General features: G+C 71.0%; 91 protein-coding genes and 1 pseudogene (1 of these 92 running past the window's edge). 43 read left to right on the forward strand and 49 right to left on the reverse strand.

The window, feature by feature from the left end:
* The 5 genes from AB0L95_RS20795 to AB0L95_RS20815 all read right to left on the reverse strand — a co-directional run.
* On the reverse strand, positions 1–835 hold the 5' portion of the coding sequence (locus AB0L95_RS20795; protein WP_365163316.1) for a CpaF family protein. The gene continues 503 nt to the left of window position 1, outside the view; 835 of the gene's 1,338 nt are visible here — the first part of the coding sequence; its start codon is at positions 833–835; the stop codon falls past the left edge of the window.
* A gap of 8 nt (positions 836–843) precedes the next feature.
* A complete protein-coding gene (locus AB0L95_RS20800) occupies positions 844–1,179 on the reverse strand; it encodes a TadE/TadG family type IV pilus assembly protein (protein WP_365163317.1) in 336 nt (111 codons plus the stop codon).
* A gap of 218 nt (positions 1,180–1,397) precedes the next feature.
* Positions 1,398–3,011: an AAA family ATPase gene (locus AB0L95_RS20805; protein ID WP_365163318.1), complete on the reverse strand. Its 1,614-nt coding sequence runs from the start codon at positions 3,009–3,011 to the stop codon at positions 1,398–1,400.
* A gap of 135 nt (positions 3,012–3,146) precedes the next feature.
* A complete protein-coding gene (cpaB, locus tag AB0L95_RS20810) occupies positions 3,147–3,860 on the reverse strand; it encodes a Flp pilus assembly protein CpaB (RefSeq protein WP_365163319.1) in 714 nt (237 codons plus the stop codon).
* Between the two features lie 169 nt (positions 3,861–4,029).
* A complete protein-coding gene (locus AB0L95_RS20815; protein WP_365163320.1) occupies positions 4,030–4,890 on the reverse strand; it encodes a hypothetical protein in 861 nt (286 codons plus the stop codon).
* 368 nt (positions 4,891–5,258) lie between these two features.
* Here AB0L95_RS20815 and AB0L95_RS20820 point away from each other — a divergent pair, with 368 nt between their 5' ends.
* The 4 genes from AB0L95_RS20820 (at position 5,259) to AB0L95_RS20835 (ending at position 10,571) form a co-directional block, all read left to right on the forward strand.
* Positions 5,259–6,944, forward strand: coding sequence for a glycoside hydrolase family 18 protein (locus tag AB0L95_RS20820; RefSeq protein ID WP_365163449.1), 1,686 nt, complete (start codon positions 5,259–5,261; stop codon positions 6,942–6,944).
* A gap of 192 nt (positions 6,945–7,136) precedes the next feature.
* Positions 7,137–7,655 carry a SigE family RNA polymerase sigma factor gene (locus AB0L95_RS20825; protein ID WP_365163321.1) on the forward strand — a complete coding sequence of 173 codons (519 nt, stop codon included), beginning with the start codon at positions 7,137–7,139 and terminating at the stop codon, positions 7,653–7,655.
* A gap of 86 nt (positions 7,656–7,741) precedes the next feature.
* The gene (locus AB0L95_RS20830) at positions 7,742–8,989 is read left to right on the forward strand and encodes a hypothetical protein (protein ID WP_365163322.1); all 1,248 of its coding nucleotides are present in this window, start codon (positions 7,742–7,744) and stop codon (positions 8,987–8,989) included.
* A gap of 229 nt (positions 8,990–9,218) precedes the next feature.
* Positions 9,219–10,571: a M14 family metallopeptidase gene (locus AB0L95_RS20835; protein WP_365163323.1), complete on the forward strand. Its 1,353-nt coding sequence runs from the start codon at positions 9,219–9,221 to the stop codon at positions 10,569–10,571.
* Positions 10,572–10,580: 9 nt separating this feature from the next.
* Here AB0L95_RS20835 and AB0L95_RS20840 read toward each other — a convergent pair whose 3' ends face one another.
* The 5 genes from AB0L95_RS20840 to AB0L95_RS20860 form a co-directional block, all read right to left on the reverse strand.
* Positions 10,581–11,210, reverse strand: a complete 630-nt coding sequence (locus AB0L95_RS20840) for a hypothetical protein (protein WP_365163324.1) — start codon at positions 11,208–11,210, stop codon at positions 10,581–10,583.
* Positions 11,211–11,307: 97 nt separating this feature from the next.
* Positions 11,308–12,870 carry an SLC13 family permease gene (locus AB0L95_RS20845; protein ID WP_365163451.1) on the reverse strand — a complete coding sequence of 521 codons (1,563 nt, stop codon included), beginning with the start codon at positions 12,868–12,870 and terminating at the stop codon, positions 11,308–11,310.
* A 128-nt stretch (positions 12,871–12,998) separates the two neighbouring features.
* Positions 12,999–13,409: a RidA family protein gene (locus AB0L95_RS20850; RefSeq protein WP_365163325.1), complete on the reverse strand. Its 411-nt coding sequence runs from the start codon at positions 13,407–13,409 to the stop codon at positions 12,999–13,001.
* Entirely contained in the window at positions 13,406–14,167 is a 762-nt protein-coding gene (locus AB0L95_RS20855; protein WP_365163326.1) for an IclR family transcriptional regulator, read from the reverse strand. The genes AB0L95_RS20850 and AB0L95_RS20855 overlap by 4 nt, the downstream gene beginning before the upstream one ends.
* Entirely contained in the window at positions 14,164–15,246 is a 1,083-nt protein-coding gene (locus tag AB0L95_RS20860; RefSeq protein WP_365163327.1) for a sugar kinase, read from the reverse strand. Before AB0L95_RS20860 ends, AB0L95_RS20855 begins: the two co-directional genes overlap by 4 nt.
* A gap of 136 nt (positions 15,247–15,382) precedes the next feature.
* Here AB0L95_RS20860 and AB0L95_RS20865 point away from each other — a divergent pair, with 136 nt between their 5' ends.
* Positions 15,383–16,660: an amino acid deaminase gene (locus AB0L95_RS20865; protein WP_365163328.1), complete on the forward strand. Its 1,278-nt coding sequence runs from the start codon at positions 15,383–15,385 to the stop codon at positions 16,658–16,660.
* 11 nt (positions 16,661–16,671) lie between these two features.
* Entirely contained in the window at positions 16,672–18,282 is a 1,611-nt protein-coding gene (locus AB0L95_RS20870) for a D-aminoacylase (RefSeq protein ID WP_365163329.1), read from the forward strand.
* A 28-nt stretch (positions 18,283–18,310) separates the two neighbouring features.
* Here AB0L95_RS20870 and AB0L95_RS20875 read toward each other — a convergent pair whose 3' ends face one another.
* Both AB0L95_RS20875 and AB0L95_RS20880 read right to left on the reverse strand, forming a co-directional pair.
* Positions 18,311–19,186: a serine protease gene (locus AB0L95_RS20875; protein ID WP_365163330.1), complete on the reverse strand. Its 876-nt coding sequence runs from the start codon at positions 19,184–19,186 to the stop codon at positions 18,311–18,313.
* A gap of 154 nt (positions 19,187–19,340) precedes the next feature.
* Positions 19,341–20,147 (reverse strand): hypothetical protein, encoded by an 807-nt coding sequence (locus tag AB0L95_RS20880; RefSeq protein WP_365163331.1) that lies wholly within the window; start codon positions 20,145–20,147, stop codon positions 19,341–19,343.
* 127 nt (positions 20,148–20,274) lie between these two features.
* Here AB0L95_RS20880 and AB0L95_RS20885 point away from each other — a divergent pair, with 127 nt between their 5' ends.
* From AB0L95_RS20885 to AB0L95_RS20900, 4 genes are all read left to right on the forward strand, one after another.
* On the forward strand, positions 20,275–21,486 hold the full coding sequence (locus AB0L95_RS20885; protein ID WP_365163332.1) for a pyridoxal phosphate-dependent aminotransferase: 1,212 nt from the start codon (positions 20,275–20,277) through the stop codon (positions 21,484–21,486).
* A 120-nt stretch (positions 21,487–21,606) separates the two neighbouring features.
* Positions 21,607–22,023 (forward strand): hypothetical protein, encoded by a 417-nt coding sequence (locus AB0L95_RS20890; RefSeq protein ID WP_365163333.1) that lies wholly within the window; start codon positions 21,607–21,609, stop codon positions 22,021–22,023.
* 413 nt (positions 22,024–22,436) lie between these two features.
* Entirely contained in the window at positions 22,437–23,057 is a 621-nt protein-coding gene (locus AB0L95_RS20895) for a tetratricopeptide repeat protein (RefSeq protein WP_365163334.1), read from the forward strand.
* Positions 23,054–24,328 carry a glycosyltransferase gene (locus tag AB0L95_RS20900; RefSeq protein ID WP_365163335.1) on the forward strand — a complete coding sequence of 425 codons (1,275 nt, stop codon included), beginning with the start codon at positions 23,054–23,056 and terminating at the stop codon, positions 24,326–24,328. Before AB0L95_RS20895 ends, AB0L95_RS20900 begins: the two co-directional genes overlap by 4 nt.
* A 56-nt stretch (positions 24,329–24,384) precedes the next feature.
* Here AB0L95_RS20900 and rfbD read toward each other — a convergent pair whose 3' ends face one another.
* Positions 24,385–25,293 carry a dTDP-4-dehydrorhamnose reductase gene (gene rfbD / locus AB0L95_RS20905; RefSeq protein WP_365163336.1) on the reverse strand — a complete coding sequence of 303 codons (909 nt, stop codon included), beginning with the start codon at positions 25,291–25,293 and terminating at the stop codon, positions 24,385–24,387.
* A complete protein-coding gene (gene rfbB, locus AB0L95_RS20910) occupies positions 25,290–26,264 on the reverse strand; it encodes a dTDP-glucose 4,6-dehydratase (RefSeq protein WP_365163337.1) in 975 nt (324 codons plus the stop codon). The genes rfbD and rfbB overlap by 4 nt, the downstream gene beginning before the upstream one ends.
* A gap of 67 nt (positions 26,265–26,331) precedes the next feature.
* Between rfbB and AB0L95_RS20915 the strand changes: the two genes are divergently transcribed.
* On the forward strand, positions 26,332–27,333 hold the full coding sequence (locus AB0L95_RS20915; RefSeq protein WP_365163338.1) for a hypothetical protein: 1,002 nt from the start codon (positions 26,332–26,334) through the stop codon (positions 27,331–27,333).
* 923 nt (positions 27,334–28,256) lie between these two features.
* On the opposite strand, the gene rfbC is transcribed toward AB0L95_RS20915, so the two are convergent.
* The 3 genes from rfbC to AB0L95_RS20930 form a co-directional block, all read right to left on the reverse strand.
* Positions 28,257–28,856, reverse strand: a complete 600-nt coding sequence (rfbC, locus tag AB0L95_RS20920) for a dTDP-4-dehydrorhamnose 3,5-epimerase (RefSeq protein WP_365163339.1) — start codon at positions 28,854–28,856, stop codon at positions 28,257–28,259.
* 158 nt (positions 28,857–29,014) lie between these two features.
* Positions 29,015–29,953 (reverse strand): glucose-1-phosphate thymidylyltransferase RfbA, encoded by a 939-nt coding sequence (rfbA, locus tag AB0L95_RS20925; RefSeq protein WP_365163340.1) that lies wholly within the window; start codon positions 29,951–29,953, stop codon positions 29,015–29,017.
* A gap of 218 nt (positions 29,954–30,171) precedes the next feature.
* Positions 30,172–31,995: a phosphoenolpyruvate carboxykinase (GTP) gene (locus tag AB0L95_RS20930; RefSeq protein ID WP_365163341.1), complete on the reverse strand. Its 1,824-nt coding sequence runs from the start codon at positions 31,993–31,995 to the stop codon at positions 30,172–30,174.
* Between the two features lie 308 nt (positions 31,996–32,303).
* Here AB0L95_RS20930 and AB0L95_RS20935 point away from each other — a divergent pair, with 308 nt between their 5' ends.
* Positions 32,304–33,017 carry a hemolysin III family protein gene (locus AB0L95_RS20935; RefSeq protein WP_365163342.1) on the forward strand — a complete coding sequence of 238 codons (714 nt, stop codon included), beginning with the start codon at positions 32,304–32,306 and terminating at the stop codon, positions 33,015–33,017.
* A gap of 187 nt (positions 33,018–33,204) precedes the next feature.
* On the forward strand, positions 33,205–33,936 hold the full coding sequence (locus AB0L95_RS20940) for a Mut7-C RNAse domain-containing protein (protein WP_365163343.1): 732 nt from the start codon (positions 33,205–33,207) through the stop codon (positions 33,934–33,936).
* An 11-nt stretch (positions 33,937–33,947) separates the two neighbouring features.
* On the opposite strand, the gene AB0L95_RS20945 is transcribed toward AB0L95_RS20940, so the two are convergent.
* From AB0L95_RS20945 to AB0L95_RS20970, 6 genes are all read right to left on the reverse strand, one after another.
* A complete protein-coding gene (locus AB0L95_RS20945) occupies positions 33,948–34,076 on the reverse strand; it encodes a hypothetical protein (protein WP_365163344.1) in 129 nt (42 codons plus the stop codon).
* 92 nt (positions 34,077–34,168) lie between these two features.
* The gene (locus tag AB0L95_RS20950) at positions 34,169–36,523 is read right to left on the reverse strand and encodes a galactose oxidase-like domain-containing protein (protein WP_365163452.1); all 2,355 of its coding nucleotides are present in this window, start codon (positions 36,521–36,523) and stop codon (positions 34,169–34,171) included.
* Positions 36,524–36,600: 77 nt separating this feature from the next.
* Positions 36,601–37,845 (reverse strand): glycosyltransferase family 2 protein, encoded by a 1,245-nt coding sequence (locus AB0L95_RS20955; RefSeq protein WP_365163346.1) that lies wholly within the window; start codon positions 37,843–37,845, stop codon positions 36,601–36,603.
* Positions 37,842–39,485: a phospholipid carrier-dependent glycosyltransferase gene (locus AB0L95_RS20960; RefSeq protein ID WP_365163348.1), complete on the reverse strand. Its 1,644-nt coding sequence runs from the start codon at positions 39,483–39,485 to the stop codon at positions 37,842–37,844. Before AB0L95_RS20960 ends, AB0L95_RS20955 begins: the two co-directional genes overlap by 4 nt.
* Positions 39,482–40,759 carry a glycosyltransferase gene (locus tag AB0L95_RS20965; RefSeq protein WP_365163350.1) on the reverse strand — a complete coding sequence of 426 codons (1,278 nt, stop codon included), beginning with the start codon at positions 40,757–40,759 and terminating at the stop codon, positions 39,482–39,484. The genes AB0L95_RS20960 and AB0L95_RS20965 overlap by 4 nt, the downstream gene beginning before the upstream one ends.
* A 206-nt stretch (positions 40,760–40,965) precedes the next feature.
* Complete coding sequence (locus tag AB0L95_RS20970; protein ID WP_365163351.1) at positions 40,966–42,993, reverse strand: thioredoxin domain-containing protein; 2,028 nt, start codon at positions 42,991–42,993, stop codon at positions 40,966–40,968.
* Between the two features lie 427 nt (positions 42,994–43,420).
* Here AB0L95_RS20970 and AB0L95_RS20975 point away from each other — a divergent pair, with 427 nt between their 5' ends.
* On the forward strand, positions 43,421–44,029 hold the full coding sequence (locus AB0L95_RS20975) for an alpha/beta fold hydrolase (protein ID WP_365163454.1): 609 nt from the start codon (positions 43,421–43,423) through the stop codon (positions 44,027–44,029).
* Positions 44,030–44,135: 106 nt separating this feature from the next.
* Here the strand turns inward: AB0L95_RS20975 and AB0L95_RS20980 are convergent, their stop codons facing one another.
* Positions 44,136–44,723: a TetR/AcrR family transcriptional regulator gene (locus AB0L95_RS20980; RefSeq protein WP_365163353.1), complete on the reverse strand. Its 588-nt coding sequence runs from the start codon at positions 44,721–44,723 to the stop codon at positions 44,136–44,138.
* A 29-nt stretch (positions 44,724–44,752) separates the two neighbouring features.
* Positions 44,753–44,868: pseudogene (locus AB0L95_RS20985) on the reverse strand (IS701 family transposase); the annotation flags it as partial.
* 294 nt (positions 44,869–45,162) lie between these two features.
* Between AB0L95_RS20985 and AB0L95_RS20990 the strand changes: the two are divergent.
* Positions 45,163–45,648, forward strand: a complete 486-nt coding sequence (locus AB0L95_RS20990; RefSeq protein ID WP_365163355.1) for a peroxiredoxin — start codon at positions 45,163–45,165, stop codon at positions 45,646–45,648.
* A gap of 511 nt (positions 45,649–46,159) precedes the next feature.
* On the opposite strand, the gene AB0L95_RS20995 is transcribed toward AB0L95_RS20990, so the two are convergent.
* Positions 46,160–46,417: a hypothetical protein gene (locus AB0L95_RS20995; protein ID WP_365163357.1), complete on the reverse strand. Its 258-nt coding sequence runs from the start codon at positions 46,415–46,417 to the stop codon at positions 46,160–46,162.
* Between the two features lie 12 nt (positions 46,418–46,429).
* Positions 46,430–47,302: a mycothiol conjugate amidase Mca gene (gene mca / locus AB0L95_RS21000; RefSeq protein ID WP_365163359.1), complete on the reverse strand. Its 873-nt coding sequence runs from the start codon at positions 47,300–47,302 to the stop codon at positions 46,430–46,432.
* Positions 47,303–47,458: 156 nt separating this feature from the next.
* Here mca and AB0L95_RS21005 point away from each other — a divergent pair, with 156 nt between their 5' ends.
* On the forward strand, positions 47,459–47,857 hold the full coding sequence (locus AB0L95_RS21005) for a DUF4307 domain-containing protein (RefSeq protein ID WP_365163361.1): 399 nt from the start codon (positions 47,459–47,461) through the stop codon (positions 47,855–47,857).
* Positions 47,858–48,023: 166 nt separating this feature from the next.
* On the forward strand, positions 48,024–48,521 hold the full coding sequence (gene greA / locus AB0L95_RS21010) for a transcription elongation factor GreA (protein ID WP_365163363.1): 498 nt from the start codon (positions 48,024–48,026) through the stop codon (positions 48,519–48,521).
* A gap of 187 nt (positions 48,522–48,708) precedes the next feature.
* Here greA and ilvA read toward each other — a convergent pair whose 3' ends face one another.
* Complete coding sequence (gene ilvA / locus AB0L95_RS21015) at positions 48,709–49,938, reverse strand: threonine ammonia-lyase (RefSeq protein WP_365163364.1); 1,230 nt, start codon at positions 49,936–49,938, stop codon at positions 48,709–48,711.
* A gap of 200 nt (positions 49,939–50,138) precedes the next feature.
* Between ilvA and AB0L95_RS21020 the strand changes: the two genes are divergently transcribed.
* The 3 genes from AB0L95_RS21020 to AB0L95_RS21030 all read left to right on the forward strand — a co-directional run bounded on the left by AB0L95_RS21020 (position 50,139) and on the right by AB0L95_RS21030 (position 51,768).
* Positions 50,139–50,645: a MarR family transcriptional regulator gene (locus tag AB0L95_RS21020; RefSeq protein ID WP_365163366.1), complete on the forward strand. Its 507-nt coding sequence runs from the start codon at positions 50,139–50,141 to the stop codon at positions 50,643–50,645.
* Between the two features lie 216 nt (positions 50,646–50,861).
* Positions 50,862–51,365 carry a sigma factor-like helix-turn-helix DNA-binding protein gene (locus AB0L95_RS21025; protein WP_365163368.1) on the forward strand — a complete coding sequence of 168 codons (504 nt, stop codon included), beginning with the start codon at positions 50,862–50,864 and terminating at the stop codon, positions 51,363–51,365.
* 154 nt (positions 51,366–51,519) lie between these two features.
* A complete protein-coding gene (locus AB0L95_RS21030; RefSeq protein ID WP_365163370.1) occupies positions 51,520–51,768 on the forward strand; it encodes a hypothetical protein in 249 nt (82 codons plus the stop codon).
* A gap of 37 nt (positions 51,769–51,805) precedes the next feature.
* Here the strand turns inward: AB0L95_RS21030 and AB0L95_RS21035 are convergent, their stop codons facing one another.
* The gene (locus tag AB0L95_RS21035) at positions 51,806–52,960 is read right to left on the reverse strand and encodes a cystathionine gamma-synthase (protein WP_365163372.1); all 1,155 of its coding nucleotides are present in this window, start codon (positions 52,958–52,960) and stop codon (positions 51,806–51,808) included.
* A gap of 137 nt (positions 52,961–53,097) precedes the next feature.
* On the opposite strand from AB0L95_RS21035, the gene AB0L95_RS21040 reads away from it, so the two are divergent.
* Positions 53,098–54,216: a hypothetical protein gene (locus AB0L95_RS21040; RefSeq protein ID WP_365163374.1), complete on the forward strand. Its 1,119-nt coding sequence runs from the start codon at positions 53,098–53,100 to the stop codon at positions 54,214–54,216.
* 226 nt (positions 54,217–54,442) lie between these two features.
* Here AB0L95_RS21040 and AB0L95_RS21045 read toward each other — a convergent pair whose 3' ends face one another.
* Positions 54,443–54,892, reverse strand: a complete 450-nt coding sequence (locus AB0L95_RS21045; protein ID WP_365163376.1) for a MarR family winged helix-turn-helix transcriptional regulator — start codon at positions 54,890–54,892, stop codon at positions 54,443–54,445.
* Between the two features lie 115 nt (positions 54,893–55,007).
* Here AB0L95_RS21045 and AB0L95_RS21050 point away from each other — a divergent pair, with 115 nt between their 5' ends.
* From AB0L95_RS21050 to AB0L95_RS21075, 6 genes are all read left to right on the forward strand, one after another.
* The gene (locus tag AB0L95_RS21050; protein WP_365163377.1) at positions 55,008–55,607 is read left to right on the forward strand and encodes a non-oxidative hydroxyarylic acid decarboxylases subunit B; all 600 of its coding nucleotides are present in this window, start codon (positions 55,008–55,010) and stop codon (positions 55,605–55,607) included.
* Positions 55,607–57,103 carry a UbiD family decarboxylase gene (locus AB0L95_RS21055; protein WP_365163378.1) on the forward strand — a complete coding sequence of 499 codons (1,497 nt, stop codon included), beginning with the start codon at positions 55,607–55,609 and terminating at the stop codon, positions 57,101–57,103. The genes AB0L95_RS21050 and AB0L95_RS21055 overlap by 1 nt, the downstream gene beginning before the upstream one ends.
* Before the next feature lie 235 nt (positions 57,104–57,338).
* Positions 57,339–57,971 carry a UbiX family flavin prenyltransferase gene (locus AB0L95_RS21060; protein WP_365163380.1) on the forward strand — a complete coding sequence of 211 codons (633 nt, stop codon included), beginning with the start codon at positions 57,339–57,341 and terminating at the stop codon, positions 57,969–57,971.
* Between the two features lie 86 nt (positions 57,972–58,057).
* Complete coding sequence (locus AB0L95_RS21065) at positions 58,058–58,819, forward strand: SDR family oxidoreductase (RefSeq protein ID WP_365163382.1); 762 nt, start codon at positions 58,058–58,060, stop codon at positions 58,817–58,819.
* Between the two features lie 201 nt (positions 58,820–59,020).
* Positions 59,021–59,200 carry a hypothetical protein gene (locus tag AB0L95_RS21070; protein ID WP_365163384.1) on the forward strand — a complete coding sequence of 60 codons (180 nt, stop codon included), beginning with the start codon at positions 59,021–59,023 and terminating at the stop codon, positions 59,198–59,200.
* A gap of 25 nt (positions 59,201–59,225) precedes the next feature.
* Positions 59,226–59,948, forward strand: coding sequence for a DUF2637 domain-containing protein (locus AB0L95_RS21075; protein ID WP_365163386.1), 723 nt, complete (start codon positions 59,226–59,228; stop codon positions 59,946–59,948).
* A 69-nt stretch (positions 59,949–60,017) separates the two neighbouring features.
* On the opposite strand, the gene AB0L95_RS21080 is transcribed toward AB0L95_RS21075, so the two are convergent.
* From AB0L95_RS21080 to AB0L95_RS21095, 4 genes are all read right to left on the reverse strand, one after another.
* Positions 60,018–61,157, reverse strand: a complete 1,140-nt coding sequence (locus tag AB0L95_RS21080) for a PP2C family protein-serine/threonine phosphatase (RefSeq protein WP_365163388.1) — start codon at positions 61,155–61,157, stop codon at positions 60,018–60,020.
* 381 nt (positions 61,158–61,538) lie between these two features.
* Positions 61,539–63,275, reverse strand: a complete 1,737-nt coding sequence (locus AB0L95_RS21085; RefSeq protein ID WP_365163390.1) for a S8 family serine peptidase — start codon at positions 63,273–63,275, stop codon at positions 61,539–61,541.
* A gap of 130 nt (positions 63,276–63,405) precedes the next feature.
* Positions 63,406–63,888, reverse strand: a complete 483-nt coding sequence (locus AB0L95_RS21090; RefSeq protein WP_365163392.1) for a hypothetical protein — start codon at positions 63,886–63,888, stop codon at positions 63,406–63,408.
* 300 nt (positions 63,889–64,188) lie between these two features.
* The gene (locus AB0L95_RS21095) at positions 64,189–65,229 is read right to left on the reverse strand and encodes an NAD(P)-dependent alcohol dehydrogenase (protein WP_365163393.1); all 1,041 of its coding nucleotides are present in this window, start codon (positions 65,227–65,229) and stop codon (positions 64,189–64,191) included.
* A 166-nt stretch (positions 65,230–65,395) separates the two neighbouring features.
* Here AB0L95_RS21095 and AB0L95_RS21100 point away from each other — a divergent pair, with 166 nt between their 5' ends.
* Entirely contained in the window at positions 65,396–66,319 is a 924-nt protein-coding gene (locus AB0L95_RS21100; RefSeq protein WP_365163395.1) for a helix-turn-helix transcriptional regulator, read from the forward strand.
* A gap of 103 nt (positions 66,320–66,422) precedes the next feature.
* Here the strand turns inward: AB0L95_RS21100 and AB0L95_RS21105 are convergent, their stop codons facing one another.
* The 5 genes from AB0L95_RS21105 to AB0L95_RS21125 all read right to left on the reverse strand — a co-directional run bounded on the left by AB0L95_RS21105 (position 66,423) and on the right by AB0L95_RS21125 (position 74,259).
* Positions 66,423–69,728, reverse strand: coding sequence for a S8 family serine peptidase (locus AB0L95_RS21105; protein WP_365163397.1), 3,306 nt, complete (start codon positions 69,726–69,728; stop codon positions 66,423–66,425).
* 185 nt (positions 69,729–69,913) lie between these two features.
* Positions 69,914–70,597 (reverse strand): ABC transporter ATP-binding protein, encoded by a 684-nt coding sequence (locus AB0L95_RS21110; RefSeq protein WP_365163399.1) that lies wholly within the window; start codon positions 70,595–70,597, stop codon positions 69,914–69,916.
* A 132-nt stretch (positions 70,598–70,729) separates the two neighbouring features.
* A complete protein-coding gene (locus tag AB0L95_RS21115; RefSeq protein WP_365163401.1) occupies positions 70,730–72,202 on the reverse strand; it encodes an ABC transporter permease in 1,473 nt (490 codons plus the stop codon).
* A gap of 206 nt (positions 72,203–72,408) precedes the next feature.
* Positions 72,409–73,656 carry an Ig-like domain-containing protein gene (locus tag AB0L95_RS21120; RefSeq protein WP_365163403.1) on the reverse strand — a complete coding sequence of 416 codons (1,248 nt, stop codon included), beginning with the start codon at positions 73,654–73,656 and terminating at the stop codon, positions 72,409–72,411.
* A 270-nt stretch (positions 73,657–73,926) separates the two neighbouring features.
* Positions 73,927–74,259, reverse strand: a complete 333-nt coding sequence (locus tag AB0L95_RS21125) for a hypothetical protein (RefSeq protein ID WP_365163405.1) — start codon at positions 74,257–74,259, stop codon at positions 73,927–73,929.
* A 109-nt stretch (positions 74,260–74,368) separates the two neighbouring features.
* Here AB0L95_RS21125 and AB0L95_RS21130 point away from each other — a divergent pair, with 109 nt between their 5' ends.
* The gene (locus AB0L95_RS21130; RefSeq protein WP_365163407.1) at positions 74,369–74,749 is read left to right on the forward strand and encodes an LAETG motif-containing sortase-dependent surface protein; all 381 of its coding nucleotides are present in this window, start codon (positions 74,369–74,371) and stop codon (positions 74,747–74,749) included.
* A gap of 83 nt (positions 74,750–74,832) precedes the next feature.
* Here the strand turns inward: AB0L95_RS21130 and hutH are convergent, their stop codons facing one another.
* The 3 genes from hutH to AB0L95_RS21145 all read right to left on the reverse strand — a co-directional run bounded on the left by hutH (position 74,833) and on the right by AB0L95_RS21145 (position 78,593).
* Positions 74,833–76,371 carry a histidine ammonia-lyase gene (hutH, locus tag AB0L95_RS21135; RefSeq protein WP_365163455.1) on the reverse strand — a complete coding sequence of 513 codons (1,539 nt, stop codon included), beginning with the start codon at positions 76,369–76,371 and terminating at the stop codon, positions 74,833–74,835.
* A gap of 113 nt (positions 76,372–76,484) precedes the next feature.
* A complete protein-coding gene (locus tag AB0L95_RS21140; protein ID WP_365163409.1) occupies positions 76,485–77,624 on the reverse strand; it encodes a GGDEF domain-containing protein in 1,140 nt (379 codons plus the stop codon).
* Positions 77,625–77,786: 162 nt separating this feature from the next.
* A complete protein-coding gene (locus tag AB0L95_RS21145) occupies positions 77,787–78,593 on the reverse strand; it encodes an enoyl-CoA hydratase-related protein (RefSeq protein WP_365163411.1) in 807 nt (268 codons plus the stop codon).
* Positions 78,594–78,823: 230 nt separating this feature from the next.
* On the opposite strand from AB0L95_RS21145, the gene AB0L95_RS21150 reads away from it, so the two are divergent.
* A complete protein-coding gene (locus AB0L95_RS21150) occupies positions 78,824–79,426 on the forward strand; it encodes a hypothetical protein (protein ID WP_365163412.1) in 603 nt (200 codons plus the stop codon).
* A 26-nt stretch (positions 79,427–79,452) separates the two neighbouring features.
* Here the strand turns inward: AB0L95_RS21150 and AB0L95_RS21155 are convergent, their stop codons facing one another.
* On the reverse strand, positions 79,453–80,592 hold the full coding sequence (locus AB0L95_RS21155; protein ID WP_365163414.1) for an adenylate/guanylate cyclase domain-containing protein: 1,140 nt from the start codon (positions 80,590–80,592) through the stop codon (positions 79,453–79,455).
* Between the two features lie 113 nt (positions 80,593–80,705).
* Positions 80,706–81,599: a biotin--[acetyl-CoA-carboxylase] ligase gene (locus AB0L95_RS21160; RefSeq protein ID WP_365163416.1), complete on the reverse strand. Its 894-nt coding sequence runs from the start codon at positions 81,597–81,599 to the stop codon at positions 80,706–80,708.
* A gap of 147 nt (positions 81,600–81,746) precedes the next feature.
* Between AB0L95_RS21160 and AB0L95_RS21165 the strand changes: the two genes are divergently transcribed.
* The 4 genes from AB0L95_RS21165 to AB0L95_RS21180 all read left to right on the forward strand — a co-directional run bounded on the left by AB0L95_RS21165 (position 81,747) and on the right by AB0L95_RS21180 (position 84,471).
* Positions 81,747–83,330: an acyl-CoA carboxylase subunit beta gene (locus AB0L95_RS21165; protein WP_365163417.1), complete on the forward strand. Its 1,584-nt coding sequence runs from the start codon at positions 81,747–81,749 to the stop codon at positions 83,328–83,330.
* A 24-nt stretch (positions 83,331–83,354) separates the two neighbouring features.
* Positions 83,355–83,564, forward strand: coding sequence for an acyl-CoA carboxylase epsilon subunit (locus AB0L95_RS21170; RefSeq protein WP_365163419.1), 210 nt, complete (start codon positions 83,355–83,357; stop codon positions 83,562–83,564).
* A gap of 135 nt (positions 83,565–83,699) precedes the next feature.
* The gene (locus AB0L95_RS21175) at positions 83,700–83,828 is read left to right on the forward strand and encodes a hypothetical protein (RefSeq protein ID WP_267971020.1); all 129 of its coding nucleotides are present in this window, start codon (positions 83,700–83,702) and stop codon (positions 83,826–83,828) included.
* A 22-nt stretch (positions 83,829–83,850) separates the two neighbouring features.
* Complete coding sequence (locus tag AB0L95_RS21180) at positions 83,851–84,471, forward strand: nucleoside triphosphate pyrophosphatase (protein ID WP_365163421.1); 621 nt, start codon at positions 83,851–83,853, stop codon at positions 84,469–84,471.
* A gap of 82 nt (positions 84,472–84,553) precedes the next feature.
* Here the strand turns inward: AB0L95_RS21180 and AB0L95_RS21185 are convergent, their stop codons facing one another.
* The gene (locus AB0L95_RS21185; RefSeq protein ID WP_365163423.1) at positions 84,554–85,066 is read right to left on the reverse strand and encodes a hypothetical protein; all 513 of its coding nucleotides are present in this window, start codon (positions 85,064–85,066) and stop codon (positions 84,554–84,556) included.
* 362 nt (positions 85,067–85,428) lie between these two features.
* On the opposite strand from AB0L95_RS21185, the gene AB0L95_RS21190 reads away from it, so the two are divergent.
* Positions 85,429–87,201 (forward strand): biotin carboxylase N-terminal domain-containing protein, encoded by a 1,773-nt coding sequence (locus AB0L95_RS21190; protein WP_365163425.1) that lies wholly within the window; start codon positions 85,429–85,431, stop codon positions 87,199–87,201.
* Positions 87,202–87,364: 163 nt separating this feature from the next.
* Here the strand turns inward: AB0L95_RS21190 and AB0L95_RS21195 are convergent, their stop codons facing one another.
* The gene (locus AB0L95_RS21195) at positions 87,365–88,330 is read right to left on the reverse strand and encodes a DeoR/GlpR family DNA-binding transcription regulator (protein ID WP_365163427.1); all 966 of its coding nucleotides are present in this window, start codon (positions 88,328–88,330) and stop codon (positions 87,365–87,367) included.
* A gap of 180 nt (positions 88,331–88,510) precedes the next feature.
* Entirely contained in the window at positions 88,511–89,959 is a 1,449-nt protein-coding gene (locus tag AB0L95_RS21200; RefSeq protein ID WP_365163428.1) for an NAD(P)H-quinone dehydrogenase, read from the reverse strand.
* 95 nt (positions 89,960–90,054) lie between these two features.
* On the opposite strand from AB0L95_RS21200, the gene AB0L95_RS21205 reads away from it, so the two are divergent.
* The 4 genes from AB0L95_RS21205 (at position 90,055) to AB0L95_RS21220 (ending at position 93,655) form a co-directional block, all read left to right on the forward strand.
* The gene (locus AB0L95_RS21205; protein WP_365163430.1) at positions 90,055–90,492 is read left to right on the forward strand and encodes a gamma-glutamylcyclotransferase; all 438 of its coding nucleotides are present in this window, start codon (positions 90,055–90,057) and stop codon (positions 90,490–90,492) included.
* Between the two features lie 53 nt (positions 90,493–90,545).
* A complete protein-coding gene (locus AB0L95_RS21210) occupies positions 90,546–90,833 on the forward strand; it encodes a hypothetical protein (protein ID WP_311701182.1) in 288 nt (95 codons plus the stop codon).
* A 137-nt stretch (positions 90,834–90,970) separates the two neighbouring features.
* Entirely contained in the window at positions 90,971–91,795 is an 825-nt protein-coding gene (locus AB0L95_RS21215) for a purine-nucleoside phosphorylase (protein WP_365163432.1), read from the forward strand.
* Between the two features lie 228 nt (positions 91,796–92,023).
* Complete coding sequence (locus AB0L95_RS21220) at positions 92,024–93,655, forward strand: phospho-sugar mutase (RefSeq protein ID WP_365163434.1); 1,632 nt, start codon at positions 92,024–92,026, stop codon at positions 93,653–93,655.
* Between the two features lie 76 nt (positions 93,656–93,731).
* Here the strand turns inward: AB0L95_RS21220 and AB0L95_RS21225 are convergent, their stop codons facing one another.
* Positions 93,732–94,391, reverse strand: a complete 660-nt coding sequence (locus AB0L95_RS21225) for a PH domain-containing protein (RefSeq protein WP_365163436.1) — start codon at positions 94,389–94,391, stop codon at positions 93,732–93,734.
* 128 nt (positions 94,392–94,519) lie between these two features.
* On the opposite strand from AB0L95_RS21225, the gene deoC reads away from it, so the two are divergent.
* From deoC to AB0L95_RS21240, 3 genes are read left to right on the forward strand one after another with little or no spacing between them, the layout of a single operon-like run.
* Complete coding sequence (gene deoC / locus AB0L95_RS21230) at positions 94,520–95,476, forward strand: deoxyribose-phosphate aldolase (protein WP_365163456.1); 957 nt, start codon at positions 94,520–94,522, stop codon at positions 95,474–95,476.
* A 16-nt stretch (positions 95,477–95,492) separates the two neighbouring features.
* The gene (locus tag AB0L95_RS21235; RefSeq protein WP_365163438.1) at positions 95,493–96,929 is read left to right on the forward strand and encodes an aldehyde dehydrogenase family protein; all 1,437 of its coding nucleotides are present in this window, start codon (positions 95,493–95,495) and stop codon (positions 96,927–96,929) included.
* Positions 96,922–97,827 carry an aldehyde dehydrogenase family protein gene (locus AB0L95_RS21240; protein WP_365163440.1) on the forward strand — a complete coding sequence of 302 codons (906 nt, stop codon included), beginning with the start codon at positions 96,922–96,924 and terminating at the stop codon, positions 97,825–97,827. The genes AB0L95_RS21235 and AB0L95_RS21240 overlap by 8 nt, the downstream gene beginning before the upstream one ends.
* 102 nt (positions 97,828–97,929) lie before the next feature.
* On the opposite strand, the gene AB0L95_RS21245 is transcribed toward AB0L95_RS21240, so the two are convergent.
* Positions 97,930–98,328 (reverse strand): hypothetical protein, encoded by a 399-nt coding sequence (locus AB0L95_RS21245; protein ID WP_365163442.1) that lies wholly within the window; start codon positions 98,326–98,328, stop codon positions 97,930–97,932.
* 128 nt (positions 98,329–98,456) lie between these two features.
* On the opposite strand from AB0L95_RS21245, the gene AB0L95_RS21250 reads away from it, so the two are divergent.
* A complete protein-coding gene (locus tag AB0L95_RS21250) occupies positions 98,457–99,095 on the forward strand; it encodes a uridine kinase (RefSeq protein WP_365163444.1) in 639 nt (212 codons plus the stop codon).
* Positions 99,096–99,274: the final 179 nt, after the last annotated feature.

Consider the following 99,274-nt stretch of genomic DNA (forward strand, 5'->3'; position numbering starts at 1 on the left):
GGACCAGGTCGCGAATGGTGATCTGGCCCTTGCCCTCGACGTTCGGGGGCCGGGACTCCAGGCGGATGACGTGCTCCTGCTGGAGCTGGAGCTCGGCGGAGTCCTCGATGGTGATGATGCGCTCGTGCGCGGGGATCAGCCCTGACAGGGCGTTGAGCAGGGTCGTCTTCCCGGTGCCCGTACCGCCGCTGACGATCACGTTGAAGCGGGCGCGGACGAAGGCGGCGAGCAGCATCAGCATCTGCTCGTCGAGAGAGCCGAGACCGATGAGTTCGGGGAGGGTGTAGGCGCGCGGGAAGCGGCGGATCGTGAGGGTGGGGCCGGTCAGGGCGAGCGGCGGGATGATGACGTTGACGCGCTCGCCGGTGGGCAGCCGGGCGTCGACCATCGGATTGGACTCGTCGACGCGCCGGTTGACCGTCGAGACGATCCGTTCGATCGTCTGCATCAGCTGCTCGGTGGAGGCGAAGCGCAGCGGCAGCTGTTCGACGCGGCCCGCCCGCTCCACGAAGATCGAGTCCGGGCCGTTCACCATGATCTCCGTGATCGACGCGTCGGCGAGCAGCGGTTCGAGGACGCCGAGGCCGAGGGCCTCGTCGACGACCCGGCGGATCAGCTGGGAGCGTTCGGCCGAGGAGAGGACCGGGCCCTCCCGGCTGATGAGGTGGCCGAGGACGCGCTCCAGACGGACCCGGCGGTCGGCGGTCGCGAGGCCGGACATCTCCGCGAGGTCGATCTCTTCGAGGAGCTTGGCGCGGTAGACCGCGACGAGGTGTCCGTCCTCGCGGGCGGCCGCGCCGTCGTCGGGGGCGGTGATTCGGGAGCGGAGGCTCATGCCGGTCGTCAGCTCCTTCCCGGGGCGAGGGGGACGGGGTCGTTGGGCATGGTGGCGTGGCGGGTCACCGGCCAGTCGCCGAAGAGGGGGATGACGGAGGGGACGGTGACGGTGACGGTGGCGGTGGTGGTGTCGGCACCCCGGGGGGCGCTGACGCTCGGGTTGAGCCAGCCGCTGACGGCCGCCGCGCCCGCCGCGCCCCCGTCGCCGTTCTGCGAGGCGACACGGGCGGCGGCGCGGGCGGCGGTGCCGGCCTGGTTGATGCCGTAGCCGATGAGGCCCAGCTGGATGGTGGCCATGCCGATGACGAGGAGGATGGGCAGAAAGCCGGCGAATTCGAGCATGGAGACGCCGCGGTCGTCCCGGAGGCGCGAACGCCTGACCGCAGGGGCGTCTCCACGGCGGTGCGGCGGCCGTTGCGCCGGGACGTCTCCACTGCGGTGCGGCGGCCGCCCCGCCGGGTCGACTCCCCGAATGCGCGCCCGCCCACCCCACAGACCGGCCCCCAGGCGACGCTCCCGCGCACCCGCCGGATCGGCTCCCCGGCGGCGGAGCAGCGTCCTCATCGGCCGTCCCCCTCCAGGGCCGCCCCGGCGGACCCCTCCACGCGCCAGCCCGGGTTGACGCCCGGGAAGAACAGCGGGACCTGCGCCTGTACCGTCGCCTTCATCACCGGCCCTTCCTCCCCGCAGGTGATCGACGCGCCGCTCCAGGCGTCCGGCAGATGCGCCGCCCCCGCCGACCGGCACGCCCCCGCCACATCGCCGTGCACGGCATAGGCCGCGGTGGCCGCACGCGCCGCCTCGTCGGCCGCGTTGCCCGCCAGGGAGTACGTGTAGCCGTAGAGGACGCACTCCCACATCAGCGCCATCACGACCAGCAGCAGCGGGAACATCCCGGCGAACTCCAGGGTGACCGCGCCCCGGTCCCCGCCCTTGCGCCAGGGGGTCAGCGCCCCCCGGTCCGGGGACGCCCTGCGCCGGCGTCCGCCCCCGCCCTCCGGCACCGTCACCAGGCCCAGCTCGCCCGCCAGTGCCCACAGCGCCTGCTTCACCGTGGAACGGGCGTCGAGGTCCTGCAGGCGCCCGGCGTCCACGACCGACTGGAGTTCCTTGAAGGACGCCGGGACCGCGGCGTGGGCCACCCTGGTGCCGGTGATGCGTTCGACGAGGGACGGCTGGATCTCCGTACCGCGCGAGTGGCGGTTGACGACCGTGAGCGTCTCCTCGGCCTTGCGGATCTGCAGCCGGTCCCACATGCGCACCATCCGCTTGGCGGCACGGACCGCGACCACGTCCGGGGTGACGAGCAGCAGCGCCTGGTCGGCGATCTCGACGGCCACGGCGGTCGCGGAGTTCATCTGGGCGCCGCAGTCGACGATCACCACGTCGTGGCGGGAGCGCAGCGCGCCGATGACCTGGCGGGCCACCCGGTCGCTGACCTCCTCGCCGCGTTCGCCCTCGGCGGGGGCGAGCAGCAGTCCGACACCGCTGTCGTGGGTGTAGACGGCGTCCTGGAGGACGCGGGGGTTGATGTCGGTGATCGCGGCGAGGTCGGCAATCGAGCGCCGGAACTGCACGTCCAGGTAGGAGGCGACGTCCCCGGACTGCAGATCGAGGTCGACCAGGGCGACGGTACGGCCCGACGCCCGTGCCGCGAGGGCCAGTTGGACGGCCGTGACGGTCGCGCCGACACCGCCCTTCGCGCCGGTCACGGTGACCACGGTCCCGCCGGGGCCGGAGTACAGCTCGGCGGGTGCGCTGCCCAGATGGCGCCGCATCCCGGCGGACCAGGCGGCGGCGGCCTGGACGCGTTCGGCGAGGGCGTCGTAGCCGAGCGGGAGGGTGACGATGCCGCGGGCGCCGGAGTCCATCGCGGCGGTGAGCACACCCGTGCTCGTGTCGGCGGTGATGAGGACGACCCCGACGGCCGGGAAACGCATCGCCAGGTCGCGGATCAGGTCCAGCGCGGGGACCGGCCCGATCCGCTCGTGGACGAGGACGACCTCGGGCAGTTCGTCGAGGGACTCGCCGGCCAGCCGCGCCAGGGTGTCGAGCAGGGCGGTGGAGTCCTGGACCGGCTGGGCGGGCTCCGTGTCGGGGAGCTGGCCGAGCAGGCTGGACAGCGCGCGGACCGCGTCGATGTCACCGACGGCGGGGAGAACGCGGACGGTCATCGGCGCGGCCCCCCGAGGTCGGGACCGCCGAGGACAGGGCCGGTGGGGACAGGGCCGACAGGGAAGAAGCGGCTACGGACGGACCGGCTGCGAACGAACCCGCCGGGGACCGGGACGGACCTCATGCGTGGCCTCCTACTTGTCCTGGTCGAGGGTGTATGTGCGATCGCCGGGCGTGACCGAGGTCTGGGAGCCGCCCGCGACCAGGGCGAGCCGGACGTGTTCCGCGAACGACTCCGCGTACGCGACCCGTTGGGCGTCCGCCGTGTCGAGGGCGAAGGTGATGGGGACGGCCTCGGTGGCGGTGCGGCGGCGCTCGTCGCTGGACTGGTCCGGGTCGAGGGCCGTGAGCTTGCCGACGTCCAGGACGCGGGCGTTGGTCACGATGATCTTGGACTCGTCCTTGCCCTTGTCGTTCTGGGCCTTGAAGGTGGCGTAGATGTTGACCCGCGAGCCCGGGTCGATCTTCCCCGCGACACCGGTGGACGCGTCGATCATGATGGCGATCTCCTGCTGTCCCGACTGGAGCGCGGGCCGGTCGACGATCATGTCGGTCTGCAGCAGCGACCCCTTCTCCAGCCGGGTCACCGCGATCTTGCCGCGGATCTGCGAGAGGCTGGTGACCGCCGTCGCGGACAGCCAGCGCCGGGGCATGGCGACCTGCTGGAACTGGTCGGGCGTGAGTTCCTGGTACGGCGGGATGTCGCCCTTGAGCCGGTACGCCGTGACCTCCGGTCCGACCTTCGAGTTCACGTCGCGGATCACCGACAGGACGCCGGCGAAGGCGCCGACGGCGGCGAGGGCCGAGAGCACCAGCAGGATGACGCCGCGGCGCTGTCGTGCGTTCACTACATCTCACCTCGGGGGGACGTGCCGTGCGGTCGGGCGGGCCCGCCGTCCGGCCGGAGGGCGGTCGAGCGGTGGTGCGGTGGGGCCGGACGGTGGTGGGGCGGCCCGTGAACGGGTGCGGCGGGAACGGCGAGTTGTGCGTACGGCGATGGGGTGGTGCGTACGGTGCTCACGTGCCGCCTCGTGGCAGCGCGCGGGCGGTGGCGACCGGTTGCCCTTCGAGGGGCCCCGGCAGCGATGCGGCGCAGAAACCGCAGCGGTCGCCGATGAGTTCGAGGCCGCACCAGTGGCAGACCTCGCGGCGTACGGAGGTGACGAGCTGGTAGAGCACGGACACGTCATGCAGGCCCGCGGCGAACTCCACGAGTCGCTGGGTCCCCCACCAGCGGCCGGAGTCCTGCGGGAGGGGAACGGTCGCGACACCCTGGACGCGCCAGGCGGGCGCGAGGGTGGCGGTGACCCAGTCCGAGGGCGGCTGCCCGGCGGCGACGATCATCCGGGTGCCGAACTCGGGGCCCGGTAACTCCTCCTGACCGATGCGGACGAGCCGGGGCCGGGGGTGGGCGAGGACGGCGAACTGGGCGTTGGGCACCCAGGACTTGGCGTGGGAGGCGAGCGAGACGGGGATGCGGTCGAGCCTGGTGACCGAGCCGAGGAGGGCGCCGGCGTAGATGTAGTGGGCGAGCAGCCGCGCGGACGACGCCAGGACGCCCGGGCTGAAGTCGCAGACCGACAGCTGCCGTAACTGCTGGGCCAGCAGGGCCAGTCCGAGCGGGGGCAGATCGAGGCCGAGCAGCGCGATGCGGTCGCTCTCCAGGACGGAGCGCACGGTGCGCAGCCGCTGGACGGCCGGGTCGTCGACGGACGCGGAGTGCAGCGCGATGACGTACCCGTGCTGCTCGATGAGCGAGTGCATGCCGTTCAGAGACTGTTCGAGCGTGGGCTGCGGCTGGATCGCGGCGGGCGGGGTCTGCCGGTCGAGCGGCGGGAGCACCAGGTCGGGACTGGTGACGGCTATCGCGGTCGGCACGGCTGCACACCACCCCGTTCACTGCGGCGGGGTGGTCGACCACCGCCTCAGATGGCCCCTGTTGCGTCCTCTTGCATCGTCCTGCAACAGCACCATATCCACGGCATGCCCGGCTCAACACCGAATCCGGAAGATCATCTCACCGAAGGTGAGACCATGATCGACACAGAGTAGGGGCATATGCCACAACTCGACCCGCCGGTAAGGGCGTTGAGGGCGCCGCAGGTCTTGACAACCAGATTGGTCTGGACCAAATTCTTTCGTCAAGCGGTGGCCACCGTTCCGCAGGGCTCTCCCCTCGCCCTCCCCTCCTCCCTCTCCTTCCCCCACTCCCCACACCGGAGGCTCAAGTGGACCGCGTACCAGGCATGTTGCGCCGCAGACGGACCCTGGCCCAGGCCACCGTCGCCGCGCTCGCCCTCACCTTCCTGGCCGCCGGGCACGCGGCTGCCGCGGACGTGAACAACGCCAAGAACGCCGGCTTCGAGTCCGGCCTCACGGACTGGACCTGTTCGGCCGGCAGCGGTACGACGGTGTCGTCCCCGGTGCACGGCGGTGCCGCCGCGCTGAAGGGGACCCCGGCGGGTCAGGACAACGCGCAGTGCACCCAGACGGTGGCGGTCAAGCCCAACGCGACGTACACGCTGAGTGCCTGGGTGCAGGGCGGTTACACCTACCTGGGCGCGACGGGCACCGGCACGACGGATGTGTCGACCTGGACGCCGGACTCGTCGGGCTGGAAACAGCTGTCGACGACCTTCACCACAGGCGCCTCGACGACCTCGGTGACGGTGTACCTGCACGGCTGGTACGGCCAGGCGGCGTACTACGCCGACGACGTGTCGGTCTACGGCCCGGACGGGGGCGGCGGAGGCGACCCCTCCCCGACCGTGCCCGCGGCCCCCGCCGGCCTCGCGGTCTCCTCCACCACGTCCTCGTCGGCGTCCCTGACCTGGAACACGGTGTCGGGCGCGACGGGCTACAACGTCTACCAGGGCGGTACGAAGGTGTCCGCCGTGACCGGCACCTCGGCCACCGTGACGGGGCTGTCCCCGTCGACGTCGTACTCCTTCCAGGTGACGGCGGTGAACGCGGCGGGCGAGTCGCAGAAGTCGTCGGCGGTGACGGCCACGACGTCCTCCTCGTCCGGCGGCGGAGGCACCGGGGTGCTGCCGAGACACGCGGTGACGGGCTACTGGCAGAACTTCAACAACGGCGCGACGGTGCAGCGGCTCACGGACGTGCCGTCGCAGTACGACATCGTCGCGGTGGCGTTCGCGGACGCTACGAGCACGCCGGGCGGGGTCTCCTTCACCCTGGACTCCTCCGGACTCGGGGGCTACACGGTGGCGCAGTTCAAGGCGGACATCGCCGCCGAGCACGCGGCCGGCAAGAAGGTGGTCGTCTCGGTCGGTGGGCAGAACGGCACGGTGTCGGTGAGCGACACGACGTCGGCGACGAACTTCGCGAACTCGGTCTACTCGCTGATGCAGACCTATGGATTCGACGGCGTGGACATCGACCTGGAAAACGGCATCAACGCGACGTACATGACGCAGGCGCTGCGGCAGCTGTCGTCGAAGGCGGGCTCGTCGCTGATCATCACGATGGCTCCGCAGACGATCGACATGCAGTCGACGTCGAACGGCTACTTCCAGACCGCCCTGAACATCAAGGACATCCTGACGGTCGTCAACACCCAGTACTACAACAGCGGTTCGATGCTGGGCTGTGACGGCAAGGTCTACAGCCAGGGTTCGGTGGACTTCCTGACGGCCCTCGCCTGCATCCAGCTCCAGGGCGGACTGTCCCCGTCCCAGGTGGGCCTGGGCGTCCCCGCCTCGACGAGCGCGGCGGGCAGCGGGTACGTCTCCCCGACGGTGGTGAACAACGCCCTCGACTGTCTGGCGAAGGCCACGAACTGCGGCTCCTTCAAGCCGTCGAAGACGTACCCCGATCTGCGGGGTGCGATGACCTGGTCGACGAACTGGGACGCGGCGTCGGGCAACGCCTGGTCGAACACGGTGGGACCGCACGTCCACGCCCTGCCCTGACCCTCGCCACTCCCGTGCACCGTGCCCCTGATGCCCGGCCCCTCGCGGCCGGGCATCAGGGGTTTCGCGGTCTCGCGCACGGGGGCTCCGGTCCGGTGAAACATTTCCGTGGCCCCACCGCATCAATGAGGTGAGGGCCGTACAGGACGGCCCGGCCGCGCGACGGCACGGCACAGCACGACGGGGGAACGCATGAGACAGGGCCGCAGCGTCGGATACCCGGAGTTCGCGGCGGCGCGGGCCGGGCATCTGTACCGGTCCGCCTGTCTGCTCACCGGGGGCGACACCCATCTCGCCGAGGACCTCGTCCAGGAGACTCTCGGCCGGGTGTATCTGCGCTGGGGCCGGATCTCCCGGGCCGACAACCCCGCCGGATACGCCCAGACGGTCCTCACCCGCACCTTTCTCGCCCACCGGCGCCGCCACAGCAGCCGCAGGGAACGCGCCACCGACGTGCTCCCCGAGCTGCCCGACCCCGGCGCGGGGGACACATCGCTACGGCTCACCCTCCTGGAGGCGCTGGCACAGCTGTCCGCCAAGGACCGTGCCGTGGTCGTCCTGCGCTACTGGGAGGACCGCAGCATCGAGGAGACCGCGGCGGTCCTCAACACCAGTTCGGCCGCCGTCCGCACCCGTTGCGTCCGCGCCCTCGCCCGGCTGCGCGCCCTGCTCGGCGACGCGCTCGCCGAGTACGCGAGACCGAGACTCTGACTCGTCCCGGGAACCCTGACCCCCTGATCTCCCTCCGGCCGACCGGCCGCTACCACCACCTCGTCCGCAGAAACGGCGGTTTTGCCATGCCCGTTGAAGAACACGACCCCTTCGAGGACCACTTCGCCGCGGCCCTGCGTCACACCGGCGGCACCTTCGACAGCGACCGGCTCGACCTGGCCGACCGCGGCGAGACCCGCGGCCGGACGCTCCGCAGGCGCCGGGCCGCCGTCACGGGCGGCGTGACCGGGGTCGCGCTCGTCGGGCTCGGCGTGACGCTCGTGCTGCCCGGCCTCCAGGCGGACGGCCGGCAGCACTCCGTGGCCGGCAGCCCGACGGCCCCGGCCGCCTCGCCCGGCCGGTCCGCCGCCCTGTCAGGTGACGATCTCGTCCGCACCCTGAAGAAGCTGCTCCCCCCGGGGACGTACTCCCACGAGGAGGGGCGCGGCACCAGCGACTCGCGGAGGCCGTACGCACAGGTCGTGTACGACGACGGCAAGGGGAAGGCCGCCGTCGCCGTCGCGGTGGACCGCGTCCGTCCCGGCAGCAGCCAGGCCCTGGAGACCACCGCCTGCCCCGACAAGATGTTCGTCCCGTACGACGCCTGCACCACGAGCACGCTCGCCGACGGTTCGGCACTCATGATCCTCCAGGGCTACGAGTACCCGGACCGCCGTGTCGACACCAAGCTGTGGTCCGCCCAGCTCGTCACGCCGAAGGGGCAGTACATCAGCGTTCAGGAGTGGAACTCCGCCGCCGAGAAGGACGCGCCGACCAGCCGCAGCCGGCCTCCGCTGTCCCCGGACGGGCTGAAGGCGCTCGTCAGCGCGCAGGAGTGGCGTACCGCCGCCGATGCGATGCCCGTGGACCCGCGGGTGCCGACGACCGAGCCGAGCCGGCCGCAGGGTGTCCCCGGCGGCTCGGTGTCGTCGACGCTCGCCACCCTCCTGCCCAAGGGGGTCGGGGTCGTCTCGAAGAGCGTCGCGGACCCCGGGTTCGGGTATGTCGTCGTGGACGACGGCAGGGGCGCGAGTATGGTCCAGGTCAACGTCCAGGCGGACATGTCCAAGGAGGAGGGCCAGCTCTTCGGCCCCGACTCCCGGACCCTGCCCGACGGTACCAAGGTCGCCACGCATCAGGGGCCTGGCGAGAAGGGCGGCAGGGAAGTCGTCATGTGGACCGTCGACACCATGCGCCCCGACGGCCGCCGCGTGGTGATCAGCGCCTTCAACTCCGGTGCCCAGAACACCCCGGCGACCCGCACCGCCCCCGCGCTCACCCTGAAGCAGATGCAGGCCATCGCCACCAGCACGAAGTGGTGGGTGCGCGGCTGACACCGCGTTCGCCCGTTGGGGCCCCGGGGGCTGATCACGCCCCGGGGCCCGTGTCGTGTTCCGACCGGTCCCGGCCGCCGCCCCTTTGACCGCTCTTGACCTGACCATGCCATCCCTTCACCATGAGCCCGACACCCGCACGTACGTCGCAGCGAACGGACCACCCCCCGCTCCACTCCACCCCACATTCCGGAGGACCTCCGGAAACCTGGAGACCCAAGGAGACCTCATGCGACTTCGCATCCGCGGATCAGGCACCCTCGGCGGCAGCCGGACCGCCGCCCTGGCCACCCTGCTGGCGCTCGCCCTCGCGGCACCCGTCTCGGCCGGCACCAGCGCCACGGCCACCGGCGCCCGGCCGCACCGCCCCTCGTCCGGCGACGTCCGCCAGTACGAGATCCACCGGAGCACGACTCCGATGTCCCGTACGGCCCTTCAGCAGACCGGGGTCACGGTCGACGAGGCGGACGAGGAGACGGTCGTCGTCTCCGGCCGCGCGGACCAGATCAGCAGGGTACGGGCGCTCGGCTACGACGTCACCCCGGTCGCGGCGGTCCCGGACCGCACCGACGGCGCGGGCGGCGTACGGCCCTTCGACTTCCCCTCGGCGGACTCGAAGTACCACAACTACGCCGAGATGAACGCGGAGATCGACCAGCGGCTCGCGGCGTACCCGAACATCATGAGCAAGCAGGTGATCGGCAAGTCGTACCAGGGCCGGGACATCGTCGCCGTCAAGGTCAGCGACAACGTGGCGACCGACGAGAACGAGCCCGAGGTCCTCTTCACCTTCCACCAGCACGCGCGCGAGCACCTGACGGTGGAGATGGCGCTGTATCTGCTGCGCGAACTCGGCGCGGGCTACGGCGGCGACTCCCGGATCACGAACATCGTGAACAGCCGGGAGATCTGGATCGTGCCCGACCTCAACCCGGACGGCGGCGAGTACGACATCGCGACCGGTTCCTACCGCTCGTGGCGCAAGAACCGCCAGCCCAACTCAGGCTCCTCGTACGTCGGTACGGACCTGAACCGCAACTGGAACTACAAGTGGGGCTGCTGCGGCGGCTCCTCCGGGTCCGCGTCCTCGGAGACCTACCGCGGCGCGTCCGCCGAGTCGGCGCCCGAGGTGAAGGTGGTCGCCGACTTCGTGCGCAGCCGGGTCATCGGCGGGAAGCAGCAGATCAAGGCGGGCATCGACTTCCACACGTACAGCGAACTCGTGCTGTGGCCCTTCGGCTACACCTACTCCGACACGACGACGGGCATGACGGCGGACGACGCCGCCGCCTACCAGGCCGTGGGGCGCAAGATGGCCGCGAGCAACGGCTACACGCCCGAGCAGTCGAGCGACCTGTACATCACCGACGGGTCGATCGACGACTACCTGTGGGGCACCCAGAAGATCTTCGACTACACCTTCGAGATGTATCCCACGTCCAGTTCGTCGGGCGGCTTCTACCCGCCCGACGAGGTCATCGAGCGGGAGACGTCACGAAACCGGGACGCGGTGCTGCAACTGCTGGAGAACGCGGACTGCATGTACCGGTCCATCGGCAAGGAGGCCCGGTACTGCGGCTGACGCCGTGGTTCAGTCGCCGTCCTGCGCGGCGACGGGTTCCTTCTCCCCGTCCTCGAAGTAGGCGTCCAGAACCTCGTCCAGCAGGGTCTCCCACTCCGTGAAACGCGCCCTGGCCGTCGCCTCGATCTCGATCGGGTACCAGCGGCGGTCAGGCGTGTGCACCGTGACCGTGAACCGCTTGCCGAAGCGCGCGGTCTGGGTCTCGACGGCGCCGATCTCGTCCCAGCGGAACTCGCACTCCTGGTCGTCCAGGCGCAGCCGCACACCGCTGTGGTCCGCGACGATGCGCGCACGCCGGTCGGCGGCCTCGAAGACCGGCCCCTCGGGGGTCTCCTCCGCCGCCTCGGCGTCGTCGGCCGCTGTCCCCTCTTCGGAGGCCTCGCCGGCGGACTGCCCGCCCGCTGCGCGCTCCTCGCGCTCAGCCGGATCCGTCGGCTCCGCGGGATCCGCCGACTTCGCCGGGTCCGCGGGATCCGCCGGCTTCGCGACGGCGGCCTTCCCGCCGTCGGGTACCGCGTCCTCCGGTTCGTCGGCGTCCTCCCGTACGCCGGTCACGGGTGAGGTGAGCCCGGGGATGAAGGCCGGGTCGACCCCGGCGCCGTCCAGGGGCTGGCTGCTCGGACCTATGCGCTGCTCCACAGCGGGCAGTATGGTCGAAGATCCTGTGCGGGCACAGCCAGCCCCGGCATCGTTATACGAATTCTCGCTCTACGAAGCCCCTACGAAGCTCGCGAAGCTATACGAACGTACTCACCACGGCGGCCACCGCGAACCCGGCCACGGACAGCACCGACTCCAGCACGGTCCAGGTCCGCAGCGTGTCCCGTTCGGTGATGCCGAAGTACTTGGCCACCATCCAGAAGCCGCCGTCGTTGACATGCGAGGCGAAGATGGAGCCGGCCGAGATGGCCATGATGACCAAGGCCGCGAAGGCCCCCGAGTGATGACCCTCCGTCAGGAGCGGGGCGACGATGCCCGCCGTCGTGACGATCGCGACCGTCGCCGAGCCCTGCGCCACCCGCAGCACGAGCGAGATCAGATACGCGAGGACGATCACCGGCAGGCCGACGTCGTGGAAGGTGTCGGAGAGGGCCTGCGCGACCCCGCTGCCCTTGAGGACCGCGCCGAAGACACCGCCCGCGCCGACCACCAGCAGGATGTTGCCGATCGGCTTGAGAGAGGCGGTGGACACCGTCTCCAGGGACTTGCGGGACCAGCCGCGGCGGATGCCGAGCAGGTAGTACGCCAGCAGCAGTGCGATCGTCAGCGCCACGAAGGGGTGGCCGAAGAACTCGATCACCGAGCGGCCGGATGGGGGTCCCCCCTGCTCGGAGCTTGTCGGAGAGCTTGGGGGCGGGTCGAAGGCGATCGAGGAGAAGGTCGCCAGGAGGATCAGCACCAGCGGCGTACCGATGATCACGAACACCGTGGTCAGCGGCACCGGCTTCTCCGCGGGCGGCACGCCCTTCCCCGAGCTCCCGGCTTCGTTCGAGGGCGCAGCGCCCCCGCCCCGCTGCTCCCGCACGAGCGCCGCCTTCGCCTCCTCGGCCGCCTCCATCATGTCCTGCGGTACGGGTACGAAGATCCGCTTGCCGATCCACGCCGACCACGCCCATGCGGCCAGCACCGCCGGGACGCCGCAGACGATGCCCATCAGGATGACCATGCCGAGGTCGACCTTCAGCAGCCCGGCGGCGGCGACCGGACCCGGGTGCGGCGGCAGGAAGGCGTGGGTCATCGACAGGCCCGCGAGCAGCGGAAGGCAGTAGAGCAGGATCGACGTGCCGCCGCGCTTGGCGGCCGCGTAGACGATCGGCGCGAGCACGAAGATGCCGACGTCGAAGAAGACCGGGATGCCGAAGATCAGACCGGTGAGGCCCATGGCGAGCGGGGCGCGCCGCTCGCCGAAGAGGTTCAGGAGCCGGGAGGCCAGCACCTCGGCGCCCCCGCTGACTTCGAGGACCGCGCCGAGCATGGTGCCCAGGCCGATGATGATGGCGATATGGCCGAGGGTGCCGCCCATGCCGGACTCGATGAGGGAGACGGCGTCCGAGCGCTGGACCGTGCCGAAGAGTTCGGTGACCGACAGTCCGGCGCCGAGACCGACGGCTATGGAGACCGCGAGCAGCGCGACGAAGGGCTGCAGTCGCACCTTGATGATCAGGAAGAGCAGCAGCGCGATACCGAGCGCCGCGACGGTGAGCAGGCCGGCGGTGCCGTGGACGAGGGCGAGCAGACCGCCGGTGTGGGGTGGGGTGGCGGGCGCGGCGGGGGCCGCGAGATCGTGCATGATGATCATGCGCATGACAGGGGGACCTCTGGCTTCTCGTCAGTCCATCGGGCTTTCGGGCAGGGGGGATCGCGGCACGGCACCCCAGGAGTGGGGGCGCCGCACCGTGACGGCGTACGAAGTGGTGCAGCGGCGGGTCAGCCGAGTACGGCCAGCGCGTCGATCTCGACGAGGAGGCCGGCCGGGAGGCCCACGTAGACGGTGGTCCGGGCGGCGGGCGGCTGGGTGAGGGCCTGCTCGTCGAAGTAGGCGTTGTAGATCTCGTTCATCTCGGCGAAGTGGTCCACGTCGGTCAGATAGACACGGATCATCATCACGTCGTCCCAGCCGGCCCCGCCCTCCTCCAGGATCGCCTTGACATTGGCGAGGGTCTGCAGGGTCTGCTCGCGCAGGGTGGGGCCCGCGGGCGTGGGCGGCCTGCCCTCCTCGGCGGTCAGGAAGCCCACCTGCCCGGCGACCTGGAGGATGTTGCCCTTCCGCACGCCGTGGGAGAAGCGGGCGGGCGGGGTCGTGTGGGTCTTGGGGGTCAGGGCGGTCTTGTCCGTCATACGGAGTCCTTTGCTGGCGGGTTGCCGGAGTACTCCCGGGTGATGGCGTCCGCGGTACGGCGCACCAGCGGGAGCAGGCTGAGGAGTTCGTCGGAGGTGACGACGACATTGGGCGCGGAGACCGACATGGCCGCGACGACCCGTCCGTCGGTGCCCCGGACGGGGGCGGCGACGCAGTTGATGGACTCCTCGTGGCCGCCGAGGTCGGTGGCCCAGCCCTGCCCGCGCACGACCGCCAGCTCCTTGAGGAAGGCGGCGGCGTTCGGCGTCGAACGGGCCGTGTAGAGGGGGTAGTCGAGCTTCTCCGCGACGGCGCGGCGCTCGGGCTCGGGAAGGTCGGCGAGCAGGAGTTTGGCGACGGCCGCGACGGTGATGGCGACCGGCTTCCCGATGCGGGAGTACATCCGGACCGGGTAGCGGCTGTCGACCTTGTCGATGTAGAGGACCTCGTCCTCCTCGTACACCGCGAGATGGACGGTGTGTCCGCACTCCTCGTTGAGGCGGACGAGGTGGGGGTGGGCGATCTCCCGGATGTCGAGGTTCTCCACGGCCTGCTGGGCGAGGGCGAAGAGGCGGGCACCGAGGCGGTAGCGCTGGTCGGACTGGCGGTAGACCAGGCCGTGCTCGTGCAGCGTGCGCAGCAGCCGCAGGGCGGTGGACTTGTGCACGCCGAGCCGGTCGGCGACCTGTCCGAGATCGGCGGGCCCCTCGGCCAGCAGCGGCAGGATGCTCAGCGCCCGGTCGACGGTCTGGCTCATGGTGTACGTACCTCCTCCGCGGCCCGTGCGTCGGCTTCGGTCCAGCCGGGGCCGAGTCGCAGTGTCTCCCACGCGGCGTCGTCGAGGGCGGCGAGCCGGTCGGCGTGGTCGCGGGAGCACGGGGCGGCGAGGTCGCCGGGGACGGTCAGCGCCGCGGCGGCCGTGAGATGACCGTGCCGCAACCGGTCCCGTACGGGCAGCCCGCGCAGGGTGGCGGAGAGGAACCCGGCCGCGAAGGCGTCCCCGGCACCGACGGCGGCGACGACGTCGACGTTCAGAGCGGGTACGAAGGCGGCCGGGTCCGTGACGTCCTCGCGCGGTCCCCCGGATGCCCCGCCGAACGCGGTCGCCCCGCTCCCGCCCTGCTTGACGACCACGATCTCCGGCTCCGGCAGCGCCTCCCGGACGGCACGGGCGCCGCGCAGCCCCCACAGCTCGCGGGCCTCGTCGTCCCCCACGAACACGATGTCGGCTCCGCGCGCCAGTTCCAGCAGCACGCGGGGCCCGTCGGCGGTGCGCCACAGCCCGGGGCGGTGGTTGACGTCGAAGGAGACGAGCGGGCGCCCGGCCCGGGACGCGGTCAGCTCCCGCAGCAGCGCACGGCAGCCGTCCGACAGCGCGGCCGTGATCCCGGACAGGTGCAGCACACGCCCGGCCCGCACCGCGTCCAGGTCGATGTTCTCCACCGTCATCGCCGAGGCGGCCGATCCCGCCCGGTAGTACGCCACCTCGTGGTCGTCGCCCGCCCGGTCCCCGGCCGTGCGGAAGTAGATCCCGGTCGGGCGCGCCGGATCGCGCGGTACCGATGCGACATCGACGCCGTACGCCCCGATCGCCTCGACCAGATGCTCGCCGAAGCCGTCCGCGCCGACCCGGCTGACCCACCGCGCGGAGTGCCCGGCCGCCGCCAGCACGCACGCGACGTTCGACTCGGCGCCGCCGATCCCCCGCTGGAAGGACGGAACATCGGCCAGCCTGCCCGGGCCGGACGGCACGAACGTGACCATGGACTCGCCGAGCGCGACGACATCCACGATGTCCGGGGCACCCGGGGCGAGCGGCAGGCCGTTGGCGGTCACGATGGTGGTGGCTCCTGTTCGTCTCGCGGGTGCGGCGGCTGCGTTGACCCCGCGTTGGCCGGGATGTTAGACAGCAGCAAGCGATACACGCAACGGGCGTTGCACAGGACGCAACGCCTGGGATCAAGGAGGCCCCATGGACGCCGCCACCGCCGCAGAACGCCTCGCCGCCCTCACGGCGGACCGCGTCGACCACCGTTTCAAGGGCCTCCCGCCGGACGCCGAGGGGCTCACCCTGGCCGAACTGGCGGACGAGGGCCGCAGTCTGTTCACCGGCGGCTTCACCACCCCCGTCCTCGCCCTGTCCGCCGAGCGCCTCCGGCACAACCTCGCGCTGATGGAGACGTACACGGCCCGCCACGGCCTCGCCTTCGCCCCGCACGGCAAGACGTCGATGGCGCCGCAGCTCTTCCACCGCCAGATGGAGCACGGGGCGTGGGGCATCACGCTCGCGGTCCCCCACCAGGTGCGCGTGGCACGGGCGTTCGGGATCCGCCGGGTGTTTCTCGCCAATGAGCTGGTGGACGCCGCGGCCCTGCGCTGGGTCGCCGCCGAGCTGGCCGCCGACCCGGAGTTCCGCCTGGTCTGCTATGTGGACTCCGTGCGCGGGGTGGAGCTGATGGACGCGACCCTGCGGGGCGCCGCCCGCCCGGTGGAGGTCGTCGTCGAGCTGGGCGCGGGCGAGGGCGCCCGCACCGGCGTGCGCACGGAGGCGGACGCGAGGGCGGTCGCGGACGCGGTGGCGGGCACGGACACGCTGCGCCTGGTGGGCGTGGCGGGGTACGAGGCCCAGGTACCCGAGGCCTCGCCGGAGCGGGTGCACGCGTGGCTGTGCCGGCTGACCGGGATCGCCGTGGAGTTCGACAAGGCGGGGCGGTTCACCGGGGCCGAGGAGATCGTGGTGAGCGCGGGCGGCAGCGAGTGGTTCGACGCGGTCGCCGACGTCTTCGCCGAGATCCCCGAACTCTCCCTGCCCGTACTGAAGCTGCTGCGCTCGGGCGCGTACGTCTCGCACGACGACGTGCACTACCGCAGGCTGACCCCGTTCAACCGGGTGCCGGAGGAGGGCGCCCTGGAGCCCGCGTTCCGGCTGTGGGCCCAGGTGATCTCCCGCCCGTCGGCGGACCAGGCGTTCGTCAACGCGGGCAAGCGGGATGCCGCCTACGACCTCGACCTCCCCGTGGCCCAGGCGGTGCGCCGGGAGGGCACCGAGCGCCCGGCGGCCGGGATCGAGGTGACGGCCCTGTCCGACCAGCACCTCTGGCTGCGCACCGGACCCGAGGCGGACGTGGAGGTGGGCGACTGGGTCGGCTTCGGCCTGTCCCACCCGTGCACGTCCTTCGACAAGTGGCAGGTGATCCCGGTGGCCGAAGCGGACGGGACGGTCGTCGACTACATCCGCACGTTCTTCTAGGAGGGCCGGTCGTGGAGCAGCTCGTCATCCGGGACGCGGACGTCGTGGACGGCAGCGGGGGACCCTCGTACCGCGCCGACGTCGTGATCGACGGCGGCAGGATCACCGCGATCGTGCAGGAGGCCGCGGCGGCGGGCTGCCAGCGCCCCCGGGCCGTGCGGGAGCTGGACGCGGAGGGTCTCGTCCTCGCCCCCGGCTTCATCGACATGCACGCCCACAGCGATCTCGCCCTGCTGCGCGACCCCGACCACAGCGCGAAGGCGGCGCAGGGCGTGACGCTGGAGGTCATCGGACAGGACGGGCTGTCGTACGCTCCGGTCGACGACCGCACGCTGGCCGAGGTGCGGCGCGCGATCACCGGCTGGAACGGCTACGGCGACGACATCGACTTCACCTGGCGGACGGTGGGTGAGTATCTGGACCGCCTGGACCAGGGCATCGCGGTCAACGCCGCCTATCTGATCCCGCAGGGCACGGTCCGGATGCTGGCCGTCGGCTGGGAGGACCGGGAGGCGACGCCCGGGGAGCTGGACCGGATGCGGCGCCTGGTCGCGGAGGGCCTGGAGCAGGGCGCGGTCGGCATGTCGTCCGGGCTCACCTACACCCCGGGCATGTACGCCAAGGACGCCGAACTCACCGAGCTGTGCCGGGTGGTGGCCGAGTACGGCGGCTACTACTGCCCGCACCACCGCAGTTACGGGGCGGGCGCCCTGGAAGCGTACGCGGAGATGGTGGCCCTGGCCCGGACGGCCGGCTGCCCGCTGCACCTCGCGCACGCCACCATGAACTTCGGCGTGAACGCGGGCCGCGCCCCCGAGCTGCTGGCTCTGCTCGACGACGCACTGGCGGCGGGCGCGGACATCTCCCTGGACACCTACCCCTACACCCCGGGCTCCACGACACTGGCGGCGCTGCTGCCGAGCTGGGCGAGCGAGGGCGGCCCGGAGGCGATCCTGCGGCGGCTCGCCGACCCCGCGACGGCCGAGCGGATCCGGCACGACCTGGAGGTGACCGGCGCCGACGGCTGCCATGGGGTGCCGGTCGACTGGGACACCGTCGAGATCTCCGGGGTGAGCGATCCGGCACTCGCCGGGTACGTCGGCACGACGGTGCGGCAGGCGGCGGACCGGCGCGGCGAGGAGCCCTGGGTGACGGCCCGCCGGCTGCTGGTCGAGGACCGGCTCGGGCCGACGATCCTCCAGCATGTGGGCCACGAGGAGAACGTACGGGCGATCATGCGGCATCGCGTCCACACCGGAGGCTCCGACGGCATCCTGCAGGGCGCGAAGCCGCATCCTCGGGCGTACGGCACCTTCCCGCACTACCTCGGCCGGTACGTCCGCGAGCTGGGGGTGCTGTCGCTGGAGGAGTGCGTCGCCCATCTCACCGCGCGGCCGGCGGCCCGGCTGCGCCTGCCGGACCGCGGACTGGTCCACGAGGGATACCGCGCCGACCTGGTGCTCTTCGATCCGGCCACGGTCGCGGCGGGCGCCGGCCTCGAGCGGCCGCGCGCGCTGCCGACCGGCATCCCCTATGTGCTGGTCGACGGCCGTTTCGTGATCGAGGACGGACGCCGGACGGACGTCCTCGCGGGGCGGGCGGTCCGCAGGACTGCGCGGTGACCGCCCGCCGTCGAGCCGCCGAGGGCGGTTACGGCTTGGGCAGGGTGCAGCCGCTCGCGTTGAGGTTCAGCTTGTTCCCGGTGCCGAAGCACGCGGGGATCAGATAGGTCTCCTCGGCGTAGTTGATCCCCTGACGGACGGTCACATTGCCGCTCTGGTCGACCTCACAGGGGTTGTTCTCGGTGCACCTCTCGCCGTCCTCGTTGCCGGTGTTGTTGACGGCGACGACCTTGCCGGTGCTGTTGTCGATGACAGGCGACCCCGAGGTGCCGCCGATGGTGTCGCAGGCGGAGGTGTAGCGGACCGAGTCCTTCCAGGTCCAGTCACCCTCCTTCAGGCGGTAGACGAACCCGTCGACGTTGCAGCTGTAGATGCGCTTCCAGTAGCCGGAGACGACCTTGATGGCCGTGCCGGCGACCGGGTGGGTGTCCGCGACGGAGAGCGCGCTGATGCCGTACGAGCTCTTGATCTGCGCGTAGGTGCTGGTGAGCTGGTAGATCGTGACGTCCGTGTCGGTCATCGTGGAGTACGCGACCTTATTGGCGCGCAGCGTCGCGACCCTGCCGCCCGAGGAGTTGAGCAGTCCGAACGTACGGCTGGAGGACTGTCCGACGATGACCTCGCCGGGGTCGGGGAAGCCGGTCTCCAGGCAGTGGCCGTTGGTGAGCACGAGCGCCGGGTCGCTGTCCGCGGAGTTCGGGAAGCGGATGACGGAGCCGGAGCAGTTGCTGAGCGAGACGGTGCCGGCGAAGTCGACGGCCTTGACCGTGGCCGTCGGGGAAGCCGCCGTGGTGCGGGAAGCCGTGGGCGCGGTCCGGGCGGCCTGGGGAGCCGCGACCGCCGGTGCCGCACCGGCTCCGGCGATCACCAGAGCGAAGAGCGCGGCGACGAGAGGCTTTCTCATGTGGGGGGTCCCCTCTTGATGAGGTTGCGTTGACGCGACGGGCCGGAGAACCTCCGGCCCGCCTGTATTTGTCATGCGCATTGTCAACGTAGGGGTGGGCCGGGGCAAGGATCGGTTTTCGGCCGTGTCGCCGGGGCGCCCGCGCCCGTCCCCTCTACCAGGGATGCCTGGTGCCCCCGTGCCCGTGGCCCGGTCTGCCGTGCCAGTTGCCGTCCGACGCGGCGGGACTCGCGGTGACGGAGGGCGGGGCGGAGGAGGTGGGGCCGGTGGGTGCCGCCGTGGAGGTGGCCGGATCCGCGCTCCGCGTGGCGGGCACCTCCCGTGCGGCGGCAGCCGTCGGGGACACGCTCACGGCGGCGGCCGGCGCGACGGAACGGGACGGCCCGACGGAGGTCGAGGCGGAGCCGGAGAGCGGGGAGCCGGAGGACGGGGAGCCGCTCTCCGCGGGCTCGTCGGACCGGGCCGCCTTCGGCCGCGCGGACTCCTCGGTGCCGCCCTGCGCGCCGCCGGCGGAACCGGAGCCGAAGCCCCCGGCCAGAGCGGCGGCCACGCCCACGACACCGAGTGCCCCGACGGCCAGGAGCAGACGACGGGGCCCCCGGGAGCGCGACGCGGGCCGCGCCCGGCGCCGCGGGCCGCCCCGGGCTGCGGGCATCGCCGGGTCCCCGGAAGCGGGCGCCGCCGGACCTTCCGGGGCGGGTCCCGCCGGGCCGTACTCATCGAGCGTCACCGGGGGCAGCTCGCGCGTCTCGTCGTAGGCGTTCTGCCAGCCATGGGCGGCCGCCGGGTCGGCGTACCCGTCGTACTCGGGGGTCGCCTCAGCGTGCGGGTGATACACGTTCGGGGGACTCTGCGGTGCCCCGCTCTCCGGATGCGTTCCCCCGGCGGGATGAGCGCCCGTCGCGCCATTGACGGCGTTCGCGCCGTGCGTCCCGCCGCCGGGCCGATGTTCCCAAGACATGGGCGTGCATTTTAGGGGCGGAAGTGACACGTGATGCGGCCGCCCGGGGACGACCCGTCGAACCGACACCGCCCACGTGGTGGAAAACACGCGGCATGAGCGCAGACGCGGCCGTAAGCTCACGGACATGCAGGTGATCCAGTCCACGAAGCTCGCCAATGTCTGCTACGAGATCCGGGGCCCGGTTCTCGAGGAGGCGATGCGGCTGGAGGCGGCGGGTCACCGCATCCTCAAGCTCAACACCGGCAACCCGGCCGCCTTCGGCTTCGACTGCCCGCCCGAGATCCTGGAGGACATCCTCCGCAATGTCTCGACGGCCCACGGCTACGGCGACGCCAAGGGCCTGCTCGCCGCCCGCCGGGCGGTCGTGATGCACAACCAGACCCTCGGCATCGAGACGGACGTCGAGCACGTCTTCATCGGCAACGGCGTCTCCGAGCTGATCGTCATGGCGATGCAGGGCCTGCTGGACGACGGCGACGAGGTGCTCGTACCGGCCCCGGACTACCCCCTGTGGACGGCGGCCGTGTCCCTGGCGGGCGGCACGGCCGTGCACTACCGCTGCGACGAGCAGTCCGACTGGATGCCGGACCTGGCGGACGTGGAACGCAAGATCACCGACCGCACCAAGGCCCTCGTCATCATCAATCCGAACAACCCGACGGGCGCGGTCTACGACGAGGCGATGCTGCGCGGTCTGACGGACATCGCGCGCCGGCACAACCTCCTCGTCTGCTCCGACGAGATCTACGACAAGATCCTCTACGACGACGCCACCCACACCCCCACGGCGGCGGTGGCCCCGGACCTGCTGACCCTCACCTTCAACGGCATGTCGAAGGCGTACCGGGTGGCGGGGTACCGGGTGGGCTGGATGGCGATCTCCGGCCCCCGGGCGCACGCGGCGTCGTACATCGAGGGCCTGACGATCCTCGCGAACATGCGGCTGTGCGCGAACATGCCGGGCCAGCACGGCGTGGTGGCGGCGCTCAGCGGCCGCCAGACGATCAACGAACTGGTGCTGCCGGGCGGGCGGCTGAAGGAGCAGCGGGACGCGGCGTACGAGCTGCTGACCCGGATCCCGGGCGTGACCTGCGTGAAGCCGAAGGGCGCGCTGTATCTGTTCCCGCGCCTCGACCCGAACGTCTTCAAGGTCAAGGACGACCGGCAGATGGTCCTCGACCTGCTGCGCAGCGAGAAGATCATGGTCGTCCAGGGGACGGGCTTCAACTGGCCGGAGCCGGATCACTTCCGAGTGGTGACCCTGCCGACCGTGGCCGATCTGACGTCGGCGATCACGCGGATTGGGAATTTCCTGGACGGATACGGCCAGCCCTGACCCGCACCGGCACCCTGTGCTCACGGCGCGCGACCGGTCGAAGCGTTCCGCGATCCGGCTCAACTTTAGACGAATTCCAAGCTAGGATGGTTTCCTGTCAAGCACAGGAGGCCGCCGTCCATGTACGAACCGATCCGCACCAAGTCGGTCCACACACCGGCCTGCCCTGACCCCGACTTCCCGCACCGCTCCCGCGAGGAGGAGCTGGACATCCAGCTCGCCGGTCATCTGGCCGCACTGCTCGCGGTGACCGACGAGCTGCGGTCCCTGGCCCCGTGCGGGGACCTGGACACGGCGGCCGAGCGTCTCACCGAGCAGGTGGCGCGACTGCGCGGGGGCATACCGCCGGTCCGTGCGACCCCCGCCGCACACGGCGGTGAAGCGCAGATCGCGGCCCTCCACCGGCGCGCGCACGCGCTGGCGGGCCGGGCCCTGGTCGTGGCGGCGTCCCGCGCGGACACGGCGGCCGCGATCCTGTCGGCGGAGCGCATCGACGCCCATGCCGCCGCGTCGGCCGAGCCGATCGCCGCCGGCTGACCCCTCCCGAGCCGCCCCCCGCCGGCTCCCCTGACGGCCCCGGTCCGCGTGCACCCGCAGCGACGCGCGGACCGGGCGCCACCTTTTGCGCCCCCTCGCGCCCCACCGCCCGGGCCCCGCGCGTCCCCCCGCCCCACCCTTCAGGGCCCCGCGAACTCGCCCACCCCACATACACTTTCGCGCTCTCGGCACGCTGACAGCCTTATCTACGGACGAATTACCGAACAGTCCGCCCAATTAACCGATGACAGCACGAGATTGGGGACCGCTTCCCGCACCCCGCGCCTTGATGTGCATGCATTCGGGTGGACCATGACCCCAACCGCCTGCCGATGGGCGGTGTCACACGCGCGGACTCGTAACGTCGGCGGAAATAAGGGGGGTTCCCTCACCATTCCGCGAGATGTGGCAAAGTGAAACGTAGGACATTGTGGGCAGGGCTCGCCGGAACAGCGGCGATCGCCGGCGGGATCGCCTTCTGGGCGGTGCAGTCCCACCCGGGCCGGCCCGCGGACTCCAAGGCCGCGCCGACGGCCTGGAAAAGCCCGGACGCGGGCACGCTTCTGGCCGCCGCCATGTTGCAGGCGCAGTACCACGACACGGCCGGTGCGGCCCGCACCTACCGGCGTGTGCTCGACCTGGACCCCCACAACAAGATCGCCTGGTACAACCTCGGGGTCCTCGCACAGCAGGAGGGCAAAACCGCCGACGCCCGTGCGGCCTACGACAAGGCGCTGAAGCTCGACCCGAAGTACGGCTCCGCCCTCTACAACGAGGCGGTGCTGCTGAAGTCGAGCGACCCCGACCGGGCCGTCACGCTCCTCAGGCGCGCCATCGCCGCCACCCCCGAGGCCTCGACGGCCCATCTGCAACTCGGCCAGATCCTGGCGAAGAAGGACCGGGACCACGAGGCGACGGCCGAGTTCCGCCGTGCCGTGGCCGCGGACCCCTCGCTGTACCCCGCGGTGCCCGAACAGTTCCGGGACGACGTAAGCCCCCCACCGACATCGAGCCAAGCAGGTGACTCCAGATGACGTCGACTGCAACACCCAGGTTCTCCGTCTTCACACCCAGCCACCGGCCCCGATTCCTCGATGAGTGCCTGGCGACGCTGCAGGCGCAGACCTGTCCGGACTGGGAGTGGATCGTCCTGCTCAACAACGGTGCCCGGTGGCGGCCCGAGCAGCCCGACGAGCGGGTGCGCGTGGAGATCGCGGACGACGTCCGCGGCGTCGGGGCGGCCAAGCGCAGGGCCTGCGAGCTGGCCCGCGGCGAGATCCTCGTGGAACTCGACCACGACGACCTGCTGGCGAAGGCGTGCCTCGCGGAACTCGGCGAGGCGTTCGACGAGCACCCCGAGGCCGTGTTCGTCTACAGCAACACCGCTCAGATCACCGAGGACGGGCAGCGGGACGACACACGCTTCAACGAGGCGCACGGCTGGCACTACGAAGAGGTGCGCGTCGACGGCCGCACCCTGCTCCAGGCCAAGTCCATGGCCCCGACCCCGCACAACGTCTCCTACATCTGGTACGCCCCCAACCATGTGCGGGCGTTCCGCAAGGAGAGCTACGAGAAGGCCGGCGGCTACGACGCCACCCGCACGGTCCTCGACGACCAGGACCTGATGTGCCGGCTGTTCCACATCGGCGACTTCCACCAGATCCCCCGCTGTCTGTATCTGCAGCGGATGCATCCGTCGAACACCCAGCGCGACCCCGAGATCAACGCGCACATCCAGCGCGAGACGGTCGCCCTGTACGACAAGTACATCGAGGCCAACGCGCTCGCCTGGACCGAGCGGCGCGGGCTGGTCGCGCTGGACCTCGGTGCGGCCCATCGCAAACCGCCCGGCTACCTGGGCGTGGACCAGCATCCGGGAGAGGGCGTCGACATCGTCGCGACCCTGCCCGACCCGCTGGACCTGCCCGACAACTCCGTGGGCCTGATGCGGGCGGTGGACTTCCTGGAGCACGTGCCCGCCAAGGTGCCGCTGATCAACGAGCTGTACCGGCTGCTGGCCCCCGGCGGCATGCTCCTCACCATGACGCCCAGCTCCGACGGGCGCGGCGCGTACCAGGACCCGACCCACGTCGCCTTCTACAACGAGAACTCGTTCTGGTACTACACGGACAACCAGTACCGCACCTTCGTGCCCGAGATCGAGGCCAGGTTCCAGTCGTCACGGCTGGTCACCTACTTCCCCACCGAGTGGCACTCCCGCAACGACATCTCCTACGTCGTCGCCAACCTCATCGCGATGAAGGAGGGCGCCGAGCGCTGCGGCGGTCCGCTGCTGGTCTAGCCCCGAACACGGCGGGTGCCCCGCGGAACCCGAGGGTTCCGCGGGGCACCCGTGCGTCACCGGACCGGGGCCGTGCGCGCCGCGTCGGCCAGCGCGGCAAAGGGCGGTGTGCCCAGGGCCGCGGTCAGCTGGTCGTCCCAGCTCGGGAGCGGGGCGAGGCCCGCTCGGGCCCAGTTGTCGTGGCCGAGCACACCGAACGCCGGGCGGGCGGCCGGGCGCGGGACCTTGTCCGAGCCGACCGGCCGGACCCGGGCCGGGTCGAGGCCGCTGAGCCGGAAGGTCTCCCGCGCCAGCCCGTGCCACGTGGTCCGGCCGGCCGCCGTGCCGTGGTAGATCCCGGCCGGTGCCCGTCCGGCCAGGGCGGCCCGGCCGAGGGCGGCCAGTTGCCGGGCCAGCGCCCGGGCCCAGGTCGGCTGGCCGTGCTGGTCGGCCACCACGTCCAGGGTCGGACGCCGGGCCGCGAGGTCGAGCATGGTGGTCACGAAGTTGCGGCCGTGCGCACCGTAGAGCCAGGCCGTCCGTACGATGTAGCCGGTCCCCGGCAGCAGTTCGGCGACCGCCCGCTCCCCCTCCCGTTTGCTTCGCCCGTACGCGTTGACCGGCGCCGTCGGGGCGTCCTCGGGGTACGGGCGGCGGGCGTCGCCCGGGAACACATAGTCGGTGGAGAGGTGCAGCAGCAGCGCCCCGCTGTCCGCGCAGGCACGCGCGAGATGCCTCACGCCCGTGCCGTTCACGGCGGTCGCCGCCGCCTCGGAGCGTTCGGCGCCGTCGACGTCCGTCCACGCCGCGCAGTTGACGACCACCCGGTGGCCGTCGACGGCCGCGCGCACGGCGGCCGGGTCGGTGATGTCGAGCCGGTCGCGGCCCAGTGCCGTCACCACGGCGTCGGGATCGGCGGCGAGTTCGGCCCGTACCTCCTGGCCGAGCAGCCCGTGCGCGCCGGTCACCAGCCAGTTCGTGGTCACCGCAGCGTCGCTCTCTCCTTCAACGGCTCCCACCAGGAGCGATGCGTGCGGTACCAGGCCACCGTGGCGGCCAGCCCGTCCGCGAAGTCGATCCGCGGGGCATAGCCCAGCTCCTCGCGGATCTTGCCGTCGTCCAGCGAGTACCGCAGGTCGTGGCCCTTGCGGTCGGCCGCGTACTCGACCCGGTCCCAGCCCGCACCGGCCGCGTCCAGCAGCAGCCCGGTCAGCTTGTGGTTGCTCAACTCGGTCCCGCCGCCGATGTGGTAGACCTCTCCGGCCCTGCCGCCGTCCAGGACCAGGTCGATGCCCCGGCAGTGGTCGGAGACATGCAGCCAGTCGCGGACGTTGCGCCCGTCCCCGTACAGAGGGACGGTCCCGCCGTCGAGCAGCCGGGTGATGAAGAGCGGGATGACCTTCTCGGGGAACTGGTGCGGCCCGTAGTTGTTGGTGCACCGGGTGACCACGACGTCCAGGCCGTGGGTGCGGTGGTAGGCGAGCGCCAGCAGATCGGAGCCGGCCTTCGAGGCGGCGTACGGGGAGTTGGGCGCGAGCGGGCACTCCTCGGTCCACGAGCCCTCGCTGATCGAGCCGTACACCTCATCGGTGGAGACATGCACAAAACGGCCGACCCCGTGCCGGCGGGCCGCGTCCAGCAGCACCTGCGTGCCCATCACATTGGTGCGGACGAACGGACCGGCGCCGTCGATCGACCGGTCCACATGCGACTCGGCGGCGAAATGCACCACCGCGTCCTGGCCCGCCATCACCTGGTCGACCAGATCCGGATCACAGATGTCGCCCCGGACGAAGTGATAAGCGGGGTGTTCCGCCACCGGTGCCAGATTGGCCTCGACCCCTGAATAGGTGAGTGTGTCGAGAACAGTGATCCGCGCCGCCGGGTCCGCGTTCAGCCGTCGACGGACGTATTCCGAACCGATGAATCCGGCGCCGCCGGTCACGAGGATACGCATGGCTCTCCGAGGTTATGGGTCGAATGCGAAGTTTACGGGTCGAGCGAAGTCGACGGGTCGGGCGAAGGTGACGGGTCGGGCGGGGGAACGCGGACGGTGCCCGCGAGGCCGAGGCCTCGGGGCACCGTCGCTCATTTTCGGGTCAGGCGGCCACTCGGCACCGCTCCGCGGATCACGGACCGACGGCGGCCGTTCCGCAGATCGCGATGGCCGTGACCGTGCCGGTACCGGCGATGGTGGCCTGCCACCCCTGGGTGCCGACCGGTTCGCTCTCGCTCACCGAGGCGCCGGGAGACGCCTGGTATCCGCCGCTGAGGACCACGGTGCCTGCGGGGCAAAGCGCGATGGACTGCGGCCCCGGCAGCCCGACTGCGAGGGTGGTGCCGGCCAGGCCACCGGTCGCACCCTGCGCACCCGTGGCGCCCTGAGCACCGGCCGCACCCTGCGCACCGGCTGCACCCTGCGCACCGCTCGCACCCTGAACACCCGGGTCACCCTGGAAGCCCTGGGCACCCGTCGCACCCTGAGCACCGGCCGCACCCTGCGCACCGGGAATGCCCTGCGCGCCGGTGCCACCCTGAACACCCGGGTCACCCTGGAAGCCCTGGGCACCCGTCGCACCCTGAGCACCGGCCGCACCCTGCGCACCGGTAATGCCCTGGAAGCCCTGCGGGCCGATGTCGCCCGGGACGCCCTGAGCACCGGTGGCGCCCTGGGCACCGGTGGCACCCTGAGTACCCGTAGCACCCTGGGTACCGGTCGCGCCCTGAGCACCGGTCGCACCCTGCGTACCCGGGATGCCCTGCGTACCCGGGACACCCTGCGGGCCGGGAAGACCCGTCGCGCCCGTGGCGCCCTGAGCACCGGTCGCACCCTGCGTACCCGGGATGCCCTGCGCACCAGGGATGCCCTGCGGGCCGGGAAGACCCGTCGCACCCTGCGCACCCGTTGCACCCTGCGTACCCGGGACACCCTGCGTACCCGGGATGCCCTGCGCACCCGTGGCGCCCTGCGTACCCGTAGCACCCTGAACACCTGGGACACCCTGCGCACCCGGGATGCCCTGTGAACCAGTGGCGCCCTGCGTACCCGTAGCACCCTGAACACCCGGGACACCCTGCGCACCAGTGATGCCCTGCGCACCCGTGGCGCCCTGAGTGCCGGTGGCGCCCTGCGTACCCGTAGCGCCCTGAACACCCGGGACACCCTGCGCACCGGTGATGCCCTGAGCACCGGTGGCACCCTGCGTACCCGTAGCACCCTGAACACCCGGGACACCCTGCGCACCCGGGATGCCCTGCGCACCCGGGATGCCCTGCGGACCGGGGATACCCGTCGAACCCTGAACACCCTGCGGGCCCTGGGGACCTCTGCCGCCCTGCGGACCCTGCGGACCGGTCCCGCCCGGACCCTGGGGCCCCTGCGGACCCTGCGGACCCGACCCGCCGCGCGGACCCTGCGGGCCGCGGTCGCCGTCCCCGCCCCGCGGACCCTGCGGGCCGCGGTCGCCGTCCCGGCCGCGCGATCCCTGCGGCCCACGGTCCCCGCGGTCGTGATCGCCGTGACCGCCGTTGATGCCCTTCACCATGCTCTTACCGTGGTGAGCACTCACGGCTCCGTGGGGGCCGGGCAGCCCCACACTGCTCGCTGCGCCGGACCGGTGGATCGCGTCGGCGACGGCCACCGCGCTCGGAGCGATGTTCAGCACGACGGCAAGCGCGCCGACCGAGACCATCGTGGCGGATTTCACGCGTGAACTTCGGGTAGTTCTACGGCTCACTGAGAACCTTCCTCACGAAACGTGGAGTGACCACACCCGTGAGTGCACGTACTGGGGCACTCACGTTGCCCGTGGCCACGGACGCAGCACACTGTTTCACTCTCCGTCACGAGTTGACTGCATGTCACTCCGTGTCACCGGCCAAGATCACCCACGCGGCTGCCATGAACGCGTCCGCGCCGTGACATGCCGGGGAACGCCTCCCGGTCGACTCAGGCGCTGTTCACCAGACTTCCGCGATACGCCTCGCACGCCTCGAAGGACGGCAGCAGGCCCTGCCGCTCGGCCTCCTCCAACGTGGGTGCCGCGGCGTCCTTGTCGGACAGGAGCGGTACGACGTCCTCGGGCCAGGCGATGCCCAGGGCCGGATCGAGCGGGTTGATCCCGTACTCCTGCTGCGGGGCATAGGGCTGCGAACACAGATAGACCACGGTGGAGTTGTTCTCCAACGCGATGAAGGCGTGGCCCAGCCCCTCCGAGAGATAGAGGCAGCGGTGGGTGGTGTCGTCGAGCCGGACCGCCTCCCAGGCCCCGAAGGTCGGGGAGCCGGTGCGGACGTCGACGACCACGTCGAGGACGGCACCGCTGACACAGGTGACGTACTTGGCCTGGCCGGGCGGGACCGCCGCGTAGTGGACACCGCGCAGCGTGCCGCGCGCGGAGCGGGAGCAGTTGGCCTGGGCGAGCCCGAATCCCTGGCCGGTGGAGCCCTGGAACGTTTCTCCCTTGAACCACTCGTGGAATCTGCCCCTGTCGTCCGTGAACACCCTGGGTGTGTCCGCCCAGGCCCCTTCGATGCCAAGTGGTCGCACGCGCCTGCTTCCTTCCACCGCGCCGCTGTTGTCGTGGGTCACCGTGTCCGTGTGCGCCTTCGGGACGTCCCGTCCCCGCGCGCCCTCGGGGCATCCCGCCCGCGTGTGCCTTCGGGGCACCCGCCCGTATGTGTCTTCGGGACATTTGCCGCGGGACTTTAGAGTTCGGGTCCCATCGACAGCAGTTCCGCGGGCCGCGATCCGGGCTCCCGCCGGGGCGGGACCACACAGCCGTATTCGTCCAGCAGCCCCAGCAGATAGCTGCCGTATCCGCTCTTGAGCAGCGGCTGGGCCAGTTCGCGGAGCCGGTCGTCGTCGATCAGGCCGGCCCGCCAGACGGCCTCCTCGACACAGCCGACCTTGAAGCCCTGGCGCTCCTCGATCACCCGCACGAACTCCGAGGCCTGGACCAGGGACGTGAAGGTGCCGGTGTCCAGCCATGCGGTGCCCCGGTCGAGCCGGGTGACTTGGAGCGTTCCGGCGTCGAGATAGACACGGTTGAGGTCGGTGATCTCCAACTCGCCCCGGGCGCTGGGGCGCAGACCGCGGGCGATGTCCACGACGTGGCGGTCGTAGAAGTACAGTCCGGGCACGGCGTACCGGGAGCGCGGCCGGGCCGGCTTCTCCTCGATGGACAGGGCCCTCCCCTGGTCGTCGAACTCGACGACGCCGTAGGCGCAGGGGTTGGCGACCGGGTACGCGAACACCCTGCCGCCGGCCAGATCGTCATGGCGGGCCAGCCGGGTGCCGAGGCCGCTTCCGTGGAAGATGTTGTCGCCGAGGATCAGGGCGACCGGCTCGCCGTCGAGGAAGTCGGCGCCCAGTACAAAGGCCTGCGCGATGCCCTCCGGGCGTTCCTGGACGAGATATTCCAGCCGCAGGCCGAGTTGACGGCCGTCGCCGAGCAACCGGCGGAATTGGCACTGGTCTTCGGGCGTGGTGATGACCAGGATCTCCCGGACCCCCGCCATCACGAGTGTGGAAAGCGGGTAATAGACCATGGGCTTGTCGAAGACCGGAAGAAGCTGCTTCGACACCGAGCGGGTCAACGGCCACAGCCGCGAGCCGGTGCCCCCGGCCAACAGGATTCCGCGCATGGCATCACCATAGGTGAATTGCCCATGCCTGCCCGTTTTTTACGGTATTCACGGTGTGTACGGGAAGAGAGACGCACCGGGCCGGGGCCCGCATCCGTACGCCGTTGTACGGATGCGGGCCCCGGCCCGGTGCACTGCGGTGCTGGCACCGCGGCCGGCCTTCGTGACGACTTCGCAGGTCAGGGCTAGTCGGACCGGCCGCGGAGTTCTCGGGGGCTTCAGCCCAGGCGCTGCACCAGCGCGCGGTACTGGTCCCACAGCTCCTTCGGCGTGTGGTCACCGAAGGTGTTGAGGTGCTCGGGCACCAGCGCCGCTTCCTCGCGCCACACGTCCTTGTCGACGGTGAGCAGGAAGTCGAGGTCGGACTCCGACAGCTCCAGGCCGTGCGTGTCCAGCGCCTCCTTCGTCGGCAGGATGCCGATCGGGGTCTCGACGCCCTCGGCCTTGCCCTCCAGACGCTCGACGATCCACTTCAGGACGCGGCTGTTCTCGCCGAAGCCGGGCCAGACGAACTTGCCCTCGTCGTTCTTGCGGAACCAGTTGACGTAGTAGATCTTCGGCAGCTTCGCCTGGTCCTTGCCCTTGGCCACATCGACCCAGTGGCCCATGTAGTCGCCCATGTTGTAGCCGCAGAACGGCAGCATGGCGAACGGGTCGCGGCGCAGCTCGCCGACCTTGCCCTCGGCCGCGGCGGTCTTCTCGGAGGCGACGTTCGCACCGAGGAACACACCGTGGTTCCAGTCGAAGGACTCCGTCACCAGCGGCACCGCGCTGGCGCGGCGGCCGCCGAAGAGGATCGCCGAGATCGGCACACCCTTCGGGTCCTCCCACTCGGGCGCGATGATCGGGCACTGCGAGGCGGGGACGGTGAAGCGGGCGTTGGGGTGGGCGGCCGGGGTCCCGGACTCCGGCGTCCAGTCGTTGCCCTTCCAGTCGGTGAGATGGGCCGGAGTCTCCTCCGTCATACCCTCCCACCAGATGTCGTTGTCGTCGGTCAGCGCGACGTTGGTGAAGACGGAGTTGCCCCACAGCGTCTTCATCGCATTGGCGTTGGTGTGCTCACCGGTACCGGGCGCGACACCGAAGAAACCGGCCTCGGGGTTGATCGCGTACAGCTGGCCGTCCTTGCCGAACCGCATCCACGCGATGTCGTCGCCGATCGTCTCGACCGTCCAGCCGGAGATCGTCGGCTCCAGCATGGCGAGGTTCGTCTTGCCGCAGGCGCTCGGGAAGGCCGCCGCGACATACTTCGAGCCGCCGTGCGGGGGCGTCAGCTTCAGGATCAGCATGTGCTCGGCGAGCCAGCCCTCGTCGCGCGCCATCACGGAGGCGATGCGCAGCGCGTAGCACTTCTTGCCGAGCAGGGCGTTGCCGCCGTAGCCGGAACCGTAGGACCAGATCTCGCGGCTCTCGGGGAAGTGCGAGATGTACTTGGTCTGGTTGCAGGGCCAGGGGACGTCCTTCTGGCCGGGCTCCAGCGGGGCACCCAGGGTGTGGACGGCCTTGACGAAGAAGCCCTCGGAGCCGAGTTCGTCCAGGACCGTCTGCCCCATGCGCGTCATCGTGCGCATGGAGACGGCCACGTACGCGGAGTCCGTGATCTCGACGCCGATCGCGGAGAGCGGCGAGCCCAGCGGGCCCATGCAGAACGGCACGACGTACATCGTGCGGCCACGCATGGAACCGCGGAACAGGCCCTTCTCACCCTGGAAGATCTCCCGCATCTCGGCGGGCGCCTTCCAGTGGTTGGTCGGGCCGGCGTCCTGCTCGCGCTCGGAGCATATGAAGGTCCGGTCCTCGACCCGTGCGACATCGGTCGGGTCGGAGGCCGCGTAGTAGGAGTTCGGGCGCTTGATCGGGTCGAGCTTCTTGAACGTGCCCTTGCGGACAAGTTCCTCGCACAGGCGCTCGTATTCGGCCTCGGATCCGTCACACCAGACCACGCTGTCCGGCTGCGTCAGTTCGGTGATCTCGTTGACCCACGAGATCAGGTCCTTGTGCTGGGTGGGGACGGTTGAGGGAGCCGCGATGTCGCGCGCCACGATCGCTCCTAGATGAGGGGTTTTCTGTTGGTTGCCCCGTGGGGGCTGCGACCCGGATGCTTCGTAGCCGCTCATCCGGTGCCGACCGCACTCATTTGATCATCCGACGAGATTGCGCATCTGTCCAGAGGGCGTCACAGCTGAGCGGAGTGAGGATCGCCACGTGTCCCCGCGTTTCTTCGCGTGCGCGCAGGATTCGGCAAAAAGATTTTTTGCGTTGACGCGACCTCCCCACAGGGCGGGCAGCCCGGGTGATAACGGTCGCACTTTGATCCACAACTTACGGTTCCGTAGGTACGATGCGGCGCATGACTGCGTCCGTCCCCGACGCGCCCACGGACTCGCCGGCAGCCGGCCGCGGTCCCGTTGCGCTCCCCCTGCCCCATCCGGTCAAGCCGAAGCTGCGCGGGTGGCTGCACCTCGCCATGTTCCCGGCCGTCCTCATCGCAGGCCTGGTGCTCACGGCCCTCGCGGACTCGACCCGAGGCCGAATCGCCTGCGGCATCTACGTTCTGACGGCCTGTCTGCTCTTCGGCGTCAGCGCGCTCTACCACCGCGGCAACTGGGGCCCGCGCATGGACGGCGTACTGCGCCGGCTCGACCATGCCAACATCTTCCTGATCATCGCGGGCACCTACACCCCCCTGACCCTGCTGCTTCTGCCGGGCGCCAAGGGCCAGTGGCTGCTGTGGGGCATCTGGGCCGCGGCGGCGGCCGGCATAGTCTTCCGCGTCTTCTGGGTCGGCGCCCCCCGCTGGCTCTACACCCCCTGCTACATCGCGATGGGCTGGGCCGCGGTCTTCTTCCTCCCCGACTTCATGCGCACGGGCGGGATCGCCGTCCTGGTGCTCGTGATCGTCGGCGGACTGCTCTACAGCGCGGGCGGTGTGATCTACGGAATCAAGCGACCGAACCCCTCGCCCCGCTGGTTCGGCTTCCACGAGGTCTTCCACTCGCTCACCCTCGCGGCGTTCGTCGTGCACTACGTGGGGATCTCCCTGGTGGCGTACCAGCACGCGTAGGCCCGTCCCCCCGGCCTTCACCGCCCCGCCCCGCCCCACCCCGACGGCCACGGCTCCCGAGCCGTGGCCGTTCGCCGTCTCATGACAGTCGCTGTCTTTCGACGCTCGCTCTCACTTCGGAGCGGTCACGGCCCTCGGCCCCTAAACCCGCAGGCCCCGGACCGGTCCCGCATGTCATCCTGAGCCGGTGAACGGACCCGAGATCCACGTCGAGTTCGCCCCCGAACTGGGGCTCTTCGTCCCGCACGCTCGGCGCGGACGCGCCACCACGGTCGTCACCGACGGCGCCTCCACCCTCGGCCATGTCGTCGAGTCGCTGGGCGTGCCGCTGACCGAGGTCGGGGCGCTCCTCGTGAACGGCCGCGCCTTGCCCTTCTCCCATGTCCCGGCGGCGGGCGAGCGGGTCGAGGTGTGCCCCGTGGAGCGCCCCCAGCAGGTGCCCGGGGCCCCGCTCCGCTTCCTGCTGGACGTCCACCTCGGCACCCTGGCCCGCCGGCTGCGGCTGCTCGGCGTGGACGCATCCTACGAATCGACGGACATCGGGGACCCGGCCCTCGCCGCCCGCTCGGCGGCCGAGCAGCGCGTCCTGCTCAGCCGCGACCGGGGGCTGCTGCGCCGCCGCGAACTGTGGGCGGGCGCCTTCGTCTACAGCACCCGGCCGGACGACCAACTCCGCGATGTGCTCGACCGGTTCGCGCCCGCGCTGCGGCCGTGGACACGGTGCACCGCCTGCAACGGCCTGCTCCGCGACGCCACCAAGGACGAGGTCGCCGACCAGCTCCAGCACGGCACGCGCCGCTCGTACGACGTCTTCGCGCTCTGCCGCACCTGCGGCCGCGCGTACTGGAAGGGCGCGCACCACGACCAGCTGGAGGCCATCGTGGAGCGCGCCCTGGCCGAGTTCCCGAGCCGGGCGTAGCCCCCTGGGGCCTACCGGAAGACGCAGATGGGGCGGCGGGCCCGGTCGGCACAGCTGCGGGCCGGGCGGCCGAGGATCCGCTCGACGTCGGGGCTGACGCGCTGCTCGGCGGGGTCGGCCCAGGCAGGACTACGACGCACTGCCGCCCCGCTAGGGGACGCCTCCCCCGTCACCGACCAGGCCCGCCGGCCCCCTCGCCGAGGCGAAGGCCGGCGGGCCGGTTCCGTACCGCCTAGCGGCCGTTCCTCACCTCGTCCTTCCCGCAGGCCACACCGTCCCCCTCCGGGTCGAGGCCGAGCGGGTCGTCCTTGCCGTTGACCGTGAGACGGCCGTAGTCGTTGCGCGCGAGCCAGGCGCAGCGCGCGGCTGTCGTCCGCTTCACCCCGGGCGGGAACACGGTCGGCACGCACACGTTGGGCGAGCCGTAGTGCCGGTCGCAGCCGGAGATCGTCGTGGGGACCTGCTGCGACGTGCGCTTCGGGCCGGCGCCGGTGGTCCTGCCCGCCGGGGCGTCGGCGAAGGAGTGGACATGGGCCGAAGGGGTGTCCGGGCTCAGGGCCGCCGGGCCCTGCAGATGGATCCACCGGGCCACCGACGGAACGCCGTTCGCGTCGACCGCGAAGAGCATGTACCAGCCGGGCGGCGCCAGATCGGGATTGCTCGTCACGTTCAGGTCGACGTTGCTGCCGTCCACCGACAGCGGCAGGTCCACGAACCGCTGGTTGGGGTCGGAGGAGTGGGTGACCGCCGCCGGGCGGATCAGTTCCGCCTTCGCGACGGGCCGGTCGACCGTGATGCGCTGTGTGGTGCCGTACGTCCACTCGTCGTCGATGACCGAGGTGATCGTCGGGCGGGTGCCCTTGAACAGATACGGCGGCGAGTAGATCGACACATTGTGGTTCCAGGTGCCGTTGCCCGGGTTGTCGCCGGTCGCCATCACCCGGCCGTCCGGCAGCAGAAAGGCCGAGGAGTGGTAGCCGCGGGCCTCGGGGTCGGCGGCCACCGGGTCGAAGGCTGAGGTGTCCGGGTCGAAGAGCGAGGACTCGTACACCGGGTTCGCGCGGTTGTGCAGGGCGCCGCCCGTCTCCAGCACCTTGCCGTCCGGCAGCAGGACCGCGGAGACATACATCTTGCCTTGATTGCCGGTCTCGGCGACCGGACCGCCCCCGAGGTCGACCGTGCCCTGCGGGAGCGGCGGCCCGGCGACGTACCGCGGGCCGGCCTGCTTGAGGTCGATGATGTCCGTCAGCCGGTTCGCGTCCGGGTTGGAGTCGATGTTGCCGCCGCCGATGGTCAGCACCTTCTGGTCCTGGGCCGGAGGCAGCAGCACACTCGCCGACTGGTCACGCTCGTCCTTGTTCTGCAGGCCCGGGACCTGCGTGATCGTGTTGGCGTCGTAGTCGTAGATCGCCGAACCGGTGCCCGGGATGTTGTTGCCGAAGACGTGGCTGCCCGAGTAGAAGAGGCGGCCGTCCTGCATCAGGATCATCGACGGGTACAGGCCCCAGTACGACCAGGTCTGGTTGACCTTCCACAGCGGCAGCCACTGCTGGTCCTTGTCCGACCAGTACTCCGTCGTCACCGAGCCGGTGGAGTCCTCGCGCAGCCCGCCGAAGGAGATGACGTCACCGTTGCCGAGTTCGGTCGCCGAGGGATACCAGTGGCCGTCGTTGAGATCGTTCGTCTTGGTGTACGTCTCGGTCTTCGGATCGAAGACGTACGAGTCCTTGAACCCCTCGTAGCCGTGTCCGCCCACGACCGGGTACGCCTTGTTGCCGCTCAGCACGAGCACCCGCCCGTCCTGCAGCTGTACGTGTCCCGCGCAGAACATGTCCTTCGGGGTGGGGATCACCTTGTACGAGCCGTTGGCGGGGTCGTACACCGCGCTGGTGAACGAGCCCGCCTCGAAGTTCTCCTCGCTGTTGCCTGAGCCCGCGATCAGCAGCACCTTGCCGTTGCTGAGGACCACGGAGTGCATGGAGCGGACGGGGTTCTGCGTGGGCAGCACCGACCAACTGCCGTCCGCGCACTGGTCCGTGGTCCCCGTGCACTGCGCGGGCGGCAGCGGGTCGGCGACCTGCTCCATCGTGTAGTCGTCGGTGGTCACGGACCCGGTGCCGTACACCGAGACTCCCCAGGTGATCAGGTCGGTCCCGGTCGGCACCTCGGGGGTGCGCACGCTCGCCCGGGCCCAGTCCGCGCTCAGGTCCAGCGTCTTGAGGTCGGTCCAGTACTGCCAGCCGGCCGTCGTGTCGTGCCGGAACAGGGTGACCGAGGTGTCGGGGGTGGTCGACCGGTACCAGAGCGAGAGGTCGTACTGCTTGCCCGGCGTGACCACGGGCGCGCAGCTCGCGGACTCGGTGATGAGCGCCTTGCGGTCGCCGTCGACGCGGCGGGTCAGCTCGACCTTCATGGCCCGGCTGCCCGTGTGGGCGTCGGTGGTGGTGGTGAAGGTGACGTCGTTGTCGCCCCAGCCGGACTTCTCCCAGCAGTACGGCATCCCGTCGGTGCCGGTGGTCTCGAAGCCGGGGTTCTTGACGAGGTTGGCGGCGGACGCGGGCTGCGGCGAGGTGAACAGCAGACCCATGGTCAGGCCGGTCACGGCGAGCAGCGCGGTGCCACGACCGCGCAGTACGCGAAGGGTACGGAGTCTTCGTACGGGCGTCACACGGTTCTCCCCACTGTGCGGCTCCCGCTCCCGGCGGGGTTCGGTTCGTCGGCGCCCGGGGCGCCCCGGCCCCCGGCGCCCTTGCTCCGGCGCGGCAGATAGACCAGCGCCTCTGTCCCCACGAAGCGCACCAGGAACGTCATCACCAGCGCCAGCGCGGTGGCCGGCAGCGCCCCCGTCCCGAACTCGTGCACGAGCAACGCGATCAGCGGGATGCGCAGCACCAGATCGGCGTTGGCGAGCAGCCCGAACCGGCCCACCCGGTCCCACCAGCGGCGGTGGCGGCGGCGCTCGCGGAACAGCAGGTGCTCCAGGAGCAGGAAGTTCCAGGCCACGCCGAGCTGGTTGGCGAGGATCTCCGCCGGCACGTAGTGCACACCGAGCCGGGTGAGCGCCCACAGGCCCACCAGGTTCGGTACGAAACCCGAGGCGCCGATCAGTCCGAAGGCGACCATGCGCGCGAGCGGCGAGGCGGTGCGCAGCCCGGCCAGATGGCGCACAAAGCGCAAGCCCTCCGTGGCGGTCGACTTGGACTCGCCCGCGAACCGGTCCTGGAAGACGAACGGCACCTCGGTGACCCGGCGCGGCCTGCTGCGCACGGCCAGCTCCAGCAGGATCTTGTAGCCGAGGGGCTTCAGGACGTCCGCGGTGACCGCGCTGCGGCGGACGGCGAAGAAGCCGCTCATCGGGTCGCTGATGCCGCGCAGTCTGCGCGGGAACAACGACTTGGTGAGCCAGGTCGCGCCGCGGGAGACGGCGATGCGGTAGCCGCCCGCGAGCCCGGCGCGGCTGCCGCCCTTCATATAGCGGGAGGCGACGACGAGCTGGGCGCCGGCCCGCTCCCCGGTGCCGACCAGCTCCGGTACCAGGGACGGCGGATGCTGCAGATCGCCGTCCATGACGACGATCCAGTCGGATCCGGCCGCCCGGATGCCCTCCACCACGGCCCCGCCGAGCCCGCCGGCCGGTTCGTCCCGGTGCAGCACGGTGACCGGGAACGGGCAGTCCTGCGCCGCACGGGAGATCACGTCGGGGGTGTCGTCGGTGGAGTCGTCGACAAAGACGACCTCGCAGGGCAGCCGGGCCGGTACCGACTCGGTGATCCGGCGCAGCAGTTCACGAATGTTGGCCGACTCGTTGAAGGTCGGTACGACGATGGTGACGGCGCCCGGTTCGGGCACCTCCGCCGCGCGTACGGCTGGATCGCCACGCTCGCCGGGGACGGTGGATTCCTGGCTCATCGCTCGCCTCCCGCGGCCCGGTCCACCTTGCGGATCTCGATCCGGTCGGGGCCGGTGCCGAAGGTGGCCACCGGGGCGGAGTGCTCGATCGCGGCCTTCACACCCGGCAGGTCGGCCGCGTCGCGCCGCACCGTCGGAGAGGCGGCCACATAGTCCAGGTCGCGCCAGCCGTGCGGCATCGTCCTGGTCACCGCGGGGTCCAGGTCGGCCTTGTAGAACCAGATGACGCCGAGCCCCGGCCGGTACCCGGCGTGCACGAGGTCCAGCCAGAGCGCGTCGTCGACGAGCACCCGGGTGTCCCTCGGATCCGTCACCTCGCTGGTGAGCCAGTGCGAGGCGGCCCGGTAGGGGGCGTTCGCGTCGGCGGTCACCGCGGTGCGGTCCCCGTCGTACCAGCGGGGCACCACATACGCCCCGGCGGCGGCCACCAGCAGCGCCGCCACGGCGTACCGCGCCCAGGTGACGTAGGACCGCTCGCTCCCGCCGCGCCGCCGGTGCAGCACCGCATGGGCGACGCTCGCGGCGGCGCCCGCCAGGACCAGGGCGAGGAACGGCAGGGCCTGGATGACGTACATCGCGGGCAGATAGCCGTTCGGCCGCATCGCGACCAGGGTGAGGATCGCGACGGCGAGCGCGGGTCCGGCCAGCGCCCGTGCGGTGACCGACCAGCGCCAGGTGAGCAGGAGCAGCAGCGCTCCGGCGAGACCGCCGAGCGGCAGGACCCGGTCGTAGTACAGCCAGGAGTGCAGCACACCGTACGAGCCGGAGCCCGGATCGAGGACGAATCCGGAACCGGCCCGGCCCATCTGGTAGGTGATGCCGTCCCACAGGGAGACATGGCCGGCTCCCGGCAGCAGCTCGCCCTTGAGCAGAGCGAAGAGCGGATACGCCAGCCCGATCAGGGTGCACGCCGTGACGGCGCCGGTGAGCGCGAACTTCCGGGTGTCACGGTGGCTGTGGCGCCACATGGTCAGGAAGACGGCGGGCAGGACGACGAGCATCGTCTCCTTGGTGAGGACGCCGGCCGCGGCGGCGAGTCCCGCGCCGAAGTGGTGCCACAGGTGACGGCTCGGGGACGCGGCGAGGGTGAACGCGAGAAGCGTCCACATCACCGCGATGTTGTCGAGGAAGATCTCCCGCTGGAGCACCACCGACAGCGGCGAGAGCCCGAACAGGACCATGGCGAGCCCCGCGGCCCAGGCGGGCAGCCTCAGCCGCCGGGCGAGGACGTACACGAGGACCGCGCTGACCCCGCTCACCAGCAGCATCGCCGGCCGCATGGCGCCGACCGTCATCAGCGAGGGGTCGATACGGGCGGGGAGCCAGGTCAGCAGGGCGATCTGGATCCAGCCGAGCGGCGGGTGGTCGTACCAGTAGGTGTAGTGGGCGAGCCCATGGCCGTTCTGTACGGCCCACGCCTGGGCGAGGTAGGTGCCCTCGTCGTCGCTGAGGGTGGGGTAGTCGGCGATGTTCCAGCCCTGCACGGTGAGGACCGCCGCGAGGAGCAGCCCGCACAGCACCAGATCCGGACGAGAGCTGCGGAAACGGAACGCGGGACGGAGGCCGGGAGCGGTTTCGGGGACACGGGTGTCCTGCGCGGGGACCTTGGTGCCGGTCACCGCGGGAAGAGTGGAGGTCACGCGGGAACGTCCTCTCGCGACTCGCGGAGCGGGCCGGTTGCGGTCAGATGCGCGCCGACATGGCTGGTCAGCTCCCAGTCGTTGCGGCCGCGCTGCTCGCGCCAGACGGCACGGAGGGCGGCGCCGGCCAGGAGCACCTGGTAGAAGGGACCGCCCACGATGAGCTTGACGTAGTGGACGAGGCGGACACGCAGCCCGTACTGGGTGCCGAAGTCGTGCAGCCCGACGACCTCGAAGACGAAGGTCACCACGGCGGTGACCAGCGGCAGGAAGGTGAGGAAGGCGACCCCGACCGGTACGTCGAGGAAGAGCGCGATCGCGGCGTTGAGCGGGATGACGACGCCGGAGAAGGCCTGCAGGAACGGTGTCATCAGGGTGTAGCGGGCGAGCATCCGCTGTCCGAGACCGGGAAGCTGCTTCCAGTCCTTCTTGCGGTAGACCTGTAAGAAGCCCTGGTTCCAGCGGGTGCGCTGTTTGAGCAGCGACATCAGCGAGCCGGGGGTCTCCTCCCGGGTCACCATGTCGGAGTCGTAGGCGACGACGACCTTCTTGCCGGCGCTGGACAGCCGTACCCCGAGGTCGCAGTCCTCCGCCAGACAGTCGGGATCCCATCCCCCGGCCTCCCTCAGCACATCCGTCCGTACGAAGACGGTGTTGCCGCCGAGCGGGATGAACCCCTTCTGCGCGTGCAGATGCAGCCGGGAGCGGAACCAGAAGAAGTACTCCAGGCAGTTGCGCAGGCTGTACCAGCTGGAGTGGAAGTTGATGAGCTGCACCCCGCCCTGCACGACGTCCGCGCCCGTGGTGCGGAACGCGTGGTCGACATGGGGGAGCAGCTCCGGATGGACCTGGTCCTCGGCGTCGAAGACCCCGACGACGTCGCCGCGGCAGTGCGGCAGCGCCGTGTTCATGGCTTTCGGCTTGTTCTTCTTCTCGTGTTGGTCGACGACGACTCGGACGCGTCCGTCGCGGGCCGCGGCCCTGCGGGCGACCTCGGTGGTCTCCGGGTCGTCGTGCCCCACGATCACGATGATCTCGAAGTCGGCGTGACCGGACTCCAGCAGCCGCTGGATGGTGTGGTCCAGCACGGCCTGTTCATGTCTCGCGGGCAGCAGCAGCGAGAACGACACATGCTCGGCGCCGTCCGGACTGCTGAACCGGGTGGAGGCGAGCACTTCGGGCGTGCGCCACGCGTGCATCTGCCACCACAGGGTGAAGGCCGCCATCCAGAACAGCGCCAGTGAGACGGCAGCGATAAAGACAGACGTCAGCACGGAAAGATCCCCCCAGATCCCCAGAACCCCCCTGTCGCGACAGCGCGTCACTCCTGTCGCTTGACCGTGGAGAGACTAGGCGGAAACTGTGAAGTCCATGAGCTCTTCCGATAAACAGCTTGTTTCGGAACGGTCCCCTCCTACAGGGACCTACCCGAACACCCGCCCAATTCCGACGTCTTGAACGATCCGCTCCGCGGGGCGTGTCAGCCGCTCAGCGCCCTGCGGAGCCGCTCGGGATCCGTGGTCGGGGCATCACAGGTGAAGTTACGGCAGACGTATGCGGTGGGCTCGCCGCCGACCAGCACCCGGTCGGCGAGAAGCGGGAACTCCTCGTCCCCCGGAGTGCCCACGGCCACCACCGCGCCCGGAGCGGTGCCCAGGAGCGCCGTGCGGTGCAGGGTCCTGGTCGCCGGGTCGTCGAGGGCCGGACCGGCGATCGCGACCTCGCGCGGCCCGTCGAGGAGTGCCTCCGCGACGGCGAGCCCCCAGCCGACGAACCGGGGCACCCGCGGGCCGAGCGTCCTGACCACGCCCAACGCCCGCTCCGCCGCGACACGATGGGGTTCGGAGCCGGTCTGGGCGGCGTACGACAGCAGGGCGCCGGCGGCGGCGGTCCAGCCGGACGGGGCGGCGTTGTCGGTGGGGTCCTGGGGGCGGCGGATGAGTTTCTCGGCGTCGGCGGCGGTGTCGTACAGCGCCCCGCCCGCATCGGTGAACTGCGTGAGCACCTGGCCGAGCAGCAGTCCGGCGAACTCCAGCCAGACGCCCTCACCGGTGACGGAGGCGAGTGCGAGGAAGCCCTCGGCGACGTCGGCGTAGTCCTCCAGCACACCCGCGTTGGCCCCCGCCCGGCCGTCCTTCGACGTACGGGCGAGCCGGGCGTGCTCGTCCATGTGCAGCCGGACCAGAAGGTCGGCCGCGCCGATCGCGGCGTCCACGAGATCCGGGCGGTCGAAGTACGCGCCGGTCTCCGCGAGGGCGGCCACGGCCAGGCCGTTCCAGGCGGCGACCACCTTGTCGTCACGGCCCGGGGCCGGACGCCCGGCCCGCGCCTCGAAGAGGCGGCGCCTGATCGACTCGACCCTCTCCGCGTCGACCACGCCCTCGCTCTGCGGGAGTTGGAGCACCGAGGCACCCTCCTCGAAGGTGCCTTCCTCCGTCACGCCGAAGTGCCGGGCCGCGAGTTCGGCGTCGTCCGGCCCGAGGACCTCGGCGAGCTGCGCGGGCGTCCACACATAGAAGGCGCCCTCGACGTGACGACCGTTTCCGTCGTCACTGTCGGCGTCGAGCGCGGAGGCGAACCCACCCTCGGCGGTGCGCAGTTCACGCACCAGGAAGTCGGCGGTCTCCAGGGCGACCCGGCGGGCGAGCCCGGATCCGGTGGCACGCCACAGGTGCGCGTACACCCGGCAGAGCAGGGCGTTGTCGTAGAGCATCTTCTCGAAGTGCGGCACGACCCAGTCGCGGTCCACGGAGTAGCGGGCGAAGCCGCCGCCGAGCTGGTCGTAGATGCCGCCGCGCGCCATGCGCTCACAGGTGTCCTGGGCCATCTGCAGGGCGCCCTCGGAGCCGGTGCGGGCATGGTGGCGCAGCAGGAACTCCAGGGCCATAGAAGGCGGGAACTTGGGGGCACCCCCGAAGCCGCCGCGCTGCGGGTCGTACTCCCGGGTGAGGCCGAGCAGGGCCTGCGCGAGCTCCCCCTCGCCGGGCACCTCGGTGTCGGCGTACGCGAACTCCCGCCCGGCGAGGTCCCGCACGATCTTCCCGGCGACCTCGGCCACCTCCTCCCGGCGGTCGGCCCACGCCTGCCGGACGCCCTGGAGGACCTGGCGGAAGGAGGGCATGCCGTGCCGGGGAGCGGGCGGGAAGTACGTGCCGAAGTAGAACGGCTCGGCGTCCGGGGTGAGGAAGACGGTCATGGGCCAGCCGCCCTGGCCGGTCGCCGCCTGGACGGCCTCCATGTACACGGCGTCGACGTCGGGACGTTCCTCACGGTCGACCTTGACGCTGACGAAGTGCTCGTTGAGATAGGCCGCGGTCTCCGGGTCCTCGAAGGACTCGTGCGCCATGACATGACACCAATGGCACGAAGAGTAACCGACCGACAGCAGTACGGGTACGTCGCGGCGCCGGGCCTCCTCCAACGCCTCGGTTCCCCACGGCCACCATTCGACCGGGTTGTCGGCGTGCTGGAGCAGGTAAGGCGACTGAGAGTCGGCCAGTCGGTTCATGCCGGCATCCTCATATCGGGAAAGCCCTCCCATCAACTACACGAGCAACGTGCCCGCGCCGCCGAGTACACGATATGCACGAAGCCGCGGACAACTCGAACCGTGGAGGCCATGAGCACTCAAGGGGAGGCCCCTGGCCGCCGTCGACCGGCCGGGATGTGACGAAGACATACCCACCCCTGATTGCCCCGGACAACGGCTCGGGCTACCGCCCCGAGAGTGGCCAGAACGTTCTACCCCCTAGGGTCGTGATGACCGGCGCCCACACGGCACACCGGCACGATCACGCTCATGCAGGGCTCCCCATGACCCCGCGCGGCCGGGAGGGACGGGCCGAGCGCTACCGGGCGCAGGACCCCCGGGCCATCGCCCCCGTCTTCAGGCCGACGGCCACACGGTCACCGCCCCCGCCACCCCGCTGCGCGGCCTGCACAGCGACGCCGCCTACCTGGCCGACCACCTCAAGACGATCCACGGCCCGATCATCCTGGTCGGCCACTCCTACGGCGGCGCCGTCATCACGACGCCGCCACCGGCAACCCGGACGTCAAGGCGCTCGTCCACATCGCCGCCCTCGCCCCGGACAAGGGCGAAACCGGCTTCGACCTCGTCACCAAGTTCCCCGGCAGCCACACCAGCGACGACCCCAACGCCTCCGTCCCGACCGCCTCCAACGCCGTTCCCTTCCCCCAGCCCGACGGCAGCACCGGCACCGACTTCCACCTCAAGCCCGAGAACTGCCGCGATGTGTTCCTCAGCGACCGGCTCAGCAAGGCCGAAGCCGCCGAACTCGCCGCCGCCCAGCGCCCCGTGGCCGCACAGGCCTTCGGCGAGCCGTCCGGCACCCGGCCTGGAAGGCCATCCCCTCCTGGTACCTCGTCGCCCGCGACGACCACGCCATCCCCCGGCCGCCGAAGAGTTCACGGCTTCGCGCGCGCACGCCCAGACCACCGAGGTCGACGCCCCGCACGCCGCCGCGCCGGCCAACCCCGGGTCGGTCACGAAGCTCGTGGAACAGGCCGCCACCGCCTCATAGCCCAACCCGCATCCGGCCTCCGCCCCCACCTGAACGGGCGGAGGCCGACGCACGTCCGCGCGGCTGTGGCACACGCAGGACGCGCCGAGAAGAGGGATGCGACGGTTCAGCCGACGGTCAGGAGGGAGGCGACGCCGTACACCAGGGTGGCCTTCGCCGTCTGCGGGTCATCGAGGTACCCGGCGACCATCGCCCCGTCTCGCATGGCCACCATGGCATTGGCCGACCGCTCGGGGTCCGCCGCGCCGACCTGCTCGAAGGCGTCCCGCAGGATCCGGTGGAACCATGCCCGGTGCGTCAGCACCGCCTGGTGGACCGCGCTCTCCCGCTCCGGGTACTCGGCGGCCGCATTGATGAACGGGCATCCGCGAAAGCCCGCGCCGCACAGTTCCTCTCCGATGCCGCGCGCCACTGCGTCGAGGATGGCCGAAGGGTCGCCGATCTCCTCCGCCGCGACGGCCATCCGGGCGCGGATCTGCTGATCCGTTGCCTCGAGGTACGCCCGCACCAGGTCGTCCTTGCCCTCGAAGTGCCGGTAGAAGGTGCCACGGGCGACATCGGCCTCCGCCATCACACGGTCCACACCGACCGCACGGATTCCCTCCGTGTAGAAGAGCCTGCTCGCCGTGCTCAACAGTCGTTCACGCGCTTCCGACCGGCGCTCCGGAGCGGGCTTGCTCTTCACCTTCGACACTCCGCCACTATACGGAACGTTCTCAGCACGCCGGTGTCCCCGGCGGCTTCGGCCAACGTCCACAGCCGTTCTCGCGTTCCACCCCGCTGAGCAATCCACGCAGGTGGGACACCATCCTCCGCCTCGGCTCCACCCGTCCGAAGCGCCCCCGCATCGCGCCACGAAGCCATCGGACGGATCTGACCCCTCGTCAGTCATGTCGTCCAGCACGAAGTGATCACCGACGTCACACACGCCACGGCACGAAGTGTCGTTGCAGTACCAGGACGCGCCGAGCGCGGGTGGTGCCGCACCGCATTCCGCCGGCGATGTGTCCTTGACGACAGTGGGCGGCGGGGTGCAACGCTTCCCAGAGAGACAGAACGTTCTATACAGTTATTCCGTCATGCGGCCCGACCGTACAGCCAGCGGGCCTCATCCCCTACGGAAGGATCCCGCCATGCCAGTGCCCGAGATCGGCGCCCCCGCCCCAGACTTCACGCTTCAGGGCGTCCTGCTCGGCGACGGCGGCACCGCCGAGCGCAGCCAGTACTCCCTGTCGGCACAGCGGGGAACCCCCGTCGTGCTCGCCTTCTACCCCGGCGACGGCTCCTCGGTCTGCACCAAGCAACTCTGCTCGTACACCTCCGACCTGGACCGCTTCCGCGACCTCGGGGCGACCGTGTGGGGAATCAACTTCAGCGACCTCGGCAGCCATGAGAGCTTCGCGCGCAAGCACGACCTGCGCTTCCCGCTGCTCGCTGACACCGACCGCTCGGTGGTGAAGGAATACGGGATCCAGCTGCCCGGTCTCGGCCTGAAGCGCTCGGTGTTCATCGTGGATGCCGATGGCGTCGTCCGCTGGAAGCACGTCGCCCGCATCGGACTGACCTACCAGGACAGCGAGACGATCACCAAGGAACTGGCGGCGCTCACTCGCCGCTGAACCACGAGGATTCCTGCCGAGTCGGCGGCGTACCGCCGACTCGGTCGCCACCGCGGCGAGCACTGCCACCGCCGTCACCGGTCGCGCGGCTGCGGCAGTGGCCCGAGAGCGCGGACGGCCCTCCTCGCGGCCGGCGTGCGCGAGCTGGATAACGGCACCGTGCCCTGGGAACCGGGTACGGAGTGCTCGCCGGTGAGGTGGCGGAGCTGTTCTCGAAAGAAGTCCGTTACACCGGCACCAGTCTCTGCTACCACCTGGCCGGCGCGGCCGGCGGTGGCTTCGGGCCGGCGATCGCGGCCTACGCATCGGCGGCCATGGAGCGGCCGGTTCGACACCTGACCGGGCGGCGGCTTCCCGGATGCGCCCCGCTCCCCCGCTCTCCCCCGGGGCCCGCCGGCCCGGAGAGACGCCGACCTACGGGCGCGCCCCGGCACGCCGAAACGGCCCGGCGGTGCCGACCGGACGAAAGCCGTTCACAGCACCGCGGGCCGGACAGGGAGGAAGCCGCGGATCAGCCCTGCTGGGCGTTGGGCGCGCCCTTGGCCGCGCCCTTCTTCGCGGCGCCCTCGCCGGAGGCGTCGTCCGCCTCCTTGAAGTCGACCTTGCCCATCTGCTTGCTCATGGACTTCATCAGACCCCACACGGCCAGCGCCATCGCCGCGAAGACGATGAAGCCGAGGACACCGGGGGTGACCTTGTTCTGGTCCACCTCGGCGAGGGGCACCAGATGCGTCACTGCCAGGCTCACGCTTGCGCTCATGACAGGCATTGTCCCTCAGGGCTAGCGGACGCCCGCAAAGAGGTCGTCCTCCGGGAGGGAGGTGTCCACGAGCGACTTCGCGAGCTCGTACTCCTCCGTCGGCCAGACCTCCTTCTGCAGCTCCATCGGAACGCGGAACCAGCCGCCGTCGGGGTCGATCTGCGTGGCGTGCGCGATCAGCGCCTTGTCACGGATCTCGAAGAAGTCCGCGCACGGGATGTGGGTGGTCAGGGTGCGCTCGGCGCGCTGGATCTCGTCCCACCGCTTCAGCCAGTCCCCGTAGGGCGACTCCAGGCCGCGGTCCAGCATCGCCTGGTGCAGCGCCTCGGTGCGCGGACGGTTGAAGCCCTGGTTGTAGTAGAGCTTCAGCGGCTGCCACGCCGGGCCGAACTCCGCCTCCGGGTACTTCTCGGTGTCGGCCGCGCCCTCGAAGGCCACCATCGAGATCTTGTGGGTCATGATGTGGTCGGGGTGCGGGTAACCGCCGTTCTCGTCGTATGTGGTGATCGCCTGCGGACGGAACGTGCGGATCTTGCGGACCAGCTCACCGGCCGCCTTGTCGACGTCCTCCAGGGCGAAGCAGCCCTCGGGCAGCGGGGGCAGCGGGTCGCCCTCCGGCAGGCCGGAGTCGACGAATCCGAGCCACTCCTGCTTGACGCCGAGGATCTCCCGCGCCTCGTCCATCTCCTTCTTGCGCACCTCGTGGATGTGCTCCTCGATGTACGTGTCGCCCTGGAGCTTCGGGTTGAGGATGGAGCCGCGTTCCCCGCCCGTGCAGGTCACCACCAGCACGTCCACCCCCTCGGACACGTACTTCGCCATGGTGGCCGCGCCCTTGCTCGACTCGTCGTCGGGGTGGGCGTGGACGGCCATCAGTCGCAGTTGGTCAGTCAAGACTCGATCCTCAGTAACTCGGCAAGTCGGCGCCCGTGTGAATCGGCGCTTCGGGCGGCTTCTATAGTGACCGAATCAGGGGGCGAATAATTCCGGGCCAGGTCCCGGAGAGCCCCTTCCGGGAGGTATGTCCCGGTTCCTGCCGAGAGGACGGTCATGAGTACGTCGAGCACCCGGCTGCCCGAGGGTCGCTACGGCCGCTCAGCGGACGAGCGCGCCGACCGCACACTCAAGATCGTCGGCAGCGTGCTGGGCGGACTGCTGCTCGTGCTCGTCGGCTGGTTCGGTTACCACTACGTGGTCCAGAACAAGATCAGTGCCGAGGTCATCACCTTCGACGCCTCGCACGACGCGGTCAAGATCCATCTTGAGGTCCACAAGGACGCGGACACCAACGGTTACTGCACCGTGCGCTCCCAGTCGGCGGACGGCACCGAGGTGGGCCGCGCGGACTTCCGGTTCGGCGGACACGCCACGCGCATCGACCAGGTGGTCACGCTCCGTACCACAGCTCCGGGCACCACGGCCGAACTGCTCGGCTGCCACGCGGGCTGACACGCCCCGGTCCACCCGCGCTGACCTGCCTTGTCGCAATTCTGATGGCTTATGTCCTCCCCCTTTTGCCGCTGAATTGTTAGGCTCGTGGTTTCGCCCATCTATGAAGGACCATTCTTCTGGGTAGGGCGATGCTTTGTATTCCCAGTACCGACGAGGAGCACCTGTGACCCAGACCAGCGAGAACGTCACCTGGCTGACCCAGGAGGCGTACAACCAGCTCAAGACCGAGCTGGAGTACCTTTCTGGTCCCGCGCGCTCGGAGATCGCCGCCAAGATCGCCGCCGCGCGCGAGGAGGGCGACCTGCGCGAGAACGGCGGGTACCACGCGGCCAAGGAGGAGCAGGGCAAGCAGGAGCTCCGTGTGCGCCAGCTGACCCAGCTCCTGGAGAACGCCAAGGTCGGCGAGGCCCCGGCGGCCGACGGCGCCGTCGCGCCCGGCATGGTCGTCACCATCGCCTTCGACGGTGACGAGGACGACACCCTGAGCTTCCTGCTGGCGTCCCGCGAGTACGCGAGCTCCGACATCGAGACCTACTCGCCGCAGTCCCCGCTGGGGACGGGCGTGATCGGCAAGAGGGTCGGCGAGGACGCAGAGTACGAGCTGCCCAACGGCAAGAAGGCTCTGGTGAAGATCCTGAAGGCCGAGCCGTACTCCGCCTGAGACCAGAACACGAGGAGACCCCGGTGCCGTGTCGGCGCCGGGGTCTCGTCATACGGCCGCCGGCCGCGTCCGGCGAAGGTCCCCACCATCAGTCGCGAGACGGCCGAGGACCATCTGCACCGCATCCACGGCAAGCTCGGGGTGCGCAGCCGTATCCAAGCCGCCAAGCTCGCCCGGCGAGCGGGCCTCAGTCGATGACCGTGTAGCCGGCGTCGCGCAGGGCTCGGCCGACCTCCGCGCAGTGTGCGGGGCCCTTCGTCTCCAGATGCAGCTCGACCTCCGCCTCCGTGATCCGGAGCCGGGGGTCGGTCCGCACATGGCTCACATCGAGGACGTTGGCGTCCGCCGCCGACAGCACCCCGAGCAGCATGGCCAGGACCCCCGGCCGGTCGGTCAGGCGCAGCCGGACGGCAAGATAGCGGCCCTGCGCGGCCATGCCGTGCCGCAGGACGCGCTGGAGCAGCACCGGGTCGACGTTGCCGCCGGACAGCACGGCCACCACCGGGCCCTCGACGTCGCCCAGACCGCTCAGCAGCGCCGCGACCGGGCTCGCGCCGGCCGGCTCGACGACCAGCTTGGCCCGCTCCAGGCACAGCAGCAGCGCGGCGGACAGCTGGTCCTCGGTGACCGTGCGGACCTCGTCCACCAGCTCACGGATGATCCCGAACGGCACATCGCCCGGCCGGCCGACCCTGATGCCGTCGGCCATCGTGTCCGGGTTCCCGATCGCCACGGGACGCCCGGCCGCCAGCGAGGGCGGATACGCCGCCGAGCCCGCCGCCTGCACACCGACGATCCGCACATCCGGCCTGAGCGCCTTCACCGCGACCGCGATACCGGCCGCGAGCCCGCCGCCGCCGACCCCGACGAGGATCGTGCGCACCTCCGGGCACTGCTCCAGGATCTCCAGGCCGACCGTGCCCTGGCCCGCGATGACGTCGGGGTGGTCGAAGGGGTGGATGAACACCGCACCCGTCTCGGCCGCGTACTCCTGCGCGGCGGCCAGCGTCTCGTCGACCACCTGGCCGTGCAGCCGCACCTCGGCGCCGTAGTCCTGCGTGGCGCTGATCTTCGGCAGCGGGGCGCCCTTCGGCATGAACACCGTGGCGCGCACGCCGAGCAGCGAGGACGCGAGGGCGACGCCCTGCGCATGGTTCCCGGCGCTCGCGGCCACCACCCCGGCGGCCCGCTCCTCGGGCAGCAGCCCCGCGATCCGTACATACGCGCCGCGCAGCTTGAACGAACCCGTCCGCTGGAGGTTCTCGCACTTGAGATGCACCGGCGCACCAACCATCTGGGACAGATGCCTGCTGCCCTCCATGGCGGTCACGCGTGCCACGCCCGAGAGCATCTTCTGGGCGCCCCGGACGTCGTCCAGCGTCACCATCGGCGAGGGGTCGGCCGTGCTGTAGCTCATGGTCACCAGTCTCGCAGTTCCTGCCCGCCCGGAGCGGGTGCGACCGCGAGCTGATCGGACTCCCATTTTGTTCGAAGCTCCGAGGCGCGAAACGGGTTTGCGCAGCGCCGGTACGGCCCGCGCCCCGGCCGCGTACCCTGTCCCCCAACCCAGCTCCCCACGCATGAAGTGAGCCCCCGGCCATGCCCACAACACCTGATATGTCGATGGACATGACGACCGTCGGTGATCCCGGTCTTCTGGACACGCTGCAGCACGAGGTCGCGGTGTTCGCACGCCGTGCCGAACAGACGCGGCTCGGCGGGGTGGGGCAGGTGCGCAACTCCATGGACCGCGCCGCGTACCTGCTGCTCAACCGCCTCGACAAGGAGGGGCCGATGGGCGTCAAGGCGCTCGCGGCGAGCATGGGCATCGACTCCTCGACGGTCACCCGGCAGGTGGCCCCGCTGGTCGACACCGGCCTGGTCAAGCGCACCTCGCACCCGGAGGACGGTCGCGCGGTGGTGCTCCAGCTCTCTCCGCGCGGGCTGTCGCGCCTGGAGGAAGTGCGTTCCTCCAGGCGCCAGTTGATGGCCGAACTGACGCACGACTGGACGCCGGAGGAGCGCGAGGCGTTCTGCGGCCTCCTCACCCGGTTCAACGTCGCCCTCTCCGCCCGGCAGTCCACCCAGGGGATCCCGGTGGCGGAGTCACGCGCGACGTCCTGAGCCTTCGGGACAGGCCCTACGTCAGCACGGCGACACGCGCGCGTACGGGACGCCCGGGCTCTTGACCCGGACGCATGGCCGGTTTCATATGAGATCGGGTCCCTGTCGTACGCGGTCCTGCGCGCCGTTCACGCCCCCTGGTCGTGCGCGGGCGAGCGCTTCCGTACGCGGCCGGGTCTCCTTTCCCATCAGGGTCGCCCTCAGGCGGGAGGCGCGGTGCGAGAACGGCATGAGTCCCAAGGCGCCCGCCGGGACCGGGAGTTCGAGGCGTTCGTCGCGGGTGCGTCCGGACGGCTTCTGCACACCGCCACCCTGCTGACCGCCGAGGCCCCGGACGCCAACCCCCGGGCCCGGCGCCTGCTGACCCTGGCCCTCGCCGAGACGTACGCCTCCTGGGACCGGCTGCGCGGCGAGGACCCCTACGACCGGGCCCGCCGCCGACTGGCCACCCGCTTCGCGCACAGCGCGTGGCACCGGTACGGACCGCTCGGCCGGCACCGGCCGGACGCGGGGAGCGCGCTCGCGGCCCTGACGCCGCAGGAACGCCTGATTCTCGTGCTCAGGCTCTACGAGGGTGTCGCCGAGGAGCAGACGGCCGCGCTGCTGGGGCTGCCCGCCGAACGGGTCCGGATGATCTGCGCACGGGCGACGACGACCCTGCTGCACCCGCCGCGGGACCCGGCACCGGAACCGCTGGGAGCGGAGGCGAATCCGTCGTGAGGCACGCGGCGGTACGGGCGTACGACGTATGCGCGCGGGTGCGGACGCACGCGGGACATGTGGCGGTGCGGACATACGCGGGATGCGCGCCGGCACGGACCCACGAGGAGGTCCCGGCGGCAGGCATGCGCCAGGAGCGGGACGGAGGCGGCCGGTGAATCTGTCCGAGCGGGAGTCCGCGGTGCGGCGGCTGCTGGAGAGCGCCTCGCCCCTGGTGCCGCCCGACCTGCACGCGGAAGCGGTCCGGCGCGGCAGCCGCATGCTGCGCCGCCGGACCGCGGCCCGCCGTCTGCTGTGGCTGGCCCTGCTCGCCGCGGCCGTCGCCTTCGTCGTCTGGGCGTCGATGGCGCGCCCCTGGGTGGAGCCGCCCTCGACGACGACTCCACCGATCAGCGACTGGTGAGACCGGCGCCGAGCGAGCGAACCAGCTGGGCTGCGGACTAGCCGAGGGCCTGCTGGAGGTCTTCCAGGAGGTCGTCCACGTTCTCGATGCCGACGGACAGACGGACCAGGTCGCCGGGCACCTCCAGGGCCGAGCCGGCCGCGGACGCGTGCGTCATACGCCCCGGGTGCTCGATCAGCGACTCGACGCCGCCGAGGGACTCGCCGAGGGTGAACACCTTGGCGCGGTTGCAGACCTCGACGGCCGCCTCCTCGCCGCCCTGGACCCGGAACGAGACCATGCCGCCGAACCGCTTCATCTGCTTGGCGGCCACCTCGTGACCGGGGTGCTCCGGCAGGCCCGGGTAGAGCACGCTCGTCACGCGCGCGTGCCGGGTGAGCATGTCGGCGATCTTCGTCGCGTTCTCGCTGTGCCGGTCCATGCGGACGGCGAGCGTCTTGGTGCCGCGCAGCACCAGCCAGGAGTCGAAGGGTCCGGCCACCGCGCCCATCGCGTTCTGGTGGTACGCCAGCTGCTCGCCCAGCTCCTGGTCGTTCACGATCAGCGCACCGCCGACGACGTCGGAGTGGCCGCCCATGTACTTGGTCAGGGAGTGCACGACCACGTCCGCGCCGAGCGACAGCGGCTGCTGGAGGTAGGGGGTCGCGAACGTGTTGTCGACGACGAGCCGGGCGCCCGCGTCATGGGCGATCTGGGCGACGGCGGCGATGTCGGTGATGCCGAGCAGCGGGTTGGAGGGGGTCTCCGCCCACACGGCCTTGGTCTTCGGGGTGAGCGCGGCTCGTACGGCGGACGGATCGCTGGTGTCGGCGACCGACCATTCCACGCCCCACCGGGAGACCACCTTGGCGAAGAGGCGGAACGTGCCGCCGTACGCGTCGTTCGGGATGACCACGTGGTCGCCGGGGCTGAGCAGCGTACGCAACAGGCAGTCCTCGGCCGCCAGTCCGGACGCGAACGCGAGGCCGCGGCGGCCGCCCTCCAGGGCGGCGAGGTTCTCCTCCAGGGCGGTCCTGGTGGGGTTGGCGCTGCGGCTGTACTCGTAGCCGCCGCGCAGTCCGCCGACACCGTCCTGCTTGTAGGTGGAGACCTGGTAGATCGGCGGGACGACCGCGCCGGTCAGGGGGTCGGCGGTGTTCCCCGCGTGAATCGCGAGGGTCTCGAAGTGTTCGCTGATGTGCCTGTCACTCATGAGCACCGAGGGTAGTGCGCCCGCAGCCGGGATGGGACGACGGGCGCGTCGCCGGGCGACAGGACGGTGTGGTCGGTTTTCCACAGGTCTCGCGACCGGGTTGGCACGGTGTCCGTCCTGTCTGGTTCGCTTGACCCATGGCGATTCTCTGGGTCCTGATGGCGCTGGCCCTCTTCAGCATGCTTCTGCTGCCCGTCCTGAGGCGCGGGCGCTCGGGCATCCAGCAGGTCGCGCCGGGCGACCCGGACGCCGCGGACCCGGCGAACTACGGCTTTGCGCGCCAGGAGGAGCTGGACATCCGGATGCCCGGCGCCGACCAGGACCTGCTGGACGTCCTGGACGTCGTGCAGCGCACCCAGGACTACCGCGCGGCCGCGCAGCTCCTGGCCGGCACGGAGACGGAGGGCGAGACCCGCTGGCAGCGTGTGCAGGCCTTCGCGGGAGCCGCCTCCCTGGAGCTCCAGCAGCGCCCCGGCGGGGTGAGCGAGACGCCGGGCGGCCAGTGGCTGCGGGTGTGGCGAGCCGAGGCCCCCAAGGACGCGGGCGGCGCGGCCGTGCACGCGGAGTTCCTGGTGCAGCAGGCGTGGCGTACGGCGACACCGGGGACGGACGAGTTCCGGATCATCATGGAGGAGGCGCGAGCGGCGTGCGCGGAGGCGGCGCTGCTGGCCCCCGGCGACCCCGTCCCGTACATCGTCGAGCTGTCGGTCGCCCGGGGACTGGCCTACCCGCAGCCGGAGTTCGAGCAGCTATGGCTGAAGATCCTGGACCGCGCGCCCGCCCACATGGGAGCGCATCTGGCGGCCCTGCACTACTGGTGCGCGAAGTGGCACGGCTCGCGGGAGCTGGCGTACTCCTTCGCGGAGGCGGCCGCCGCCCGGGCGCCGCACGGCTCGCTGCTGGCCGCGATGCCGCTCTTCGCGGTCTTCGAGCACCTCCCCGAGGTCAACCTGGTCCGCGGCTTCTACCAGAGCGAAGTCGTGACGAAGGCGGTCCACGGCGCGCTCTACGCGGTCCAGTCGGCCCGCGCCGACGACCCGATGCTCGCGCATGTCCGCCATCTCCTGGTCTTCTTCCTGGTCCGCGGCGAGCGCTGGGCGGAGGCGATGGCTCAACTGGTCCATGTCGACGGCCACGTGGGCGCGCTCCCCTGGACCCTGACCGCCGACCCGGCCGGGGAGTACGCGGTGTACCGCGCACTGGCGGTGGCGGGCTTCGAGGCGAACGGAGGCAGCCCGGCCACGCTGCCCCACTGAGCCCGGAGCCCTTGCACGGCGCCCGCGGAGACCTGAGCGTGCCGCCCTGACACGGTCGAAAACCGCCGGCCGACGGGAAGCGGGCGGCCGCGCCCTGTACGCCATGCAAGAACCGCACCGCAGGATCCGCGCACTCCGCGCGGCATCCACGATCACCGTCCGCCCGGCGCACTCACCGGAGACCGGCACACCCGTTCCTGAGGCCGGTCTCCGGCCACCGGTCGCCTCAGGGCTGGTGGTCGCGGCCCGCGTCGCCGAGTTCCTTGAGCAGCAGGGTGAGGGTCGCGAGCCGTTCCGGGCCGAGCAGTTCCTCGATCCAGCGGCTCGTCTCCTGTGCCTGTCGCCGGCCCAGGGCCGCACGTTCATGCCCGGCGGGTGTCAGCGCGATCAGCTGCCGGCGGCGGTTGTCGGGGTCCGTGCTCTTGGTGATCAGATCACGCGCGACAAGCCGGTCCAGAAGCGGTGTGAGCGTCGACCGGTCGACCGCGGCGAGTGCGCCGAGGGTCTTCTGGTCGAGGCTTCCGCGCTCGTCGAGGACCTGAAGCACCGCGAACTGCGGTGGGGTCAGGTCGCTGCTGCGGAGCTGCCACGAGGCGTTCACGGCCTGCGAGGCACGTCGCAGTTGGTGGGCCATGCCATCGGCCAGCATCCCGTCGTATCGGGCTCCGATCGTCATGGCTCCAGCGTACATCCGTGCACGGTTAGTTGGTGTACGGACTATTTGCGATCGCGAGGATCGGCCTGCTACGTTCTTCCGTGTACGGACTAACCGTGTACGGAAGGTGGTTCCCGTGCCGCGACGGGTGATCCTGGGGATGACCGGGGCGACCGGCGCCGTGTTCGGCGTCGAACTGCTCCGCAGGCTGCAGAACCGACCGGATCTGGAAACTCATCTCGTTCTGTCCCCATGGGCCAAGGCGACAATTCATCTCGAGACCGGCCTGGCCGCTCGTGAAGTCACCGACCTGGCAGACGTGACCTATTCATGGAACGACCAGGGTGCGGCAATTTCGTCGGGCTCGTTCCCGGTGGACGGAATGATTGTCGCGCCGTGCAGCATGAAGACGCTCGCCGGAATACGGACCGGATACGCCGACGGCCTCATCGCCCGCGCCGCCGACGTCACCCTGAAAGAGCGGCGCCCACTGGTGCTTGTGCCACGGGAGACTCCGCTCAGCGAAATTCATCTCGAGAACATGCTGGCACTCTCTCGCATGGGAGCGAACATCGTTCCCCCGATGCCGGCGTTCTACAACCGCCCCGAAACCCTGGACGATCTGGTCGACCATATCGTCGTCCGGGTTTTGGACCAGCTGGACATCCGGATGCCATCGACACAGCGATGGAACGGGATGCCGCACCCCTCCGAACCGAAGGGAGCAAGAAACTGATGTCCGAAATCACCGACCTCCGCGCCTACATCTCCGAGCTCGAAGCACTGGGAGACATCAAGAGGATCTCGCGCACGATCGATCCGAACCTGGAAGCGGCGGCTGTCACGCGAAGGTCGACCGAGAACCGCCGGCCCGCCCCGTTCTTCGAGAACCTCAGTGGTGTCGCCGACGGATTCCGGATGATCGGCGCACCGGGCGCCTTGTCGAGCATTCCCGGTCATCCGCTGGCGCGGATCTCCGTTTCTCTCGGCCTGCCCCACACGGCGACCGCTGCCGAGCTGGTCGCATATCTGGGCCGGGCACTCGACAAGCCGCCGCTTCCGCCGCGGCGCGTGGATTCCGCCACCGCGCCCTGCAAGCAGAACATTCTGCGCGGCGAGGAAGCCCGGCTCGACCGGTTCCCCATTCCTTTCGTCCACCAGAACGACGGCGGCCCCTATGCCAACACCTGGGGTGTCATCGTCGCGAAGACGCCGGACGGCCGGTGGACCAACTGGTCGATCTCTCGCATCATGATGATCGACGAGCAGCGCATGACCGGACTGGTGCTGCCGAGCCAGCACCTCGGCATGATCTGGCGCGAATGGGAGGCCATCGGCGAGCCGATGCCCTACGCCCTCGTCCAGGGCGGCGACCCCGGCATCCCCGTCGTCGGCGGCATGACGCTCCCGGCCGGCGCCGACGAGGTCGCCTACCTGGGAGCACTGCTGGACAGGCCGGTCGACGTGGTGCAGTGCGAGACGAACGATCTCGTGGTCCCGGCCGGCGCCGAGGTCGTCATCGAGGGCCGTCTCTCCGCGACCCGTGACGCCGTGGAGGGTCCCTTCGCGGAGTTCCACGGCTGGGCCCTGCCCGAGACATCGCCGCAGCCGCTCTTCAGCATCGAGGCGATCACCTACCGGGACGACCCCATCTGGCCGCTCGCCGCCGCCGGACGTCCGGTCGACGACTCCCATGTCGCACCGGCCGCCGGCATCTCCGCCGAGGTCGTCGCCACCCTGCGCAACGCGGGACTGCCCATCACCACGGCCTGGCTGCCGCTCGGCGCCGCCTGCTTCTGGACGGTCATCACGGTCCCGCAGAACTGGCGCGACACGCTGCCGGGCATGGACACCGCACGATTCGTGCACCGCATCGGTGAGGTCCTGAACGGCACCCGGGTCGGCCGTCTCTCCCCGGTCGTCTACGTCCTCGACGACGACGTGGATCCGTCGAACGACTCTGATCTCCTGTGGGCGCTGGCCACCCGGGTGCATCCGTCCCTGCGTCAGGAACAGTGGCACGGGCCGATCATGCCGTGGTACCCGTGCTTCTCCGAGGAGGAACTGCACAACGGCTGGGGAGCCATCGCGGTGCATGACGCACTGCTCCCGGCGGTGGGCAGCGGACGCGTACCGCCCGCCACGTTCGAGGGCGTCTTCCCGGCCGAGCTGCGAGCCAAGGTGCTCGCCGCCGAGTCGGAGGACGAGCCCGGCCCAGCCGCATCCCACTGACCCTGGGTGCCGTCGGACGGGCTTCGACAGCTCGCTGAGCGGTCGAAGCCCGTCCGGGTGAACGGCGGACGGCGCGCAGCCGCTGGTCGGGTGACCCGCCGGATTCGGCGGTCACCGGGCGAGGTACCGATCAGCGTGCGTGCCGGCCGGAGCCCACTCGTCCGGTGCGTGACAGTGCTCGTCCGGTGCGCGGCAGCGCGGTTGCCGACCCGAGGAGACCAGAAGGGGACCCATCGTGACCCAGCAGAAGGTGACCGTCGCGGTCACGGGGGCGGGCGGCACGGGTGTGGCCAAAGGGCTGCTCACCGCACTTCAGCGGGACGAGCGGGTCGGTCATATCGATCTGCTGGTGTCGGCCAACGGACGCAAACTGGTGGCCTTCGAGCTCCGCACCACCGAAGATCCGGACTCGGTGGTCCAGGCCCTGGAGGCGACATCGCCGAAGGTGCGCTTCCTCGACCCGGCCGATCTGTCCGGAGCGGTGACCAGCGGCAGCTACCCGAACGACGCGATGGTCATCCTGCCCTGTGCGGCCGGCGTCCTCGGACGCATCGCCCACGGCCAGTCGGAGAGCCTCATCGAGCGGGCCGCCGACGTGATGCTGAAGCAGCGGCGCACACTGGTCCTGTGCCTCCGGGAGGCGCCGCTGAACCTCATCCACCTGCGCAACATGGTCGCCGTCACCGAGGCGGGAGCCACGGTGTACCCGATGATCCCCACGTACTACAACGTGCCGGAGACGGTCGCACAACTGCGGGACGAGTTCGTCGAGCGCCTCATGCAGTTCCTGGGTCTGCCGTGCACCGATCGCTACCAGTGGGACGGCAGCGACACCGCGGCCCGGCGCGAGCGCAGTCAGACCCAGTAGCGCTCGGACGCGGTAACAGTCAGACAGGGTGGACGGGACGCGGCCACCGGCTCCGGGGGCGGACGGAGAGAAAACAGGAACCGATCATGGATCTCGGGTTGAAGGACCGGGTGTACATCGTCACCGGCGGTACCCGCGGGCTGGGGCTGGCGGCCGCGCGTGCACTGGTCGCGGACGGTGCGAAGGTGGTCGTCAGCGGCCGGAACGAGAAGTCGGCGGCCGACGCGAAAGCGAGACTGGGCGGCCCGGGCCACGTGGTCGGCGTCGTCGCCGACAACGCCGACGCCGACACGCCCGACCGGCTGATCGATGCGGCGCGCAACGCCTTCCAGCGGCTGGACGGCGTGCTCATCAGCGTCGGCGGACCACCGGCGGGTACGTCGGACGTCATGGGCGACGACCAGTGGAACGCCTCCTTCGAGTCGGTCTTCCTGGGCGCGGTGCGGCTGTCCCGTGCCGTCGCCGCGGAACTGGACGAGGGCGGGGTGATCGGCTTCGTCCTGTCCACCTCGGTGTACGAGCCGATCCACGGCCTCGCCATCTCCAACGCCTTCCGCCCGGGCCTGGCCGGCTACGCCAAGAACCTGGCCGACGAACTGGGCCCCCGCGGCATTCGGGTCGTCGGCTTCCTCCCCGCCTACATCGAGACCGACCGGGTCCGTGAGGTGAACGCCCTGACGGGTGACGCCGACGGCGCCCGTGCCCGCGCCGCCGCCACCGTCCCGCTGCGCCGCATCGGTGCCCCCGAGGAGTTCGGCAGGACCGCGGCCTTCATGCTGTCGCCCGCCGCCTCCTATCTCACCGGCGTGATGGTCTCGATCGACGGCGGTGTGCGGAGCGGCTTCTAGCCTGCCGCCTCGCGCCCGGCGGGCCCGCGTCCGGCCACGAAGCCCCCCGGTGCACACAGCAGGAAATGCTATTCACTGAAATATGGTTGGACGCCTATGCGGAATTACGCCGGCGAGTACGGTCATCCGACTAGATGAACGTTTCTTCATGGCTTCATTCCCCCGAATGCCCGATACCTGGGGCCGGGGGGTGCTCGTTAGGTGATCGTGACTTGGAACGAACCGGAAGATCAGATCCCCGCCCGGACCGGAGCCGTGTGGCACGACCCGGTGATCGGCGACCTGCGCGTCAAGGGCTGTTCGGACCTTCTTGAAGACTTCCTCAAGGAAATCGGTCAGATGGAAAGCGAATATATGCGCGCTTTCAACGGAACCGCCTGAGCGAGGGGCGCGGAGGAGCTAGAGAATGGACAGGCTTCAAGGCGAGCCGAACCTCTACGACATTCAGTTCGCCCTGAGAACGGATTACGACCCGCTGGGACAGCCTTCCTACGACGTCGACCCTCTCGACGCGCATGCCGTCTGGAGCGCCCCCGGTCCGGACATCGCGCCGAACGGCTGGGACCCGGACGAGGAGCTGGCCCGGATGCTGTCCACCGTGACCGCCGCGGAGCCCGCCCCGGTCGCGCTGGACGGACAGCATCGCCACCGGAGCGTGCGACGGCGGCCCCGCCCCGCGCCCCATGTCCTCGACAGTGGCCAGCCGGTCACCCCGATCACGATCCTGGTCGCCACGATCGCCGCGTGTTCCGTGGCCATGCTGGGGTGGTCCACCGCCTATTCGTACAGTCAGCTGCGGGCCATCGCCTCGACGGTTCTCCCCTCGCCCCTGGCGCAGTGGTGGCCGCTGACGGTGTACGGGCCGTGGTTCGTGGCGGCCCTGTCCATTCTGCGCGCGGCCATCCAGCACCGGACCGCCCGGCGGTCCTGGGGGGTCATCCTCGTCGCCTCCGCCACCGCGGTGGCTCTCTGCATCAGCCATTCCGCGCACTCCACGCTCTCGATGGTGATCGTCGGCATTCCGCCGATCACGGCCCTGGTGTGCTTCCGGGAACTCGTCGGCCAGGTCTCCTCCAAGTACCGCCCGCGTCACGCGGCGCACGGCAAGGAGCCGTCCAACGGCGGCTGATCGCGCCCCCGGCCCGCGGAGAAGCCTCCTGCGGGCCGGGGGCTCCGGTTTCGTTCTCACTCGGAGCTCTCAGCCGGCGACCTCGCTGCGATCGGGGACCTCCGCGGGGAGGCGGTACGCCGCCAGAGCGGCGGTGTCGTCGTCGAGGGTGCCGCCGCTGAAGGCGAGCAGATCCCGGTGCAGATACGCGAGGAGTTCCTGGGGAGGCAGCGGGCCCCAGGAACGGACGCGGTCGAGGAGCGGATAGAAGGTCCCGTCGGGAGCGCGGGTCTCGGTTACGCCGTCGGTGTACAGCAGCAACTGGTCGCCGGGGCTGAACGGCGCCACATCCACGTGGTAGCTGTCCCCGACCAGGACACCGATGTTGATGGGCGGGGAGGGATCGGTCGGCTCCAGCTCGCTGACCTCGTCACCGACGATGTGCAGGGGCGGCGGATGGCCGCAGTTGACGATACGGACCACGGGTTCGTGATCGGGGATCTCGGCGAACACCGCGGTGACGAAGCGTTCCGCCACCTCGTTGCCCTCCAGCTGTTCGGCCCTGCGGGCCATGCTCCGCTCCACCCGGTGCGCCACCCCGGTCAGATCCGGTTCGTCGTGGGCGGCCTCGCGGAAGGCACCGAGCATCGTCGCGGCCGTCTCCACCGCGACCAGGCCCTTGCCCCGTACGTCACCGATGAGCAGGCGGACCCCGTAGCTCGTGGGCACGGCTTCGTAGAGGTCACCGCCGATGCGCGCCTCCGCGGCGGCGGACAGATAGAGCGTCTCGATGGACACCTGGCCCAGGCGTCGTGGCACCGGGCGCAGTAAGACCCTCTGGGCCGTCTCGGCCACGGAGCGCACGGTGGCGAGGGTGCGCTCCCGGCGCATGCGGCTGGCGGCCAGGATCGTGCCGAGCGCACCGACCAGCGCGGTGGAGATGTAGCTGGCCACATAGTGACGCTCCCCGATGTACCCGACCGCGCGGCCGGCACAGCACGGCGTACCGGCCAGGATGGCTTCGAACCCGACGGCGAAGACCGTGACGGCGCCGACGAAGGCGGGACCGTGGGCGTAGGCGGCGACCACGGGGAGGGCGATCAGCAGAAAGCTCACCGGCCACTGCACGGGAGTGATCGGTTCGAGGAGCAGGATCACCACGACATAGATCGCAGGGAGCCAGCGCAGCCATACGGGCGGTGCGGGCACCCGTAGACCCGTGCTGCTCACCCGGGCCACCCGGCGGCCTGCGGACCCGCGGCGGCCGGGCCACCTCACGGTGCGCTCCGGCGGGGGCTGCGCGGCAGTGTCCCTGGAAAGACGGACGGGCGGACGGTGGTGTGACCCGGGTCGGGTCGGACGTCCCGGCGGATCCACTCACACGGCCTGTGCACGAGAACTCCTGGCAGGGCTTGATCACCGGCGTGGGGAGGCCGGGGACGGCGAGTCCGGGCAGCGAGCGTGCGATTGCGGCGGCCGCCGCCGGTTCAGGGGGCCTGTGACCGTATCAGCGCATTCGTCCCTTCGGTGCCCGGACACGCTGCGGCAGGCCGAACGGCACCCGCCCCTCGAAGGCGGGTGCCGTTCGCGGACCCCCGGTCAGGGGCGGGGTCAGCCGGCCATGGACACGGCGAAGGGCGACAGGACCGGTGCGAGCCGTGCTCCCGGGGTCAGGCCGAGTGCGACGAGGGCGTCGGGCAGGCCGCGTCCGACACGCGCCGCGTCGGCCGTGCCCGGCACGGCCAACGGGCGGCAGCTGGCCGCGATGATCTCGAACAGATGTTGCACCCGACCGGATCCGCGGGGCAGCAACTGACCGTGGAAGTCCTCGTGATGGGCGAGGACGAGCGCGGCCAGGCCCACGACGTGCGCCGAGGCCGCGCCGGTGCCGTCGAGGGCCGTGTATCCGCGCCGGGGCGCGCAGGAGAGCACCGCCACTCCGGGGGCGGCCGCGTCGACCCCGGCGCCGTAGGCGCTGAACGGCGCGGCGAACAGTCCTTCGGGGGTCAGCTGCGGTCCGCAGTGGGTGGCCTGGGAGGTGTCCTGCGGATACGAGCCGAACGCGCCGAGCGCGCCCACGGCGAACACGGTGGGCAGCGAACCCGGGAAGGAGACCGGCCCGCCGGAGTCACCCGCCGGGGCGACACAGGCGATGCCGGCGGCGGTCGCGTCGGCCAGCTTCCGCGAGACCAGGGCCGACGAGTACGGGGTCGTCACGGCGATGTGCGCGATGTCGGCCTCGTACTCGATGCAGTGGTCCAGGGCTGCGATCAGATCGCTGAACCGTCCGTCCGGCATCACCCGGCAGACCTCGATCTCGGCGTCGACCGCGATGCCGATGACGCCCTTGCCGGTGTCCGCGCCGGCGATGATGCCCGCAGCATGGGTGCCGGTGCCGATCCTGTCGTGGGCCCAGCCCCGCTCCTCGCCCCGCACGAAGTCGGCGCCGGAGCGCACCCGATGCTTCAGATCGGGGTGCTCGGCGCTGACGCCCGAGCCGATGAGCGCGATCCTGACGCCGAAGGCCCGGAAGGTGGGGGGCAGCCGGTCCAGCCGCATGGCCTGCTGACCCCAGCCGTACTGCTGCCGGGTCTCCAACTCCGGGTACACCTGCGCCAACGGGGTGAGGACGACGCGGTTCTCCTGGGTCGCCGACAGGTCCGGGCGGGGGATCCAGCGGTCCGTGTAGCCGCCCGCCGGCCGGACGTAGAGGGACCGGACGGACTGGGTGGTCTCCGTCGACAGGGTGATGGTGACCGTTCCGTCGGCTCCGGTGACACCCTGGGCCGGCCAGGCCGCCCCGATCAGGAACACCCCGGCGCCGGCCAGCGGTTCGTCCCCCGGACCGCAGATCCGGAACGTGATGTCCACCGGCTGGTCCAACGGCATGACCAGGCCCGGATCACGCAGGGGCAGCATCCCCGTGGCCGGTGCGGCGACTGGCCCGGCCCCGGCCAGCGGCAGGTCCGGCTCGATGTGCAGGTGCAGCGACCGCAACGCCGGTACCTGGGCCTCGGCCACCTCGATCACCGCGATCTCCGGGCAGGAGGGGGCCACCCCTGCCGACTGGAGCCGCTGCGACGGCCGGAGCCTGCGGATCAGCTCGATCTCGGGCATCCGCTCCAATTGGTCGCACAGTGCGTCCATGCCGAGTTCGGGGACTCCCGGCGGCAGCAGATGCTGCGGCAGCGGTGTGACCATGTACCGCTCCCGGCGCGGACGCACCGACAGCGGAGACTGCGCATCCTTCCTGCGGGCACCGGTCCGGCTGCCCTCGGGTCCCGGCGCACCGGCCCCCGCGCCCTCGGCCCCGCCCTCGGGGTTGTTTCCGGGCCTTTCCTTGACCATTGCGTCCACCTTCACCACGCCTACATCGTCCTTGTGCTTCCGATCCGGCAGGGGCGTCCGGCGCTTCCACGGTGATGCGGTGTGCCCGGGAGTCGCTCCCGGGCACACCGCATCACGCGCCGCCCTGGGGTCAGCCGATACCGAAGGGCTGACTCATCTGGCCGAAGCCGAAGCCGGGCTGCTGGTACTGCGAGAACGGCTGCGAGAACGGCTGCTGCGCGCCGAAGTGCCCCATGCCCTGCATGGACGGGAAGCCCTGCTGGCCCTGGATGCCCTGGCCCTGCTGGCTCTGCTGGAGCATCGTCACGATGGCCATGGGCAGGGCCTGCTGCACCGACTGCTCCACCGCCTGCCGGATGCCCGCGTGCAGCGAGTGGTGCAACGCGAGGGCGAGGTAGGGGTGGGCCTGCTGGGCCAGGCCCTGCTGCTGAAGCTGCTGCTGAACCTGCTGGATCTGCTGCAGCGTCTGCTGCATTCGCTGGGCGACCTGCTGGCTTGCCTGCTGACAGGCCTGCTGGATGGCCTGCTGGATCATCTGTGCGATCTGGGGCTGGGGGCCCCCGATCTGCTGGCCGTACTGCTGCAGGGGTTGGGTACCGGTCATCACCGACATGAACGCTCCATTCGATGGCACCACGAGGAAAGCCGACATAGCGGTCTATGCGGGCTTTGTCGGGAGAATCCGACGCCCTGAAGCTAAGGTGGCGCCGCCTCCGCCGCAATCGGATGTCCGCCTCCGCCGGCCTCAGTCAAGATCGACACGCCGACGCGGACCACACACACCGAGTCGGCCCACTGACACTCCGAGGACCCGCCGTACGAGCCGGCCACCGCACGAGCCGGCCCGCCGACAGCGAAAACGCCGTGAGGCGGCCACAAGGGCCGCCTCACGGCGTGATCACCGACCGAATGCTCAGATGGTGGCGGTGTCGATCACGAACCGGTACCGCACATCGCTGTTCAGCACCCGCTCGTACGCCTCGTTGATCTCGGACGCGGCGATCAGCTCGATCTCCGCGCCGATGCCGTGCTCCGCGCAGAAGTCCAGCATCTCCTGGGTCTCACGGATGCCGCCGATGGCCGACCCGGCGAGGGTCTTACGGCCGCTGATCAGCGAGAACAGGTTGAACGAGATGGGCTCCTCGGGCGCGCCCACGTTCACCAGCGCGCCGTCCGCCTTCAGCAGCGACAGGTACGCGCCGAAGTCCAGCGGCGCCGACACGGTCGAGACGATCAGGTCGAACGAGCCCCGCAGCTCCTCGAACGTCTTCGGGTCGCTGGTGGCGTGGTAGTGGTCGGCGCCCAGCTTCAGCCCGTCGTCCTTCTTGCGCAGGGACTGGGAGAGCACGGTCACCTCGGCGCCCATCGCGTGCGCGATCTTGACGGCCATGTGGCCGAGGCCGCCCAGGCCGATGACCGCGACCTTCTTGCCGGGGCCGGCGTTCCAGTGGTGGAGCGGGGAGTACGTGGTGATGCCGGCGCACAGCAGCGGCGCGGCCACGTCGAGGGAGAGACCGTCAGGGATCCGGACGGTGTAGTTCTCGTCGACGACGATCTTCTCGGAGTAGCCGCCGTGGGTGGGCTCGCCGTACCTGTCGACGGCGTTGTACGTGCCGACCATGCCCTTGAGGCAGTACTGCTCGAAGCCTGCCTTGCAGTTCTCGCACTCACGGCAGGAGTCGACCATGCAGCCGACGCCCACGCGGTCGCCGACCTTGAACTTGGTGACGCCGGAACCGACCTCGGACACGACGCCCGCGATCTCGTGTCCCGGAACCATCGGGAAGATCGCCTCGCCCCAGCCCTCACGGGCCTGGTGGATGTCCGAGTGGCAGATGCCGGCGAACTTGATGTCGATCAGAACGTCGAACTCGCCGACGTCGCGGCGCTCGATGGTGGTGCGCTCGAGCGGAGCCTTGGCGGCGGGTGCGGCGTACGCAGCAACGGTGGTCATGCCGGAGTTCTCCTTGGGGGTCGCATACCCGGCTGCTTCTGCCGGGCACGACGTCCAGGCTGCCTGACCGCGCGACATCCACCCAGATCACAGCTCTGCCTACGTTCGGCGGTCCTACTACTGGCGGGGTCAGGCTCAGGGACGTACCACCGGGAATACTGGACGCATGGACGAACAGCTCGACCCCGTGCAGACACCCGTCGTGGAGGCCGGTCAGACCCTGGACCCGCGCGCCGAGCTGAGCGAGTTCCTGCGCACCCGGCGGGCCCGGCTCAAGCCCGAGGACGTAGGACTGCCGGTCTTCGGACGGCACCGGCGGGTGCCGGGGCTGCGGCGCGAGGAACTGGCACAGCTGGCCGGGGTGTCCGTGGCGTACTACACGCGCCTGGAACAGGGCAACGGACGGAACGTGTCCGCGGAGGTGCTCGACGCGATCGCCCGCGCACTGCGGCTGACGGACGCGGAGCACGCGCATCTGACGCATCTGGCCAAGCCGAAGACGCACAAGAAGAAGCCGTCGGCGCGGTCGCAGCACGTACGGGCGTCGCTGTGCCAGCTGCTGGACCTCTTCGAGAGCGTGCCGGCGTATGTGATGGGCAGGCGCGCGGAGATCCTCGCGTGGAACACGATGGCGGCGGCCGTCTTCGGGGACTGGGGACAGCTGCCGCCGCAGGAGCGGAACTGGGCGCGGATGGTGTTCCTGCGGCCCGAGTACCAGGACCTGTTCACGGACTGGGAGCAGAAGGCGATCGACATCGTGTGCAAGCTGCGGTACGAGGCCGGTTGCTACCCGGGCGATCCCCGGCTGTCGGCGCTGGTCGGCGAGCTGTCGGTGAAGAGCGAGGACTTCCGGCGGCTGTGGGCGACGCACGACGTCAAGGAGAAGAGCCACGGGCTGAAGCATCTGCGGCATCCGCTGGTCGGCGATCTGGCCCTGCAGTTCGAGTCGTTCAGGCTGCCGGACGACGGTGACATGGCGTTGGTGACGTACCACGCCGAGCCCGGGTCCGCGTCGGCGGAGGCGCTACGGCTGCTGGCGAGCTGGGGCACGGACGCCACCCGCGCGGGCAGCACCGTGCCCCGCCCCTGAACCGGCCCTGCCCCAGGGGTTCGCGCAGACACGGAACGGCCCGCCGGAAGACATCCTTCCGGCGGGCCGTCCGCCGTGCCGTGTCGCTCAGGAGGTCAGGGGCTCACTTCCCGTAGAACGCGTTGTAGATCGAGATCGTCGACTTGTTGCCCTTCTTGTCGGCGATCTTGGCGTGGAACGAGAGGCCCTGGCCCTTGGCCGGGTTCTTGTAGGTGATCGTGCCGTGCTGGACCGTCAGCTTCGTCCAGGTCCTGCCGTAGTCGTACGACACCCACACACCGAGGGACCCCAGATTGCGGCCCGCGGCCGAACCCTGCACGGTCACCGGGACGGTGACCTTCTTGCCGGCCGCGACCCGGCTGTCCAGGCCGGTGGTCGCGCCGAAGCGGACCGAGGAGGCGGGCAGCTTGGCCTCGTCCGTCTTCTTGGACCGGAACGTCCAGCTCGCGTCGATGCGGGTGGACGCGGCGGCGACCTTCACACTGCGGACGACCGAGGTCGTCAGCTGGTACGAGGCGTCACCGGACGGCACCGTGAAGCCCTCCAGCCCGAACAGCGGGTCGGCGTTCGAGCCGACCTTGGTGCCGTTGCGGTACAGCGTCGTCTTGACGGACATGAAGTCCGAGGACCCGGAGTGCGTCCGGCTGTCGGCGAACAGCGGCAGCAGGCCGTAGATCTGGTTGCCCTCACGGAAGATGCCGTAATCGGAGTCCACCTTCGGCCCGAAGACGGCCGTGTTGAAGGTCTTGGTGTAGCTGCGGCCCGCCTGGTAGATCTGCGGGTAGTCCTCCGTGTAGTACGCCTCCGCGACCGGGAGGCCCTGGGGGTTCCTCTTGCCGCTGAACTGCGCGAAGTCCAGGGCCCACTGGACCTTCTCGCCGGTCGACACATGCAGCGTGCGGGTGCTGCGCAGCTTCTGCTCGATCGGGGCGCTGCCGGCGAAGTCGTCCGGCAGTTCGGCGTAGGCCCCGACCGCACCGGTCTTGCCGCTGCTCGCGGAGCCGAGGTCGACCTTCAGCGTGGCCAGTTCGCCCGCCGTGAAGTGGCGGACGTGTCCGCCGTCGAGCTTGGTGACGTGGGCGCCGGTGAAGACGTCGTACTCGGCGGCGTCGCCCTTGGTCCACTGGCCGAACCAGCTCTGCGAGAGCCCGGCGGGCACCGCGGGGCCGACATGCGCGATCCGCAGGTCCTGGAAGGACGGCACGGCGAGGCTGGTGCCGAAACCCACGTCCGCCGTCTCGTAGTCGTACGAGATCATCGCGGACACCGGCTTGGCGGCGGCGTCCGGCACGGTGATGTCCGCGGCCTTGGTCGTGGTCAGGTCGAGGGTGACCGAGGTGTCCTTGGTGACGGTCAGCTTGGGCTGGATCAGCCAGTCCGCGCCGCCCTCGGTCGAGTCGAGCGTCTTCAGCGAGACCGAGTCGAGCAGGTACGTGCCCTTGGGCACGCGGAGCTTGACGGTGTTGTCGGAGCTCTGGGAGACGTAGTCCCGCCCGTCGCCGGTGTCCGAGAGATCCGACAGGGTGCTCAGATGGACGGGGCTCTGGCCGTCACGGTCGATGTACTTCAGGGTGACGTCGTACGACTCCGCCTCGCGCTCCACGGCCGCGGCCGTGCGTACGCTCTGGCCGCCGCCCGTCGCCGTCACATACGCCGAGTAGGCGCCGTCGGTGCCGCCGCCCAGCTTGGTGTCGGTGCGCACCGGGACCGAGGCGGTGCCGCCCGCCGGGACGGTGACCGTCTTCGCGCCGAGCGTGAAGAAACCGGCCGGTGCCGCCTGGCCCTTGGGGTTGGTGGCGGTCAGGGAGAGCGACAGGGTGAGGGCGGCCTTGCCGACGTTGCGGTACGTCAGCTCCTTGGTCACCGGCTTGTCGTCGGTGTGCGGCCACTGCGCGACGCCGAAGTTCACCGACGACGGCTCGGCGAGCACGGTCTGCTTGATCGCCCGGTCCACCGCGATGCGGCCGGAACCCTGCTCGAACGGGGTGTACCTGCCGCCCTTGGCGGAGCCCGTCAGCGCGGACTTCAGCTCGGCGAACCCCCAGTCGGGGTGCTCCTGCTTGAGGATGGCGGCGGCGCCCGCGACATGCGGGGTCGCCATCGACGTACCCGAGATGGTCAGATAGCCGGCCGGCTTCTCGCCGACCTCCTTGTCGATGAGGCTGCCGGGGGCCGCGGCGGCCGTGATGTCCACACCGGGGGCGGTGACATCGGGCTTGATCGCGCCGTCGAGGCCGGGGCCGCGGCTGGAGAAGGACGCCAGCTTGTCGCTGCCGTCGACGGCGCCGACCGTGAGCGCGTCGGCCGCGCTGCCCGGGGAACCGATGGTCTGACCGCCCAGCTCGCCGTCGTTGCCCGCCGCGATGGCGAACAGGATGCCCTTCTGCTCGGACAGCTTGTCGACCTCCGCCTCGAGCGGGTCGGTCCCGGGGGTGTCCTGCCCGCCCAGGCTCAGGTTGACGATGTCGGCGCCCTGCTGGGCGGCCCACTCCATGCCGGCCAGGATGCCGGAGTCGTCGCCGTACCCGTCGTCGTCCAGGACCTTGCCGCTGAGGATCTTCGCGCCGGGCGCGACACCCTTGTACTTGCCGTGCGACTTCGCGCCGGTGCCGGCCACGATGGACGCCACGTGCGTGCCGTGGCCGACCTTGTCGGCGACGGTGGCGGCGGTGGAGAAGTTCTTGGCCGCGATCACCTGGCCCTTGAGGTCCGGGTGATCGGCGTACACGCCCGTGTCGAGCACGGCGACCTTGACGCCCTTGCCGTCGTAGCCCGCGGCCCAGGCCGTCGGGGCGCCGATCTGCGGCACGGACGTGTCGAGGCTGGCCTTGCGGACGCCGTCGAGCCAGACATGCGCGATGCCGGAGGCCGCGTTGTCGCCGTCGGTGACGGCCTTCCACAGCTCGGCCGTGTCGCGCTGGGGCGTCTGGACCGCGTCCGCGTTCAGGGACTTCAGGGTCCGGCGGAGCGTGCCCGCCTCCCGCACATCGGCCTTCGCGGTGCCGGCGGAGCCCCGGTAGCCGACGATGACCTTCAGGCCGTTCTTCTGGTCCTCGCGGGTCCGGGAGGTGTTGAGGCCGGTGACGTCGAACAGCCGGCGGTCGAGCTTCCCGGAGGCGATCATGGCGGCCGCGTCGGCCGGCACCACATAGGTGTGGCCGGCGGCCCTGCGCACCTGGATCGGAACCTGTCCGCGGCCCTTCGCCCGCTCCAGGCCGACGACACGGCCCTTGGCGTCGACCACCACACGGTCACCGGTGATCAGCGTGATGCGGTGCTTCGCCACGAGACCCGCGGCGGCGGCCGGACGCGCAGCCGGCCCCGGCTTCGCCGACGCCGGGCTGGTCATACCCGCCGCCAGCGCCACGGCGGCCGCCGTGGCGACGGTCGCCGCGCATGCTCTCTTCACTTGTCTGCGCACAACTCCCCCTGGAGGTGAGGTACCAGGCGAATTCCCGGTTCACCCGGCCGGGGGAAGTCTCGAACGTATGCACGTCAACCCCCCGGACCACGCAGTATGCCCGGGGGGTGATCAACGCCTCAATAGCGCCAGGGATAACGAGTTGGAACGAGACACCGGCGCACCGGCGGCTCCTACGAGGCGGCGTTCTCCTTGACCGTGATCTTGCCCTTGCGGATGGTCACGAGCCGCGGTGCCTTCTTCGCGAGCACCGAGTCATGAGTGACCATCACAAAGGTGAGCCCGTGCTCCTTCCACAGGGTCTCCAGCACGTCCATGATCTCGTCCCGCGTGGATTCGTCCAGGTTTCCCGTGGGTTCGTCGGCGAGCAGCACCTTGGGCCGCTTCACCAGCGCGCGGGCGATGGCGACGCGCTGCTGCTGGCCGCCGGACAGTTCGGCGGGCAGATGCCCGAGCCGCTCGCCGAGCCCCACGGACTCCAGGGCCTGGGCGGCCCGTTCGCGGCGCTCCTTGCCCTTCACACCGAGCGGTACCAACGCGGTCTCGACGTTCTCCTGGGCGGTGAGCGTCGGGATGAGGTTGAAGCTCTGGAACACGAAGCCGATGTTCTCGCTGCGCACCTTGGTCAGGCGCGCCTCCGAGAGCTTGGCCAGATCGATGCCGTCGAGTTCCACGGAGCCGCCGGTGGGCTTGTCCAGTCCGCCGAGCATCTGCAGCAGCGTGGATTTGCCGCCACCGGTGGGGCCCTGGATGACGAGGCGGTCGCCGTCGCCGATCGTGAGGTCGACGCCGTCCAGGGCGTTGATGGTCTCCTTGCCCCGCGTGTAGCGCTTGGTGACGCCTCTGAGTTCGTACATGGTGCAACTCCTGGGATACGGAAGGGGGTGGGCCCGTCGTCACCGCGGAACCCGGGGCGCGTGCGGGGCGGGCCGCTCGCGGGTGCGGGGCGCGCACGCCTCGCGCATGCGGGGCGGCTGCGGGCGCGGGTGCTACTCGACGCGGCGCAGCGCGTCCGCGGGGCGCAGACGCGAGGCGCGCCAGCCGCCGAAGGCGCCCGCGATCAGACCGCCGGTGACGGCGAGGGCGACCGCGAGGGCGATGGTGGAGAGGCTGACGGGCGCGGTGAGCGCGACCTCCAGCGTCTTGGCGGCCCGGCGGCCGCCGCCGAAGCCACCGCCGCCGCCCGCACCGCCGCCGAAGCCGCCGCCACCACCGGCTCCACCGCCTCCACCACCCAGCTGGGCCTGGAGCGTGGGGCTGATCGCGGTGACGGCGTAGGCGCCCGCGAGGCCCAGCGCGATCCCGAGAACACCGCCGACCAGTCCGTTGACCATGGCCTCGCCGACGACCTGGCGGGTGACGCGGCCGGACTTCCAGCCGAGCGCCTTCAGGGTGCCGAACTCCCGTACCCGGCGCGAGACGGCCGAGGAGGTGAGAAGGCCCGCGACCAGGAACGCCGCCACGAGCACCACGAGAGACAGCCACTTGCCGACGTTGTCGGCGAGGCTGGCGGCGGTGGAGAGCGAGCCGGAGACCGTGTTCGCGAGGTCCGCGGAGGTGGTGACCGTGGTCCCGGAGATGTTCTTCTGGATGGTCGTCTTGACGGCCGCGATCTGCTGGGAGTCGCTCGCCTTAACGTAGATCGTGGTGACCTTGTTCTTCGCGTCCGCGAGCGTCTGCGCCTGCTGGAGCGGGATATAGAGGTTGGCCGCGGAGTCACCGCTGTCCGCGGTCGCGATGCCGATCACCTGGAACTTCACGCCCTTGATGGTGACCGTGCTGCTCGTCGTGAGCTTCTTCTCCTTGGCGTACGCCGAGTCCACGACGGCGACCTTGGCATCGGTCTCCGAGGTCTTGAACGTACGGCCGCTGGTGATCTTCGAGGAGGTCAGCGGGCCCAGGGTGGGCTTGGTGACGTCGGTGCCGTAAACGGAGTAGTTGTTGACGTCGAAGTTGGCGCCGCCTCCCTCGACCCGCCCCTGGAACCCGCCGCCGCCGTAGCCGCCCCGGCCGCCCTGTCCGCCGCCGGTCTGGCCCTGCTTGAACTGGCCCCGGGTGAACTGTCCGCTGATCTTGACGACACGGAGGCTGAGTCCGCCCACCGCGTTCGAGACGCCGCTCTGCGAGCCCACCTTGGTGACCGTGCTGTCGGCCAGGGTCTCGAAGCCCTGGACCATCACGCGGTCGCTGCTCTGGGTCCCGCTGGAGTCGCTGTCCTGGGCGCCGAACTTGAAGCGCGGCCCCTGGGAGCCGTCGGAGGCGGGCGCCGCCGCCTTGGTGACGGTCATGTCCGTGCCCAGCCCGTACAGCGACTGGAGCACCTTGTCCTGCGCCGTCCCCATGCCGGACGACACGGAGTTGACCACGATGACCAGGGCGATGCCCAGGGCGAGCCCGGAGGCGACGACGAAGGCCGCCTTTCTACGGCGGCGCAGTTCGCGCCTCAGGTAGGTGAAGAACATGGCGGCAAGCTAGGGATGCAGACTGATGAACCCATAAACCGGACATAAGAGAACGATGAGAAGCCCGTGGCGCGCCCGGAGTTGCGTCGCGCGGGGCCCCCGGGACCCGTCTGCCGGCCCCTGCCGGAGTGCGAGAACGGCGATGCCGCCGACCGCCCCGGGGGGCGGTCGGCGGCATCGGCAGGGAGGTGTCGGCGGCCGGCGGGTCAGGCGGCCGAGCCCGCCTTCCACTGGGCCCAGCTCATGTTCCAGCCGTTGAGGCCGTTGTCCGGGGAGACCGTCTTGTCACCGGTGTTGGAGACGACCACGACATCGCCGATGAGCGAGTGGTTGTAGAACCACGCGGCGGGCGTGTCCGGGTCGTTCGCGCCCTTCTTGTCCTGGAGGCCGACACAGCCGTGGCTGGTGTTGACGCTGCCGAAGACGGAGGGCGCGCCCCAGTAGTTGCCGTGGATGAAGGTGCCGGACGTGGTCAGGCGCATGGCGTGCGGCACGTCCTTGATGTCGTACTCGCCCTTGCCGTCGGAGTCCTTGAACCCGACCGTCGCGCCGTTCATCCGGGTCTGGGTGAACTTCTCGGAGATCACCATCTGACCCTGGTACGTGGTGTGGTCGGGCGCGCCCGCGGAGATCGGGATGGTCTTGACGGTCTTGCCGTCCTGCGTGATCTTCATCTCCTTGGTCTTCGCGTCGACGTAGGAGACCTGGTTGCGGCCGACCTTGAAGGTGACCGTCTTCTGCTGCACACCGTAGATGCCGCTCGTACCCTCGACACCGTCGAGGTTGAGCTTCATCGTGACGGTGGAGCCCTCCTGCCAGTAGTTCTCGGGGCGGAAGTCGAGCCGGTTGGCGCCGAACCAGTGCCCGACGACCTCCTGCCCGCTGCTGGCGGTGACGGTGATCCCCTTCTGCACGGCGGCCTTGTTGGTGATGGCCTTGTCGAAGTTGATCGAGACCGGCATGCCCACGCCGACGGTGGAGCCGCTCTCCGGCGAGAAGTTGCCTATGAAGGAGTGGGCCGGGGCCACGGTCGTGAACGAGGCGTTCTCGTGGGCGTCGCGCCCCTGGGAGTCCTTGGCGGTCGCGGCGACCTTGTAGGTGGTCGCCCGCTCCAGCTGGCCGGTGGGCGCCCAGCTCTTCTTGTCGGCGGATATCTGGCCCGTGACCGGCGTGCCGGTCGCGGTGGTCATGGTGACCTGCGTCAGGGTGCCCTTGGCGACCGTCACCTTGGCGGCGTTGTTGATGGAGGCGTTGTCGGAGCCGTCTCCCGGCGTGATCTTGATCTGTGCCTCGGAGCTCTTCTGGGCGGCCGCCTCGTCCACCTTGGCCTGCGAGGTGGAGTCCCCGCCGCCGCTGGCCGCCTTGCTGCCTCCGCTGCACGCGGTTATCAGCAGCATTCCGCCGAGCAGTGCGGACGCGGCCACCAGGCCCTTGCGCCGCTTACTGTCCGTCATCACACGCTTCTCCATCGTTGCCGAATCCCCAAAACCCCGTACTGGCCCCCGTAAGAACTTTCAACGCTACGGCCGGTTCCACCCGTTCCCCGTTCGGCCGATGTGTGGTCCACACCACGTCTGCCCCACCCGCACCCGGGCAACCCCCGCGCCCCGCCCGGCGCCGGGGAACGCCGCTGGAGACGACGGACCCCCGGGCGCCGGTTGCCGCCCGGGGGCCACGATTGTCCCAAGAGTCATCTGTCGAGCCCGGCCCCTTGTCGGCGCTCGTCAGTACTCGTCCCCCTCACCCTCGTCCTCCTCGTCGAGGACCCAGTCCGGCGAGTTCGGGTCGTAGTCGATCTGCTCGCTGCTCCAGGACGCCTGGGCCAGCTCCAGCCCCGGCACCGGGCCGAGCAGGTCGGCCGGGTCGACGAGGTACGCGAGCGCCTCGGCGGTGTCCTCCGTCACAGCGGTCTCGGTGTACATCCGCTCCGCCTCGGGCATGTCCGTGTCCTCGGCGGTTCGCTGCAACGCCGCCTTGGTGACGGCGTCGGGGTCGGCCACCTCGACGATCAGCTCCACGCGGAGCCGGACAAAACGTGATGTCTCAGAAGTGCTCATGGCGGGAGCGTACGGCCCACGGGGGCCGCGACTTTCCCACGACCCGCGCCTTTCACTAGCATCGCTGCACACGGCCAATTCGCAAGCGCCTCAGGGGGATCGGTATTTCGTGTCCGCCGCACGTCGATCATCGTCCACCGCACGCCGGACCTTGTTGACCGCCACAGCAGCGGGAACCCTGCTGGGTGCCCTGTGGTTCGTCCCGTCCGCCAACGCGACACCCACCGCACCCGATCGCCACCCGGCGCTCTCCCCGCGGGCGTCCACGGATCAGGACACCGCGGGGAACGCCTCGGCGGACGTCGCGACGGACACCGGCTTCGCACAGACGGCCTCCACCGCGACGGACGAGACGGCGACCGGCACCCAACTCGCCGACACCGGAAGCGTGGACACCACGCCCTACGTGGTGGGCGGCGCCCTCTCCCTGTTCCTGGGCGCGGGCTTCGTGACGTACTCGGTGCGCCGCGAGCGCATGGAGGCCTGGTAGGCCCTGTCGGCTGACGGACCGGGGGGCCGCCGCCCTCCCTGTGGCGGCGGCCCCCGGCCTCTGCTGCTCGGGCTCTACGGCCCTCAGGCCAGCGGCCCGGTGACCCCTTCCACGGCCGCCACCAGCCGCCCCGCCCGCACGAAGGCGTCCGCCGCCGCGAGGTCCGGGGCCAGGAACCGGTCCGGGCCCGGGCCCTCGGCGCCCGCCGCGCGCAGGGCCGCGATCGCCGCGCGGCTGGCGGGGGCCGGGGTCAGCCCCTCGCGCAGTTCGACGGCCCGGGCCGCCGCGTACAGCTCGATCGCCAGCACCCGGGTCAGGTTGTCCACCGCCGTGCGCAGCTTGCGCGCCGCCGACCAGCCCATCGAGACATGGTCCTCCTGCATCGCGGAGGACGGGATCGAGTCGGCGGAGGCCGGGACGGCCAGCCGCTTCATCTCGCTCACCAGCGCCGCCTGCGTGTACTGAGCGATCATCAGACCGGAGTCGACACCCGCGTCGTCCGCGAGGAACGGCGGCAGGCCGTGCGAGCGGTTCTTGTCCAGCAGACGGTCGGTGCGGCGCTCGGCGATCGACGCCAGGTCCGCCACCGCGATCGCCAGGAAGTCCAGCACGTACGCCACCGGGGCACCGTGGAAGTTCCCGTTGGACTCCACGCGCCCGTCGGGCAGCACCACCGGGTTGTCCACCGCCGCCGCCAGCTCCCGCTCGGCGACCAGGCGGGCGTGCGCCAGGGTGTCCCGGCCGGCGCCCGCGACCTGCGGGGCGCACCGCACCGAGTAGGCGTCCTGGACCCGCGGCGCGTCGTCCTGGTGGTGGCCCGTCAGTTCCGAACCCTGCAGCACCGCCAGCATGTTGGCGGCCGAGGCGCCCTGGCCGGGGTGCGGGCGGATGGCGTGCAGCTCCGGCGCGAGCACCTTGTCCGTGCCCAGCAGCGCCTCCAGCGAGAGCGCGGCCGTGACGTCGGCCGACTTGTACAGCGTCTCCAGGTCCGCCAGGGCCATGACCAGCATGCCGAGCATGCCGTCGGTGCCGTTCAGGAGCGCGAGGCCCTCCTTCTCGCGCAGCTCGACGGGGGTGATGCCGTGCTCGGCGAGGAGTTCGGCGGCCGGCCGTACGACGCCGTCGGGGCCCTCGGCGTCACCCTCGCCCATCAGCGTGAGCGCACAGTGGGACAGCGGGGCCAGGTCGCCGGAGCAGCCGAGCGAGCCGTACTCGTGCACGACCGGGGTGATGCCGGCGTTGAGGAGGTCCGCCATGGTCTGCGCGACCTCGGGGCGCACACCGGTGTGACCGGAGCACACGGTCTTCAGCCGCAGGAACACCAGGGCGCGGACGACCTCCCGCTCCACCCGCGGGCCCATCCCGGCGGCGTGCGAGCGGACGATGTTGCGCTGCAGCTGGGTCCGCAGCTCCTGGCTGATGTGCCGGGTCGCCAGGGCGCCGAAGCCGGTGCTGACCCCGTAGACCGGCTCCGGCTTCGCCGCCAGCGCGTCCACGATCTCGCGGGCCGCCGCGAGGGCCGCCAGGGCCTCCTGCGAGAGTTCGACCCTGGCATCCGCCCGCGCCACGGCGAGCACATCGGACGCGGTCAGGCCGGACGTCCCCACCACCACAGTGTGCATATCCATATTCAGGAGCGTACGCAGTGAATTCAGAGATGTCACTAGGGGTCGCGTCACGAGTGGATAGCGGGTTGGCCCCTTACCGCCCGCGTACCACCCGCGCGACACGGCCCTCAGTGACGGCCGCGGATACGGCGGCGCTCCCCCGCCGCGGGAGGCGGTGCGTCGGCCAGCCGTACGACCGGGTCGTCGGGCCCCTCACGGCCCGCCACCACGGGCTTCGCGGCCCGCAGCGCCTTGGCGCGGTACTGGGCCGCGTCCGCGAGCCGGAACAGCCGGCGGGCCGAGCGGACCGGGCCGATCGGATCCTCCGTGGAGGCGACCCCGCAGGCGACGCCGTCGCCCAGCTCCAGCTCCGCCGCTCGACGGCACACCTCGTCGGCCACCCGGACCACCTCGTCGGCCGGCGGGCCGACCGCGAGCAGACAGAACTCGTCGCCGCCGAGACGCGCGACGAGGGCGCCCGGCAGCATGGCGCCGCACAGCGACAGGACGGACCCGAAGCGTTCCAGGAGCCGGTCGCCCACGGCATGCCCCTGGGTGTCGTTGACCCGCTTGAGCCCGTTCAGGTCGCAGATGACGAGCGAGACCACGTGCCCGTCACCGTGGTGCCCTTCGATCGCCTCGTCGAGGCGCACATCGACGGCGCGACGGTTGGCGAGGCCCGTGAGCGCGTCGGTGAAGGCGAGACGGTGGGCCTCCTCCAGGCGCTCGGTCTGCGCGAGCCCGGCGGCGACCACGGAGGCCAGGACCGTGGCGAAGTCGGCGTCGGCGCGATCGAAGACGGGGGCGTCGGCCGCCCGGGCGACATACAGCTCGCCCCAGGCGAGGCCGTGCAGCACGACCGGCGCGACGACACAGCAACCGCGACCGCGCCGACGCAGCGCGGCGACCCGCTGGTGGGAGTAGCCGGCCTGCTCGGCGGCGGGCCCCCGGGCGCTCTCCACCCAGGCGCTGGGGCCGCCGCCGCCCGCCCAGCGCTCATGGAGGAACTCGGTGATCTCCGGGAACTGGTGCACCGGGTACGCCTCGCCCTCGGGGAACTCCTCCTCCCCGGGCGCGCGGTCCCCGACGTTGACGAGGACCCGTAGCCGTCCGCCCTCGCGTTCCCACACGGAGAGCGCGGCGAAACTCCCGGAGAGGGCCCGGCACGCACCCAGTGCGGCGGCCCGCCAGGACTCCTGCGGGGTGTGCGCCGCCGCCATCCCCTGCGCCAGCGCCACCACGGCTTTCAGCCGACTGTCCTCGACCACGAATCCAGGCTAGGGGGTGTCGGACGATTCCCGCCGGGCGCGCGAATCGTCCGGCACCCCAAGGGACCCCGCCCCGGGCCGCGCACCCGCCGACCTGGCCCGTAACCCCTACGGGACCCTCACGGCCGCCCGGAGCACAACCGCCCTGTCCGTGCGTCGGTGCTACTCCCCCGGCCACTGCGGCGTGCGCTTCTCGTTGAAGGCGGCGACGCCCTCCGCGCGGTCCCCCGAGAACGCCACCGAACGCCATGCCGCGTCCTCGACCTCCAAGCCGGCCCGCAGATCGAGGCCGTGCCCCAGCCGCAGGGCACGCTTCGCGGCGCGCAGCCCCACCGGGGAGTTCGCAGCGACACGGGCCGCGAGCGCGAGCGCCTCCACGCGGTCCTGACCCTCCGCGACCAGTTCGTCGATCAGCCCCAGCCCGCGCGCCTCGGCCCCCTGGAGCCGCCGCGCGGTGAAGATCAGCTCCGCCGCGCGGGCCGCGCCCACCCGGCGGGGCAGCAGCTGGGTGCCGCCGCCGCCCGGGATCACCCCGACCGACACCTCGGGCAGCCCGACCACCGCCGTGGTGTCCGCCACGATCAGATCGCAGGACAGCGCCAGCTCGAAGCCGCCGCCCAGCGCGAACCCGTGCACCGCGGCGATCGTCGGCATCGGCAGTTCCAGGACCCCGGTGTACGCGGCGCGGGCGACCGGGCGCTGGCGCACCAGATCGGCGTCCGTGAAGGAGTTGCGCTCCTTCAGGTCCGCGCCCACGCAGAACGCCCGCTCGTGCGTCGACGTCAGCACGGTCACCCGGGCGTCCCGGTCGGCGGCGAGGTGCTCGCACGCCGCGGTGATCGAGCGCGCCATCTCCGTGGACACCGCGTTCATCGCCTTGGGCCGGTCCAGCGCCAGCTCCGCGACGTACCCGTGCCGCCGTACGACGACGTACTCGCCGAACCGCCGCTCGTCCGTCTGCTCCGCCATGACACCCTCCCGGTTAACGCGGGTTAACTACCGACCGTCCGATCATGGCAGCCGGAGCGGCCCCGCGAAAGCCGCCAGGAGGCTCCGCGGGGCACGGGCCCACCTACCGCCACCCCACCTCTTTCGAGTGACATTCGACCCTTCTCCGCCGCGCCTCCCACCGATCCACACATAACCTGCCCACCGCCAGAGCACATCGGGGGAGTGCGGGCAGACCGGGGAGGACGAGCATGACGACGGACACGGCCACCGGCGAGACCACGACGACCACCGCACCCGGGGCCCCGGGCCCCCTCCGGTTCCGCCCCGCGGGCCGGCATCGCAGGCCACGCCCCCGGCGGGTGGCGCTCGCGATCGGCGGATTCGCCCTCGCCGCCGGAGCCCTGAGCCTCGTACACCTCGCTCCGGAGGGGGTGACGGGCCCGGGCGGGACCGCCGAGGCCGAACCCCGTATCGACACCACCGACACGGCCGCCACGGCCGCCACGGCCGGTACGGCGCCGCACAGGAGTGCGGACCACCCCACCACCACCGCCGTCATACGGGCCGCGGGCGCGAGCCCGGCCGCGACGGCCGCCGGCCGTCCCTCCGCCGGGCCGTCCTCCTCGGCCGCCACCGCCGCCGATCCTCCGACCGGCATCCCGGAGGCCCCGTGGACGCCGACGGCCTCCCGTACACCCGGCTCCCCCGCGGCCCCTGCCCCCACCGAGCCGCGACCCGCCCCGTCCACGACCGCCCCCGCCCCGACACCCGCCCCCACACAGAACCCCCCGGGCGTGTGCCTCCCGATAGTGGCGCTGTGCGTCAACGGGCTGCCGTTGCTGGGTGGTTGAGATCTACGGCTCCTGGGGGTCGAGCCCTACGGCGTCCCCTCCCGGCGGGTCAGCAGCCAGGGTTCGATCACGCCGAGACCACGCACCGGGCGCTGCCACATCGGCTGGAGCGCGAAGCGGTACAGGGGCGGCTCCTCGCCCTCCTTCTCCGCCGCCGCGGCGGCCTCGGCGGCCTCCGTCTCCGAGGCGGGCGCCTCGCCCGTGCGGATCAGTTCCTCCGCGAACGCGCCGTCGACCAGGACCGCGTCCCGGGGCGCTATGGAGGTGAGCCGGCTCGCCAGGTTCACCGTCGTACCGAAGACATCGCCCATCCGGGTGGTCACCGTGCCGAAGGCGATACCCACGCGCAGTTCCGGCATCGTCTCGTCGTTGGCCATCGTCTCGATGAGACGCATGGCGATCTCCGCGGCCGTACCGGCGTCGTCCGCCGCGTACAGCACCTCGTCGCCCAGCGTCTTGATGAGCCGGCCGCCGTGCGCGGCCACCAGGTCGGCCGCCGTCGTCTCGAACGCCTCGACGAGCTCGCCGAGTTCCTCCTCCTCCAGGCGGCGCGTCAGCCGTGTGAACCCGACGAGATCCGCGAAACCGACCGCGAGCCGGCGGTCGACCATCTCCTCGTCGTCGGCGGCCTGGACGACCCGGCCGGTCGCGGCGGCGAGCTGGCGCCGCCAGACATAGATGAGGAACTCCTGCAGCTCCGGCAGCAGCAGCTCGATCAGGGGATAGGTGACCTCGGTACGGGTCATCCCCGGCTCCGGGGGCTCGGTGAGGCCCTCCAGGAAGGAATCGATCTGCCACTCGGCCAGCCGGGCGGTGGTCTGCCCGGTGGAGCGGGCCACCTGCACCGCCATCGCCTCGCTCAGCAGCCCCGCCTCGACCAGACCGGCCAGGCGGCGCAGAGCCAGCACGTCGGCCTCCGTGAGGGCCTTGGCCTGCCCTATGTCGGCGAAACCCATCGCCCGCCAGAAGCGGGACGCCAGCTCCATGGAGACGCCCGCGCTACGGGCCGCCTGGAAGGGGGTGTACCGGCGCTCGGCCCCCAGGATGAGCTGCTCCAGACGGAGCGCCAGGGGGTTCTCCTCGGCCTCGGCGTGCGCGTCCCGCCCCGGTCCACCGTCGGGGGCGGGGTGTTCGCCCGTGCCCGAGCCCGCGTCGTCGACGGTCACGCGTGCTGCCCTTCCGATCTGCCACGGTCAGGTATCGACCGCGGTCAACTCTACGGCAGGTGTGCGGTAGCTCACTCCTCCAGGAACAGTCGACGACAGGGACCCGTCGGTGCTCACGCCGGGCGCAGATGCACGATGTCCCCGGCCCCCACCGGCTCCTGCACCCCGTCCCGTGTCGCCAGCACCAGCCGGCCGTCGCTGTCGATCGCCACCGCCTCACCGGTGATGGAGCGGTCGCCGGGCAGTTCGGCGCGCACGAGACGGCCCAGGGTGGCGCTCCCGGCCGCGTACGTCTCCTGCAGACCGCAGGCCGCCGGATCGCCGTCCGCCGCACGCCACCGCCCGTACCAGTCCTCCAGGGAGCGCAGCACCGCCCGCAGCAGCGGGTCGCGGTCGGTGGCACGGGCGCCCGCGAGTTCCAGGGAGCCCGCGGTGGGCACCGGCAGCTCGTGCTCGCGCAGCGTGACATTGATGCCGATGCCGACGACGACCCCGTCCTCGCCCGCGCGTTCCGCGAGGATCCCACCCGCCTTGCGCTCCTCGTCACCCACGGTGACCAGCAGGTCGTTGGGCCACTTGAGTGCCGTGTCGACGCCGGCGGCCCGGGCGAGCCCCGTCGCGACGGCGACCCCGGCGAGCAGCGGCAGCCAGCCCCAGCGGGCCACCGGCACGCCGGCGGGCCTGAGCAGGACCGAGAAGAACAGGCCGGAGCGGGCCGGCGCCGACCAGGTGCGGTCCAGCCGCCCGCGCCCCGCGTTCTGCTCCTCGGCGACGAGCACGGCGCCCTCCGCGGCCCGGCCGGCCGCGGTGAGGGCCACGAGGTCGGTGTTGGTGGACCCGGTGCGCTGCACCACCTCCACCCCGGACCACAGCCCGCCCTCGCGCACCAGCACCCGGCGCAGTGCGACGGCGTTCAGGGGCGGTCGCTCCAGATCGGACCAGCGGCCGCCACCGCCTGCGGCGTCGTTCCCGGGACGGTTCTCGTCTGAGGCATCTCGAGGCATCATGCAAGCCACCCTAGGTGTGGTAAACGCCGCACTGCCGATCGGTAGGCACCCCACTACGCTACGGATGAGTAACCGTTCGTTCTTCTGAGCATTCTCGTAGCACCTCACCCTCACGTCCCCACTGAGCAGGCAGGGAGCCGCATCCCGATGTCCGAGCCGGAAGAGATCGACATTCACACCACCGCGGGCAAGCTGGCTGATCTCCAGCGTCGTGTCCAGGAGGCGACGCACGCCGGCTCGGAGCGCGCCGTCGAGAAACAGCACGCCAAGGGCAAGCTGACGGCCCGTGAGCGGATCGAGCTGCTGCTGGACGAGGACTCGTTCATCGAGCTGGACGAGTTCGCCCGGCACCGCTCGACCAACTTCGGGCTGGAGAAGAACCGCCCGTACGGGGACGGCGTCGTGACCGGCTACGGCACCGTGGACGGCCGGCCCGTCGCGGTCTTCTCCCAGGACTTCACGGTCTTCGGCGGGGCGCTGGGCGAGGTCTACGGCCAGAAGATCGTCAAGGTCATGGACTTCGCCCTGAAGACCGGCTGCCCGGTCATCGGGATCAACGACTCCGGCGGCGCCCGCATCCAGGAGGGCGTCGCCTCCCTGGGCGCGTACGGCGAGATCTTCCGCCGCAACACCCATGCCTCCGGGGTGATCCCGCAGATCAGCCTGGTCGTCGGTCCCTGTGCGGGCGGCGCGGTCTACTCCCCCGCCATCACGGACTTCACGGTGATGGTCGACCAGACCTCGCACATGTTCATCACCGGCCCGGACGTCATCAAGACGGTGACCGGCGAGGACGTCGGGTTCGAGGAGCTGGGCGGCGCCCGCACCCACAACACCGCCTCCGGCGTGGCGCACCACATGGCCGGGGACGAGAAGGACGCGATCGAGTACGTCAAGCAGCTGCTGTCGTACCTGCCGTCCAACAACCTGTCCGAGCCCCCGGTCTTCCCGGAGGAGGCGGACCTCACGGTCACCGACGAGGACCGCGAGCTGGACGTGGTCGTGCCGGACAGCGCCAACCAGCCGTACGACATGCACACGGTCATCGAGCACATCCTGGACGACGGCGAGTTCTTCGAGACGCAGGCGCTGTTCGCGCCGAACATCGTCACCGGCTTCGGACGGGTCGAGGGCCACCCGGTGGGCATCGTCGCCAACCAGCCGATGCAGTTCGCCGGCTGCCTCGACATCGACGCGAGCGAGAAGGCGGCACGCTTCGTACGCACGTGCGACGCCTTCAACGTGCCCGTGATCACCTTCGTCGACGTGCCCGGGTTCCTGCCCGGCGTCGACCAGGAGCACACCGGCATCATCCGCCGCGGCGCCAAACTGATCTTCGCCTACGCCGAGGCCACCGTCCCGCTGATCACGGTGATCACCCGGAAGGCGTTCGGCGGCGCGTACGACGTCATGGGCTCCAAGCACCTGGGCGCCGACGTGAACCTGGCCTGGCCGACCGCCCAGATCGCGGTGATGGGCGCGCAGGGCGCGGTCAACATCCTGCACCGTCGCACCATCGCCGAGGCGGACGAGCCGGAGGCGACCCGCGCCCGGCTGATCCAGGAGTACGAGGACACCCTCCTCAACCCCTACGTGGCGGCCGAGCGCGGCTACATCGACGCGGTGATCAGGCCGTCCGACACCCGTCGCCATGTCGTGCGGGCGCTGCGTCAGCTGCGCACCAAGCGGGAGTCCCTGCCCCCGAAGAAGCACGGCAACATCCCCCTGTAAACCCCGGGACCCTTGGGAGCGGACATGACGATCAAGGTCGTACGGGGCAATCCGACCCCGGAGGAGTTGGCCGCCGCACTGGCGGTGGTCCGAGCCCGCGCCGCGGCGGCGGCCGCCATACCGCCCGGCGTGGCGCGGCACAGGGACTCCTGGGCCGACCCGGCCCGCATCGCCGCCCACCCGGTGCCCCAGCCGGGTCCGACGGCATGGACCCGAACGTTCTGGCCGGGCTAGGAACACACACACCCCGGTCGAGCGCCCGGCCGCCCGGCCCGGCGCTCGGCCGGGTATGCCCGCCCCCGTCCGCCGGTCGAAGTTGAGTACGCGTACTCAGGCGCCCGGACGCGGCCCGGACGCACGATCGAAGGCATGCTGTGGTCCGACCCCGAGAACGAGCCGCCGAAGGAACTGCGCGACATGCAGGACATGTTGCGGCGGCTCGGGGTCCTGATGGCGCTGGCCAGCCTGCTGGCGATGATCGTCATCGGCATCAGGTGAGGCACGCCGATACGCTGAGCCCATGACCGATCAGTCCCGCCGCCGTCTGGTGCTCGCATCCCAGTCCCCCGCCCGCCTCGGACTGCTCCGGCAGGCCGGGCTCGACCCCGAGGTCATCGTCAGCGGAGTCGACGAGGACGCCGTCACCGCCCCCACCCCCGCGGAACTCGCTCTCGCCCTGGCCGAGGCCAAGGCGTCCGTCGTCGCGGCGAAGCCCGAGGTGAAGGGCGCGCTGGTGATCGGCTGCGACTCGGTGCTCGACCTGGACGGCGAGGCCCTCGGCAAGCCCGCGGACGCCGAGGAGGCGACCGCGCGCTGGAAGTCGATGCGCGGCCGGGCGGGCACCCTGCAGACCGGCCACTGCGTCTACGACACGATCAGCGGCCGGTACGCGTCCGCCACCGCGTCCACCGTGGTCCGCTTCGGCGAGCCGACGGACGAGGAGATCGCCGCGTACGTGGCCTCTGGCGAACCCCTCTACGTGGCGGGGGCTTTCACCCTCGACGGCCGTTCGGCGCCCTTCATCGACGGGATCGACGGCGACCACGGCAACGTCATCGGCATCTCGCTGCCACTGGTCCGCCGACTGCTGGCCGAACTGGGCGTCGGGATCACCGAGTTGTGGGCGCCGCGGGAGAAGTGAGCGACGGCCGACCGCGCTGGCCCGGGGGCGTGCCCGGCCGGGCACGGGCGGCGGGCCTCAGGGCGTGACGGTGGCGCGGGCCTCAGGGCGTGACGGGCGCGGGCCCGCCACCCTCCGGCGTCGGTCGGCCCTGCCCCGCCGGCTCCCCCGGAACACTCCTGCCGTCCCCGGGACCGCCCGCCCCGGGCCGTGGGCCGGCCTGCCCCTGCTGGTCGTATGTCATGAGGGTGAGCAGTATCAGCCCGAACACGACCATCAGGAACGCGAACGCCCCCCAGCCGACCAGCCCCACCGTGAAGGCGGCGAGCACGGCGTGCACCACGGCGGCGCTGATCAGCACGATGCGCCAGAACCCGGACGGTGCGCGGCCGCGCACCGCCACCAGCAGGGCGGCGACGCCGCACAGCGCGAAGTACAGACCGAAGACGATGCCGCCCGCCTTCGACGACGTGGACATCGCATCCGGGTCGAGCCCCGCGAGCGACATGTTCTGCCGGTCCACGACCATCCCGAGGAACCAGTTCAGCAGCGCGATGCCGAACGCCTCCAGAACGAGGACCACCGCCACGATCCATGCCACCGGTCTGCGGACCACCGGCCCCACCCACCTTCGAGCGCGCTGCGTGTTACTCCGAGTACCTTCGAGACATCGCGAACGCTACTAACGGGTAAACCTCGGGACAAGAGGTCTGGCGGGGGCAAAGTTTCGTTGGGCCATTAGTAGGGACTCCACAAAGAAACACGACCGGTGGCAGGACTACTTCATAGAGACCTTGACCACACCGGAGGGCTAGGGTTTTCCGGTGGATTCCCCTGTCCGGCGGTGCGACAAGGGATTTCGCAGGTTGAGTGAGCCTGGTTTCACGCTCCGTGTGGGCAAGCTCACCACTGGGGACGGGTCGAAACGTCGTGTCGGCAGTCCCTAAACTCGGCTTGTTTCAAGGAGAGGGAGCCATCGTGCGCAAGGTGTTGATCGCCAACCGTGGCGAAATCGCTGTCCGTGTCGCCCGGGCCTGCCGTGACGCCGGGATCGCGAGCGTGGCCGTGTACGCCGACCCGGACCGGGACGCCCTGCACGTCCGCGCGGCGGACGAGGCGTTCGCCCTGGGCGGCGACACACCCGCCACCAGCTACCTGGACATCGAGAAGGTCCTCCAGGCCGCGAAGGACTCCGGCGCGGACGCCGTCCACCCCGGTTACGGCTTCCTTTCCGAGAACGCCCACTTCGCCCAGGCCGTCCTGGACGCCGGGCTGATCTGGATCGGCCCGCCGCCGCAGGCCATCCGCGACCTCGGCGACAAGGTCGCGGCCCGGCACATCGCCCAGCGCGCCGGCGCCCCGCTGGTCGCCGGTACGCCCGACCCGGTGTCCGGCGCCGACGAGGTCGTCGCGTTCGCCGAGGAGTACGGCCTGCCCATCGCCATCAAGGCCGCCTTCGGCGGTGGCGGGCGCGGCCTGAAGGTCGCCCGCACCCTCGAAGAGGTCCCCGAGCTGTACGAGTCCGCGGTCCGCGAGGCGGTGGCCGCCTTCGGTCGCGGCGAGTGCTTCGTCGAGCGCTACCTCGACCGGCCCCGCCATGTGGAGACCCAGTGCCTGGCCGACAGCCACGGCAACGTGGTCGTCGTCTCCACCCGTGACTGCTCGCTCCAGCGCCGCCACCAGAAGCTCGTCGAGGAGGCCCCGGCCCCCTTCCTGAGCCAGGAGCAGATGGACGAGCTGTACCAGGCGTCGAAGGCCATCCTCAAGGAGGCCGGTTACGTCGGCGCGGGCACCGTCGAGTTCCTCGTCGGCAACGACGGCACGATCTCCTTCCTGGAGGTCAACACCCGACTGCAGGTCGAGCACCCGGTCACCGAGGAGGTCGCCGGCATCGACCTGGTCCGCGAGATGTTCCGCATCGCCGACGGCGAGGAACTGGGCTACGGCGACCCCGAACTGCGCGGTCACTCCTTCGAGTTCCGTATCAACGGCGAGGACCCGGGCCGCAACTTCCTGCCCGCCCCCGGCACGGTGACCCGGTTCGCCCCGCCGTCGGGCCCCGGTGTCCGTCTGGACGCGGGCGTCGAGTCCGGCAGCGTCATCGGCCCGGCATGGGACTCGCTGCTGGCCAAGCTGATCGTCACGGGCCGCACCCGCAAGGAGGCGCTGGAGCGTGCCTCCCGCGCGCTGGAGGAGTTCCAGGTCGAGGGCATGGCCACGGCGATCCCGTTCCACCGCGCGGTGGTCAAGGACCCGGCGTTCGCCCCCGAACTGACCGGCTCCGACGAGCCGTTCACGGTGCACACCCGGTGGATCGAGACCGAGTTCGTCAACGAGATCAAGCCGTTCACGGCGGTCGCCGACGCGGACGCCGAGGAGGAGCCCGGCCGCGAGACGGTCGTGGTGGAGGTGGGCGGCAAGCGCCTGGAGGTCTCGCTGCCCTCGTCGCTCGGCATGTCCCTGGCCCGCACGGGCCTGGCGGCGGGCGCCAAGCCCAAGCGCCGCGCGGCCAAGAAGTCCGGGCCGGTGGCCTCCGGTGACGCCCTCGCCTCCCCGATGCAGGGCACGATCGTCAAGGTCGCCGTCGAGGAGGGCCAGGAGGTCAAGGAGGGCGACCTGGTCGTCGTCCTGGAGGCGATGAAGATGGAGCAGCCGCTGAACGCGCACCGGGCAGGCACCATCAAGGGCCTCACCGCCGAGGTCGGCGCGTCCGTCACCTCCGGCGCCCTGATCTGCGAGATCAAGGACTGAGCACCTCTACGACCACCGGGAGCGCCCGGCGGACCGGACAACCGGCCCGCCGGGCGCTCCCGTCTGCCGGCCGCTGTGGCAACTGCGCGGCCCGGCTCCGGACGGCCCGCGGCGACCGTGGCCGCTCCCCCCGTCCGGTACGGGCGGGGGCGGACGCGAGGCGCTAGCGGCGGCGCAGGTCCGCGACCCGTGGCCGTTCTCCCGTCGGCGGCTCCCCGAGGACCGTCGCGCTGCGCAACTGCGGGCCGCCCCCGGCGACCTGGCCGCGGCGGGGCCCCGGAAGGGCTACGTCACGGCGCGGCTGACGGCCCGCCGGGGCCGTGTCGCCCCCCGGGGAACCGCCTCCTGACGCCCCGGCGACCGCGATCTGCACACCCTGGTCGGCCAGGGCCTGCAACTCGGTGGCCGCGCGGTCGTCGTGCGGGGGCGGCTCGTCCGTCACCAGCCGGGTGATCAGATCCGTCGGCACGGTCTGGAACATCGTGTCCGTACCGAGCTTGGTGTGGTCGGCGAGGACGACGACCTCCGCGGCCGCCTGCACCAGCGCACGGTCGACGGACGCCGACAGCATGTTGGACGTGGAGAGCCCGCGCTCGGCGGTGAGCCCGCTCCCGGACAGAAAGGCCTTGGAGACCCTCAGACCCTGGAGCGACTGCTCGGCACCGCTGCCGACGAGGGCGTAGTTGGAACCGCGCAGGGTGCCGCCGGTCATCACGACCTCCACGCGGTTGGCATGGGCCAACGCCTGGGCCACCAGCAGCGAGTTGGTGACGACGGTCAGCCCGGGCACCCGTGCGAGCCGGCGCGCCAGCTCCTGCGTGGTGGTCCCGGCTCCCACCACGATGGCCTCGCCCTCCTCCACGAGGCCCGCGGCGAGGTCGGCGATGGCGGTCTTCTCGGCGGTCGCGAGATGGGACTTCTGCGGAAAGCCGGACTCCCGCGTGAACCCGCCCGGCAGTACCGCACCGCCGTGCCGGCGGTCGAGGAGTCCTTCTGCCTCCAGCGCGCGCACGTCCCGCCGTACGGTCACTTCGGAGGTCTGGACGACGCGGGCGAGCTCACGGAGCGACACGGCACCGTTCGCTCGCACCATTTCGAGGATCAATTGGCGACGTTCTGCAGCGAACACGAAACTGACAGTAACCCCAACGACCGTCTGCTTTCAGCAGTTTGCGCCGAATAACAGAAGTTGTTCGCACGGTAGGGCGGAAAGTGGTATACGTGCCCACTCCCGGTACCCATGCCGTACATGTCGTCGACGATCCCCTCGTCCGAGGCCTGTGACCTGCGGTCACGCCATGAGGGGCCGTCAGGATTCGATGCCCGCCTTCCGGGTGTGCAACTGCCGTGCCACCTCGGCAATCGACCCCGACAGGGACGGGTACACGGTGAAGGCGTTCGCGATCTGCTCGACTGTCAGATTGTTGTCGACCGCGATCGAGATGGGATGGATCAGCTCGGACGCCCGCGGTGCGACGATCACACCGCCGACGACGATCCCGGTACCGGGCCGACTGAAGATCTTGACGAAACCGTCCCGGATGCCCTGCATCTTGGCGCGGGGGTTGCGCAGCAGAGGCAGCTTGACCACCCGGGCGTCGATCTTGCCCGCGTCCACATCGGCCTGCGTGTAGCCGACGGTGGCGATCTCGGGGTCGGTGAAGACGTTCGAGGAGACGGTCTTCAGATTGAGCGGGGCCACCGCGTCGCCGAGGAAGTGGTACACGGCGATGCGTCCCTGCATGGCGGCGACCGACGCGAGGGCGAAGACACCGGTGACGTCACCCGCGGCGTACACGCCCGGAGCCGTCGTACGGGAGACCTTGTCGGTCCATATGTGACCGGACTCGCGCAGCTTGACCCCGGCCTCCTCCAGGCCCATCCCGCTGCTGTTGGGTATCGCGCCGACCGCCATGAGGCAGTGCGAGCCGGTGATCACGCGCCCGTCGGCGAGCGTGACCTCGACCCGGTCGCCGACCCGCTTGGCGGACTGCGCACGCGAGCGGGCCATGACGTTCATGCCCCGGCGCCGGAAGACGTCCTCCAGGACGGCGGCGGCGTCGGGGTCCTCGCCGGGCAGCACCCGGTCGCGCGAGGAGACGAGGGTGACCTTGGAGCCGAGCGCCTGGTAGGCACCGGCGAACTCGGCACCCGTGACACCGGAACCGACGACGATGAGCTCCTCGGGCAGCTCGTCGAGGTCGTAGACCTGGGTCCAGTTGAGGATGCGCTCCCCGTCCGGCTGTGCGTCGGGCAGCTCACGCGGGTGGCCGCCGGTGGCGATGAGGACGGCGTCGGCGGTGAGGGTCTCCTCGCTGCCGTCCGCGGCCCGCACGACGACCTTGCGCGACCCGTCCAGGGCCTGCATGCCCTCCAGCCGGCCACGGCCGCGCAGGACCCGGGCGCCGGCGCGCGTGACGGACGCGGTGATGTCGTGGGACTGGGCGAGCGCGAGGCGCTTCACCCGTCGGTTGACCTTCCCGAGATCGACACCGACGACCTTGGCGGCCTGCTCCAGGGGCGGGGTGTCGTCCGCGACGATGATGCCCAGCTCCTCGTACGACGAGTCGAAGGTGGTCATCACCTCGGCCGTCGCGATGAGGGTCTTCGACGGCACGCAGTCGGTGAGCACCGACGCCCCGCCCAGACCGTCGCAGTCGACGACGGTCACCTCCGCGCCGAGCTGAGCGGCCACCAGAGCCGCTTCGTATCCGCCGGGTCCGCCACCGATGATCACGATCCGAGTCACGTACCCCATTGTCCCGCACGTTCGGGGTCCGTCTCCTCCGGGGGCGACCGCAGGTGCTTCTGTTACAGAAGTGGCCGTCGGGACGCTGTCGTACCCTCGTCTCCATGTCGCTCTACGCCGCGTACGCCGGCAACCTCGACGCGCGGCTGATGACCCGCCGCGCACCCCACTCGCCGATGCGCGCCACCGGCTGGCTCGACGGCTGGCGGCTGACCTTCGGGGGCGAGCACATGGGCTGGGAGGGCGCCCTCGCGACCATCGTCGAGGACCCGTTGTCACAGGTCTTCGTCGCGCTGTACGACATCGCGCCCATGGACGAGGACTCCCTGGACCGCTGGGAGGGCGTGGGCCTCGACATATACCGCCGTCTCCGGGTCCGCGTGCACACACTGGAGGGCGAGGAATCGGCCTGGGCCTACGTCCTGAACGCCTACGAGGGCGGCCTTCCCTCGGCCCGCTACCTGGGCGAGGTGGCGGACGCGGCGGAGTCGGCCGGGGCGCCACACGATTACGTGATGGAGCTGCGCAAGCGGCCCTGCTGAACAGGCCCCGTCCCTACACTCGAGTGCAGCGGACGCATGAACGGGAGAGCACCATGACCGGCGGCACGCGCACCTACCAGGTCTTCTACACCGAGCAGGCCGCCACGGTCCGCGACCGCCTCGACGACCGGCAGCGGGCCGCGTTCGACAAGGGCATCGCCGTACTGGCCCGCGACCCCTTCCTCCCCGCGTCCCGCGCCATAAGCTCCACGGGCGACGACCGCACGGTCCGGCTCACCCAGAACATCCTGGTCGAGTACACGATCAGCCTGGGCCGTCTGCTGGTCTTCATCGTCGAGGTCTTCAACGACAAGGACGTCGTCATCGCGGACGAGGACTGAGCGGCCCTCGGCCACCGGGTTCCCCGGTCCCCGATCTCCCTTGATCCTCTCTTCGTGGGAAACGACAAGACAACGATCGCATTCCCGTGACCTCCGTCATCTACGCGCGTAGGCCGGAACCGGCTACCCTCTTGCGCGTGAACGCATCTCTTCTTCCGGACGACATCCAGGGCGACCCCTACGCCGCCGCCGACACCGCCGCCGCTCGCCTGCGGGAGCTGACCGGTGCCGAGACCCACGACGTCGCCCTCGTGATGGGCTCCGGCTGGGCGCCGGCCGTCGACGCCCTCGGCGAGGCCGAGGCCGAGTTCCCCGTCACCGAGCTGCCCGGCTTCCCGCCGCCTGCCGTCGAGGGACACGGCGGCAAGATCCGCTCGTACCGGCTCGGCGACAAGCGCGCCCTGGTCTTCCTGGGCCGCACGCACTACTACGAGGGCCGCGGCGTGGCCGCGGTCGCACACGGCGTGCGCACCGCCGTCGCCGCCGGCGCCAAGACGATCGTCCTCACCAACGGCTGCGGCGGCCTGCGCGAGACCATGCGTCCCGGCCAGCCGGTCCTGATCAGCGACCACATCAACCTGACGGCGACCTCCCCGATCGTCGGCGCCAACTTCGTCGACCTGACCGACCTGTACTCGCAGCGCCTGCGCACCCTGTGCAAGGAGATCGACCCCTCCCTCGAAGAGGGCGTCTACGCGCAGTTCACCGGGCCGCACTACGAGACCCCGGCGGAGATCCGCATGGCCCGCACCATCGGCGCGGACCTGGTGGGCATGTCCACGGTTCTCGAGGCGATCGCCGCACGCGAGGCGGGGGCCGAGGTCCTTGGCATCTCCCTGGTCACGAACCTCGCCGCCGGTATGACGGGCGAGCCGCTGAACCACGAGGAGGTCCTCCAGGCGGGCCGCGACAGCGCCACGCGCATGGGGACCCTGCTCGCACAGGTGCTGAACCGCCTGTAGGACACCACCGGCACCACCGGCCGTCCCCGGGCCCGCCCACCGGGCCCGGGCGGGAAGACGATGCGGCACACCGTCCCCGCCCGCCCGCCGCCCCAGGCGGCGCACGACCGGGCGGGGGCACCCGTCCTCACCGGCCGGTACCCCGCAGGCCCTCGGGCGTTTCCGACGGGCCTGCGCGGGCGATGCCACCCATGCCCCCACTGACACACAACGAGAGGTTGACCCGACGTGCACGACGAACTCATCGCACGGGCCCAGGCGTGGCTGGCCGAGGACCCCGACGCGGAGACCCGTGAGGAACTCGCCAAGCTCATCGACGCCGGGGACCACGCCGAGCTCGCCGCACGCTTCGGCGGCACCCTCCAGTTCGGCACCGCGGGCCTGCGCGGCGAACTGGGCGCCGGCCCCATGCGCATGAACCGCTCGGTGGTCATCCGCGCCGCCGCCGGTCTCGCCGCGTACCTCAAGTCCAAGGGCCAGGGCGACGGCCTCGTGGTCATCGGCTACGACGCCCGCCACAAGTCCGCCGACTTCGCCCGGGACACCGCGGCCGTCATGACGGGCGCGGGCCTGCGCGCGGCCGTCCTGCCCCGTCCGCTGCCCACTCCCGTGCTCGCCTTCGCCATCCGGCACCTCGGCGCGGTCGCCGGCGTGGAGGTCACCGCCAGCCACAACCCGCCCCGCGACAACGGCTACAAGGTCTACCTCGGCGACGGCTCCCAGATCGTGCCCCCGGCCGACGCCGGGATCGCGGCCGAGATCGACGCGATCACCACCCTCACCGCCGTCCCCCGCCCGGACTCCGGGTGGGAGGTGCTGGGCGACAGCGTCCTCGACGCCTATCTGGCCCGTACGGACGCCGTCCTGTCCGCCGGCTCCCCGCGCACCGCCCGCACGGTGTACACGGCGATGCACGGCGTGGGCAAGGACGTCCTCCTCGCCACGTTCGCCCGGGCCGGTTTCCCCGCTCCGGTGCTGGTCGCCGAGCAGGCCGAGCCCGACCCGGACTTCCCGACCGTCGCCTTCCCCAACCCGGAAGAGCCCGGCGCCATGGACCTCGCCTTCGCGCAGGCCCGCGAGACGGACCCCGACCTCGTGATCGCCAACGACCCCGACGCCGACCGCTGCGCCGTCGCCGTCAAGGACGGCGCCGACTGGCGCATGCTGCGCGGCGACGAGGTGGGCGCCCTGCTCGCCACGCACCTGGTCCGCCGCGGGGTCAGCGGCACGTTCGCCGAGTCGATCGTCTCCTCCTCCCTCCTCGGCCGTATCGCCGAGAAGGCGGGCCTGCCCTACGAGGAGACCCTCACCGGCTTCAAGTGGATCGCCCGCGTGGACGGCCTGCGCTACGGCTACGAGGAGGCGCTCGGCTACTGCGTCGACCCCGACGGCGTCCGCGACAAGGACGGCATCACGGCGGCGCTCCTGATCACCGAGCTGGCCTCCGTGCTCAAGGCCGAGGGCCGCACCCTCCCGGACCTGCTCGACGACATCGCCGTCGACCATGGACTGCACGCCACGGACCAGCTCTCGGTGCGCGTCGAGGACCTGTCGATCATCGCGAACGCGATGCGGCGCCTGCGTGAGCAGCCGCCGACCCGGCTCGCGGACCTGCCCGTCACCCGGTCCGAGGACCTCACCCAGGGCACGGACCGGCTCCCGCCCACCGACGGCCTCCGCTACACGCTCGACGGCGCCCGTGTGATCGTCCGCCCGAGCGGCACGGAACCGAAGCTGAAGTGCTACCTGGAGGTCGTGGTCCCGGTCGCCTCACACGCAGACCTCCCCACGGCCCGCACCAAGGCCAGGGCCCTCCTGGCCTCGATCAAGCAGGACCTGTCGACGGCGGCCGGCATCTGACGGCCTCCTGCTCCCGTACGGCGACCCCCGCGCCCGCGGCCGTTGAGGCTGCGGGCGCGGGGGTTGTTCGTACCCCTCACCCCACAGCCAGCAGAATCCCCAGGAGTACGGCCCCCGCCACCGCCGGGGCGATCACCTCGTAGGCCCAGCGGACGGTCGGCTCGCCCTGGGCGCGTTCGGAGTTCTGGTGGGCCTCGGCGAGCTCGCGCAGGTCGTCCATGACCTTGTCGGGCTGGGCGCGCACGGGCTCGCCCGGGTCGGCCGACGGCTGCGACGAGAAGAGGCGCCCCCGGCCGGTCGGAGGCGCGGCCGCCCGGCTCTGCTGCCGGGCCGCCTTCTTGCGCCCCCGCAGGGACACCGGCACCGCCCAGAGCTGGTACTTGGTCCCGGAGGAGGTGAGGGCCTCGTTGGAGTAGCCGGAGCGGAGCGCCGCGACCGAGCCCCAGGGGAGCACGATGACGCGGAAGGGGTTGCGGATGCGCAGCCGCTCGTCGTTCGCGTAGACGGCCGGGCGCATGGTGAAGGCGATGACCAGCGGGATCAGCAGGAGCATCGACGCAAGCGCCAGCCAAGGGGTGTGGCCGTGACCCTTGACCACCGCGTCGATGCCGAGCCAGAGGATGATGGCGAGCAGCAGCCCGCCGGCCGCGATACCGCCGGATGACCGGTGGACCTGGTCCTGGAACTCGGAGGCCGAGGGGTCCGGCGTGGGTCGCCGGCGGTCAGGGGTCGTCATGGCCCCGATTGTGCCCGACGACCGCACGGAAGCTCGTACCTAGGTGCCGGTTCCGGGTGCCGAGAGCAACCCCGGCCGTCCTGGGGGTGTACAGCCGCTACGCGCGTAGATATGCTCACCTGGTGACCATGCCCACCCATGCCCCAGCACACTCGCTCTCAGACGTCACCGCGTCCGACAGCACGCTGCGCCGCTTCCTCCACGGGCTGCCCGGCGTCGACACGGTCGGCCTGGAGGCGCGCGCCGCCTCGCTCGGCACCCGTTCCATCAAGACCACCGCGAAGGCGTACGCCATCGACCTCGCCATCTCGATGGTCGACCTGACGACGCTGGAAGGCGCGGACACCCCGGGCAAGGTCCGGGCGCTCGGCGCCAAGGCGGCCCACCCCGACCCCACGGACCGTACGGCCCCCACGACCGCCGCCGTCTGCGTCTACCCCGACATGGTGGCCGTCGCCAAGGAGGCCCTGGCGGGCTCCGGCGTGAAGGTCGCCTCCGTCGCCACCGCCTTCCCGGCGGGCCGCGCCGCGCTGGACGTGAAGCTGGCCGACGTGCGTGAGGCCGTGACCGCGGGCGCCGACGAGATCGACATGGTCATCGACCGCGGGGCCTTCCTCGCGGGCAGGTACCTGAAGGTGTACGACGAGATCGTCGCCGTGAAGGAGGCCTGCGGGACGAGCGCCCGACTGAAGGTGATCTTCGAGACCGGCGAGCTGTCCACGTACGACAACATCCGGCGGGCCAGCTGGCTCGGCATGCTGGCGGGCGCGGACTTCATCAAGACCTCGACCGGCAAGGTCGCCGTCAACGCGACCCCGGCCAACACCCTCCTCATGCTGGAGGCCGTCCGCGACTTCCGCGCCCAGACCGGCGTCCAGGTCGGCGTGAAGCCCGCCGGCGGCATCCGTACCAGCAAGGACGCCATCAAGTTCCTGGTCCTCGTCAACGAGACGGCCGGCGCGGACTGGCTGGACAACCACTGGTTCCGCTTCGGCGCCTCCTCGCTCCTGAACGATCTGCTGATGCAGCGTCAGAAGCTGGCCACCGGCCGCTACTCCGGCCCCGACTACGTGACGGTGGACTGAGACCCTCATGGAAAACGTGTCATCCGCATTCGAGTACGCCCCGGCGCCCGAGTCCCGCTCGGTCGTCGACATCGCGCCCTCCTACGGCCTGTTCATCGACGGTGAGTTCACCGAGGCGGCCGACGGCAAGGTCTTCAAGACCGTCAGCCCGTCCTCCGAGGAGGTCCTCGCCGAGGTCGCCCAGGCGGGAGAGGCCGACGTCGACCGCGCGGTCAAGGCCGCCCGCAAGGCCTTCGAGAAGTGGTCGGCGCTGCCCGGCTCCGAGCGCGCCAAGTACCTGTTCCGCATCGCCCGCATCATCCAGGAGCGCAGCCGCGAGCTGGCCGTCCTGGAGACGCTGGACAACGGCAAGCCGATCAAGGAGACCCGCGACGCCGACCTCCCCCTGGTCGCCGCGCACTTCTTCTACTACGCGGGCTGGGCCGACAAGCTGGAGCACGCCGGCTTCGGCCGCACCCCGAGGCCGCTGGGCGTCGCGGGCCAGGTCATCCCCTGGAACTTCCCGCTGCTGATGCTGGCCTGGAAGATCGCCCCGGCGCTCGCGACCGGCAACACGGTCGTCCTGAAGCCCGCCGAGACCACCCCGCTGTCCGCACTGTTCTTCGCGGACATCTGCCGCCAGGCGGGCCTGCCCAAGGGTGTCGTCAACATCCTTCCGGGCTACGGCGACACGGGCGCCGCGCTCGTCGCCCACCCGGACGTAAACAAGGTCGCCTTCACCGGCTCCACGGCCGTCGGCAAGCAGATCGCGCGCACGGTCGCGGGCACGAAGAAGAAGCTCACCCTCGAACTGGGCGGCAAGGGCGCCAACATCGTCTTCGACGACGCGCCGATCGACCAGGCCGTCGAGGGCATCGTCAACGGCATCTTCTTCAACCAGGGCCAGGTCTGCTGCGCGGGCTCGCGCCTTCTGGTCCAGGAGTCGATCCAGGACGAGCTGCTGGACTCGCTGAAGCGCCGGCTGTCGACGCTCCGCCTCGGCGACCCGCTCGACAAGAACACCGACATCGGCGCGATCAACTCCGCCGAGCAGCTGGCCCGGATCACCGCGCTCGCCGAGCAGGGCGAGGCGGAGGGCGCCGAGCGCTGGTCCCCGGCCTGCGAACTCCCCTCCTCCGGCTACTGGTTCGCCCCGACGCTCTTCACCAACGTCACCCAGGCACACACCATCGCCCGCGACGAGATCTTCGGCCCGGTGCTCTCGGTCCTCACCTTCCGCACCCCGGACGAGGCCGTCGCCAAGGCGAACAACACCCAGTACGGCCTGTCCGCCGGCATCTGGACGGAGAAGGGCTCCAGGATCCTGGCCGTCGCGAACAAGCTGCGCGCGGGTGTCGTCTGGTCCAACACGTTCAACAAGTTCGACCCGACCTCGCCGTTCGGCGGTTACAAGGAGTCGGGCTTCGGCCGCGAGGGCGGCCGCCACGGCCTGGAGGCGTACCTCGATGTCTGAGAAGACCGAGAAGACCGAGCAGCGGCTGTCGGTCTTCAAGACCTACAAGCTGTACGTCGGCGGGAAGTTCCCGCGTTCCGAGAGCGGCCGGGTGTACGAGGTGACGGACTCCAAGGGCAACTGGCTGGCGAACGCCCCGCAGTCCTCCCGCAAGGACGCCCGTGACGCCGTGGTCGCCGCGCGCAAGGCGTTCGGCGGCTGGTCGGGCGCGACGGCCTACAACCGCGGCCAGATCCTCTACCGCATCGCCGAGATGCTGGAGGGACGGCGCGAGCAGTTCGTACGCGAAGTGGCCGACGCGGAGGGCCTGTCGAAGTCGAAGGCGGCGGCGGTCGTCGACGCGGCGATCGACCGCTGGGTCTGGTACGCGGGCTGGACCGACAAGATCGCCCAGGTGGTCGGCGGCGGGAACCCGGTCGCCGGCCCGTTCTTCAACCTGTCCACCCCCGAACCGACAGGTGTGGTCACGGTCCTCGCGCCGCAGGAGTCGTCCTTCCTGGGCCTGATCTCGGTGATCGCCCCGGTGATCGCGACCGGCAACACCGCCGTCGTGATCGCGAGCGAGAAGTCCCCGCTGCCGGCGCTCTCGCTCGGCGAGGTGCTGGCCACCTCCGATCTGCCCGGCGGGGTCGTCAACGTCCTCTCCGGCCGTACGGCGGAGATCGCGGCGCCGCTCGCCGCGCACCAGGACGTCAACGCGATCGACCTCGCGGGTGCCGACGAGGACCTGGCGAAGGAACTGGAGATCGCGGCCGCTGACAATCTGAAGCGTGTCCTTCGTCCACAGGCTGTGGATTACTTCGAGACGCCGGGCATCGAGCGCTTGACGGCCTTCCTGGAGACGAAGACGGTCTGGCACCCGACGGGTTCGCTGGGCGCGTCCGGCTCGTCGTACTGACACCGGCCGAAGAGCGAGCACCGGCTCGACAGCAGAGCCGCGCTTCCCCGCCGTCCGGGGGGAAGCGCGGCTCTGCGTCGTCCGGCCGTCCTCGAAGGAGACTCAGCGCACCGCGTGGAGCACCTGTCCGACGACCGGCACACTGCCGAGCGACTGCGCCTCGGCCACGGGACGGGTCAGGTTCTGCGAGGCCAGCGGCTTGAAGTCGGCGACCTGCGTGGTGAGACCGTTGTCCAGCGGGTCGACACCCGTACCCGCCAGCGGGTTGGGCTTGAGGTTCGCGAGCGGGCCGGTGACCTGGCCCACGACCCCGGTCAGCTCCGGCAGCGCCTGCCGGCCGGCCTGGTCGAGCGACACGGGCCGGGTGCGCATCACATCGAGGACCGGGGCGCTGTCCGCCGACGCCGCTGCCGCGCCCGCCCCCAGTGCGGCGCCCGCGGTCGCGATGAGGACGAGGGCGCGCCGAGCGGTGGGGTTCTTGGGGGAGGCGTGTCGTGCCATGGCTGCTGCCACCTTTTCACTGCGGAGGGTAATGATGTCGACACGCAGGGTAGTTGAGGTGTGATGTGCGCTCCAACGTCGACCCGCGGGGTCGGCACGGTGTACGGAATGCGTCAGACTGGTGTCTCGTGAGTCTCCATCCTCCGGCCCCCGCCCGCGTCGTGCTGCTGTGCGGCCCCTCCGGCTCCGGCAAGTCCCTCGTCGCCGAACTGTCCGGGCTGCCCGTCCTGCGGCTCGACGACTTCTACAAGGAGGGCGACGATCCGACGCTGCCCCTGGTGGAGGGGAGTTCGGACATCGACTGGGACCATCCGCAGTCGTGGGACGAGGACGTCGCGGTCGCGGCCATCGCCGAACTGTGCGCCACGGGCCGCACGAGGGTGCCCGTGTACGACATCGCGCTGAGCGCCCGTACGGGCGAGGAGGCACTGGAGATCGACCGTACGCCGGTGTTCATCGCGGAGGGCATCTTCGCCGCCGAGATCGTGGAGCGCTGCCGTGAACTGGGCCTGCTCGCCGACGCGCTGTGCCTGACCCGCGGGCCCCTCACCACGTTCCGCCGCCGTTTCCTGCGCGATCTCAAGGAGGGCCGCAAGTCGGTCCCGTTCCTGCTGCGCCGCGGCTGGCGGCTGATGCGCGCGGAACGGTCGATCGTCACCCGCCAGACGGCTCTCGGCGCGTACGGCTGCGACCGGGACGAGGCGCTGTCCCGGCTCGCCGCGGCGGCAGCGGGCCGCCGGACCCCGGCCAAGGCTGCGGCGGCCTAGGGCGTGTTTCGAAAGTAGCGTCGCCCGCCCGAAGGGCGGGGCCCGCGGCGCCTGGTGCGGTGCATCGCAAGGCGGAGGGGCGTCCGCGTACTGGGCGTACGCGGACGCCCCCGACAACGCGGGGGGGGGGCGGGGCGGGGGGCCCCACCCCGCCCCCGGGGGGGGGGGGTGGCGGGGCC

The sequence above is a fragment of the Streptomyces sp. NPDC052036 genome (assembly GCF_040680495.1).
Lineage (GTDB): Bacteria > Actinomycetota > Actinomycetes > Streptomycetales > Streptomycetaceae > Streptomyces.

Bases quoted from the DNA above. Each gene is read 5' to 3' on its own strand.
- AB0L95_RS21100 (WP_365163395.1), top strand. From the start codon at position 65,396: ATGGACGAACAGCTCGACCCCGTGCAGACACCCGTCGTGGAGGCCGGT.
- AB0L95_RS20855 (WP_365163326.1), bottom strand. From the start codon at position 14,167: ATGAGCCAGACCGTCGACCGGGCGCTGAGCATCCTGCCGCTGCTGGCC.
- rfbA (WP_365163340.1), bottom strand. From the start codon at position 29,953: ATGCGCGGAATCCTGTTGGCCGGGGGCACCGGCTCGCGGCTGTGGCCG.
- AB0L95_RS21125 (WP_365163405.1), bottom strand. From the start codon at position 74,259: ATGAGCACTTCTGAGACATCACGTTTTGTCCGGCTCCGCGTGGAGCTG.
- AB0L95_RS20970 (WP_365163351.1), bottom strand. From the start codon at position 42,993: ATGAACCGACTGGCCGACTCTCAGTCGCCTTACCTGCTCCAGCACGCC.
- AB0L95_RS21020 (WP_365163366.1), top strand. From the start codon at position 50,139: ATGTCGATGGACATGACGACCGTCGGTGATCCCGGTCTTCTGGACACG.
- AB0L95_RS21225 (WP_365163436.1), bottom strand. From the start codon at position 94,391: ATGACGACCCCTGACCGCCGGCGACCCACGCCGGACCCCTCGGCCTCC.
- AB0L95_RS21110 (WP_365163399.1), bottom strand. From the start codon at position 70,597: ATGTACGAACTCAGAGGCGTCACCAAGCGCTACACGCGGGGCAAGGAG.
- AB0L95_RS21175 (WP_267971020.1), top strand. From the start codon at position 83,700: ATGCTGTGGTCCGACCCCGAGAACGAGCCGCCGAAGGAACTGCGCGAC.
- AB0L95_RS21055 (WP_365163378.1), top strand. From the start codon at position 55,607: ATGTCCGAAATCACCGACCTCCGCGCCTACATCTCCGAGCTCGAAGCA.
- ilvA (WP_365163364.1), bottom strand. From the start codon at position 49,938: ATGAGCTACAGCACGGCCGACCCCTCGCCGATGGTGACGCTGGACGAC.
- AB0L95_RS21200 (WP_365163428.1), bottom strand. From the start codon at position 89,959: ATGGGGTACGTGACTCGGATCGTGATCATCGGTGGCGGACCCGGCGGA.
- AB0L95_RS20850 (WP_365163325.1), bottom strand. From the start codon at position 13,409: ATGACGGACAAGACCGCCCTGACCCCCAAGACCCACACGACCCCGCCC.
- AB0L95_RS21120 (WP_365163403.1), bottom strand. From the start codon at position 73,656: ATGACGGACAGTAAGCGGCGCAAGGGCCTGGTGGCCGCGTCCGCACTG.
- AB0L95_RS21180 (WP_365163421.1), top strand. From the start codon at position 83,851: ATGACCGATCAGTCCCGCCGCCGTCTGGTGCTCGCATCCCAGTCCCCC.
- AB0L95_RS21160 (WP_365163416.1), bottom strand. From the start codon at position 81,599: ATGATGCCTCGAGATGCCTCAGACGAGAACCGTCCCGGGAACGACGCC.
- AB0L95_RS21170 (WP_365163419.1), top strand. From the start codon at position 83,355: ATGACGATCAAGGTCGTACGGGGCAATCCGACCCCGGAGGAGTTGGCC.
- AB0L95_RS21145 (WP_365163411.1), bottom strand. From the start codon at position 78,593: ATGGCGGAGCAGACGGACGAGCGGCGGTTCGGCGAGTACGTCGTCGTA.
- AB0L95_RS20995 (WP_365163357.1), bottom strand. From the start codon at position 46,417: ATGCCTGTCATGAGCGCAAGCGTGAGCCTGGCAGTGACGCATCTGGTG.
- AB0L95_RS20820 (WP_365163449.1), top strand. From the start codon at position 5,259: ATGTTGCGCCGCAGACGGACCCTGGCCCAGGCCACCGTCGCCGCGCTC.
- AB0L95_RS21075 (WP_365163386.1), top strand. From the start codon at position 59,226: ATGGACAGGCTTCAAGGCGAGCCGAACCTCTACGACATTCAGTTCGCC.
- AB0L95_RS21210 (WP_311701182.1), top strand. From the start codon at position 90,546: ATGACCGGCGGCACGCGCACCTACCAGGTCTTCTACACCGAGCAGGCC.
- rfbB (WP_365163337.1), bottom strand. From the start codon at position 26,264: ATGCGTATCCTCGTGACCGGCGGCGCCGGATTCATCGGTTCGGAATAC.
- AB0L95_RS20950 (WP_365163452.1), bottom strand. From the start codon at position 36,523: ATGGGTCTGCTGTTCACCTCGCCGCAGCCCGCGTCCGCCGCCAACCTC.
- AB0L95_RS20865 (WP_365163328.1), top strand. From the start codon at position 15,383: ATGGACGCCGCCACCGCCGCAGAACGCCTCGCCGCCCTCACGGCGGAC.
- AB0L95_RS21245 (WP_365163442.1), bottom strand. From the start codon at position 98,328: ATGGCACGACACGCCTCCCCCAAGAACCCCACCGCTCGGCGCGCCCTC.
- AB0L95_RS20885 (WP_365163332.1), top strand. From the start codon at position 20,275: ATGCAGGTGATCCAGTCCACGAAGCTCGCCAATGTCTGCTACGAGATC.
- AB0L95_RS20875 (WP_365163330.1), bottom strand. From the start codon at position 19,186: ATGAGAAAGCCTCTCGTCGCCGCGCTCTTCGCTCTGGTGATCGCCGGA.
- AB0L95_RS20845 (WP_365163451.1), bottom strand. From the start codon at position 12,870: ATGATCATCATGCACGATCTCGCGGCCCCCGCCGCGCCCGCCACCCCA.
- AB0L95_RS21045 (WP_365163376.1), bottom strand. From the start codon at position 54,892: ATGACGATCGGAGCCCGATACGACGGGATGCTGGCCGATGGCATGGCC.
- AB0L95_RS21040 (WP_365163374.1), top strand. From the start codon at position 53,098: ATGGCGATTCTCTGGGTCCTGATGGCGCTGGCCCTCTTCAGCATGCTT.
- AB0L95_RS20890 (WP_365163333.1), top strand. From the start codon at position 21,607: ATGTACGAACCGATCCGCACCAAGTCGGTCCACACACCGGCCTGCCCT.
- deoC (WP_365163456.1), top strand. From the start codon at position 94,520: ATGCCCACCCATGCCCCAGCACACTCGCTCTCAGACGTCACCGCGTCC.
- AB0L95_RS21035 (WP_365163372.1), bottom strand. From the start codon at position 52,960: ATGAGTGACAGGCACATCAGCGAACACTTCGAGACCCTCGCGATTCAC.
- AB0L95_RS21090 (WP_365163392.1), bottom strand. From the start codon at position 63,888: ATGTCGGTGATGACCGGTACCCAACCCCTGCAGCAGTACGGCCAGCAG.
- AB0L95_RS20900 (WP_365163335.1), top strand. From the start codon at position 23,054: ATGACGTCGACTGCAACACCCAGGTTCTCCGTCTTCACACCCAGCCAC.
- AB0L95_RS20800 (WP_365163317.1), bottom strand. From the start codon at position 1,179: ATGCTCGAATTCGCCGGCTTTCTGCCCATCCTCCTCGTCATCGGCATG.
- AB0L95_RS20825 (WP_365163321.1), top strand. From the start codon at position 7,137: ATGAGACAGGGCCGCAGCGTCGGATACCCGGAGTTCGCGGCGGCGCGG.
- AB0L95_RS21095 (WP_365163393.1), bottom strand. From the start codon at position 65,229: ATGACCACCGTTGCTGCGTACGCCGCACCCGCCGCCAAGGCTCCGCTC.
- AB0L95_RS20935 (WP_365163342.1), top strand. From the start codon at position 32,304: ATGACTGCGTCCGTCCCCGACGCGCCCACGGACTCGCCGGCAGCCGGC.
- AB0L95_RS20835 (WP_365163323.1), top strand. From the start codon at position 9,219: ATGCGACTTCGCATCCGCGGATCAGGCACCCTCGGCGGCAGCCGGACC.
- AB0L95_RS21005 (WP_365163361.1), top strand. From the start codon at position 47,459: ATGAGTACGTCGAGCACCCGGCTGCCCGAGGGTCGCTACGGCCGCTCA.
- AB0L95_RS21150 (WP_365163412.1), top strand. From the start codon at position 78,824: ATGACGACGGACACGGCCACCGGCGAGACCACGACGACCACCGCACCC.
- AB0L95_RS20955 (WP_365163346.1), bottom strand. From the start codon at position 37,845: ATGAGCCAGGAATCCACCGTCCCCGGCGAGCGTGGCGATCCAGCCGTA.
- AB0L95_RS20805 (WP_365163318.1), bottom strand. From the start codon at position 3,011: ATGACCGTCCGCGTTCTCCCCGCCGTCGGTGACATCGACGCGGTCCGC.
- AB0L95_RS21065 (WP_365163382.1), top strand. From the start codon at position 58,058: ATGGATCTCGGGTTGAAGGACCGGGTGTACATCGTCACCGGCGGTACC.
- AB0L95_RS21085 (WP_365163390.1), bottom strand. From the start codon at position 63,275: ATGGTCAAGGAAAGGCCCGGAAACAACCCCGAGGGCGGGGCCGAGGGC.
- hutH (WP_365163455.1), bottom strand. From the start codon at position 76,371: ATGCACACTGTGGTGGTGGGGACGTCCGGCCTGACCGCGTCCGATGTG.
- AB0L95_RS20990 (WP_365163355.1), top strand. From the start codon at position 45,163: ATGCCAGTGCCCGAGATCGGCGCCCCCGCCCCAGACTTCACGCTTCAG.
- AB0L95_RS20880 (WP_365163331.1), bottom strand. From the start codon at position 20,147: ATGTCTTGGGAACATCGGCCCGGCGGCGGGACGCACGGCGCGAACGCC.
- AB0L95_RS20830 (WP_365163322.1), top strand. From the start codon at position 7,742: ATGCCCGTTGAAGAACACGACCCCTTCGAGGACCACTTCGCCGCGGCC.
- AB0L95_RS21240 (WP_365163440.1), top strand. From the start codon at position 96,922: ATGTCTGAGAAGACCGAGAAGACCGAGCAGCGGCTGTCGGTCTTCAAG.
- AB0L95_RS21165 (WP_365163417.1), top strand. From the start codon at position 81,747: ATGTCCGAGCCGGAAGAGATCGACATTCACACCACCGCGGGCAAGCTG.
- AB0L95_RS21205 (WP_365163430.1), top strand. From the start codon at position 90,055: ATGTCGCTCTACGCCGCGTACGCCGGCAACCTCGACGCGCGGCTGATG.
- AB0L95_RS21115 (WP_365163401.1), bottom strand. From the start codon at position 72,202: ATGTTCTTCACCTACCTGAGGCGCGAACTGCGCCGCCGTAGAAAGGCG.